Here is a 94,474-nt window from a genome sequence, read left to right on the forward strand (position 1 = left end):
CCGTGGCGGGGTTCGGACCCGCGTGACTCCCCGCGAGCGGAGCTCGCTGTCGGGTGCAGTGCGGGCGAGCCCCTGAACCACTCGGGCACACGGCCGTACGGGTGTTGCTGTTCCTTCCTGCCGTGGCGGGGTTCGGACCCGCGTGACTCCCCGCGAGCGGAGCTCGCTGTCGGGTGCAGTGCGGGCGAGCCCCTGAACCACTCGGGCACACGGCCGTTCCGCAGTTCGTTCGGGGGGTTGCCCCTTCCGGACTGCGTGTCATGACCGTAGGCGGCCGCGGGAGGTGGCTCAAGGAGTTCGGGTGGGCTGCAATGAGGTTGCCATGTGCCGTTCATGGAAGGGGCGGGGGGAGTAGGACCAAGGGACCAGGGGCGGGTGGTCTCGCGACAGGGGTCAACAGTCGTTGTGGGCCTTACTCTGGCGGGCATGGCCCTCCTCGAACCCCATGACACCGATGTCGCCGACCACTTGCCGTCCGGCGGTGAGACCGTGCTCGGGCGGTCGTATCGGGCGCTCAGCGTCGGGGTCGTCTCCGTCGTGTTGCTGATCGCCTTCGAGGCGACCGCCGTGGGGACCGCGATGCCGGTCGCGGCACGGGAGTTGGACGGGGTCGGGCTCTACGCGTTCGCGTTCTCCGGGTACTTCACCACCAGCCTGTTCGCGATGGTGCTGGCCGGGCAGTGGTCCGACCGGCGCGGGCCGCTGGGCGCGCTGACCTCGGGCATCGCCGCTTTCGCCGCCGGGCTCATGGTGTCCGGCACCGCCGGGGTCATGTGGCTGTTCATCCTCGGGCGGGCCGTGCAGGGGTTCGGCGGCGGGCTGGTCATCGTCGCCCTGTACGTCGTCGTCGGCCGGGCCTACCCCGAGCGGCTGCGGCCTGCGATCATGGCGGCGTTCGCGGCGAGCTGGGTCGTGCCGTCGATCGTCGGACCGCTCGCCTCAGGTGCGGTGACCGAGCACCTCGGCTGGCGGTGGGTGTTCGTCGGCATCCCCCTCCTCGTCGTGTTCCCGCTGGCCCTCGCCCTGCCGCAGATACGGCGACGGGCCGCCGGCCCGGTCGACGGGGCCGCGGGCGCCTCCTTCGACCGCCGCCGCATCCGGCTCGCCCTCGGCATCTCCCTCGGCGCCGGACTGCTCCAGTACGCCGCGCAGGATCTGCGTCCCGTGTCCGTGCTGCCCGCCCTCGCGGGCGTCGCGCTGCTCGTGCCGGCCGTCCTCGGACTGCTGCCGCGCGGCACCTACCGGGCGGCCCGCGGCCTGCCGTCCGTCGTCCTGCTGCGCGGGGTCGCCGCGGGGTCGTTCATCGCCGCGGAGTCGTTCGTGCCGCTGATGCTGGTCACTCAGCGGGGCCTGAGCCCCACCCTCGCCGGGTTCTCGCTCGCCGCCGGCGGCGGGACCTGGGCGCTGGGGTCCTGGGTGCAGTCACGGCCGCGGGTGGAGCCGTACCGGGAGCGGCTGATGACCGTGGGGATGGTGCTGGTGGCGGCCGCGATAGCCGCCGCGCCGAGCGTGCTCGTCGACGGCGTGCCGGCCTGGTCCGTAGCGGTCGCCTGGGCCTTCGGCTGCTTCGGGATGGGGCTGGTGATCTCCTCCAGCAGTGTGCTGCTGCTCCAGCTGTCCGCCCCGGAGGAGGCCGGTACCAACTCCGCCGCGCTCCAGATCTCGGACGGGCTGTCCAACGTGGTGCTGCTGTCCGTGGGCGGGGCGGCCTTCGCGGCGCTCGGCGGCGGGACCGTGACGCACGCGGCCACCGAGGCCTCCGGCTCGCACCCGGCCGCGTTCGCCGCCGTGTTCCTGCCGATGGCGGGGGTGGCGCTGGTGGGGGCGTGGGTGACGACGCGGCTGCGGGCCCGCTGAGTGGCACCACTTCGACACCATGCGACCGGTTACGTGGACGAGGTCAAGGCCCTCTCGGAGGTGCTGCGGGAGCTCGCCGAGTGACCGTGTGAGGTGTGTCCCACCCGCGCCCGTCCCGGCGCAGTCCGCGCGTGGACAGCTCGGGGCCGCCGGTAGGGTGGCCCGGTCGTCGGACGCTGCCCCACTTCGAGGCAGCGGACGCACGGACACCGCCGACGCACAGACACAGCCGACGCAGCGAAGCAGCCGAGCCGCCCGAGCCCCGAACCGGAGACCGTGACTACTACCGCCGCCTCCACCTCGCACCACCTCTCTCCCGCCTTCCCCGGCCGCGCCCCCTGGGGCACCGCCAGCAAGCTGCGCGCCTGGCAGCAGGGGGCGATGGACAAGTACATCCAGGAGCAGCCCCGCGACTTCCTCGCCGTCGCCACCCCCGGCGCCGGCAAGACGACCTTCGCGCTCACCCTCGCCTCCTGGCTGCTGCACCACCACGTCGTGCAGCAGGTGACCGTGGTCGCGCCGACCGAGCACCTGAAGAAGCAGTGGGCGGAGGCCGCCGCGCGGATAGGCATCCGGCTGGACCCCGAGTACAGCGCCGGCCCGCTCAGCAAGGACTACCACGGCGTCGCCGTCACCTACGCGGGCGTCGGCGTACGGCCGATGCTGCACCGCAACCGCAGCGAGCAGCGCAAGACGCTCGTCATCCTCGACGAGATCCACCACGCCGGCGACTCCAAGTCCTGGGGCGAGGCCTGCCTGGAGGCGTTCGAGCCGGCCACCCGCCGTCTCGCGCTCACCGGGACCCCGTTCCGCTCCGACACCAACCCCATCCCCTTCGTCACGTACGAGGAGGGCAACGACGGCATCCGCCGCTCGGCCGCCGACTACACCTACGGCTACGGCAACGCGCTCGCCGACCATGTCGTCCGGCCCGTGATCTTCATGTCGTACAGCGGCAACATGCGCTGGCGCACCAAGGCCGGCGACGAGATCGCCGCCCGGCTCGGCGAGCCGATGACCAAGGACGCCGTCAGCCAGGCCTGGCGTACGGCGCTGGACCCGCGCGGCGAGTGGATGCCGAGCGTGCTGCGCGCCGCCGACCAGCGGCTCACCGAGGTCCGCAAGGCCATCCCGGACGCCGGCGCCCTGGTGATCGCCTCCGACCAGGACTCGGCGCGCGCCTACGCCAAGCTGATCCGCGAGATCACCGGCCACAAGGCGACCCTCGTCCTGTCCGACGACGCGGGCGCGTCCAACCGGATCGACGAGTTCAGCGCCAGTACCGACCGGTGGATGGTCGCGGTGCGCATGGTGTCCGAGGGCGTCGACGTGCCGCGCCTCGCCGTCGGCGTGTACGCGACGACGATCTCGACGCCGCTGTTCTTCGCCCAGGCCGTGGGCCGTTTCGTACGGTCCCGGCGGCGCGGCGAGACCGCCTCGGTGTTCCTGCCCACCGTGCCCGACCTGCTCGGCTTCGCCAACGAGATGGAACGCGAGCGGGATCACGTCCTCGACAAGCCCAAGAAGGGCGGCGAGGACGAGGACCCGTACGCCGAGTCCGAGAAGGAGATGGACGAGGCGAACCGGGAGCAGGACGAGGACACCGGCGAGCAGGAGCAGTTCTCCTTCGAGGCGCTGGAGTCCGAGGCCGTCTTCGACCGGGTCATGTACAACGGGGCCGAGTTCGGCATGCAGGCCCACCCGGGCAGCGAGGAGGAGCAGGACTACCTCGGCATCCCGGGGCTGCTGGAGCCCGAGCAGGTGCAACTGCTGCTCCAGAAGCGGCAGGCCAAGCAGATCGCGCACAGCAAGAAGAAGCCGGACGACGAGGCCGACCTGCTGGAGCTGCCGGCCGAGCGGCGGCCGGTGGTCTCGCACAAGGAGATGATGGAGCTGCGCCGGCAGCTCAACAACCTGGTCGGCGCGTACGTCCACCAGAGCGGCAAGCCGCACGGCGTGATCCACACCGAGCTGCGGCGGGTGTGCGGGGGGCCGGCGAGCGCCGAGGCGACGGCGGGGCAGCTGCGGCAGCGGATCGCCAAGGTGCAGGAATGGGCGACGCGGATGAAGTGACGCCGCGTCACCGGCGTGCCGTCTTATCAGGACAAAACGCGGGAGATCCATACCGGCCATTGACCGGATTCTGGACAAAGTCTTCCGCTGAGCGAACCCGCTTCGCTAATGTCCCGCTACGCACACGCCCCGTGGCAGCGCCGCCGCGGAGCGCAGCCGTGAAGCGACCGGTCCCGGACACGCCGGGCCCGTCTGTCGATCGGCGGCCTCTGACGCGCGTCACTGACGGGACTCGGTGACGCATCCGCCGCGACGGGGGTTGCCGACCTCACCACTTAAGGAGTGGGCGTCGTGACCGCGGAGACCTCCCAGACACTCGACAGAGGGCTGAAAGTCCTCAAGTTGCTGGCCGACACCGACCACGGGCTCACCGTCACCGAGCTGTCCAACAAACTGGGCGTGAACCGGACCGTCGTGTACCGGCTGCTGGCCACGCTGGAGCAGCACGCGCTCGTACGACGTGATCTCGGCGGACGGGCCCGGGTGGGGCTCGGGGTGCTGCGGCTCGGCCGGCAGGTGCATCCGCTGGTACGGGAGGCGGCGCTGCCGGCGCTGCGGGCACTGGCCGAGGACATCGGCGCGACGGCGCATCTCACGCTCGTCGACGGGGCGGAGGCGCTGGCCGTCGCGGTGGTCGAGCCGACGTGGACGGACTACCACGTGGCGTACCGGGCCGGGTTCCGGCACCCGTTGGACCGGGGGGCGGCCGGGAAGGCGATTCTCGCGGCGCGGCAGCGGGTGGGGGGCGGGGCGGGGCCCGGATACACCTTGACGCACGGGGAGTTGGAGGCGGGGGCCAGCGGTGCCGCGGCTCCTCTGCTGGGGGTCACGGGGGTCGAGGGGAGTGTGGGGGTCGTGATGTTGACGGATGCGGTGCCTGAGCGGGTGGGGCAGCGGGTGGTGGATGCGGCGCGGGAGGTGGCGGAGGCGTTGCGCTGACCGCTGACCGCTGGCTGTACGGGGGTGCGGTGAGCCTTGCGCGAGCGTGGCCCCGGGTCGGCGTGGGCCGGGGGAGGGGGCGCGCCCGGCGCCGGCGGGTGCCGCTGCGCCCACCCTCCCCCACTCTCGGCTTCGCTCGAGCGGGGGCCCCCGTCGCCCCAGCGGCACGACTGCCCGCAGCTGTGTGGGGACAGGGCGCTCTGCGGCGCGACTGCCCGCAGCTGTGTGGGGCAGGGCGTCGCCCATGCCGCGGGTGGGCTTCCTGGGGTGGGACGTTAGATTGGGGCTGTGTTTTCTCGGGTTTCGCGGGTTCAGGTTCTCGTCGGCTGTGCCGTGCCCCTCGTCGGGCTGATCGCGGTCGCCGTGTTCGCGCCGTTGCCGTTCTCGGTGGCGCAGCCGGGGATGACGGCGAACGTGCTGGGCGAGAACAAGGGAACCCCGGTGATCACGATTTCCGGGGCGCCCACCCGGCGGACCACCGGGCAGCTGCGGATGACCACCATCGAGGCGACCAGCCCGGACACGCACGTCTCCCTCGGTGACGTCATCGACGGCTGGTTCCGCGCCGACCAGGCGGTGATGCCGCGCGACGCCGTCTACCCCAGCGGGGAGAGCACCAAGGAGATCGAGCGGCACAACACCGAGCAGATGAAGGCGTCCCAGAACGCCGCGACCGAGGCCGCGCTCACCTACCTGCACCGCGCCGACGACGACGTCACCGTCACGCTGAAGCTCGCCGACGTCGGCGGCCCGAGCGCCGGTCTGCTGTTCTCCCTGGGGATCGTCGACAAGCTGAACGGCGACGGCAGCGGCGGCGACCTCACCGGAGGCCGCACGGTCGCCGGCACCGGCACCATCGACGCCGAGGGACGCGTCGGCGCGGTCGGCGGGGTCGCGCTGAAGACGCAGGCCGCCCGCCGGGACGGCGCCACCGTCTTCCTCGTCCCGAAGGACGAGTGCTCCCAGGCCAAGAGCGAACTGCCCGAGGGCCTGCGGCTGATCCCGGTGACGACGCTCAAGGGCGCCGTGGACTCCCTCGTCTCCCTGGAGAAGGGCAAGGGGCAGGTGCCCTCCTGCTGACCTGACCGGGCAGGCCTACGGCTCCCGGTCCCGGGCCGCCTGCTCCACGAGCGGGATGATCCGCAGCGGAACCGCGTTCTCCATCACGATCGCGGTGGAGGCCCGCACGATCCCGTCGAAGCCGACGACCCGGTCGATGACCCGCTGGAGATCGGCGTTGGAGCGGGCCACCAGCCGGCACAGCATGTCCCCGCTGCCGGTGGTGGTGTGCAGCTCCAGCACCTCCGGCACACCCGTCAAATGCGCCCGCACGTCGGTGCCTTGACCCTGCCGGATCTGGAGCGTGGCGAACGCGGTGACCGGGTAGCCGAGGGCCGCGGGATCCACCTCGGGACCGAACCCGCGGATGACCCCGTTCGACTGGAGCCGGTCCAGCCGGGCCTGCACGGTGCCCCGGGCGACCCCCAGCCGGCGCGACATCTCCAGCACGCCGATCCTCGGCTCGCGTGCCAGCAACCCGATGATCCGCCCGTCCAGACGATCGATCGCCATGCCCGCCTCCGAGATGGTCATCCTGTACAGAAAGCCCGCCGAAGCCGATGCGACGCTGTACACATTGCCCGGCCGACAGGGGAAGTGTTGCGCACCTTGCCCGGCGGGGCCACGCTTCGGCTATGACGCAGACCACATCTCACACTCCCGACACCGCCCGGCAGGCCGACCCCTTCCCGGTGAAGGGAATGGACGCGGTCGTCTTCGCCGTGGGCAACGCCAAGCAGGCGGCGCACTACTACTCCACCGCCTTCGGCATGAAGCTGGTCGCGTACTCCGGACCGGAGAACGGCAGCCGCGAGACCGCGAGTTACGTCCTGGAGAACGGCTCGGCCCGTTTCGTCCTCACCTCGGTGATCAAGCCCTCCACGGAGTGGGGCCACTTCCTCGCCCGGCACGTGGCCGAGCACGGCGACGGCGTCGTCGACCTCGCCATCGAGGTCCCCGACGCCCGCGCCGCGTACGCGTACGCCCTCGAGCACGGCGCCCGCTCGGTCGCCGAACCGTACGAGCTCAAGGACGAGCACGGCACCGTGGTGCTGGCCGCGATCGCCACCTACGGCGAGACCCGGCACACGCTCGTCGACCGCTCCGGCTACGACGGCCCGTACCTGCCCGGCTTCACCGCCGCCGCCCCGATCGTCGAGCCGCCCGCCCAGCGGACGTTCCAGGCCATCGACCACTGCGTCGGCAACGTCGAACTCGGCCGGATGAACGAGTGGGTGTCGTTCTACAACGACGTCATGGGCTTCACGAACATGAAGGAGTTCGTGGGCGACGACATCGCCACCGAGTACAGCGCCCTGATGTCGAAGGTCGTCGCGGACGGCACCCTCAAGGTCAAGTTCCCGATCAACGAGCCCGCCGTCGCCAAGAAGAAGTCCCAGATCGACGAGTACCTGGAGTTCTACGGCGGCGCCGGCGTCCAGCACATCGCGCTGAACACGAACGACATCGTCGCCACCGTCCGGACCATGCGCGCGGCCGGCGTCCAGTTCCTGGACACCCCCGACTCCTACTACGACACCCTCGGCGAGTGGGTCGGCGACACCCGCGTCCCCGTGGACACCCTGCGCGAGCTGAAGATCCTCGCCGACCGCGACGAGGACGGCTACCTGCTGCAGATCTTCACCAAGCCGGTCCAGGACCGGCCGACCGTGTTCTTCGAACTCATCGAACGCCACGGCTCCATGGGCTTCGGCAAGGGCAACTTCAAGGCGCTGTTCGAGGCGATCGAGCGGGAGCAGGCGAAGCGGGGCAACCTGTGAGGCCCTGACAGGGGCATCCCTCAGCCGCGTGGGGGACGGAAGTCCGGTACGTCCTCCATCGACGGCTCGCCCAGGGCGGTGAGGGCCGCCCTGGCCGCAGGGGCGTGCAACGGGGAGAAGTAGGGGTTGATCCGCAGGGCCTCCGTCAGATGACGGCGGGCGGCGCCCTGGCGTCCCAGGGAGCGCTCGATCATGGCCAGGTGGTAGGTGTACGGCGCGCTGCGCATCGCACCGCCGTGCACCCTGTCGGTCGCCGTCATCGCGTACCGCAGGGCCTCACGGTCGTCGCCGGCGCGGTGCAGCGCCCAGCCCAGCGCGTCGGCCACCGCGATCCCCGGCTGCCGCCGCCACTCGGCGCGCAGCCGGGCCACCGCCGCCGCCGGGTCCCCGTGGTCCGCCTCGAACTGGCCCAGCACCAGCTGCTGGTCGACGCCACCCGCCTCGTCCCGCGACACACGTGCGCGCAGCAGGTCGTACTGCACCCGGGCCGCCTCGGTGAGCCCCAGCGACTCGTACAACTCGCCCAGCTCCAGCGCGTAACCCGGCAGCGGCTGCTTTTCGAGCGCCACCCGGTAGGCGCTCAGCGCCTCCGACACCCGGCCCAGCGCGGCCAGCGCCCGGCCCTGCCCGGCCTGCGCGGCCCGCTGGTCCGGGTCGAGCCGCACCGCCTCCTGGAACTGCCGCAGCGCCGCCTCGCGGTCACCGCGCTCCCAGGACAGCTGCCCCGCCCGCTCCAGCCAGGCCGCCTGCTCGGCGGGCGAGGCCGCACCCGCCACCGCGTCGGACAGCGCGGCCGCCGCGTCCTCACGCCAGCCGCGGTCCCGGTAGACGCCCGCCGCCCACGCCTTCACCGCCGGCCCGGAGTGCAGCTTCTTCAACTGGTCCAGCGTGGCCTGCGCCTTCTTGTACTCGCCCAGGCCGGTGTAGGCGTCGATGAGCTGCGGATACGCCGTCCACTGCTTCGGCGCCGCCTTGCGCGCGGCCTCGCCCTGCTCCAGGGCGGTACGGAAGTCACGGCGTGCGTTGGCCAGGGCGGCCAGGCCGACGAGAGCCTCGGCGTTGCCGTGGGGCCGCGCCTTCAGGGAGGCGCGCAGGGCACGGTCGGCCTTGGGGTACAGCACGGCGGCGTCGGCGGTGCGCCGGCCCTGCTCCACGTAGGCCGCGCCGAGGACCGCCCAGCCGCGGGCGTCGTGCGGACGGCTCCGTACGCGGGCCTCGTGCTCGTCGATCAGTTCGGCCAGCTCGGGCAGCGCCGCGGTGACCCCGCCGCGCACCGCCGCCTGCGCCCGCGCACCCGGCGCCGGCACGACCGCCGGCCCGCGCGGCGCCTCCCCTTGCGACCACATCATCGCCCCGCCGACTCCGGCGCCCCCCACGGCCGCGCCCACGGCCAGCCCCCAGGCCAACCGTCGCCGCCACCCGCGCGCGTGCCGCCCGCGCGGTACGGCGCCCCCGCCTCCGGCAGCCCCATCGGCCTCCGAGCGCACGTCCCCCGGCCCCGCCGTCGTCGTTCCCGTCGTCCTCGGTGTCGTCGTCTCCCCGGCGCGTTCGTCCATGGCGCTCACTGTGCGTCAGGGCCGGCGCGCGGCCGGGGCATCGGCCGGGTGCCGCAGCCGGGGTTCACACCGATGGCCCCGGGTGCGACGCTGTGATCATGAGCCGTATCGAAGCTCCTCGTGACGAAGCGACCGGCAACCTCCTCGACCGGCTTCTCGACGGCCTGCCCGCCGAGGCGGTCCTCGCCGACCCGGACGTCATGGCCTCGTACGCCCACGACATGGCGAGCTTCTGCCCGGCCGGCGCCCCGGCCGTCGTCGTGCTGCCGCGCACCGTCGAGCAGGTCCAGCACGTCCTGCGCACCGCCACCGAGCTGCGCGTCCCCGTCGTCCCGCAGGGCGCCCGCACCGGGCTGTCCGGCGCGGCCAACGCCTCGGACGGCTGCGTCGTGCTCTCCCTCGTCAGGATGGACCGCATCCTGGAGATCGACCCCGTCGACCGGATCGCCGTCGTCGAACCGGGCGTCGTCAACGCGGTGCTCTCCCGCGCCGTCGGCGAGCACGGCCTGTACTACCCGCCCGACCCCTCCAGCTGGGAGACCTGCACGATCGGCGGCAACATCGGCACCGCCTCCGGCGGCCTGTGCTGCGTGAAGTACGGCGTGACCGCCGAGTACGTCATCGGCCTCGACGTCGTCCTCGCCGACGGCCGGCTGATGACCACCGGCCGGCGCACCGCCAAGGGCGTCGCCGGCTACGACCTCACCCGCCTCTTCGTCGGCTCCGAGGGCTCGCTCGGCGTCGTCGTCCGCGCCGTCCTCGCGCTGAAGCCGCGGCCGCCCCGGCAGCTCGTCCTCGCCGCGGAGTTCCCCTCGGGGGCCGCCGCCTGCGACGCCGTCTGCCGGATCATGGCCGGCGGCCACCTCCCCTCCCTCCTCGAACTGATGGACCGTACGACCGTCCAGGCCGTCAACGAGCTCACCCGCATGGGCCTCCCGCAGACCACCGAGGCCCTCCTGCTCGCCGCGTTCGACACCCCCGACCCGGCCGCCGACCTCGCCGCCCTCGGAGCGCTGTGCGAGGCAGCGGGCGCCACCTCCGTCGTCCCGGCCGAGGACGCCGCCGAGTCCGAACTGCTTCTCCAGGCGCGCCGCTCCGCCCTCGTCGCCCTGGAGGCGGTCAAGGGCACGACGATGATCGACGACGTGTGCGTGCCCCGCTCCCGGCTCGGCGAGATGATCGACGGCGTCGAGCGCATCGCCGAGAAGTACGCGCTGACCATCGGCGTCGTCGCCCACGCGGGCGACGGCAACACCCATCCGACGGTCTGCTTCGACGCCCAGGACCCCGACGAGTGCCGGCGCGCCCGCGACTCCTTCGACGAGATCATGGCCCTGGGGCTGGAACTGGGCGGCACCATCACCGGCGAACACGGGGTGGGCGTGCTGAAGAAGGAGTGGCTGGCGCGCGAGATCGGCCCCGTGGGCCTGGAGATGCAGCGGGCCGTCAAACAGGTCTTCGACCCGCTGGGCATCCTCAACCCCGGCAAACTGTTCTGACGTACGCCTGTACGGCGGCGCGGGTTCCCGTCCGCCGCTTCACGTCCCGTCCCGCGGCTCGCCCGACGAGGGCCCCGCCCCGGAGCCCGGCCCGGGCTCGCTCAGCCACTGGTCGCACAGCCACCGGTCGTCCGCCGTCGGGGAGAACAGCTCGGTCAGCTCGTCGTCGAGGCAGAACCGAGCGGCCTCCGTCCCCGGCGGCACGGCCCGCAGCGTCCGCTCCAGCCAGGCCGTCACCTGCCCGGCGGGCGCCTCCAGCAGGGCGTCCCCGGCGGGCGAGCTCAACGCCATCATCACGACGTCGCGCCCGTCCGCCTTCGTCGGCCACACCCGTACGTCCGCCTGCCCGCACGGCCGGAACACGCCCTCGACCAGGAGCTCGCGGGCGAACGTCCAGTGCACGGGCCGCTCGGAGTGGATGTGGAAGGTCACGTGCACGGCGAAGGGATCGTCGCTGCGGTAGCCGAGCCGGGCCGGCACCGGGACGCTGAGCTCCGGCGACAGCACGAGTACGAGCTCCAGCTCGCGTTCCACCACGGTGGGTCGCATGTCGTTCTCCTCTCGGTACGCATCCGTACGGAAGGGAGAGCGGCTTGCGACGGCGGCATTACGCCGGATCGGAGAAGTTCTTTCGCCGACGGTCCGAACGTGTGAAGCGCGTGCACGGGGTTGCCCGGATAGGAGTGGGTCCGGCGGGACTGCCGGTGGGGCTTGCGCTCGTCTGATAGATGTGGAGGCCCCCATCACACCCCCGAGCAGATACCGGACGACGGACATGAGCGCCCCCTCCCCGGCACCCGGCGACGACAGGCCCCGCGAGGGGTACTACCCGGACCCGTCCATCCCCGGCTACGTCCGGTACTGGAACGGCTCCTCCTGGGTGCCCGGCACCAGCCGGCCGGCGCCCTCCGGTGGTGAACCGCTCATGCCCCCGTCGGGGTCCGGGCCCGGTTCCCCGCCGGCTTCCGGCCCGTCCGTTGCGCCCACCCCATCGGTCGCCTCGGTCGAGGAGACCGGGCCGCACTTCTTCGACGAGGACCCGGTGCCGGCGGACCAGCAGTACGGCGGCCGGAGCGAGCCCTCGTCCGCGTGGGGCGCCGACCGCTCCCACCAGTCGGGGTTCGGCGGGGACCAGGACCGCAGGGTGTCGTGGGGCTCCCCGCAGGGTCCCGACCCGAGGGTGGGGGAGGCCGAGCCCGTGGGCCCGCCCGGCCCCGACTCCGGTTCCGGTGACGTCGTCTCCGACGGCACGTTCGTCTTCCGCCGTCCGGCTGCCGGGCCGCCTTCCGGGACTGCCCCGTCCGCCGCCGGCGGCACCGGCGGCGACCCCGGCACCATGACGTTCCGTGCGCCGTCCCCGCGCACGTCCGACGCGTCCGGGGCACCCGGCGCACGGCCGGGGAGCACGACATCGCCCGGGGCGGCCGGACCATCCGTTCCCGGGCTCCAGGGCCCCGTCGGCGCGGCCGGAAACGGTGGGCCCGCGGGTGCCGGGGGCGTGGCGGCGGCACCCGCTCCGGCCTCCGCGGCAACGCCCGCGTCCGCGGCAACGCCCGCCTCCGCCGGGACGCCCGGCGACGACGCGGCCCCGGCGGCCCACGCAGCCCAGGGCCAGATTTCCGGCCGGCCGGCACCCGCCCAGCCGACCGGGCCCGCCGCGCCCGCCACTCCCGCCGTCCCCGCGCCCCACGCCGCGGCGCTCCAGACGTCTCAGCCCCCGGCGCCCGCCCCCACCCCGCCCGCTCCCGTCCCCCAGGCGGCCCCCGCCCCCGGCGTCCCCGCCCAACCCGGCCCGCCGCCCCAGCCCCAGCCCGCCGCCGCGGCCCCCGCGGCCCCCGCCGCTCCCGCCAGCGCCGGTCCCGGCGGTGGCCAGCAGTCCTGGGCGCAGCAGGTGCACCAGCTGGCCGGCGGCGGGGACGACCAGCCCGTCGCGCCCTGGAAGCCTCCGGTCGACGACGTGTTCCAGGCGGCCGCCCGCCGCCAGGCGTCCGCGCGCCCCGCCGGGCTCGGCAAGCGGCTGGTCGCCCGGTTCGTCGACACGCTCGTCGTGGGCGGTGTCACCGCCGCGGCCGCCGTCCCGCTGGGCACGAAGGCCGTCGAGCACGTCAACGACAAGATCGACGCGGCGAAGCAGTCCGGGGAGACGGTCACCGTCTGGCTCCTGGACGGCACCACGTCGGTGTACCTCGGCATCGTCCTCGCCGTGCTGCTGGTCTTCGGCGTCCTGTACGAGGCGCTGCCGACCGCCAAGTGGGGCCGCACACTGGGCAAGAAGCTGCTCGGCCTCGAAGTGCGGGACATCGAGGGCGGCGAGCCGCCGTCCTTCGGGGCGGCCCTGCGCCGCTGGCTCGTCTACAGCGTGCCCGGTCTGCTCGCCGTGGGTGCCCTGGGCGTCCTGTGGTGCCTGTTCGACCGCCCGTGGCGGCAGTGCTGGCACGACAAGGCGGCGCACACCTTCGTGGCGGGCTGAGGGGTCCTGAGGGCCCCTCAGGGTCGCTACGCCGCCCGGGGAGTCCCATACTCCGGACGGCCGCTCGCCGGATGCGAAGTGGTGGGGTTCGCGGTCGACTCGGGCCATGACGACCGAACCGCCCCCCGGTTCCGGCGGCGAGCCGCCGGAGGACGACCCGTTCAGGAAGCAACCCCCGCAGCAGCCCCCGTACGGTCAGGGGCAGGGCGGCGGGCAGGACGCACAGGGCGGCCAGGGCGGCCAGTCCCCGCCCCCCGGAGGCCGGCAGCCTCCGCCGTACGGCGAGGGCGGCCCCGGCGGCCCCTACGGGGGAGGCCCCCATGGCGGCGGCCCGTACGGGGGAGGCCCCGGTGGTCCCTACGGCGGCGGTCCTCACGGCGGTGGCCCCTACGGGGAAGGGCCGGGCGACCCTTACGGCGGCTACCCCGCCGACCCCCTCGCCGGTATGCCCCCGCTCGCCGAAAGCGGCAAGCGCACCCTCGCCCGGGTCATCGACATGATCCTCGTGGCCATCGTCGTCTGGCTGCTGATCTGGGGCTTCGGCGTCAACGAGTACGACGTGGACAGCTCGCGCGTCGAGGTCGGCAAGTCGCTCGCGCAGTCCCTGGTGGCCGCCGTCCTCTACGTCGCCTACGACACCTTCATGATCGCCAGGTCCGGGCAGACCCTCGGCAAGAAGTGGCTGGGGATGCGCGTGGCCAACCTCGACAACGGCTCCACGCCCTCCACGCAGACCTCGCTGATCCGCGCGCTGGTGCTGTGGCTGCCGTTCGCGTTCTGCTGCGCCTGTCTGTGGACGGCGATCTGCGGTGGCTGGAGCTACTTCGACAAGCCGTACAAGCAGGGCCTGCACGACAAGGCCGCCAAGACGGTCGTGGTCAACCTCACCTGACGCGACGGCATGTGACGAGCCGTCATGAACGTGACGGTCAACGCGCCGACGGTTCCCGGACGGCCTCGTGCGGCGCCGCGGCGGCGACCGACGCGACCGCCGGCTGCTCCGCGGCGGAGCGTGCCACGATCGCGGGGGTGCGCCGGGGCGCCGGTACCGTCATCGCGACGAGCACGCCGAGCGCGACCGCGGCGACGGCGATGACCGCGACGGCCGGGCCCGAACTCGTCTGCGACAGCAGCAACATGGCGAGCGTCGAGAAGACGACGGTGCAGGAACCGTACGTGAGCTGTGCGACAGTCGGACGAGGCATGGCAATCGTGTCCTCGGAAGGCGGGGGCGATCTCGACTCTATTCGCCTGCATGCCCGAGCGGAACGGGCGGTAAGCGTGAGCTGACCCACGGTGCCGGTGCACGGGGGGCGCACGGAGTCATGACGTCCGGCCGGTGGACGGGCCTACGCGCCCGTCATGTGACAGCCACGTGTCCGCAATGCGAACCCCGTCTCCTGATAATGTAGTTGACCTGTCCAAGTCAAGGTCTGTCTTTTCTGGTGAACCAGTAGTCAAATGACGTCACTTGACTACACGCGTATGACCGCGCGCGGACTTCCCTTGACATGGAACCCCCTTCCGCGCTGCTGGACGCGTGAGTGGGAGGAATCAAGTGACTAGCAGATCCTGGACGTTCAGGACGGCCGCCACGGTCGTCGCCCTCGCGGCGGCCTCGGCGACGTTCTCGGCGTTCGCCGTGGCCCAGGCCGCCGACGGCGCGCCGGCGAAGGCCCCGGTGGCGGACCGCAAGGACCCGCAGCCGGCCAAGGCTCACGAGCACGACTTCGACGGGCCGCTGAGCGCGAGGCAGGAGGCCCAGCGCAAGGAGGCCCTGGAGCAGGTCATATCCGGCGAGGCCGCGGTCAAGGACCGCGACGGCTCGAAGGTCGTGCAGCTGGCGAGCCGCAAGGGCGACCCCAAGTACGTCGAGCTGGGCCGCGAGAAGACCGACAAGATCTTCACCATCCTCGTCGAGTTCGGCGACCAAGTCGACAGTCGCTACGGCGGCACCCCCGGTCCGCTGCACAACAAGATCGCGAAGCCGGACCCGGCCAGGAACAACAGCACGGCCTGGCAGGCGGACTACGACCGCAAGCACTTCCAGGACCTGTACTTCGGCACCGGCCCGGGCACCGAGTCGCTGAAGAAGTACTACGAGAAGCAGTCCTCGGGCCGCTACTCGGTCGACGGCGAGGTCACCGACTGGGTCAAGGTCCCCTACAACGAGGCCCGTTACGGCTCCAACGCCGCCACCACCGGCGCCTGGTACGCGGTGCAGGACGGCGTCAACGCCTGGGTCGCCCAGCGTGAGGCCGCCGGCGACACCGCCGCCGAGATCAAGGCCGAGCTCGCCGAGTACGACCAGTGGGACCGCTACGACTTCGACGGCGACGGCGACTTCAACGAGCCCGACGGCTACATCGACCACTTCCAGATCGTGCACGCCGGCGAGGACGAGTCCGCGGGCGGCGGCGCCCAGGGCGAGGACGCCATCTGGGCCCACCGCTGGTATGCCTTCGGCACCGGCGCCGGCTCCAGCGGCCCCGACACCAACAAGCTCGGCGGCACCGAGATCGGTGACACCGGCGTCTGGGTCGGCGACTACACCATCCAGCCGGAAAACGGCGGACTGGGCGTCTTCGCCCACGAGTACGGCCACGACCTCGGCCTGCCCGACGAGTACGACACCTCCGGCTCCGGTGAGAACTCCACCGGTTTCTGGACGCTGATGTCCTCCGGTTCCTGGCTCGGCACCGGCAAGAACTCCATCGGCGACCTGCCCGGCGACATGAACGCCTGGGACAAGCTCCAGCTCGGCTGGCTGGACTACGAGGTCGCCAAGGCGGGCGTCAAGTCCCGCCACAAGCTGGGCGTCGCGGAGTACAACACCAAGAACGCCCAGGCCCTGATCGTCGAACTGCCGGACAAGACGGTCACCACCCCCGTGGTCGCGCCCGCCCAGGGCTCCCGCCAGTGGTGGAGCGGCAGCGGCAACGACCTGCGCAACACCCTGACCCGCTCGGTCGACCTCACCGGCAAGTCCTCCGCCTCCCTCTCCCTGGACGCCTGGTGGGACACCGAGAAGGACTACGACTTCGCCTACGTCGAGGTCTCCACCGACGGCGCCAACTGGACGCCGGTCGACGGCAAGCTGGCCGACGGCACCGCCATCCCGCGTGACGGCAGCGGCAAGCCCGCCCTCACCGGCACGGTCGACGCCTACCAGAAGCTGACGTTCCCGCTGGATGCCTACGCCGGTAAGAAGATCGGCCTGCGCTTCCGCTACGCAACCGACGGCGGCGTGGCCCAGAAGGGCTTCACGGCCGACCAGATCGCGGTGACCGCCGACGGCGCGACCCTGTTCTCCGACGACGCCGAGGCAGCCGACTCCGCCTGGACCGCCAACGGCTTCAGCCGCATCGGCTCGGCCATCACGGACGACCACGCCCAGTACTACATCGCGGAGAACCGCCAGTACGTCTCGTACGACACGACCCTCAAGGTCGGCCCGTACAACTACGGCTTCTCCAAGACCCGTCCGGAGTGGGTCGAGCACTACGCGTACCAGAACGGTCTGCTGATCTGGAAGTGGGACACCTCCCAGGCCGACGACAACACCAGCCAGCACCCGGGTCAGGGCCTGATCCTCCCGATCGACTCCCACCCGACCCCGCTGAAGTGGACCGACGGCACGCTGATGCGCAACCGCGTCCAGTCCTTCGACGCCACCTTCAGCACCTTCCCGACCGACGCGATCACGCTGCACAACGCCGACGTCGCCACGACGATCCCGTCCCGCCCGGGCGTCCCGGTCTTCGACGACGGCAAGTCGAGCTACTACGACGCGTCGAACCCGCAGGCCGGCGTCAAGATCACTGACACCAACACCTCGATCCGGATCGTCAGCGAGCCCGCGAACGGCCAGACGATCACGGTCCGCGTCGGACCGTCCGCGAAGTAAGCGGAATTTTAGCAGGTCAGAAGCGTATCGGCGGCGACCCACTGGCGGGTCGCCGCCGATCGTGTTTAGGTGCGTCCTGTGCTTCTCTTATTGACGGTCCCCGAGACGGCCCCGGCGCCGGTCCCGGCGACGCCGACCCGTACGGGGGTGTGACCGCATGGCCGCAGGAGGGTTCTGCAAGCTGCCGAACGGCAGCGTGGTGGTGGCGCTGAACCTGCCCAGCCCCACCGCCCAGGCCGCCGCCGCCGTGCGCGTCCTCGTCCTCGCCCAGAACCGCGCCCGCGCCCTGACCAGGCTGCGCAACCTGGGCCTGCGCGCCGTCTACCTGCGGGGCAACGCGGCCCCGCCGACCCCGGACGAGATCACCGCCGTGCTGCACCACCCCGACGGCCTCGTGTGGCGCACGGCCCCCGACCACACCGTCCACGCGATGGCCGGGGTCCCCGAGCCGTGGCGTCCGATCAGGTCCCTGCTGAGGCGGCCGGCGGCGCAGCCGTGAGCCCGGCGGGCTACTGGACCACCGGCTTGCCGGTCAGCTCCACGCCCGCCGCCCGCAGCTCCTCGATCGCCCGCTCGGTGGTCTCCTGGGCCACCCCGGCGGTCAGGTCCAGCAGCACCTGGGTGCGGAAACCCTCGCGCGCCGCGTCCAGCGCGGTGGCCCTCACACAGTGGTCGGCGGCGATCCCGACGACGTCCACCTCGTCGATCTCCCGCGCCCGCAGCCAGTCGCCCAGCGTCACGCCGTTCTCGTCGGTCCCCTCGAAGCCGCTGTACGCGGCCGAGTAGGCGCCCTTGTCGAACACGGCGTCGATGGAGCCCGAGGCGACCGCCGGCGCGAAGTTCGGGTGGAAGCCCACGCCCTCGGTGCCGGCGACGCAGTGCGCCGGCCAGGATTCGACGTAGTCGGGGTTGTCGGCGAAGTGGCCGCCGGGCGCGATGTGGTGGTCCCGGGTGGCCACGACGTGCCGGTACCCGGCGGGGGCCTGCCCGATCAGCTCGGTGATCGCGGCGGCCACGTCGGCGCCCCCGGCCACCGCGAGGCTGCCCCCTTCGCAGAAGTCGTTCTGCACGTCGACGACGATCAAGGCGCGGCGCATGATGGGTGTCCTTCGACTGTCGGTGAAGTCATGAGCCTAGAGACTTCGGTGGCGGTAGGGGAGGGGGCGTGGACGCCCCGGTGCGGGAGCCGGCGGGCCGGCCCGCACGGGCCGCCCCGCGGTTTAGCTACCCGAGGGCCCTTGGACGTACTCCGTCGCGAGGACGGGTTCCCCGCGCGAGAGCTGGGACGCGGACAGCGGGAGCCGGGAGCGGGCGGCCGCGTGGCGGTCGCGGACGGCGTCCAGCGGCTCGCGGCCGACGACCTCGCCGCCCTTGATCAGCTCCACCAGCAGCTGCCGGTCGGCCAGCTCCGGGGGCACGGCGCCGGTGCCGACGACCTCCGCCTCCGCCACCCCGTGCGCGTCCACGCGCCGCGCGGCCCACTTGCGGCCGCCGACCGAGGTCTTGCCGCCGGTGGACTTCTTCGCCACCGCCACCAGCGGCGCCCCGGGGTCGTCGGACTCCGCGCGGGCGACCAGCTTGTAGACCATCGAGGCCGTGGGGTGCCCGGACCCGGTCACCAGCTGGGTGCCGACGCCGTACGCGTCCACGGGGGCCGCCGCCAGCGAGGCGATGGCGTACTCGTCGAGGTCGGAGGTCACGACGATCTTGGTGTGGGTGGCGCCCAGCTCGTCCAGCTGCTGGCGCACCCGGTGCGCGACGAGCAGCAGGTCGCCGGAGTCGATGCGCACCGCGCCCAGCTCGGGCCCGGCGACCTCCACCGCGGTGCGGACGGCCTCGGTGACGTCGTAGGTGTCCACCAGGAGTGTGGTGCCCGGGCCCAGGGTGTCCACCTGGGCCCGGAAGGCGTCGCGCTCGGTGTCGTGCAGCAGGGTGAAGGCGTGGGCGCTGGTGCCCACGGTGGGGATGCCGTAGCGGAAGCCGGCGGCGAGGTCGGAGGTGGTGGCGAAGCCGCCGACGTAGGCGGCGCGGGAGGCGGCGACGGCGGCCAGCTCGTGGGTGCGGCGGGCGCCCATCTCGATCAGCGGGCGGTCCCCGGCGGCCGAGGCCATCCGGGAGGCGGCGGCCGCGATCGCGGAGTCGTGGTTGAGGATGGAGAGGATCACGGTCTCCAGCAGCACGCACTCGGCGAAGGTGCCCTCGACGCGCAGGATCGGCGAGCCCGGGAAGTACACCTCGCCCTCGGGGTAGCCCCACACGTCACCCGAGAAGCGGTACGAGCCGAGCCATTCCAGGGTCGCCTCGTCGACGATTCCCCGCTGGCGCAGGAAGCCGAGGACGCCGGGATCGAAACGGAAGTTCTCCACGGCGTCCAGGACCCGCCCGGTGCCGGCGACCACGCCGTAGCGCCGCCCCTCCGGCAGTCGCCGGGTGAAGACCTCGAACACGCTGCGCCGCCCGGCGGTGCCCGCCTTCAGCGCGGCCTGCAGCATCGTCAACTCGTACTGGTCCGTGAAGAGCGCCGTCGAGGGAACATCCACCGGCAGCCCAAGGTCCGCTGTGTTCATGAAGCGCATCGTACCCCCTTTTCGTCGGTGTGACGATTTCGGTGGGGCGTGGCAGCATGGGCCCTGTGACGTCACCCGCGCCCGTAGAGATCGAACGCACCGAGTCGGCGGAGGAGGTCTTCGCCGTCCCCGAGCCGGACGTCCCCTGGGTCACGATCGTCCACAACGACCCGGTCAACCTGATGAGCTACGTGACGTACGTCTTCCAGACGTACTTCGGCTACTCCAAGGACAAGGCCACCAAGCTCATGCTCGACGTCCACCACAAGGGCCGGGCGGTCGTCTCCAGCGGCACTCGCGAGGAGATGGAACGCGACGTGCAGGCGATGCACGGCTACGGTCTGTGGGCCACCCTCCAGCAGGACCGGAAGTAGTCACCTCACTGATGCCAGGACACTTCGAACCGCTCCCCGGCGGCGGCGCGGCCGTCGCCCTCGACGACGTCGAGATCTCCATCATCCGGTCGCTGGCCGTGCAGCTCCTGGAGCTGATCGGCCCCGGCCCCGCGGAGGACGCCCCGGACGACCCGCTCGCCGAGCTGTTCGCCGAGGGGCCGAGCGAGCCCCCCGCCGACCCGGTGCTCAGGCGGCTCTTCCCCGACGCCTACACCGACCCCGAGGCGACCCCGGGGCCGCGCGAGGCGGAGGAGCAGCGGGCACACTCCTCGGAGTTCCGCCGCTACACCGAGAACGACCTGCGGGCCGGCAAGCGGGAGAACGCCCTCGCGGTGGTGCGCTCGCTGGACGACCTGGCGGCCGGGAGCGAGGGCGGTGCGGTGCTCCAGCTGTCCCCCGACATGTCCCGGCAGTGGCTCGGCGCGCTCAACGACCTGCGCCTCGCCATCGGCTCCCGGCTGGACATCGACGACGAGGACGACACCGATCTGCTGTACCGGCTGCCGGACGACGATCCCCGTAAGCCGATGGTGATGGCGTATCTGTGGCTGGGCGGGCTCCAGGAGACCCTCGTCTCCACGCTCATGCCCTGACCATGTGGCGGTTCCGCCACCCATGTGACGATTTCGTGTTCGCTCAGCGGACGCTCAAATCCGGATAACGATCACGTTACCGGCGCGGTCGAATGTGTCCCTTTTGTGCCCTGTTTGGTCGCTTCTTCTTGTGTGATGCGCCACAGCCGCCTCGGGCGATCAGTGTTGCGGCCGTGATAAATCTTCACGACCGCCCGGCGAACACCACCTTCATGTTCCGCCGGGTGCGCCACCGAGCCGGTTGATCGCCGGCCAGGCATGGGCAGGCCTTCGGGCCCCGCCCAGACTCCATCAATCCGGGGGGATCGAAACCCGATCCGAGGCCGACGAGAGGCCCGGGTCGGCATGGAGAAAGGCGCACCACACATGACCTCCGCACAGGTCGGCACGGACAAGGCCCCGCAGGGGGCCGAAGAGGGGTACGAGCGCGGCCTCGGCAGCCGCCAGGTCCAGATGATCGCCATCGGCGGTGCCATCGGCGTCGGCCTGTTCCTGGGAGCCGGGGCGAACATCGCCAAGGCGGGCCCGAGCCTCATCCTCATGTACGCCCTCGCCGGCGTGATCATCTTCTTCATCATGCGGGCGCTGGGCGAGCTCCTTCTCTATCGCCCCGTCTCGGGTTCCTTCGCCGAGTACTCGCGTGAGTTCCTCGGCCCGTTCTTCGGCTACTTCACCGGCTGGACGTACTGGCTGATGTGGGTCGTCACCGGCATGGCCGAGCTCACGGCGGCCGCCATCTACGTCAACTACTGGTTCCCGCAGATCCCCCAGTGGGTGACCGCCCTGGTCTTCCTGGTGGTCCTCTTCGGGGTCAACCTGATCTCCGTCAAGCTCTTCGGTGAGCTGGAGTTCTGGTTCTCGATGGTCAAGGTCACCGCCCTCATCGGCATGATCGTCATCGGCCTCGGCGTTCTGACCTTCGGCTTCAGCCAGGCCGGCGACACCGCCGCCGTCTCCAACCTGTGGGCCTTCGACGGCTTCTTCCCCAAGGGCATCGGCTCGTCCCTGATGACCCTGCAGGGCGTCATGTTCGCCTACCTCGCGGTCGAGCTGGTCGGCGTCACCGCCGGCGAGTCGGAGGACCCGGAGAAGACCCTCCCCAAGGCGATCAACACCCTGCCGTGGCGTATCGCGCTGTTCTACGTCGGCGCGCTCACCGTCATCCTGTGCGTGGTGAAGTGGACCGAGTTCGCCGAGGGCGTCAGCCCGTTCGTCGCCGCCTTCGCCAAGATCGGCATCCCGGCCGGCGCCGGCATCGTCAACTTCGTCGTGCTCACCGCCGCCCTGTCCTCCTGCAACTCGGGCATGTACTCCACCGGCCGCATGCTGCGGAACCTGGCCGAGAGCGGCGAGGCCCCGGGAGCCTTCAAGAAGCTGTCCTCGACGAAGACCCCGGCCTTCGGCATCACCGTCTCGGTCCTCTTCATGGGCATCGGCGTGGTCCTGAACTACGTCGTCCCGGAGAAGGCCTTCGGCTACGTCACCTCCGTCGCCACCGCCGCCGGCATCTGGACCTGGCTGATGATCCTCGTCAGCCACGTCCTGTACCGCCGCGCCGTCGACGCGGGCCGCCTGCCCGCCTCGGCCTTTCCGGCGCCGGGCGGCGCGAAGTGCTCCTACGTCGCCATCGCCTTCCTCCTCTTCGTCACCGGCCTGATCGCCTACGACGCCGACTCCCGCATCTGCCTCTACGTCATGGCCGGCTGGGCCGTCGCCCTCGGCATCGGCTGGGCCGTGCTGAAGTCGCGCAACCCGCAGATCGCCGACCGCGCCCCGGAGCCGGAGAAGGTCGGCTGACCACCGTCTGACCGCCGTCCGGTCACCACGGAGGACGTCCGGCCGCAGGGAACACTCGTGGCGCTCCCTCCGGACCCCCGAAGGTCGTCCGCAATGTGGGCCTCCTCGTACCGCACCTCGGTACGGGGAGGCCCCTTTGTCTATCCTGGCGAACATGCTGACCCTCACCCAGGAACTCGTCGACAAGATCGTCGCGCACGCGCGCAAGGACCACCCCGACGAGGCGTGCGGCATCGTCGCCGGACCGGCCGGATCCGACCGCCCCGAGCGGTTCATCCCGATGCTCAACGCGGCCATGTCGCCCACGTTCTACGAGTTCGACTCGGGGGACCTGCTCAAGCTCTACCGCGAGATGGACGACCGCGACGAGGAGCCGGTGATCGTCTACCACTCCCACACCGCGACCGAGGCCTACCCCTCCCGCACCGACATCTCCTACGCGGGCGAACCCGGCGCCCACTACGTCCTCGTCTCCACCGCCGACACCGACGGCGCCGGCGAGTTCCAGTTCCGCTCCTTCCGCATCGTCGAGGGCCAGGTGACCGAGGAAGAGGTCCGGGTCGTCGAGGCGTACTGACCGGCGCCGCCCCGCCCACCGGCCGAAAGGCGGCGGCGGTCTCACCCAACGACCCGATTCGGTCCACGATGTGGGATCACCTTCCGGGGGGCGGGCCGGGAATCGATACGATGAGCCCATGGTTGTGAACGACGTGAGCGACAGGACGCCCGGAGCGCTGCTCGTGGCGCGGCTGCACGTCGACCTGTGCAGGCTCGCCAGCGCCATCTGTTGACGCACGCCCTGCCGCCGTACGGCCCGTGAGCCCGCGGCGCGACGCATCACCCTGCCCGTACCCCGCGCTGCCGTGCGCCCACCGCCCCGACCACTTCCGACAGGAGCCGCATCATGGCCATCGAGGTCCGCATCCCCACCATCCTCCGCCAGTACACCGACGGTCAGAAGGCGGTGGAGGGCAGCGGTGACACCCTCGCCGACCTGTTCACCGACCTCGAGAGCCGGCACTCGGGCATCCGGGCCCGCATCGTGGACGACGGCCAGCTGCGCCGCTTCGTCAACGTGTACCTCAACGACGAGGACGTCCGTTTCGTCGACGGCATCAACACCAAGCTCGCCGACGGCGACACCGTGACGATCCTGCCGGCCGTGGCCGGCGGCATGGCCTGACGGGCATGCGTTACGACTCCCCGCTGGCCGCGGTGGGCAACACCCCTCTGGTGCGCCTGCCGCGGCTGTCGCCGTCCGCCGACGTCCGCATCTGGGCGAAGCTGGAGGACAGAAACCCCACCGGCTCCGTCAAGGACCGCCCCGCCCTGTACATGATCGAGCAGGCGGAGAAGGACGGCCGCCTCACCCCCGGCTGCACCATCCTGGAGCCGACCAGCGGCAACACCGGCATCTCCCTCGCCATGGCGGCCAAGCTCAAGGGCTACCGCATCGTCTGCGTGATGCCCGAGAACACCTCGCAGGAGCGCCGCGACCTGCTCGCCATGTGGGGCGCCGAGATCATCTCCTCCCCGGCCGCGGGCGGCTCCAACACCGCCGTACGCGTCGCCAAGGAGCTCTCCGCCGAGCACCCCGACTGGGTGATGCTCTACCAGTACGGCAACCCCGACAACGCGGGCGCCCACTACGCCACCACCGGCCCGGAGATCCTCGCCGACCTCCCCTCCGTCACCCACTTCGTCGCAGGCCTCGGCACCACGGGGACGCTCATGGGCGTCGGCCGCTACCTGCGCGAACACAAGCCCGACGTCCGGATCGTCGCCGCCGAGCCGCGCTACGACGACCTGGTCTACGGCCTGCGCAACCTCGACGAGGGCTTCGTGCCCGAGCTGTACGACGCCTCCGTCCTGACCACCCGGTTCTCCGTCGGCTCCGCCGACGCCGTCACCCGCACCCGCGAACTCCTCCAGCAGGAAGGCATCTTCGCCGGCGTCTCCACCGGCGCCGCGCTGCACGCCGCGATCGGCGTCGGCAAGAAGGCGCTCAAGGCCGGCGAGAGCGCGGACATCGTGTTCGTGGTGGCCGACGGCGGCTGGAAGTACCTCTCCACCGGCGTCTACACCGCCGCGACGACGGAAGAAGCCATCGAGACGCTCCAGGGCCAACTCTGGGCGTGAGCCACACGATGCGGATACGAGGCGATGTGTCTGCCAAGGGCCTGTCCGGCGGATCCGGTCGCAGGACAACAGCGACGGTGGCTTGTCGGTGCCCGTGAGCGCCCCGCGTCTGCGGCAGGATCCGCCGGACAGGCCCTACCGCGTCAGATGACGGACCTGGTCCCACAGGGCCGGGTCCACGACGCCGACGCGTCGCCTGAAGTCCGACAACCGGACCTGACGCAGCTCGCCCGTCTCCAGGTAGCTCGGCCGGCCCTGGGCGTCCCCCACCGCGCCCGGCGGCAGCGGGATCACTCCGGGCCGCTCGTCGCGGTACTTGCTGGTGATCTTCGCCACGGTCACCCGGTTCCCGCGCACCACCAGCACCAGACACGGCCGGTCCTTCGCGCCCGGCCCGTCCTCGAAGGGCACGTTCGCCCACCAGATCTCCGCCGGCTGCGGCCGCCCCGCCGTGCCACGCCCCCGCTCCGGCCGCCCCGGCGGCCGGGTCCGCCGCCCCGCGGGCCGCCGCCCGCGCCCCCAGCCGTCGACGAGCGTGGCGACGAGCGCCAGCAGTACCACCGCCGCGAGCGCCAGCCACCAGGACGTGTCCATGCACACGAACGTTACCGGGGCGCACGCCACCGGACCACGCGCCCCGACGGAACGCTCATAGCGCAAGATTCCCTTCCCGCGCGCCTCACGCGCCCGGCGTCCAGCCATACCGGTGACAGCACAGGTGAGTTCCCCCACAACGGTCCCTGGCGGAGGAGCGACCGAGGGTTTCGCGCCTTACGCTCGACGGACCGCACAACCCCTGTCGCCACCCCGTCACGCCCCTTTCCGTCCCCGTATCCCCGGATCCCCGCCAGCGGAGGTTTCTGCTTTATGAAGCTCACCGTCGTCGGCTGCTCAGGGTCGTTCCCGTCCGCGGAATCGGCCTGCTCGAGCTACCTCGTCGAGGCCGACGGCTTCCGGCTGCTCCTCGACATGGGCAACGGCGCCCTGGGCGAGCTGCAGCGCCACTGCGGTCTCTACGACCTCGACGCGATCTTCCTGAGCCATCTGCACGCCGACCACTGCATCGACATGTGCGCGTACTTCGTGGCGCGCTACTACCGCCACGACGGCGGACGCTGCGACCCCCTCCCCGTCTACGGCCCGGAGGGCACCGAGCACCGCCTCACCACGGCCTACGCCGACACCCCCTCCGCGTCCTCCATGAGCGAGGTGTTCGACTTCCACACGGTCAAGCCGTCCACCTTCGACATCGGCCCCTTCACGGTGCACACCGAACGCGTGGCCCACCCGGTGGAGGCCTACGGCATCCGCATCGAACACGGCGGCAAGGCGCTGACCTACTCCGGCGACACGGGAGTCAGCCCGGCCCTGGACGAACTGGCCCGCGACGCCGACCTGTTCCTCTGCGAGGCCGCCTTCACGCACGGCAAGGAAAGCATCCCGGACCTGCACCTCAACGGCCGCGAGGCGGGAGAGACGGCGACCCGGGCGGGCGCCCGCCGCCTGGTCCTCACCCACATCCCCCCGTGGACCGACCCCGAGGTCAACCTCGCCGACGCCCGCGAGACCTTCACCGGCCCGGTGGAACTGGCCGTGCCCAGGGTGTCGTACGAGGTCTGACGAAGGCCCGGCCCGCGCGAGGTCCGTCCTGCGGGACGGGCGCGCGGGCCGGGCCGGTGCCGGAAGGCCTCCTACTTGGCTTCCGCCTTCTGGATCTCCGCCAGTTCCTCGTCGGACTCGCGGCCCGGAGTGGGCAGGTTGAACTTGACGATCGCGAAGCGGAAGACCGCGTAGTAGACCGCGCCGAAGCACAGGCCCACCAACATCAGACCCCACGGGTTCGTCGCGATGCCCAGGTTCAGGAAGAAGTCCACCGCGCCGGCCGAGAAACCGAAGCCGTCCTTCATGCCCAGCGCCCAGGTCAGCGCGAGCGACACACCGGTGAGCACCGCGTGGATGGCGTACAGGACGGGCGCGATGAACATGAACGTGAACTCGATCGGCTCGGTCACACCCGTGACGAACGACGTCAGCGCGATCGAGAACATCATGCCGCCGACCACCTTGCGGCGCTCCGGACGCGCGCAGTGCCAGATGGCGAGGCAGGCCGCCGGGAGACCGAACATCATGATCGGGAAGAAGCCCGTCATGAACTGGCCCGCCGTCGGGTCGCCGGCCAGGAACCGCCCGATGTCACCGCTCTTGCCCTCGTACTCGCCCGCCTGGAACCACGGGAACGAGTTCAGCAGGTGGTGCATACCGATCGGGATCAGCGCACGGTTGGCGACACCGAAGACGCCGGCGCCCACGGCGCCCGAACCGACCAGCCACTCACCGAAGTTGTGCAGACCGGTGCCCAGCACGGGCCATATGTAGCCGAAGACGATGCCGATGACCAGGCCCGCGAACGCCGACAGGATCGGCACCAGCCGACGGCCGCCGAAGAAGCCCGCCCAGTCCGGCAGCTTCGTGCGGTAGAACCGCTGGTACAGCAGCGCGACCACGAGGCCCATCACCACACCGCCGAGCACCTTCGCGTCGACCGGCGCGTCCACCATGACGACCTTGCCGTCGACGGCCTTCGCCACCTTCGGCAGGTTCTTGTCGGTGAACGTGGCGAGCACGTTCTTGAAGACCAGATAGCCGACGACCGCGGCGAGCGCCGTGGAGCCGTCCGACTTCTTGGCGAAGCCGATCGCGATGCCCACGGCGAACAGCAGCGCCATGTTGTCGAGGATCGCGTTGCCGCCTGCCGCCATGAACCCCGCGATCTTCGTGAGGAAGGTGGGGAACGACGAACGCCCGAGCATGTCGTCGTTGCCCAGGCGCACCAGGAGGGCGGCGGCGGGAAGCACGGCCACCGGCAGCATGAGGCTGCGCCCGATGCGCTGGAGCACGGCCATCACACCGGCGCCCTTGTTCTTGTCAGCCGCGGGAGCGGCGCTGGCCGTGGTCACATTCTCCTCCTGAGACCCCCGGACGCAGGCCGGGAGGGCAAGGCGCCGTCCGGGGAAAAGGGGGGGAAGGGACGGCAGCGTCTCTGGTCTAAACCACTGGGTGGTGTAGACCTGTTGTAGCACGATGAAGGCGAGATAAGGAACCGCCGGAACCATCACAGAAGCGCTACGCCCGGCACCCGCCCCGACCCTCCCCGTCAGGCACGCGAAAAGGCCCCCGGACCGACGGTCCAGGGGCCCGCGCAGGCGCCGCGTCAGGCCTTCGTGGTGTCCTCCCGCTCCTCCTCCGCCTCACGCCCCGGAGTCTTCAGGTCGAACCTCGTGATCGCGAAGCGGAAGACGACGTAGTACACGGCCGCGAAGCACAGACCGATCGGGATGATCGCCCACGGCTTCGTCGCCAGGTTCCAGTTGATGACGTAGTCGATGAGACCCGCCGAGAAACTGAACCCGTCGTGCACCCCCAGCCCCCAGGTCACCGCCATCGACACACCCGTCAGCACCGCGTGCAGCGCGTACAGCAGCGGCGCCACGAACAGGAACGAGTACTCGATCGGCTCCGTGATCCCCGTGACGAACGACGTCAGCGCCACCGACAGCATCAGCCCGCCGACCTCCTTGCGCCGCTCAGGGCGCGCGGTGTGCGTGATCGCCAGAGCCGCCGCCGGCAGCGCGAACATCATGATCGGGAAGAACCCCGAGGTGAACTGACCCGCGCCCGGATCCCCCGCCAGGAACATGTTGATGTCACCGTGCACCACCGTCCCGTCCGGCTTGGTGTAACTGCCGAACTGGAACCAGATGGGCACGTTCAGGAACTGGTGCAACCCGATCACCAGCAGTGCCCGGTTCGCCACACCGAAGATGCCCGCGCCCCATGCGTCCAGACCGTCCAGCCAGTCGCTGAAACTCTCCAGCCCGCTGCCGATCGGCGGCCACACCCACAGACACAGCGCCGCGAACACGATCGCCACGAACGCCATGATGATCGGCACCAGCCGCCGCCCGTTGAAGAAACCCAGCCAGTCCACCAGCCGCGTCCGATGGAACCGCTGCCAGAAGTACGCGGCCGTCAGACCCATCACGATGCCGCCGAACACCCCCGGGTTCTGATAGGTGAACGCCGTCACCGTCCCGTCGAGCGTCGCCTGGCAGCCGATCCCCGGCACCGCCTTCGAACCCCCGGGACAGTCCGCCGGGAACTGCCGCAGCACGTTGTAGTAGACGAGGAAACCCACCACCGCCGCGAGCGCCGTCGAACCGTCGGCCTTCCTCGCCATCCCGATCGCCACACCCACGCAGAACAGCAGCGGCAGCCCCAACTGCCCGTCCAGCAGCGCCCCGCCCGCACCCACCATCACCTTGGAGACGTTCGTCCACCCCAGCCCCTCGTCCCCGAACACGTCCGGCTGCCCCAGCCGGTTGAGGATGCCGGCGGCCGGCAGCACCGCGATGGGCAGCTGAAGGCTGCGGCCCATCTTCTGCAGCCCCTGGAACGCGCTGTTCCAGCGGGCGCGCGCAGGGCTCACCTGTCCCGGCGCGGCCCTGCCGGCACTCTCGGCACTCATGGTTTGGCGACCGCCTGTCAGGTGGTGTAGACCAACTACCGACGATTACGTCACTGTGCCGCCATCCTTCGGCATCCACGACGCGATCGCTCGCGAAGTTGGGCCAACTGTGGGTTACTGCGACAAACCGGTTCGCACACCAGGGAATTCAGGGAGACCGAACATGGCCAGCAAGGCTGAGAAGATCGTCGCCGGGCTCGGCGGCATCGACAACATCGAGGAGATCGAAGGCTGCATCACGCGCCTGCGCACCGAGGTCTCCGACCCCTCTCTGGTCGACGACGCCGCCCTCAAGGCCGCCGGCGCCCACGGCGTCGTGAAGATGGGCACCGCCATCCAGGTCGTCATCGGCACCGACGCCGACCCGATCGCGACCGAGATCGAAGACATGATGTGAACCCCGCCGTCCACCGCTGACGGGCCCCTCCCATCCACGGGGAGGGGCCCGCCGCGTTCCCTTCCTCCCGCTAGGCTCGACGCCATGTCTCGAATCGACGGCCGCACGCCCGATCAGCTCCGCCCGGTCACCATCGAACGCGGCTGGAGCAAGCATGCCGAGGGCTCCGTCCTCGTCTCCTTCGGCGACACCAAGGTCTTCTGCACCGCCTCCGTCACCGAAGGCGTCCCCCGCTGGCGCAAGGGAAGCGGCGAAGGCTGGGTCACCGCCGAATACTCCATGCTGCCCCGCGCCACCAACACCCGCGGCGACCGCGAATCCGTCCGCGGCAAGATCGGCGGCCGCACCCACGAGATCAGCCGCCTCATCGGCCGCTCCCTGCGCGCCGTCATCGACTACAAGGCACTCGGCGAGAACACCATCGTCCTCGACTGCGACGTCCTCCAGGCCGACGGCGGCACCCGCACCGCCGCCATCACCGGCGCGTACGTCGCCCTCGCCGACGCCATCACCTGGGCCCAGGGCAAGAAGCTCATCAAGGCCGGCCGCCGGCCCCTCACCGGCACCGTCTCCGCCGTCTCCGTCGGCATCGTCGGCCAGATCCCCCTCCTCGACCTCTGCTACGAGGAGGACGTCCGCGCCGAGACCGACATGAACGTCGTCTGCACCGGCGACGGCCGCTTCGTCGAGGTCCAGGGCACCGCCGAAGCCGAGCCGTTCGCCCGCGACGAGCTCAACTCCCTTCTCGACCTCGCCGTTTCGGGCTGCAAGGAACTCGCCGTCCTCCAGCGCACCGCACTCGACGCCGTCCTCGAACGGTAGGGCCGGCCGGCACGGGGGCGCACCGGGAAGGACAGGCCGGGACGGGCGGCCGGGACGGGCGGCCGGGGGCGGGCAACCAGGCCGCCCCCGCTCGCGTCTAGGGGTAAGGGCGCACGGCTCGACGCCGCACGCCCGGCCAGTCAGCGCACGGGGGCCCTCGGGGCTGTGCAAGGGGAGGACCAACACCATGGCCGAGAGACGACGCCGCCGTCGCCGTATCGCCGCAACCGCCGCCGCCGTGGCGGCCTTCGGGCTCACGGCCGCGCTCACCACCGGCTGCGACGCCGTCAACAAGGCGCTGGACTGCGTCCAGACCGCCGACGCCATCGCCGACAGCGTCACCGAACTCCAGCAGGCCGTGCAGAACGCCTCCGACGACCCCACCCGGCTCGAGGAGTCCCTCGACTCCATCGACAAGAATCTCACCAAGATCGGCGACACCACCGACGACGCCGACGTCGACAAGGCGGTGGACGACCTGACCACCGCCGTCCGCAACGTCCGCACCGCCGTCAAGAACGGCGACGCGACCCCCGACCTCAGCCCCGTCACCGACGCGGCGGGCGAGCTGACGAAGGTCTGCACGCCTTAGAGGTCCTTGCAGCGGCCGGGCCGGTCACCGTCGCGTAGGCCGGGCCGGTCACCGCCGCGTACGCCGGGCGGCGGCCCCCGCGATACTGGGGGCCATGACCCGCCTGATCCTCGCCACCCGCAACGCCGGAAAGATCACCGAACTCAGGTCGATCCTCGCCGACGCAGGACTGCCCCACGACCTCGTCGGCGCGGAGGCCTACCCCGACGTCCCCGACGTCAAGGAGACCGGCGTCACCTTCGCCGAGAACGCCCTCCTCAAGGCCCACGCCCTCGCCCGCGCCACCGGCCTGCCCGCCGTCGCCGACGACTCCGGCCTCTGCGTCGACGTCCTGGGCGGCGCCCCCGGCATCTTCTCGGCCCGCTGGTCCGGCCGCCACGGCGACGACACGGCCAACCTGGACCTCCTCCTGGCCCAGCTCTCCGACATCGCCGAGGAACACCGCGGCGCCCACTTCGCCTGCGCGGCGGCCCTGGCCCTGCCGGACGGCACGGAACGAGTGGTGGAAGGCCGGTTGACGGGCACCCTGCGCCATACCCCCACCGGCACGAACGGCTTCGGCTACGACCCGATCCTCGTCCCCCAGGGCGAGACCCGCACCTGCGCGGAACTGTCCCCGGCCGAGAAGAACGCCATCAGCCATCGAGGAAAGGCCTTCCGAGCCCTGGTACCTGCCGTACGGGAACTGCTGGGCTGAGCGGATACGAGGAAGGGGCCGCCTGGTGGGGCGGCCCCTCTGTGGTGCGGCCGGTGGGATTCGAACCCACACGGGTGTGAACCCACTGGTACCTAAAACCAGCATGACTGCCAGATTCCATCACGGCCGCTCAAAAACGGTCATCATGCTCGACCGCGGCACTCAGTGTACGGGCCTGTCGTGCCGTCCGGCGAGGGCGCACCGGTTTTGCGGCGGCACCACGTGTCCGTCACCGCGTGGCAGTTGGGGCAGAGATAGCGCAGGTTCGCCGGGCGATTGTCCCGCCGGTTCCCGTCGACGTGGTCGATCGGCAAGGTGATCGGGCGTCCTCGCCACTCTCCGGTGTTACCGCACTCCGCACACGCGTACGGCACCCCGATCTCGGTCAGAGCCCGATGCAGGCGCAGCCGTTCCCGGCTGTACACGTCCGATCGTTGCGACGCGTTCCGCACCCCCATGGTCCCCTCCGTCCTCGGCCGCCTGTTCGTGGTCTCGTACGGAGTGACGAACCGATTGTCGGACGGTCACGTGGGAGGGGTGGGGCCCGCGCCGGGGGTGCCGGGGCGGGCCGTGGGTGGGGGATCAGATGCCGAGGTCCTTGATGATCTTGGCGACGTGGCCCGTGGCGCGGACGTTGTACAGGGCGCGTTCCACCTTGCCCTCCTCGTCCACCACGATGGTGGAGCGGATGACGCCCAGGTACGTCTTGCCGTAGTTCTTCTTCTCGCCGTAGGCGCCGTACGCGTCGAGGACCTTCTTCTCGGGGTCGGCCAGCAGGGTGACCCGGAGGGATTCCTTGTCGCGGAACTTGCCCAGCTTCTCGGGGCTGTCCGGGGAGACGCCGATGACGTCGTACCCCGCGCCGGCCAGCACGTCGAGGTTGTCGGTGAAGTCGCAGGCCTGCTTGGTGCAGCCGGGCGTCAGCGCGGCCGGGTAGAAGTAGACGATGACCTTGCGGCCCTTGTGGTCCGACAGGGACACCTCGTTGCCGTCGGCGTCGGGGAGGGTGAAGGCGGGGGCCACGTCCCCGGGCTGGAGTCGCTCGCTCATCGGACCAGCGTAACCGGGGGTCCTGACCGTGCGGCCGTGGACGGAGCTGACAGACTGTCCAGGACACGTACGAACGTCGGCTCACTTCGGAGGCCCCACCGTGGCGGACACGTCGGACACCAGAACCCCGGCGCAGATCGAGGCGGACATCAGGCGCCGCCGTGAAACGCTGGCCGAGACACTCGACGAGATCGGGGTGCGGGTGCACCCCAAGACGATCGTCGGGGACGCCAAGGCCAGGGTCGTCGCCAACGTCGACCACACGCTCGGAAGGGCCTATGTGCAGGTCAACCGGGCTGTGAGCGATGTGCGGGCGCAGTTGGTGGACGAGGAGGGCGCCCCGCGGCTGGAGCGGGTCGTGCCCCTCGCCCTGGTCGTGGTCGGCGTGGTGGGGCTGCTGGCCCTGAGCACCCGGCGTCGCAAGGGCTGACCCGAGGGCGTCCCCGTCCGGCCGAGGCAGGTAGGTTCGAAGGCGTGAGCGGTAACAGAAGCGAGCACAGCACCCAGCACGACAAGCTTCCCATCCGGATGCTGCACGACCGTGTCCTCGTCCGGCAGGAAGCCGGCGAGGGCGAGCGCCGGTCCGGCGGCGGGATCCTGATCCCGGCGACGGCGGCGGTGGGCCGTCGGCTGGCGTGGGCCGAGGTCGTCGCGGTGGGTCAGAACGTACGCACGGTGGAGCCGGGCGACCGGGTCCTGTTCGACCCGGAGGACCGGGCCGAGGTGGAGGTGCGGGGCATCGCGTACTCGCTGATGCGTGAGCGCGACCTGCACGCGGTGGCCGCGGACCGCTTCGAGGGCTCGGAGGACTCGACGGGCCTGTACCTCTGAGACGGAACTGACGGACCGGAGGGGGCCGGTGACCTCGGTCACCGGCCCCCTCCCGCATGTTTGCTAGCGTGGGCGACGCCCGACGAGACGCGCCGTACCGGGATGACGCAGGCAAAGACGACGCACCCCGTTCTCCGTCTACGTCAGTGTCCCGGAGGTGCTCACCGTGGCGTGGGTCCTGCTCGTTCTCGCCGGTCTGCTCGAGGTCGCCTGGTCGGTCGGCATGAAGTACACCGACGGCTTCACCCGTCTCGTCCCCAGCCTGTTCACCGGCGCCGGCATCGTCGCCAGCATGCTGTTGCTGTCGTACGCCACCCGCTCGCTGCCCATCGGCACCGCCTACGGCGTGTGGGTGGGGATCGGGGCGGCCGGCGCGGCGGTGCTCGGCATGGTGGTGCTGGGTGAGCCGGCGACCGCCGCCCGGATCTTCTTCGTGTGTCTGCTGCTGGTCGCCGTGGTGGGGCTCAAGGCGACCTCGGGCCCCTAGACCTCAGGCCACGGGACCTCAGGCCCCTAGGGGCCGGTGCCTCCCGGTGTGCCGCCGCCGGCGGTGGCGGCGCCGCCGTCCGTGGCCGTGCCGCCGTCGGCGGTCGTCTCCCCGGTCGCGCCGCCGTCGGAGGTGTCGCCGGTAGCCCCGCCGTCAGAGGTGTTCCCGGTGGCGCCGTCGCTGGTCGCGCCGCTGGTGGCGGTGCCACCGGTCGCCGTGCCCTGGCTCGCCCCGCCGCCGGTCGTCGGGCCGCCGCTGGTGGTGGTGCCGCCGTCGGTGCTGGGGGTGCTGTCGCTGGGCCGGTTCGTGGCGGGGTCGTTCTGCTCGTTCTGCGAGGGCTGGCTCTGCGAGGGCTGGGCCGGCGGGGCGACCGACTCCAGGGAGCCCTCCTCGACCTCGAGGTCGAAGTCCCGGACGGGGGTGCCCTTGAGGGCCTCCTTGGTGTACTGCGCCCAGATCTGCGTGGGCGCGCCGCCGCCGTTGATGCGGTCCAGGCCCATCACGCCGTAGAGCGACTTGTGGGCGGCGGTGACCGGGTCCTGGCCCATCACGGAGACGACCGTGGCGAGGTCGGGGGTGTAGCCGGCGAACCAGGCGGCGGTGTCCTCCTCGGCGGTGCCGGTCTTGCCGGCGGCGGGGCGGTCCGCCTTGAGGGCCTTGGTGGCGGTGCCGTTCTCGACGACGCTGCGCAGGACGGAGGTGGTGGTGTCGGCGGCCTCGCGGGAGACGGCCTGGCTGGTCTTGCGCTTCGGCACGTCGACATCGGTGCCGCCCCTCTGCACCTTCTCGATCATCGTGTACGGGCCGTGCTTGCCGTGGTTGGCGAGCGTCGCGTAGGCCTCCGCCATGTCCAGGACGCTGGCGGTGGCGACGCCCAGCGCGACCGACGGGTACGGATGGAGTTCGGGGGTGTCGGCGGGCAGGCCCAGGTCGAGGGCGGTCCGCTTGACCTTGGCGGGGCCGACGTCCACGGCCATCTGCGCGTACACAGAGTTGACGGACTTGTCGGTGGCCTCGCGCACGGTGATGTCGCCGTAGTCGCCGTCGTCCTCGTTCTCGGGGCTGTATGCGCCGCCGCTCCAGCCTTGGACGGGGCGCTTGTTGCTGCCGTCGTAGATCGTGTTCGGGTTGATGCGCCGGCCGTCCTGGGTGGAGGAGTCGTTCTCGACGGCCGAGGTGAACACGAACGGTTTGAAGGTGGAGCCGACCTGGAAGTCCCGGCGGGTGGCGTTGTTGGTGTACTGCTTGACGTAGTCGATGCCGCCGTACATGGCGACGACTTTGCCGGTCTTCGGGTCGACGGAGGCGCCGCCGGCGCGGACGTAGCCGTCGACCTTGCGCTTGTTCTTGTCCAGCTTGGACATCAGCTGGTCGTTGACGGCGTCGACCAGGGCGTCCTGCTTCTTCTTCTGCAGGGTGGTGGTGATGCGGTAGCCGCCGGTGTCGAGGGACTTCTCGTCGACGATGCCGCCGCGGATCAGCTCGTCCTTGATGGCGCGCACGAGGTAGCCGCGCTGCCCGGACATGCCGGTGTCGGCGCCGGAGGTCTCCCTGGGCCCGGGGAACTTCATGCCGGTGCGCTCGGACGGGGGGAGCCAGCCCTTGTCGACCATGCCGTCGAGGACGTAGTTCCAGCGGGACTCGGCGGCCTTCTGGTTCTCGGGGTGGGCGGTCACGTCGTACTGGCTGGGCGCGTTGACCAGCGCGGCGAGGTAGGCGCCCTGGCCGGCGGTGAGCTCGGAGGCGTCGATGCCGTAGTAGGCCTGGGCGGCGGCCTGGATGCCGTAGGCGTTGCGGCCGAAGAAGCTGGTGTTGAGGTAGCCCTCGAGGATCTCGTCCTTGGAGGTCTCGCGGTCCAGCTTGATGGCGATGAAGAACTCCTTCACCTTGCGGGTGACGGTCTGTTCCTGGGCGAGGTAGTAGTTCTTCACGTACTGCTGGGTGATGGTGGAGCCGGACTGCTTGCCCTTGCCGAGCGCGGTGTTCAAGCCGGCGCGCAGCATCGCCTTGGGGTCGACGGCGGACTCGGTGTAGAAGTCGCGGTCCTCGGCGGCCAGTATGGCGTGCTGGGCCGGCTTGGAGATCTGCGCGAGGGTGACGTTCTCGCGGTTGACCTCGCCGTCGCGGGCGATCTCGGTGCCGTCCGCGTAGAGGTAGACGTTGCTCTGCTTGGTGGCGAGGGCGTTGGCGGGCGGGATCTTCACCATGGAGTAGCCGAGGAAGAACAGGGCGGCCAGGACCATCGTGCAGATGACGAAGGCGCCGAGCACCATCCGCCAGGTGGGCAGCAGCCGGCGCCAGCCGGTGCGCTTGGGCCGCTTGGGCTTCTTCCCTTCCGTCGGCGGTCCGGGCTCTGCCGCCTCGGGCTCTGCGGGGGCCGCCCAGCCCTCGGTCGGCTTCTGCGGCTTCGGATCGTCGCTCATGTGTTGCTCGGACTCCTGTTTCACGTCGTACGTTTTCCGTACGCCTCGTGCGCGTTCTGCGCCCCCTGTTGAAGACTCTCGCACCAACCGTTCCGTTCCCGGCAATCGGCACGCGTTGTGCGGCCGGTCGGCGGTGCGGCGTCTGTCGCCGCGTCATGCCGGAAAACGCCTGGCACGTCGTCGTGTCCGCGCACTAGGCTCCTGCGCTTCGGTGTCGGCGGGCCGGGCGGGCGGGCCCGGGTGGGGAAGGAACGGGTGCCGTGGGTGCGGTGCGGTTGTACACGGCCGTGGCAGCGGGCGGTTTCAGACGGTACGCGACGTACCGGACGGCCACGGCCGCGGGGGTGTTCACCAACACCGTCTTCGGATTGATCCTGGTGTACACGTATCTGGCGCTGTGGGACGAGCGGCCGCAGCTCGGCGGCTACGACCAGGCGCAGGCCGTCACGTTCGTGTGGCTGGGCCAGGCGCTGTACGCGACGCTGGCGATCCAGGGCGGCGGTTTCGAGACCGAGTTCATGGAACGGGTGCGCACCGGGGACGTGGCGGTCGACCTGTACCGGCCGGCGGACCTTCAGCTGTGGTGGCTGGCGAACGACCTGGGGCGGGCGCTGTTCCAGCTGCTGGGGCGCGGGGTGGTGCCGTTCGCTTTCGGCGCGCTGGTCTTCCCCACTGCGCTGCCGGCCGATCCGGCGCTCTGGGCGGCCTTCCTGGTGGCGGTGCTGCTGGCGATGGTGGTGAGCTTCGCCATCCGCTATCTGGTGGCGCTGAGCGGTTTCTGGCTGCTGGACGGCACGGGCGCGCTCCAGGCGCTGATGGTCACGGGGGTCTTCTGTTCGGGCATGACGCTGCCGCTGAACGCCGTGCCGGGGCCGTTGGGGGAGGTCGTGCGGGTGCTGCCGTGGGCGGCGCAGCTGCAGATGCCGGCCGATGTGCTCATGGGGGAGGCCCATTGGGGGCGCGCCTTCGCGTTCCAGGCGGCGTGGGCGGTGGCGCTGCTGGCGGCGGGGCGTGCGGTGCAGGCGGCGGCGACGCGACGGGTGGTGGTCCAGGGTGGGTGAGGCGGGCGGGGTGCCGGGGCAGGGCGGTCCGGGCCGCGGTTTCCATGCCGGCCGGGGGCCGGGTGAGGCGGGCCGGGGCTTGTACGACGGCCGGGGACCCGGTGAGGAAGGCCGGGGCTTCCACGGCGGCCCGGGACCCGGTGAGAAGGGCCGCGGCTTCTACGAAGGCCGGGAGCCGGGCGCGGGCGGCCGGGTGCTCGAAGGGCTGCGCGCCTACCGGCTGATCGCCGGGATGTGGGTGCGCTCCACGCTCGCCTACCGGGCGTCGTTCGTGATGACGGTGCTCGGCGGGCTGCTGGTGACCGGGCTCGACTTCGTGGCGATCCTGTTGATGTTCTCGCAGGTCGACGTCCTGGGCGGCTACACGTTGCCCGAGGTCGCCCTGCTGTACGGCCTGTCGGCGACCAGCTTCGGCTGTGCGGAGCTGGCGATCGGCTCGGCGTCCCGGCTGGGCGCACGGGTGCGTGACGGCACGCTCGACACGCTGCTGGTGCGGCCGGCGCCGGTGCTGGCCCAGGTCGCCGCGGACCGGTTCGCGCCGCGCCGGGTCGCCCGGATCGTCCAGGGCGCGCTGGTGCTGGGCTGGGCGCTGACCGCCCTGGACGTCCGGTGGACGCTCGTCAAGGTGCTGCTGGTGCCGGTGATGCTGGTGTGCGGCGCGGTGATCTTCTCGGCGGTGAACGTGGCGGGCGCGGCCTTCCAGTTCCTCGCGCGGGACGCGGCGGAGGTGCAGGCGGCGTTCACGTTCGGCGGTCAGACGCTGCTGCAGTACCCGCCGACGGTGTTCGGCAGGGAGCTGGTGCGCGGGGTGACGTTCGTGTTGCCGCTGGCGTTCGTCAACTGGGTGCCTGCCGCTTACCTGTTGGGGCGGCCGTATCCGCTGGGGCTGCCGGAAGGGGCCGCGTTCGCGCCGCCGTTGGTGGCGGTCGTGTGCTGCGTGCTCGCGGGGCTGGCCTGGCGGGCGGGGCTGCGGTCGTATCGGAGCACGGGAAGTTGAGGAGGCCCATGGACGGGGCGGAGCCGGTGGGTTCGGCGTTCATCGAGGTGGACCGGGTCGAGAAGGTCTTCGACGTGCGCAAGAGGACGGGCCTGCTGAAGCGGGAGCTGCGGCGGGTCCGGGCGGTCGACTCGATCTCCTTCACCGTGGCGCGCGGCGAGATGGTCGGCTACATCGGTCCGAACGGCGCGGGGAAGTCGACGACGATCAAGATGCTGACCGGGATCCTGGTGCCGAGCGGGGGCCGGGTACGGGTGGCGGGCATCGACCCGTCGCGCGAACGTGCCCGGCTCGCCCACCGCATGGGGGTGGTGTTCGGGCAGCGGACCACGCTGTGGTGGGACCTGCCGCTCATCGACTCCTACCGGCTCGCGCACCGCATGTACCGCATTCCACAGGTCCGTTACCGCGAGAACCTCGACCGGTTGGTCGAACTCCTCGGCCTGGGCGAGCTGTTGGACGTGCCCGTGCGGCAGCTGTCGCTCGGGCAGCGGATGCGCGGCGACATCGCGGCGGCCCTGCTGCACGACCCGGAGGTGCTCTACCTCGACGAGCCGACGATCGGCCTGGACGTCGTGTCCAAGGCCAGGGTCCGTGAGTTCCTGAGGGAGTTGAACGCCGAGCGCGGCACGACGGTCCTGCTCACCACCCATGACCTCCAGGACATCGAGCAGTTGTGCTCCCGGGTGATGGTCATCGACCACGGGCGGATGATGTACGACGGTCCGCTCGCCGGGCTGCACGAGGCGGGGGAGAGCGAACGGTTGCTGGTCGTCGACCTGGAGCGGGAGCTGCCGCCGATCGACGCGCCGCCGCCGGCCCGGGTCGTACGGGTGGACGGGCCGCGGCAGTGGCTGGCGTTCCCGGCGTCGCAGTCGGCGGCGCCGCTGGTGGCGGCGGTCGCGGCCCGGTACCCGCTGGTGGACCTGTCGGTGCGGGAGCCGGACATCGAGGCGGTGATCGCCGAGATGCTGCACCGTACGACGCGCGGCGCGGTCGCGTAGTGCCCGCCGCCGGGAACTCGTAGGCTGCTGCCCATGACCGAGGATGCCCCGGAGTTGCGTGCTTCCGACGCCGATCGTGAACGAGTCGCCGAGGTCCTGCGGGACGCCCTCGCCGAAGGGCGCCTCGACATGGGGGAGTTCGAGGAGCGGCTGGACGCCGCGTACCGGGCCCGGACGTACGGCGAGCTCGCTCCGATCACCCGGGATCTCCCCGCGGCAGGAGGCGCCGCCCCGGTGTCGATGAGCAAGGAGCCTGTGCGGCCGGGCAGTTGGGGCGGGCGGATCGTCGGTGGCGAGGGGACGTCGGGGTGGGCCGTCGCGGTGATGTCCGGGTTCCAGCGCAGGGGGCGGTGGACGGTCCCGCGGCGCTTCAACACCGTCGCCTTCTGGGGCGGGGGCGAGATCGACCTGCGTGAGGCGGACTTCGCGGCCGGGGAGGTCGTCCTCAACTGCGTGGCGATCATGGGCGGGATCAGCGTCGTCGTGCCGCCGGGAGTGGAGGTCGTGGTGCGGGGCCTGGGCGTCATGGGCGGCTTCGACCACGGCGAGGACGGCGTACCGGCGGAGCGGGGCGCGCCGCGGGTGGTGGTGACGGGCTTCGCGTTCTGGGGCGGCGTGGGGATCGAGCGCAAGCGACGCAAGGGGAGCAAGGCGGGCGGGGCGAACGGCGAGCGGCTGGAGGGCGGGGACGGCCGGCGGGAGCTCGGCGAAGGGCGACGGGACGGCCGGCGGCACTGGGAGCACTGACCCGCCGCCTGGCCCGCCCGCGTCACAGCCGGGGCGGGTGCCCGTGTCACTGCCGGGGCGGGTGCCCGTGTGACAGCCGGGCAGGCGCCCGTGTCACAGTCGGCCCGGAGCCATCGCCTTCAGCTGCGCCAATTTGACGGCCTGGGCCATCCGCCGGTAGCCGAGGTCGCTGGGGTGGAGGTGGTCCCCCGAGTCGTACTCCGGCCGCAGCTGACGGGGGTCGTAGGGGTCGTGCAGCGCCTGGTCGACGTCGACGACCTCGTCGAAGACGGACCCCGACCGGATCTCCGCGTTGACCCGCAGCCGGGTCGCCTCCCGTGCGTCCGAGTAGGAGTGGTGGCCCCGGAAGGGCATCAGGGTGGCGCCGACGGCCTTGACGCCGTGGGCGTGGGCGCGGCTCACCAGCGTGCGCAGCCCCGCGAGGATCGCGTCGGGGTCGCCGCCCGCCGGGTGGCGCAGGATGTCGTTGACGCCGAGGTCGATCACGACGGCCTTGACGTGCGGACGGCCGAGGACGTCCCGCGCGAACCGCTTGATGCCGCTCGCGTTGCCCGCCGTCCCGCCGCCGTCGGCGAGGACCCGGTTGCTGCTGATGCCCGCGTTGACGACGCCGTAGCGCGGCGTGTCCCGGCCGTGGGAGGCGGCGGCGCGCAGCCGCTCGGACAGCACGTCGGGATAGCGGCGGTCGGCGTTCGGGGTGGAGGTGACGCCGTCGGTGAGGGAGTCGCCGAAGGCGACGACGGTTCCGTCGGCCTCGTGGCTGAGCACGTCCAGGGCGGTGAGGTAGCGCCAGGAGCCGATCTGGCCGGTGTAGACGTCCCCCGCGGTGTCCCCGGTGTGCTCGCCGACGGCGACGTAGCTGGTCCTGCGCGCGTACGGGTGGTAGGTGACCGGTCCCGACGAGGCCGGCGTGTAGGTGCTGACCAGCACGTCGCAGTCCCCGGGGATGGCGAGGGCGACGGCGTCGCTGACGGCCTGGCCGCCCGCCGGGACGACGACCGAGCCGCGCCCGCCGAAGGTGAGCCGGCGCAGGGTGCCGTCGGCCGCCGCCGGGCCGCCGTCGTCCGCGACGGCGAGGGTGGCGGCGGTGACGCGCAGCGGCAGGGTGCCGTAGAGATTGGACAGCGTGATGCGGGCACTCGTGCCGGAGACGCTGGTGTGGACGACGTTGCGCACCGTGCGGCCCGCCATGCCGGTCGCCCCCGTGCCCGGCTCGCCGGCCACGGGGGCGGCGGCCCAGGTGCCGACCCAGACCCCGGCGGGGGCGGCGGCGCCGTGTGGCGAGCGGACCGTGCCCGGAGAGTCGCCGTGACGGCCGTCGGCGGCGTCGACGCTCAGGAAGACGACGGCGGAGACTGACACGATCACGGCGAGGAGGGCGGCCGGCAGGGCGATGTGCCGGGTGGCGGACATGCGGTGGTGAATCTCCTCGGGCGGGGGAGCGCCGAAGCTCCCGACGGCATACGGGAGATCGCCGTCGAACTCCCCGACAGACAGACGAAGGGAACTCCTGTTCCGTTCCGGGAGTCGGTCGGGAAGGGAGAATGTCCATGTGTGGGACGTGGGGGACCGGAACGGGTGGAGCGGATGGACCGTACGCAGACGCATACACAGACGCAAGCCGGAGCGGACGAGCGGCCGGGAGCCGGTGAGGCGGCGGCCGCCGGAGCGGCCGGGCGCGCGGGCACGGCACGCGCCATGACCGTCTTCAGCGCCGCCGACGAGGAGCGCCGCCGCGGCGTGCGCCGGATGAAGATCACCGCGACGGGCCTGCTGCTGTTCGTCGCCGTGGTGTACGTCCTCGCCGAACTCGCCGCGCACCACGGCGCCGGCGCCTGGGCCGGATACGTGGCGGCCGCGGCCGAGGCCGGCATGGTCGGCGCGCTCGCCGACTGGTTCGCCGTCACCGCCCTCTTCCGCCACCCGCTGGGCCTGCCCATCCCGCACACGGCGATCATCCCCACCAAGAAGGACCAGCTCGGCATCTCCCTCGGCGAGTTCGTCGGCGAGAACTTCCTCTCCGAGGACGTCGTACGGCAGCGGCTGCGCGCGGTAGGCATCGGCAGCCGGCTGGGCGCCTGGCTGGCGGAGCCGGGCAACGCCGACCGGGTGACGGCGGAGCTGGCGACCGCGCTGCGCGGCGCGCTGACCGTGCTGCGCGACTCCGACGTGCAGGCGGTGGTCGGCGAGGCGATCACCCGCCGCGCCGACGCCCGGGAGATCGCCCCCGGCATGGGCAAGATGCTGGAGAAGATCGTCGCCGACGGCGGTCACCGCCGCGCCGTCGACCTGGTGGTCTCGCGGGCGCACGACTGGCTGGTCCTGCACGCCGACTCCGTGATGGACGCGGTCCAGGGCGGCGCGCCCGGCTGGACCCCGCGGTTCGTCGACAAGAAGGTCGGCGAACGCGTCTACAAGGAACTGCTCCGGTTCTGCACGGAGATGAGGGACATGCCGTCCCACCCGGCCCGCGGCGCCCTGGACCGCTTCCTCACCGACTTCGCCTCCGACCTCCAGTCCGACGGCGACACACGCGCGCGTGTGGAACGGCTCAAGGGCGAGGTGCTCGGGCGCGGCGAGGTCCAGGACCTCATCGCGTCGGCCTGGACCGCCGTACGGTCCATGATCGTCACCGCGGCGGAGGACGAACGCAGCGAACTCAGGCTGCGCGTCCGCGCCTCGCTGCTCTCCCTGGGCAGCCGGATGGCCCACGAGCCCAAGGTCCAGGGGAAAGTGGACAGCTGGGTGGAGGGCGCGGCGGTGCACGTCGTGACGACGTACCGCCGCGAGATCACCTCCCTGATCACCGACACGGTCGCGAGCTGGGACGCCGAACACACCACCCGCAAGATCGAGGCCCACATCGGCCGGGACCTCCAGTTCATCCGCATCAACGGCACGGTGGTCGGTTCACTGGCGGGACTGGTGATCTACACGGTGGCGAGGGGACTGGGGGCGTAAGGGACGGTGCTTGACGGCACCGGAGGGCAACTCAGCCCGTCTGGGGGTGCCCCCTCCGGGGGAGTTCGAGGACGAGGCCCGAAGCGGGGCGCCGGCAGCGCAGGGCAAGCCAGCCCGTCTGGGGGTGCCCCCTCCGGGGGAGTTCGAGGACGAGGCCCGTCCAGGGCCGAAGCGGGGGCCTGGGGGGCCTGGGGGGCGGCAGCCCCCAGCAACGTCGGCAGAAACACCGAGCACCTCAACAGCGGAGAGCAACCTCACCTGACCCCACCCGGCCTAAAGCGGCAGCGCCCGGGCACTCGTGCCGAGGTCCGCTCGACGAGGAGGGAGCCCATGACCACCGCAGAGGCCAAGACCGGCCGAACCATCACCACCGACATCCCCGCCAGACTCGACCGCCTGCCCTGGTCCCGCTGGCACTGGACGGTCGTCATCGGCCTCGGCACCGTGTGGATCCTCGACGGCCTGGAGGTCACGGTCGTCGGCAACATCGCTGCCCGGCTGTCCGAGCCGGGCAGCGGTCTGCCGATCTCCTCCGGCCAGGTCACAGGCATCGCCGCCGCGCTGTACGTCGCGGGCGCCTGCCTCGGCGCGCTGTTCTGGGGCCGGCTGACCGACCACTGGGGCCGCAAAAAACTTTTCATGATCACCCTCGCGGTGTACCTCGTGGCGACGGCCCTGACCGCGGTCTCCTTCGACACCTGGTGGTTCCTGCTCTTCCGCTTCCTGACCGGCTTCGGCATCGGCGGCGAGTACGCGGCGATCAACTCGGCGATCGACGAGCTGATCCCGGCGGAGTACCGGGGCCGCGTGGACCTGATGATCAACGGCAGCTTCTGGCTGGGCGCGGTCGGCGGTTCGCTGCTGTCGATCGTCGCGCTGAACACGGACCTGTTCGCGGTGAACGTCGGCTGGCGTCTGACCTTCGCGCTGGGCGCCGTACTCTCCCTGGTCATCCTGCTCGTACGGCGGCACGTCCCGGAGAGTCCGCGCTGGCTGCTGATCCACGGGCGGGACGACGAGGCCGAGCGGATCGTCTCCTCCATCGAACGGCGGGTCGAGGAGGAGAAGGGCGAGCCGCTGCCGGCGGCCGAGGGCGAGCTGACCATCCACCAGCGCCGCAGCGTGTCCTTCCTGGAGATCGCCCGCACGGTGTTCTCCGACTACCGCCGGCGCTCGATCCTCGGCTTCTCCCTCTTCATCGGCCAGGCGTTCCTCTACAACGCGATCACCTTCGGCTTCGGCGCGATCCTGACCACGTTCTTCGACGTGCCGACCGGCGACACCGGCTACTACTTCGCCGTCATCGCGCTCGGCAACTTCTTCGGCCCGATCCTGCTGGGCAAGCTCTTCGACACGGTCGGCCGCCGGGTCATGATCTCGTCGACGTACCTGCTGTCCGGGCTGCTCCTGTTCGGCACGGCCTGGCTGTTCGACCAGGGCTCGCTGAGCGCGTCCACGCTGACGGCGTGCTGGTGCGCGGTGCTGTTCTTCGCCTCGGCGGGCGCCTCCAGCGCCTACCTCACGGTCTCCGAGGTCTTCCCGATGGAGACCCGGGCGATGTCCATCGCCTTCTTCTACGCCCTCGGCACCGCCGCCGGCGGCATCAGCGGCCCCCTGCTGTTCGCCGACCTCACCGGCACGGGCCACGTCGGCGACACGGTCCTCGCGTTCCAGATCGGCGCGGGCCTCATGTGCGCGGCGGGCCTCGTCGCGGCCTTCCTGGCGGTCGGCGCGGAACGCCGCTCGCTGGAGGACGTCGCCCAGCCGCTGACGGCGGCGGCGTCGGAGGACGGCACGAAGGCGAGCGTGTAGACGAGCGCGGCGCCTCCCCGGAGGGGGCCTGAACCGCTGAGGTTCAGGCCCCTGTGGTGGACCCCGGCCGGACGATCATCAGCACCGTCACCGTGGCCCACAGCAGGTTGAACACCCCGGTGAACATGGCGAGCCGCACGGTCGTCCCGCGACTGCCGCGGCCCTCCAGGAGCACCTCCTGCCGGGGCAGCACCAGGACGACGAGGACAATGGCGGCCAGCACGGTCAGCGCCGCCGACACGATCAGCCAGGCGTCGCCCATGACCCCCATCACGCTCGCCGTGGCGAACCCGAGCACGGGAACGGCGATGCCGAGACCGGCGTAGACCCGGCAGATCCGGTGCAGCAACCGGACCGTCCCGGCCGCCCCCACGTCGTCGGGCGCGAGCAGGGCGCGGCGGGCGGCGGGCGGGAACATGCTGGCCGCGACGGTGACGGGGCCGACCGCGACGATCGCGGCGAGGACGTGGAGAGCGAGCAGGAACTTGGTCACGGGCCGACGTTAGGCGGGCGGTGGACCCGGCAGAAGTGGCGGAAATGCCAGAGGCCACCGGATTCTCGCCAGGGGGAGCCGGGGGAGCCGGGGGAGCCAGGGGAGCCGGGGGAGCCAGGGGAGCCGAGGGGCCGGAGTGCCACCCACTCCGCCAGGGGGCCGGGCCGCCCCCGGGTCGCCGCCCGCCCACGCTCTACGCTCTGGCCATGCACACCGTCGCCGTTCTGGCCCTCGACGGGGCCGTCCCGTTCGATCTGTCCGTCCCGGTCGACGCCTTCGGCTGGGTGCGGCTGCCCGACGGCCGGGAGGCGTACCGGGTGCGGGTCTGCTCCCCGTACCCGTCGGGGGAGGTCGGCGCGGGACCGTTCACCGTGCGGACGCCGTACGGCCTTGAGGCCCTCGCTCAGGCGGACACGATCGTCCTGCCCGGCGTGGAGGAGCCGCCCGACCCGCTGCCCGACGGCGTGACCGAGGCGCTGCGCGAGGCCGCGGCGAACGGCACGCGCATCGCCTCCATCTGCGTGGGCGCGTTCCTCTTCGCCGCCACCGGCCTGCTCGACGGTCTGCGTGCCACCACCCACTGGTTCGCGGCGCGTGAACTGGCCGAGCGCTACCCGAAGGTGACGGTCGACCCGGACGTCCTGTACGTCGACAACGGCCAGTTCCTCACCTCCGCCGGCGCCGCCGCGGCGCTGGACATGTGCCTGCACATGATCCGCAGGGACCACGGCTCCGCCGTCGCGGCCCAGGCCGCCCGCATGTGCGTCATGCCGCTCGAACGGGAGGGCGGCCAGGCCCAGTTCATCGTCCACGACATGCCGCCGACGCCCGCCGGGGCCACGCTCGAACCAGTGCTGCGGTGGCTGGAGGACCATTGCGACCGCGACCTCACCCTCGACGAGATCGCGTCCCACGCGGGCATGAGCACCCGCACCCTCAACCGCCGCTTCCGCGAACAGGCCGGGACGACGCCCCTGCAATGGCTGCACCGGGCCCGGATCCGGCGGGCCCAGCACCTGCTGGAGACGACGGCCCACCCGGTCGAACGCATCGCCGCCCAGGCGGGGTTCGGCTCACCGACCGCCTTCCGTGAACGCTTCCGCCGCGTCGTCGGAACGAGCCCCCAGGGCTACCGCAAGGCGTTCCGCGGGGAGCGGCCGGTGGCCTGACGGGAGCATGACCCGCAGCCGGTCGATGATCGGCTAGGGTGACGGGCCGTGGCACATGCGAACACGTGAACCATGGCTCGTACTCGCCGCCCCGCCGCCGGCTCTCGGGGAGCCGTCCCCGTACGCCGCGTACCCGCCGCAGCCGACCTTCCCGCCGTACTCCTCGTAAGACGCGCATCAGCGCAGGTCATCGCACCGGCACCCGGCGTGGGGCCTGCGTGTCCCGCCTCAGCCGCGCCGGTCCGCCACGACCCAGGACGCCAGCGCGACGGCCCCGGCGACCCCGAACACCGACGGCCAGGCGCCCACCTTCTTGGCCAGCGGATGCGACCCGGCGAAGGCGGCGACGTACGCGACACTCAGCGCCCCCGCGGCCTTCCCGCCGGCCCGCTGCCGCCACTGCCGCGCGGCGGCGGCCCCCGCGGCGGCCAGCACGACACCGCCGAGCGGCCGCTTCTTCGTCCACCGGGCCACCCCGTACCCGCCGACGAGCCCACCCGCGGCGATCACCGCACCGGGAACCCGGGCACCAGAACTCTCAGCCATGACCTCACACCTCCACGCTGTAGTAGTCACCGCGAGGCTAGCTCCCTGACGAACCGCCACTCCGAACATGAGCCCAGGCTTGTCAACTTTCCTCCTCCGAGCTATATAAGTACCCGTAGGGCATCGCACCGACATCATTGAAGAGAGGAGTGGACTGTGATGCTCATGCGAACCGACCCGTTCCGCGATCTCGACCGGCTCGCGCAGCAGGTCCTGGGGGCCACGACCAACCGCCCCGCCGCGATGGCGATGGACGCCTACCGTTCGGGTGACGACTTCCTCGTCCATTTCGACCTCCCGGGCATCGACCCGGAAACCATCGAGCTGGACGTCGAACGCAACGTCCTCAGCGTCCGCGCCGAACGCCGTTCCCCCGCCCCCGAGGGCGCGGAACTCATCGTCGCCGAGCGCCCGACGGGCGTCTGCACCCGCCAGCTGTTCCTGGGCGACACCCTCGACACGGAGCGCATCGACGCCTCCTACGAGTCCGGTGTCCTGACCCTGCGCATCCCGGTGGCCGAGCAGGCCAAGCCCCGCCGCATCCAGATCACGGGCGGCGACACGGGCCGCAGGCAGCTGAACAGCTGAACCACCGAGGCGCGTCCCGCACCCCCGGGCGCCCCGGCCGGACCCCCTTACGACCCCCGGCCCCCAGGGCTGCAGGACGCGCCTCCCCTGCCCGCACCCCCGAACGGAGAGCGCAACCCACATCCACCATGACGATGACGCCGACGAACACCCGCCCGACGCCCACACGACAGCCGACAAGAACGCTGATCCCGTCCCCGGTCCTGCCGCACGTTGACAGGCGAACACCCCCTCAGCCCCGCGTCACCTGGGCGAACTTGATCGAAGCGGTCCGTGAGGCGGGCCGGTATCCGACGACCGCAGAAGCCGAGCACATCACCCGAGTCGTACTCGCCGCCCTGGGCAGCCAGATCACCGGCGACGAACGAGTGGCATTGGCCCACGCGCTCCCGAGAAGGGCGGCGGCCCTGATCGCATCCGAACCCCCCGCCCGACATCCCGCGCAGGCAGCGGAGTTCGTCGAATCACTCACCCCGCACCTGGAGGGAGCAACCCCGGCCACGGCCCGCTGGCACGCCGGCTCGGTCCTCAGCGCCCTCCCACCCCTCCTGGACACCCCCCTGACCACCCGCCTCCTCTCCCAACTCCCCCCGGGCTACGCCCTCCTCTTCGGCGTGGCAGAACTGACCCCCCACCCCTGACCCAACCGACCCCGTCGCAGCTCCGCCGGCCTACAACCGGCGGAGCCGCCGACAACGACCTACGCCGCGGCCCGATACGCCCTAACCCGAGCCGTGGAACTCCTAACCAGCGGCGATTGCGGAGTACGTCCACACGTCAGCCGGGAGTTCGTGCTTCAGGCGCCAGGTGATCGCCATCGGCTTGCTGCCCGTGTGCTGCTGGTAGATGGCAGGGCCGAGCAACATCCAAGGATGTGACTTGCCGATGTCGGTGTTCCGGTAGCGGCGAACGAACAGCAGGACGTGGCTGCCCTGCTTTTCGTGCTGCTGATACCGACGGCCGGTTGGTGAGGTCTCGGCTGTCGCGTTCTGCGACTCCCAGTGGAAGAGGGTGGGGCTCAGGGCGTAGTCCTTGTAGCGGACCGTAGGAGAGAAGTCCTTCTCGTTCTTTTCCAACGTGATGAGGAGGGCGTCGGTCCTTATCTCCTCTACCCACTGGACGCCTTGAGCGAAGGAGCGAGGCATCTGGCCGCCCAACCGTGCCACACCGAGCGCGGCCAGGATTTCGGAGCGGTTGTACGAGCTGTGGACCTTGAGAGGGATGTCTCGGTGGCTGTCCGGTAGGGGAAGGGGGAAGTGGTCGGCCTGCTCCAGGACATGAGAGAGGACCTGACGGAGCTCATCGCGGAAGACCACCTGGCCGCGGAGGGAAGCGAGGCCCTCCTGGTAGCTCGTGAAGCCACCGGCGTTGTCCCACAGGTTGAAGAACAGCATGCGGGCGTAGGTTTGGTCGGTGGAGCCCAGCGTCTCGTACGGCGGAGCATCGTCGCTCAGGAGGCGGAGGTAGGCCTTGGCCCGGTCGGGATCGTCGACGTGAAGGAAGGCGTGGACCCGCTTGAGGAGCGCTGCTTCGCCGGACGGCTCAATGTCCTTGACGATGCCTGCCCGCCGAAGCACGCTCGTCCACGAGTTGTCGCTCTTGTAGAGCTCCTTGATCTCGCGCCGGCTCTCGCGGAGGTAGTCGGCCAGGCGCAGTGTGTCGTACGCCCTCACCTCGTTGACCAGCGTCTTGACGGTGGCCCCGAGCTGGGTGCGGATGTTGTCGAGCACGAGGTCCTTGGACTTGCCTTCCAGGATGATCTGGCATCCGGAGGGCAGCTGCGGGAAGTCATGCTCGATGTGGTCGACGAGTCGGTTGCGAGAGAGGTTGGTCAGAGCGCGGAACTGTTCTTCGAAGCGGAACTCCGCCCGGTGCTGGCCGATAAAGTCCAACACGGTGAGCACCGGCTTGGTCTCTGTGCGGCGCAGTCCGCGGCCAAGCTGCTGAAGGAAGACGGTCGCGCTGTTCGTGGGGCGCAGGAGCAGCAGCGTATCGACGTCGGGGATGTCGAGGCCCTCATTGAAGAGGTCCACGGAGAAGATGACCTGCAGCTTGCCGTCGCGCAGCTCGGCAAGCGCCTGGGCGCGCTCTCCGGCCGGTGAGTCGCTGTCCAGAGCCACGGCCTGGAAGCCGGCCTGACGGAAGAAGTCTGCCATGAAGTGAGCATGTGCCTTGGTCACACAGAACCCCAGGGCTTTCATCGCTCCGGGGTTGGACACCTTGTCTCGGATCTGCTTGAGCACGATACGGGCGCGTGCCTGGTTGCCCGTGTAGAGGTTCCCGAGCTCGGATTCCGCGTAACTGCCCTTGGTCCATCCAAGGTTCGTCAGGTCTGTGCCGTCGGGGATGCCGAAGTAGTGGAAGGGGCACAGGAGGTCGTTCTCGAGGGCTTCCCACAGCCGCATCTCCGCAGCGATACGGCCATCGAAGAACTCGTCCTGGACATTGAGCCCGTCCATCCGCTCAGGCGTGGCGGTGAGGCCCAGTAGTTGCTTCGGCTGGAAGTGATCTATGACGCGCCGGTAGGTGGCGGCGGTGGCGTGGTGGAACTCGTCGATGACGATGATGTCGAAGTGGTCAGGGTCCAGCTGCTCCAAGCGCCGTACGTTGAGGGACTGGACGCTGGCGAAGACGTGATCCCAACCCTGCGGTTCTTGACCGCCGTGTAGCAGCTCGCCGAAGGAAGCGTCATCAAGGACCTCCCGGTACGTCCGCAGGGACTGTCGAAGGATCTCCTTGCGGTGAGCCACGAACAGCAAGCGCGGTTGCTTGACGTCGAGGTCCTTGGCCAGCCCTCGGTAGTCCAAAGCGGCCATGACGGTCTTGCCGGTGCCTGTGGCCGCGACGAGCAGGTTACGGTCGCGGCCTCGTATCTCACGCTCGACTCGCAGACGTTCGAGCATGTCGCGCTGGTGGGGGAACGGGCGTACTTCCAGACCTGAGAGGTTGATCTTCAGGTCCGAGATGGATGCATTGCCGCTTGCCTGGGCGAGGGCATGATCAAGGCGTTCGCTGTGCTGATCCGGGTCGTACGGTTCGAAGGCGATGTCGTTCCAGTAGGCATCGAAGGTCGCCTCGAACTTGCCGAGTACGGCGGGCGTGGCGATCGACGACAGGCGCACATTCCACTCGAGCCCGTCCAGCAGCGCGGCCTTCGACAGGTTGGAACTGCCGACGTAGGCGGTGTCGAAGCCGCTGTTGCGACGAAACAGCCATGCCTTCGCGTGCAGACGCGTGGAACGGAGCTCGTAGTTGACCTTGACCTCGGCGCCGAAGTCGCGGACGAGTCGATCAAGAGCGTGGCGGTCGGTGGCTCCGATGTAGGTCGTCGTGATGACTCGGATCGGTACGTTGCGTTCCTTCGCGGCGCGTAGGGAGTCCTCCAGGACGCGGATGCCGTACCACTTCACGAAGGCGCAGAGCAGATCGATCCTGTCGGCGGTGGCCAGTTCTGCTCGCAGTTCGGCGCCCAGGCTCGGGTCTTCCGGAGAGTTCGTGATGAGCGAAGTCTCGGAAAGCGGTGTGAGAGGGCGCATGGCGTAGACGCCCGGGGCTTCCTGTTCGGCGAGAGCCAGGAGCTGGCGGGGCCCTTCGACGAGGACACTCGCTGCCTCTGTGTCGGGGTCGCCGGGCGTTGCCAGGGACTGCAAGATGCGGTTGGCCGCGGCGACTCGCTGAGCGGGCGGCAACTGACTCAGTTTGCGTCCGACGGCTTCACCGACGTGGCGAGCAAGAACGTGAGGAGACGACTCGGGGCTTACCTCGGCGTCGATGGCCTTCCAGCCTGCCGCCTCGAACTCTTCGAGCTCGGCGTGTACGTCGTGTGTGATCAGCTTCTCGTAGACTCCTGCGATCGGCTGCGACCGCCCCCCGGATACCGCCACAGTCTGCTCCCTGCTCCCCGTAGTCCCTGCGCACGATCACTCGTGCTGGCGTGTGTCTGTTGTAACAGCAGCCACTGACAAGTGGGGCTCAGGGAAGAGGTAACCGCTGTTAAGGGAACCGGTGGACCGCCCGGGGTGGGCCGGGCGGTGAGGGCGTTGGGTGGACGGGACGTCAGGCGTCTCCCCCGTGACAGGTCGCGTACGTCTCCCCCGAGCCGCACCAGCAGGACGCGCCCCTCTCCGGGGGCCAGGACACCGCTCGGCCCCGGGCTGCCAGGGTGGTGGCGTACTGGGGGAGGAGGGTCGTGTCGGTGGGGGAGGAGAGTTCCGAGGCGGCGAAGGCCTCGTAGGAGGGGACCGTGCCCGTGACGATGCCCAGGTTGGGGGTGCCGGAGGCCGACAGCTCGCGGAGGGAGGCCTCTATCGTCGCGAGGTGGTCCGGGTGGGAGGGGTACTCCTCGGACAGCGACGGGTACGCCGACACCAGCTCCGCCAGTTCGCCGGCAGGCCAGTGCAGGACCGCCACCGGGAACGGGCGGGACAGGGCCTCCCGGTAGGCGCCCAGTTCCGCGCGCAGGCGGGAGATCTCCGCCTCCAGCTCCAGCGGGTTGTCCGAGCCCAGGGACCACACTCGCTTGGGGTCGTGCAGTTCGTCCAGGGAGACCGGGGCCGAGTGGAGGGTGTCGGCCAGGGTGTCCCACTCGTCGTGGGCCGCGCCCAGCATGCGGCGCACCCGGTGGCGGCCGAAGAGGAGGGGGTGCGTGGAGTGCGGGGGCTCCGGCACGTCCGTGAGCAGCAGCCGCGCCGCCTCGGTGAACGTCTTCTCCGCCGCCTCCAGCTCGTCGTGCGCCTCAAGGGACTCCGCGACGATCACCCACGGGGCGGCGTCGCGCGGGGCCGTCGCCCGGATTCCGTCGATGATCGCGCGGGCCTCGGCCTCGTGGCCGTACTCCCACAGGTTCGACGCCTTGAGCGCTCTGATCAGGTGCGGCTCGTCCAACGGGGCCCCGGAGGACAGCAGGCGGTCATAGAGCGCTGTCGCGGCGGGGCGGTCGCCGGAGAGTTCCAGGTGGGCCGCGGCCTGCAGCAGCAGGGCTTCGGCGTCCTCCGGGTACAGGCCGGCGGTCCGCTCCAGGCGTGCCGCTTCGGCGGTGTGGTCGACGTTCTCGGCAGGCGTGTCGGGGCGCATGACCGACACCGTACTGCCCGCCGGTGACAAAGGAGAGACCCGCAGGCCGGGCAGTTGCCGGGCGGTCGGGCGGCCGTCCGGCCGCCGGTGGGTTCCTAGATCGTCACGCCGTCCACCTGCAGCGTCTGCACCGTCTTCGCGGCGAACGGCACCGCCACCGACTTCCCGCTCAGGTACGTGTTCGTGTACGCCCGGTACCGGTCGCCGCCCGTCGTGACCGTGTTCCAGCGGGGGACCAGGCCGCCCGGGCCGCCGGTCACGGTGGAGAAGCGGGAGAGGTCGAAGGTCAGGGTCTGGGCGGACGCGGAGGTGTTCACGGCGACGACGACCAGCCTGCGGGCCGTCGGGTCGTAGGCCGCCGCCGCGTAGCTCACGCCGGTGTCGAGGATGCGCATGCCGGGGCGGATGTGGCGGCTGAACTGGGCCATCACGTAGTACTTGGTCTGGACGGTCGTCGGCTGGAGCGTGTTCGCGTCGTACGCGATCATGGCCCAGCCCGCCGACGGGTCCATGACCTGCCAGTAGCACCAGGCCGTCGGGTGCAGCCAGCGGAAGTCGTAGCAGAGGTTCGACGCCATGGTCAGACCGGTGCCGTCGCTGTCGCCCGTCTCCGAGTTCCACAGCTTCTTGCCCGACGCCGTCACCACGTCCGAGTGGAGCAGGTCCCGGCGGCCGCCCGAACCCTGGTAGCCGTGCACGTTCACCTGGTTCACCAGGGCCCTGGTGGCGGAGCCGAACGACGACCACGTCGAGCGGGCGGTGTCGTAGTTTGTCTCGTCGGACGCCGCGATACGGACGCCGGTCAGACCGCGCTTGTCCAACTCGCTGCGCAGGTGGGGCAGTACGGCCGCCTGGACCGCCGGGTCCATGTGGCAGCCCTCCTGCGTCCCGGTGGCCGTCCACCAGGACGACGCCGGCTCGTTGAAGGGGTCGACCGTCCCGAAGTTCACACCCCAGTTGTTCCTGGCGTACAGGGCCGTCGCCGCCAGATGGGAGGCGTGCTGGCGGTAGTTCCAGGACTGGAGGTTGTTGCCGCCGTTCGCCGCCCCGGACGGGTTGTGGTTGGAGCACATCCACCACATGGGGGAGTTGGCGAACAGCTCGGTCGTCGCGCCCCGCTGGGACGCCTTCTGGAGCATCGTCCGCTGGTTGGCGTCCGCCGTCCACTTCCAGGCCGAGGAGGCGGGGTCCTCGTTGTTCCAGTCCTGCCAGAAGCCCTCGATCTGCTTGAAGCGGGGGATGTTCGGGGAGACGGCCATCGACTCGCCGTTCACCGTGTTCCAGCTGCACCCGCCGAGGTTGTAGCGGGCGAGGGTGAGGCCCAGGCCGGGGAGCGCCGTGCCGTTGTACGTCACGGAGCCGGTGGTGAAGAACAGGTCGGCGAAGTCGTTCCGGGCGCCGAAGACGTTGGCCCACCAGGCGAGCGAGGTGCCCCAGCCCTCCCAAGTGCCGTACGACGTGGAGGGACTGACGGCGATCGTCGCGTCGGCGTGGGCCGTGCCGGTCGCCAGGGCGCTGCCGAGCACCGCACCGCCCGTGGCGGCCAGCAGTGTTCTGCGTCGGATCATTCGGCTTCTCCGCTTCACTCGACCGAGTCGGGCCCGCCGTTGCGGGCGGACCGGCGGCTCGCGGGGGGATGTGAGTGCAGGACTGGGTGGTTCCTGGTGGGGGGATGCGCGTCGCTCGATGCGCGTCACGAAGCATCGGGCGTGGCGCACGGTGTTGTCGAGAGTCCCGGCACCCCTTTCTCCAACCGGTTGAGGAAGGGGGTACGGGAGGAGCCCCGCGGGTGCGGGTCTGGAGACCTCTCGCCTTCGGCTCTATCGTGCGCTCGGTCGGCCGGCCCGTCGGGGAGGGGCGTGATCCGTATGCGGGTTCCCGTCGTCGAGCACGGTGTGCGGCGGCGGCGCGCCCGACGTCGGCGCGTGCTGTGGTGCGGCGCCGAACTCGTCGTCACGGCAGGTGTGTTGGGGTTGCTGTTCGTCGTCCATCAGCTGTGGTGGACCAACCGTGAGGCCCGGGAGGGCGCCGAGCGGAGGGTGGAGGCGCTGGAGCGGGAGTGGGCGGGGGGCCGCCCGTCCGGGGGTGGGGGTCTTCCCGGTGGCGCAGGTGAGGGGCTGGACGGTGACGGTCCGCTCAACCGGGTCGGCCCAGGGGGGAGTTCGGGGAGTGACGCGGGCGGCGGGGCGGGGCCGTCCTCCCCGGGCGGTACGGGGCCGTCCTCCTCGGGCGGGCGCGGTCCCGCTCCCTCCCAGGCCTACGCCGTCCTCAGCATCCCCCGCCTGCACCTCCGCGTCCCCGTCGCCGAGGGCACCGGAAAGCGGGGTGTCCTCGACAAGGGGTACGCCGGTCACTACAGCGGCACCCAACAGCCGGGGCAGCAAGGGAACTTCGCTCTCGCCGGGCACCGCAACAGCCACGGTGAGCCGTTCCGGTACCTGAACCGGCTGCGGCGCGAGGACATCGTCGAGGTGCGGACGGCGGCGGGGACGTACACGTACGCCGTCGATCTCGTCCTGCCGCAGACCTCGGCCCGTGACGCGGGCGTCCTGCGGCCCGTGCCCCGGTCGCTGGTCCATCCGGCCTACGGGTACGACCGTCCCGGCCACTACCTCACCCTCACCACCTGCACGCCGGAGTACACCTCCAGATACCGGCTGGTGGTGTGGGCGACACTGATCGCCACTCGGCTGCCCTGAACACCTGCGCGATCGGGTATACAGGTAGTACCCGTAGTGCCAGAGGGGCCGAAGAGGTGGCCGCGGGGCGCTACTTGAGAGTGAGGGGGAGGGCAGTGATCCGTCGGCGGACCGGCATGCGGAACGTGCTTCCGCGTCCCCTTCCCAGCCCGGTCGCCTCGTTCCTGTTCGTCCTTCTCGGCCTCGCCCTGCTCCTCGACACCGGCGGTCTCTCCGTCACCGTCGCGCTCGCCGCGACCGCGACGGCCGCCGCCGGCGCGGCCTTCGCCGTGTGCCGTGTCGTCGCCGCCCGCTGCGCGCCGGCCGTGGCGCCCACCCGGGTACGTACGGCCATCCGCGACCGGGACCGGCGTACGGCCTTCCTGCCGCAGCGTGATCCCGACGCCTCCGGGCGGTCCAGGCCCAGGGCGCCCGGTCTCGCCCCGCCGACGGCCGTCGCGTAGGGCACGAGCACCGCCTCAGCACACCCGCACCCGTGTGCGCCCCGCGCGGGGCCGTCATGCCGACCGCACCTTTCCCGGCACGACGAGACCCCCGGAGGGCTCCTCACCCATGTCCGTTCTCCTGTCCGCCTTCGTCCACCTCGTCGAGCGGTTCGCCGATCTGCTCACGCCCCTCTTCGGCGCCTCCGCGGCCGCCGCCGCGATCGTCCTGTTCACCGCGCTCGTACGACTGCTCGTCCACCCCCTGTCCCGGGCCGCCGCCCGAGGCCAGAAGGCGCGGGCCGCGCTCCAGCCGCGCATCGCCGAACTGCGCCGCAAGTACGCGCGCGATCCCGAGCGACTCCAGCGGGCGGTACTGGAACTGCACGCGAAGGAACAGGTGTCCCCGCTGTCGGGCTGCCTGCCCAGCCTGCTCCAGGCGCCCGCCTTCCTGCTCCTCTACTACGTCTTCTCGCACTCGTCGGTCGGCGGCGAGACCAACGACCTGCTGACCCACCGGCTCCTCGACGCACCCCTCGGCGACCGCTGGGCCGACGCCCTCACCGCCGGCGGGGCGTTCGGCGCGGCCGGGCTGGTCTATCTCGTGCTGTTCGCCGTCGTCACGGCGGTCGCCACCCTCAACTACCGGCTCTCGCAGCGGATGGCGGCCACCGTAGCGGCGACGACCGGGGCCACGGCCGGCGAGGAGGTGCCCGGGACGGCCGCCGTCGCCAAGGTCATGCCGTTCCTGTCGTTCTTCACCCTCGTCACGGTGGCCGTCGTGCCGCTGGCCGCCGCGCTGTACGTCATCACCAGCACCGCCTGGAGCGCCGTCGAACGCGCCGTGCTGTACCGGCCGGGGAGCGACAGCGCGCGGTCCAGTACGTGAACCGGGTCTTGTGAGGTGACCCGCCGGTCGGAAGGATCGGGCAGACCTCAGACGACCGCACGCGTCGGCGGCCGGCCCGCACCCAGGGAGACGATGACCATGAAGCTGCTGCGAGTCGGTACGGCGGGTGCGGAGCGGCCCGCGCTGCTCGACGCCGACGGGACCCTGCGTGACCTGTCCGGGATCGTGGACGACGTCGACGGCGCGCTGCTCGCCGACGACGAGGCCCTGGACCGGGTCCGCGCCGCTGCCGAGGCCGGCGAGCTGCCCGCGCTGGACGCGACCGGGCTGCGTGTCGGGCCGCCGGTCGGCCGGATCGGCAAGATCGTGTGCGTCGGGCTGAACTACCACGACCACGCCCGAGAGACCGGGGCCGAGCCGCCCGCCGAGCCCGTGCTCTTCTTCAAGGCGGCGGACACCGTCGTCGGGCCGTACGACACCGTGCTCGTGCCGCGCGGCTCCGCCAAGACCGACTGGGAGGTGGAGCTGGCCGTCGTCATCGGGCGTACGGCCCGCTATCTGGAGTCGGCCGAGGAGGCGCTCACCCATGTCGCCGGGTACGCCGTCGCGCACGACGTGTCCGAGCGGGAGTTCCAGATCGAGCGGGGCGGGACCTGGGACAAGGGCAAGAACTGCGAGACGTTCAACCCGTTGGGGCCGTGGCTGGTCACCGCCGACGAGGTGCCCGACCCGCAGGCGCTGTCCCTACGGCTCTGGGTCAACGGCGAGTTGAGGCAGGACGGGACGACGGCCGAGCAGATCTTCCCGGTCGCCGAAGTGGTGCGCTACATCAGCCAGTTCATGACCCTGTACCCCGGTGACGTCATCAACACGGGCACGCCCGCGGGGGTGGCCCTCGGGCTGCCCGAGCCCAAGCCGTTCCTGCGGGCGGGGGATGTGGTGGAGTTGGAGATCGGGGGGCTGGGGCGTCAGCGGCAGGAACTGAAGAACGCGTGAGCGCTCCGCTGGGGTGCGCGGGGAACTGGGCTGGGGTGCGCGGGGAACTGGGCTTGTGGTCAGCGTGCGGGCCGTCCTGGGCTGGTCGCGCCCTGCGGCGGAGCGGCTGATGGATAGGGCCCCGCGCCCCTTGGATTACTCCAGCCGTAGATCGTGATCTCGATGGTGAGGGGCGCCGAGGAGACAGGTGGCCGGCGTCGATCGTCCGGACGAGATCGGCACCCGCCGGCAGGAGGCGTTCGAGGGCCTGATGAGCCGGACAGCGGGGCGGTTTGCGCGGGTCGAACCCCGGTGGCGAGATCCGGGGCATTCTCCGCCGAGGAGGCGGAGGATGCGGTACAGGACACGTATCCGCGCTGGAGCAGCACCGACCGAGTGGTGATCGATCACCCGAGGGCGCGGCTCGCCGGGGTTGTCACCAACCTGTGCCTCAACCGGATCACCTCGGCCCGTGTGCAGCGCGAGCAGCACGCGGGGCCGTGGTTGCCGGAGCCGGTGCTCGCCCGAGGGCGGCCCGGCTGGGCGCTCGCGCGGCGGCCTGACCAGCAAGATCTATCTCGCTGCCGAGCGAGGCTGCCGCCCGCTGTCCCTCGACCTGACCGAGGGGCGGGCCGCCGACAGACCCGCTTCATCCTGGTCCTGGACAAGGTCAGGGTCCGCGGCCCCGCCGGCCGCCCACGCACCCGGCCCGAAGCGGTCGACTTTCACGTCAGGAGGCTTGCCAGCCTTTGCCAGGACTGCCTGGGGAGGGTGTTCCGTGGGGCTTCGTCCACTATCTGCAGGGCTACGTGGTCCGCGCCCGCCTGGTGGAACGCGTCGATCCGTTCCCGTACGCGGGTCTCGTCGCCCCAGGCGAAGAGCGCGTCGATCAGGCGGTCGCTGCCGTCGCCGGTGAGGTCGTCCTCGGAGAAGCCGAGGCGCAGGAAGCTGTTGGTGTAGTTCGGCAGGGCCAGGTACGGGGCCAGCGCGGTGCGGGCGAGTGCGCGTGCGCGGGTCGGGTCGGTCTCCAGGACGACCTTGAACTCCGGGGCCAGCACGGGCCCTTCGCCGAGTGTCTCGCGGGCCTGGGCCGTGTGCTCGGGGGTGACCAGGTAGGGGATCGCGCCGGCGGCCCGGTCCCGGGACAGCTCCAGCATCCGGGGGCCGAGGGCGGCCAGCATCCGGGAGTCCGCGGGGGCGCCGGCCTCGTCCAGCTCGTCGAGGTAGCCGACCATCGCCGCGTACGGACGGCGGTAGCCCTCCACCCGGGGGCCGTGACTCACCCCGAGGCCCAGCACGAACCGGCCGGGGTGAGCCGCCTCCAGCTCGGCGAGACGCGCGGCGGAGTCAGCCGCTTCGTGCTGCCAGATGCTCTGGATGCTGGTGCCGACGACGATCTTCGAGGTCGCCTCGACGAGCGGCAGCGCGTTGGCGGCGGAGCTGTTGCCGCCCAGCCAGAGCGCGCCGAATCCGAGCTCCTCCAACTCCGCTGCCGCCTCGGCGAGTTCGCCGCGCCGGGCCGGGTCCTCCGAGCGCAGGCCGACACTCCAGATTCCGTACCGTCCGATGATCTCCTTCATGGCAGGCGTCAACGACGGCGGCCCCGGCGTTCATTCCTGCCGCCGGCCCCCGAGATACTCCTCCAGCGCCTCCACCACGAGCCGGTGGTCGTCCAGTTGCGGCAAGCCGGACACCGTCACCGCGCCGATCACGCCGACGCCCTCCACATGGAGGGGGAAGGAGCCGCCGTGCGCCGCGTACACGTCGGGGTCGAGGCGGGAGGAGTCCTCGAAGGTCGTGCCCTTGGCGCGGAAGCGGGCCCCGGCCAGGTAGGAGGAGACGCCGTAGCGCTCCACCACCCGCCGCTTGCGGGCGATCCAGGCGTCGTTGTCGGGGGTGGAGCCGGGCAGGGCCGCATGGAAGAGCTGCTGACCCGCGCGATGGATGTCCACCGCAACCGGGGCCTGGCGCTCCCGGGCCAGCTCCACCAGCAGGGAACCCAGCGCCCAGGCGTCGTCGTGGGTGAACCGGCGGAACACCAGCCGCCGTTCCTGGGCCTGCAGCTCCTCCAGGGTCGGGGTGATCTCCGGGGTGAACCTGGGGGTCGACTCGTGGCTCACAGCGACACCACCACTCCGTCTCGCGCCGAACGGCGGGCCGCCTCCAGGACGTCGAGGGCGGCAGCCGCCTCGAGGGCGGTCACCGGGTTGGGCCCGCCGTCGATCAGCGCCCTGGCCACCTTCGCGTAGTAGGCCGGGTAGTCACCGGGGAGGGTCGGTACGGGGCTTCCGCCGCCGGTCAGCGGGGACTCCCCGGCGCCGATCCGACCCCAGAGGGACTCGGGCTCCTCGCCCCAGCCCGCCCCGGGGCGCAGGCCCTCGCGCAGGGCCGCCTCCTGCGGGTCGAGGCCGTACTTCACATAGCCGGCGCTCGAGCCCAGCACCCGGAGACGCGGGCCGAGCTGGGCGGTCGTCGCGGAGACGTGGAGGTGGGAGCGGACGCCGCCGGTGTGCGTGAGCGCGATGAAGGTGTCGTCGTCGGCCTCCGCGCCAGGCCGGCGGACGTCCGACTCGGCGTACACGGAGGCGACGGGGCCGAAGAGGGCGAGCGCCTGGTCGACGACATGGCTGCCGAGGTCGTACAGCAGACCTCCGATCTCCGCGGGGTCGCCGGACTCCCGCCAGCCGCCCTTCGGTTGCGGCCGCCAGCGCTCGAAGCGGGACTCGAAGCGGTACACGTCGCCGAGCGCGCCCTCGTCGAGCAGCTTGCGCAGGGTGAGGAAGTCGCCGTCCCAGCGGCGGTTCTGGAAGACCGAGAGCAGCAGGGAACGCTCCTCGGCGAGCGCGGCCAGTGCGCGGGCCTGCGCCGCCGTGCCCGCGATCGGCTTGTCGACGACGACCGGGAGGCCCGCTTCGAGCGCGGCGGTGGCGAGGGGCACGTGCGTCTTGTTCGGGGACGCGATGACGACCAGGTCCAGCTCGCCGGCGCGGGCGAGGAGCGCGTCGGGGGTCGCGGTGACGCGTACGTCCGGGAACTCGGCGCGGGCCTGCGCCTGCCGCTCGGGGTCGGAGGTGACCACCGTGTCCAGGGAGAGGCCCTCGGTGGCGGCGATCAGCGGGGCGTGGAAGACGGAGCCTGCGAGGCCGTAGCCGATCAGGCCCACGCGGAGGGGAGTGCCAGCAGTCATGCAGCCCACTTTCGCAACGCTGTTGCCAAAGTGCAAGTGCAGGAGACAATGGGGCGTGTGAACGGGATGGACGAAGAGGTGAGGCACGCGGGGGCGAGCGGCGACGGCCGCGCGCATGGCACTGAACGGGATGCGGTCGGGGCCGGCGAGGGCTTCCGCGCGGTGCCGGGCACCGACGGCGGTGGGATCGGGGGAGGGCCGGGCGGAGCCCCCGCAGCCGGGCGTACGGCCGGCCGTACGGCGGGGCACGGCGTCGTGGGCGCGAACCTGCTCGGCGTCCGCAGCCACAACACCGCGCTCGTGCTCGACCTGCTGCGCTGTGCCGGACCGGACGGCATCAGCCGGCTCGAACTCGCCGAGCGCACCGGGCTCACCCCGCAGGCCGTCAGCAAGATCACCGGGCGGCTGCGGGAGGAGGGGTTCGCCGCCGAGGCGGGCCGCCGGGCTTCCACGGGCGGCAAGCCGCGCACCGTCCTGCGGCTGGTGCCCGAGGCCGGGCACGCGGTCGGCGTCCATCTCGACCGGGACGAGCTGCGGGTGGTCCTCGCCGACCTCGACGGCGGGGTGGTGGGGGAGCGGTGCGTGCCGCTGGACCTGGGGGCAGGGGCGGAGGCCGTCGTGGGGGCGGTGGTCCGGGAGACGGAGGGGGTGGTGGGCGAGGCGCTGGGCGGTCCCGGGGGCCGCGCCGCCGCTCTCCTCGGCGTCGGCGTCGCCCTGCCCGGCCCCCTCGACCACGTCCACGGCGTGCTGCACCGGGTCACCGGTTTCCCCGAGTGGGACGGCTTCCCGCTGCGGGACGCGCTCGCGCGGCGGCTCGGGACGCCGGTCGTCGTCGACAAGGACACCAACGCCGCCGCCCTCGCGCTCGCCGTGGGCGGTGAACGCGGCTCCTTCGCCTACCTCCACCTCGGCACGGGGCTCGGCGCCGGCCTGGTGATCGGCGGGAGCGTGCACCGGGGGGCGCGGACCGGGGCCGGCGAGTTCGGCCACCAGGTCGTCCAGCTGGACGGGCCGCCCTGCCCCTGCGGGAACCGGGGCTGCGTCGAGGCCCTGTGTCTCGCGGCCATCGCCCGGGGGGACGTGGCAGAAGCGGCGCGGGTGCTGGGGGTGGCCGCCGCCAATCTGGTCGGGCTTCTCGACATCGATCTCCTTCTGCTGGGCGGGCGGACGATCGCGGCCGCCCCGGACGCCTTCGTCGAGGGGGTCGCCGGGGTCCTCGCCGTCCACGCCGAGCGCGAGGGGGCCCCGACGGAGCGGGTGCCCGTACGCCTCGCGCCGGGCGGGGCGCGCGGGGTGGCCGAGGGAGCGGCCCAACTGCTCCTCGCGCCGGTGTTCGGACGGGCGGGCGGCTGAGGGGCCGGCGGGAGCCGAGGCCGAGCGCCCCCGAAGGGGCACCCCGAACGGGCCGAGTCGACCCGCCGAACGAGGGGACTTCCTACGGTCGTGCGGTGCGGCGCGGCTCCGCCGCGCCGTCGCTCCGGCTAGGTCATATGTTCATGCGACTGTGTACGCCCGTCTCCCTCCGCCTGGCCGCAGCCGCCGTTCTCGTACCGGTGTCCCTGCCTGCGTCCGTGTCCCTCCCCGAGCCCGCGTACGCCGCGCCGCCGGGTTCGTCCTGCGCCGGGGCGGACGCCGGCGCCTTCCCGCTCACCAGCCGCATCCACGGCGGCCCCGCCTCCTACCGGGCCGGCGGCGGATACGGCGTCTGGTATCTCGACCTCACCAACACCACCGGCCGGACCTGCACCGGCGTCCATCCCGTCGTCGTCCTCGTCGACTCGGCGCGCGCGCTGAAGCCGTCGCAGCCCCAACTGGAGTTCTACGCCGACGGCCGGCCGCGTCCCGTCCGCTTCGAGACCACCGACGAGGACGAACTCGTCGGCGCCCTCATGGACCCGCCCGCCGACCCCGGCGAAGGCGCAGCCACCGACCCCGACGCCGACCCCGCCACCCCTTTCCCCGGCTTCACCGTCGCCCCCGGCAAGCCCCTCACCGTCAAGCTGCGCCTGTCGTTCAGCTCGGACGCCGTGCCCGACACGGTCACCCTGAACGCGGCGGTCGTCCAGCGGCACGGTGACGACGGCGAGTGGATCGGGCAGTCGAACGACTACCGCTTCACCGTCGACGCCGAGCCCCGCCTCCCGGCCCCCGCGACCAGCGCACCCGCCACCACGGCCCCCGAGCGCACCGCCCCCGGCCGCACGCCGACCGGCACCGCCGACACCACGGGCCCCACCGAGCACCCCGCCGGCACCGCCCCCGCCGCCCCCGAGCCGTCCCCCTCACCCAGCGAGACGCCGTCCTTCGCCGACGAGGCCGAGGAACTCGCCCTCACCGGCCTCGCCTCCCCGGCCGGCGTTCTCACCGTCACCGTCTGCCTCATCGCGGCCGGTGCCGCCCTCGTGCAGGCCCGCCGCCGGCGCTGACCCACCGCCTCCGTGGGTACAGGCGGACCGACAGGGTCCGGATCACCCGGCGCTGACTAGGCTGGGGGCGTCGGCACGCCGTGGTTCCGGCGCCCCCGCCCCTGCCCGTACGCACGCCAGGAGACGCACCACATGGCAGACCGCAAGCCCATACAGTCATGGCTCACCGACATGGACGGGGTGCTCATCCACGAGGGCGTCCCGATCCCCGGCGCCGACTCCTTCCTGAAGAAACTGCGCGAGTCGGGCAAGCCGTTCCTCGTGCTGACCAACAACTCGATCTACACCCCGCGCGACCTGCACGCCCGGCTGCGCCGTATGGGCCTGGACGTGCCGATCGAGAACATATGGACGTCGGCGCTGGCCACCGCCCAGTTCCTGGACGACCAGCGGCCCGACGGTTCGGCGTACGTCATCGGCGAGGCCGGCCTGACCACGGCGCTGCACGACATCGGCTACATCCTCACCGACCACGAGCCCGACTACGTCGTCCTCGGCGAGACCCGCACCTACTCCTTCGAGGCGATGACCAAGGCCGTACGGCTGATCAACGACGGCGCCCGCTTCATCTGCACCAACCCGGACGAGACCGGCCCCTCCACCGAGGGCCCGCTGCCCGCCACCGGCGCCGTCGCCGCGCTGATCACCAAGGCGACCGGCAAGAAGCCGTACTTCGCGGGCAAGCCCAACCCGCTGATGATGCGCACCGGGCTCAACGCCATCGGCGCGCACTCCGAGACCAGCGCGATGATCGGCGACCGCATGGACACCGACGTGCTGGCCGGCATGGAGGCCGGGATGCGGACGTTCCTGGTGCTCACCGGGCTGACCCGGCCCGACCAGGTCGACGGCTTCCCGTACCGCCCGTCCCAGGTCGTCGACTCCATCGCGGACCTGGTCGACCGGGTCTGACCCGGGTGGGCGACTCGTCTGAGCCCTCGTCGCCCCACGACACCCCACTCACCCGATCGGCGTACCCGCACCCCCGCTGGAGATGCGGGGACCGGCGCCCGGGAGGAGCCTCCAGGTAGCTGGGAGGTTCACGATGAGTTCACTGAAAGTCGCTCTCTGTGCGGGAGCCGCCGCCCTCACCGCGGCACTCGGTCCGACGGCCCACGCGGCGGACGGGGAGGGCGGAAGAGAAGGCGTCTCGGTGACGCCCTCGACGCCCTCCCTGGGCTCCGAGGTCTCGTTGGAGGTGAGCGGCTGCCGCGGGACGACCGGCACCGCGGTCTCGGCCGCCTTCGTCTCGGCGGCCCGGCTCGTCGGTTCCGACGGCAACGTCCTGGCCGGCGAGACCAGGATCCGCACCTCGCTGCGCACCGGTTCCTACGGTGTGACGATCACCTGCGCCGACTTCCGGCTCGAGAAGAAGATCGTGATCGTCGCAGGGCCGGCCGGCCGCACGGAGAACGGGCAGTCCGAGGACGACGACACCGACGGCGGCGCGTCCGACGAGACGAAGTCCGACGACACCTCCGCCTCCGCCCCCGCTTCCCCCGTCGCCCCCGTCCTCGCGGGCGGCGGCGGCGCGGCTCCGCTCGCGTCCGCCGACGGGGGCCGCGTCCAGAGCCCCGGCGCCGCCCATGCCGTCACCGGCCTGGTCCTGGCGGGCGCTGCCACCGTCGCCGTGGCGCTGCGCACCGTACGGCGGCGCAGCGGAGCGGGATGACGGCGGCCGGCCGGGAGCGCTCCTCCGGGCGTCTGCTCACCGCGCTGGCCTGGGTGGTGCTGTTTCTCGGGCTGTGGCTGTGGGGGCGTGAGGCGACCGGGGTGCGGCCCGGGGCGTCCACCGCCGCCACCGGGGACGTGACCGGTGTGGGCCGCCCGGCCGGCATGCCGCTGCCCCCCGCCGCCGAGCCGTTGCGGGGGGCGCTGCCGCGGCGGGTGGACATCCCGGAGCTCGGGGTGCAGGCCCCCGTGGTCGCCCGCGGCCTGGACGCGCGCGGCGCGATCGACCCGCCGCCCTACGACCAGGCGGGCGTCGTCGGCTGGTACGCGGCCGGCGTGCGGCCCGGCGCCGTCGGCACCGCGCTGATGGTCGGGCACGTCGACACCGAGACCCGGCCGGCCGTGTTCTACAAGCTGAGCACGCTGAAGGCCGGCGGGACGATCCGCGTCGCCCGTGACGACGGCAAGATGGCCGAGTTCACTGTGGACGACGTCGCCGTCGTCCCGCGAGTGGGCTTCGACGCCCACCGGGCCTACGGGGTGCGCGAGCCGGGCCGCGCCGAGCTGCGGCTGATCACCTGCGGTGGCGCCTTCGACCGGGTGAGCCGCAGCTACACGGCCAACGTGATCGTGTCGGCGTACCTCACGGGCACGCGGGCCTGACGAAGCGGCACGGGGCCTGACGCGGCGGCACGGCGCCTCACGCGGCGGAGACCGTCGGAGGCGCAGCGAAAAGCCCCCCGCTTCCGCGAGGGGCTTCCGTGTCGTGCGCCGCCAGGGACTCGAACCCCGGACCCGCTGATTAAGAGTCAGCTGCTCTAACCAACTGAGCTAGCGGCGCCTGCTGACGTCGACAACTCTACAGGACGTACGGCGGTGCTCCCGACCACGTCCGCCCGGGCGCCCACGGGGGCCGCGTACGTCATTCGGACCGTCAGCGGGCGCGGTCGCCGGACAGTTGGGAAAGACTGGCGAAAGTGCACATCGCGGACATTTCCATCTGGAGTGTGAGGGGAAGCGCATGGAGACTCCGGTGTTCGAGGAGATCGATCCCGCGAGCGACTGCGACTGCCCAGGATGCGTCCACCAGCGGCGGCTGACCGCGCGCCCCCGGTCCGCCGGGTTCGCCGGCCGTCCGGCCGCCCAGCGCGCGGTCGTCGTCGCGACCGCCGCCTCGGCGGCGCTCGGCGCGGGGCAGGTCGCCCCCGCACTCGCCGCACCGCACGCGCTCGGCCGGCCGGGCGTCCCTGTGGAGGACGAGCCGCAGACCCCGCAGGGCCACAAGGCGCCGCTGCACGGGCCGGGTGGCAAGCCGGCGCTGCCGGCGGACACCGTGAAGACGCCGGCGACGACCCGGGCGGAGATCATCCGGCGGGCCCAGACCTGGGTCACGGCGCAGGTGCCGTACAGCCTGAGCGCCTTCTGGCCCGACGGGTACCGGCAGGACTGTTCGGGCTATGTGTCGATGGCCTGGGGGCTCACCGGCAACGAGTGGACGGGCAGCCTCCACCAGTTCGCGACGCGGATCACGAAGGCGGAGCTCCAGCCCGGGGACATGCTGCTCTTCCACAACCCCGACAACCCGGAGAACGGCTCGCACGTGATCCTCTTCGGCGGCTGGACGGACAGCACCCGCACCTACTACGTCGCCTACGAGCAGACCCGCCCGCACACCCGCCGGCTGGCGACCCCGTACGCATACTGGTCCAACTCCGACCGCTACGTCCCCTACCGCTACAAGGGCCTCACCGCGGGCACGGCGGCGCAGGAGACGGGCAAGGCCCCGGTGAGCGTGGGCGCGGGCGCGCAGTACGAAGCCTCCGCGCCCGCGTACCCGGGGCACGGCTACTTCAGGCCGGGCGCGAACAACTCGTTCGTGACACTGCTCGGCCAGCTCCTCGTCGAGCGCGGCGCCGACCACTTCTACGCCTCGGGGCCGGGTCCGCGCTGGTCGGAGGCCGACCGCAGGGCCACCCAGGCGTTCCAGCTCGCCCAGGGCTGGAGCGGCGCGAACGCCGACGGGGTGCCCGGCCCGAGCACCTGGCGGCTGCTGGCCACCGGCACGGGCAGGGACATCCCGCTCAGCGCGCCGGGGCCGCCCGCCTCGTCGGCGGCCCATGCCGGGCCCGCGTCCGCCGCCGCACGCGCCCCCGCCTATCCGGGCCGGGGCGTGTTCCGGCCGGGGGCCGCCGGCGCGCATGTCACCCAGCTGGGCCGGCAGCTCGTGAAGAAGGGGTTCGGCCGGTTCTACGCGAAGGGACCTGGCCCGCGCTGGGGCGAGGCGGACCGGCGTGCCGTCGAGGCCTTCCAGCGCGCCCAGGGCTGGCGCGGCGGCGCGGCGGACGGCTACCCAGGGCCGGAGACCTGGCGGAGGCTCTTCTCTTAGGCGGACCCGCGGGGCGGGCTCGTGCGCGGGGCCCGCCGGCGGGGCCCGACGCGGGCTCACAGGCGGAGCCCACAGGCATCCCTTCACTGTCATGACGTATCTGGCGCGGAGGCTGGAGGCACGCATGAGCACGACCGACACGACCACTCCCCAGACGCCCGAGCCCGAGGGGCCCACCCCCCGGCCCGTCCGGCTGATCCACAACGAGGCGACCACCGAGATCCCCGTCCACCTGCTGTTCCGCGACGAGCTCGAGCCGCGGCCGGTGCCCCTCGGGCCCGCCGTCGTCGGCAGCCGGGCCGGCACCGGCGAACAGCCGCGGCTGCGGGGGACGGGGGAGCAGCCGAGGTTCCGCAGGCCGGTGCCGGCGCGGGAGCGGCCCCTCGCGGAGGTCGACCCCGACCTCGTCGAGCGGCCCGCTCGGGTGCTGCCAGGAGCGGCGGGCGTGGCCGCCGGCGCCTGCGGCGCGGTCGGTTGTGTGGCCGCCTCGTGGTGGGCGGGGGTCCTGCCGCCGGTGGTGGTGGAGGCGCTGCGGCTGCCCGGGCACGCGGGGGCCGGACTGGGCCCCGCACAGTGGGCGGCGTACGCGGGGGCGGGTGCCCTCGGCCTCTTCGGGTTCGGCGGGCTGGCCCGCGGGCGGACCGGGCGGGCCTGGACGCTGGGCCTGTTCGGCCGCTACCGGGGGACGGTCCGGCGGACCGGGCTGATGTGGGTGAACCCGCTGCTGCTGCGCCGTCAGGTCGACGTGCGGCTGCGGCACTGGCGCAGCGAGCCGATGCCGGCCGCCGACGGCAACGGGGTGGCGTTGCGGGTGGTGGCGCTCGTGGTGTGGCGGGTGCGGGACACCGCGCGGGCGACGCTGGGCGTGGAGGACCACGAGACGTATCTGCGCGAGTGCGTGGAGGCGGCGATCGCCCGCATCCCGGTGGAGACGCCGGGCTCGGGGCGGGGGTCGGTGGAGGCGGCCGGGGAGGCGCTGACCCGGCGGGTGGCGCGGGACGCGGGCGCGATCGGCCTGGAGGTGTTCTCGGTGCAGCCGGTCAGGGTGGAGTACGCCCCGGAGGTCGCCGCCGCGATGAACCGCCGCCGGATCGCCGCGCTCGACGCCCAGCACCGGGCGACCGTGCTGACCTCGGTCGTCGACTCGGTGGAGGACACCGTGACCCGGCTGACCATGCGAGGGCTGGTGGAGCTCGACGACTACGAGCGCAAGGCGCTGGTGAAGGACCTGACGGTGGCGTTCTGCGCGGGCCGGGGGGAGCAGTCGCCCTGACGGCGGGGGAACCCTGAGCCTCCCTTGAGCTCCCCCGGGCCCGCGCACGGGTACGTTCCCCGCACGCCGGCACGACCGTCCGGCGCACGGAACGGGGGAACTCATGGAAGCCTTCTTCCACGTCGTGCCGTCGCTCATGATCGCGGGCGTGCTCTTCGCCCTGCACCGCGCCCTTCGCCGCACCCGGCAGGTGAACGCGGCCTGGAGCAGCGGCGTCACGGCGGAGGGGCACTGTCTGCGGACCTACACGCGCACCAGCGGCGGTGGCGACAGCCCGGTGCGCACCACGCTGCACCACGTCTACGAGTTCGCCACGCGCGACGGCCGTTCCGTCCGCTTCGACGAGGGCGGCGGTCCGGGCACCACCCTCGAAGGCGACGTCGTCACCGTGTACTACGTGCCGGAGCGGCCCGAGGGGGCGACGGCGCTCACCCCGCGACGCGGCGCGCTGATGGCCGGCGCCGGTTGCATGACGGCCTTCTGTGCCGTGCTCATCGCCTTCTGTGTGGGCTTCATGGCAGTGGCGCACACGATGTTCTCCGTCGGCGGCGACCTGCTGCCCTGACGAACCCGCCTGCCTCTCTCCACATTTGACGGTACGTCAGTTACCTTGCGGCCCCATGGAGTCCATGGGGTGCGCCGGGACCGTCGCCGAACTCGTCGCCGCACGGTGGGGTGACCACCGGCCTGGGCTGTGGTGGGAGGACGGCGTCCTCACCCACCACGAGTTCGCGGCCGGGGCCGCCGCGCGGGCGGCGCTGCTGGACGAGCTGTTGCCGCCCGGCGCGCCACCGCACATCGGGGTGCTGCTCGACAACACCCCCGAGTTTCCGCTCTGGTTGGCGGCCGCGGCCCTCGCCGGGGCGGCCGTCGCCGGGATCAACTCCACCCGGCGCGGCCCGGAGCTCGCCCGGGACATCCTGCACACCGAGTGCCGGCTGCTGATCACCGAGCAGGCCCGGCTCCCCCTCCTGCGGGGGCTGGACCTGCCCGGGGTCCGCCTGCTGATCACCGGCACCCCGGAGTACGAGGAGCTGCTCGCCCCTTGCGCCGGCGCCCGCCCGGACCCCTCCCGGGCCACCCCCGCCGACCGGCTGCTCCTGTGCTTCACCTCCGGTTCGACCGGCGCGCCCAAGGCCGCGCTCTGCAGCCAGGGCCGGCTGGCCGCCGCGGGCCGTTCCCTCGCGGCGCGGTTCGCAGTGACGCCGGACGACGTCCACTACGTGTGCATGCCGATGTTCCACGGCAACGCCGTGATCGCGGACTGGGCGCCCGCGCTGGCGGCCGGGGCGGGCGTGGCGCTGCGGCGCCGGTTCTCGGCGTCGGAGTTCCTGGCGGACGTACGGCGTCACCGGGCGACGTACTTCACCTATGTGGGCCGGGCGATCCAGTACGTGCTGGCCACCGAGCCGGGCCCGCACGACCGGGACCACCGGCTGCGGCTCGGCTTCGGCACCGAGGCGGGTGCGGTGGACGCGGCGGCGTTCGAGCGGCGGTTCGGGGTGCGGCTGGTCGAGGGGTACGGCTCCTCGGAGGGCGGCGCGGCCGTGCAGTGGTCGCCGGGCACGCCGGCGGGCGCGGTCGGGCGGGCGGGGCCCGGCCTCGTCGTCCTCGATCCGCACACGTGCGCAGAGTGTCCGCCGGCCCGGTTCGACGCCGCCGGGCGGCTGCTCAACGGGGAGGAGGCGATCGGTGAGCTGGTGAACCGGGGGCCGAACCCCTTCGAGGGCTACTGGCGCAACCCCGGCGCGGAGGCCGAGCGGCGCAGGGGCGCGGACGGCGCGTACTGGACCGGCGACCTCTTCTGCCGCGATGCGGACGGCTACCTCTACTTCGCCGGCCGCACCGACGACAGGCTGCGCGTCGACGGCGAGAACCTGGCCGCCGCGATGATCGAGAACATCCTCGCGCGCTACGAGGGGGCGCTCGCGGTCGCCGTCTACGCGGTGCCGGACCCGGTGACCGGGGACCAGGTGATGGCGACGCTCGCCGGGGAGTTCGAACCGGAGTCGTTCGCCGCGTTCCTGCGGGACCAGCCCGACCTGGGGACGAAAATGGCGCCCCGGTTCGTGCGGGTGGTGGAGCGGATGCCCGTCACGGCCACCAACAAGATCCAGCGGGCGCGGCTCAGGGCCGAGGGACTGCGGTGCGCGGACCCGGTGTGGTGGCGGCCGTCCGGCGAGGGGGCCTACCGCAGACTCACCCCGGAGGACGCCGAAGGGCCCCTCGTGTTCACGAGGGGGCCCGTCTGAGGGGGGTGGGTGGCGGAGCCCCCACGACGCGCGGCGAAGCCGTGCACACACGAAGATGGCGGCTTGGTTCGCGCTTTTCCGCGAACACAAGCCGCCATCGTCATCGTGCGCCGCCAGGGACTCGAACCCCGGACCCGCTGATTAAGAGTCAGCTGCTCTAACCAACTGAGCTAGCGGCGCATGACTCCCGCCCACCGCGTTCCCGCGGTCGGCGACGAAGAAAATAATACCTGGCCTTGAGGGGTGCTCCGGACCACCGGCCGGGGTCTCACAGGACCAGCGAGAGCAGCACCGGCGTCGCGCCGCGGTTCAGCGTGTCGGCGGCCCGGCGCAGCCGGTGGGCGTGTTCCACGGGCAACGACAGCGCCAGGCAGCCCGCGGTGCCGCCGGCGGTGATCGGCACGGCCGCGCAGACCGTGCCCACGGCGTACTCCTGGAGGTCGAGCACGGGGACGGTGGGCGGCTGGGACTCCAGACGGGAGAGCAGCAGCTTGTCGCTGGTGATGGTGCGCGAGGTCAGCCGGGCCATCTTGTGCCGGGAGAGATGGTCGCGCCGGCCGTTGTGGTCGAGCTGGCCGAGCAGGCTCTTGCCGAGCGCGGTGGCGTGCGCGCAGGAGCGGAAGTCGACGTACTCGTTGACCGCGGGGGTGGCCGGGCCGTCGGCGTACTGCGTGACGGTCACCTCGCCGTCGACGTACCGGCTGACGTAGACGGCGGCGCCGACCCGGTCGCGCAGCTCGTCCAGGACGTGCTGGAGCTTGTCGCGCAGCGCCTGCTCACGCCGGTGCGCGGAGCCCAGGCGGGTCAGGGCGGCGCCGGTGACGTAGGCGCCCTCGGCGAGCTGCTCCACGTACCCCTCGCGGCGCAGCATCCGCAGGAGGGGGGTGAGCCGGCGGCTGCCGAGGCCGGTCCGGCGGGCGAGGTCGGCGTCGGTGACGCCGCTGCTGTGCCGGGCCACTGTCTCCAGGACACGCAGGGCGTCCTGGGCCGAGTGGTACGGCGCGGTCGGCTCGTGCGTCAGCGCCACGGTCTCCCCCTGCGGTCGTTTTCCGGGCTGATCCTGACGGCGAATCAAGTCCACGATAACGGCCGAGGGGGCGGCGGGGAGGGGGTGTCGGCGAGAATCGTGGGCGGTCCCGCTCGCAGCACGTGCTCAGCCGGTCACAGGACGGCGCCGAGGAACTCCCTCGTGCGCTCCTGCTCCGGGGCGCTGAAGATCTTCTCCGGTGGACCGGACTCGATGACCCGGCCCGAGTCGAACATCAGGACCTGGTCGGAGATGTCCCGGGCGAAGTTCATCTCGTGGGTCACGCAGAGCATCGTGATGTCGGTGGAGCGGGCGATGTCCCGGAGCAGGTCGAGGACGCCGGCGACCAGCTCGGGGTCGAGCGCCGAGGTCACCTCGTCGAGCAGCAGGATCTGCGGCCGCATGGCCAGCGCCCGCGCGATCGCCACCCGCTGCTGCTGCCCGCCGGACAGCCGCGACGGCTTGGCGTCGCACTTGTCGGCGAGGCCCACCATGTCCAGCAGCTCGCGCGCCCGCTCCTCCGCCTCGTCCTTGGACAGGCCGAGCACGGTCACCGGGGCCTCGGTGAGGTTTCTCAGCACGCTCATGTTCGGGAACAGGTTGAACTGCTGGAACACCATCCCGATCTTCTTGCGGACCTCGCGGACCTGCTTCTCCGGAGCGGGGAAGAGGCGCTGTCCGTCGACGGTGATGGTGCCCTCGTCGGGCTTGGTCAGGGTCATCAGCAGCCGCAGGATCGTCGTCTTGCCGGACCCGGAGGGGCCGATCAGCGTGACGTGCTGGCCCGGCTTCACGGAGAAGTCCAGGTTGTCGAGGACGGTGTTGTCCCCGAACCGCTTGGTGACCTGCTCCAGGCGTATCAGCTCGGTGCTCTGCGGCACGGCGTCGGGTGTGGTCTTGCTGGTCTCAACGGACAAGGCGTCGCTCCAGGGTGCGCAGGAGGAGGGAGGCGAGATAGGAGATGACGATGAAGGCCACGCCGATCACCGTCAGCGGCTCGGTGAACTGGAAGTGCTCCTGGGAGAAGAGCCGGGCCCGGCCCAGCAGGTCCAGGACGGTGATCGTCATCAGCAGCGGGGTGTCCTTGAGCATCGCGATGACGTAGTTGCCCAGCGCCGGCACCACCCGGCGGACCGCCTGCGGCAGGATCACCGCGCGCCAGGTCCTCGTCCTCGGCAGGTTCAGCGCCGTCGCCGCCTCCCACTGGCCGACGGGCACCGCGTCGATGCCGGCCCGGTAGACCTGCATCGTGTACGTCGAGTAGTGCAGGCCGATCGCGAGGACGCCGGTGGCCAGCGCGGACAGGGTCACGCCCCACTCGGGCAGCACGTAGAAGAGGAAGAACAGCTGCACCAGCAGCGGGGTGTCGCGGACGAACTCCGTGACGACCCCCACCGGCCACTGCACCCATCGCGTCGGCGTCCGCATCAGCAGCGCCCACACCAGGCCCAGCGAGAAGGAGATCAGCGAGCCGAGGACCAGCGCCTGGAGGGTGACGAGCAGGCCGTCCCAGAACATCGGCATGAAGTCGGAGACGGCGCTCCAGTCCCAGTTCATCGGACACCCGCCTTCAGGTGGTGCTCGAGACCGCGCATCACCCGCGTCAGCAGGAAGGCGATGACGAAGTACAGGAGCAGGACGTACGTGTAGATCTCCGCGCTCTCCTGGAGCGCCAGGCGCACCAGGTTGCCGCTGAAGGCCAGGTCGCCCATGCCCATGACGGACACCAGGGCGGTGCCCTTGAGCAGCTCGATCAGCAGGTTGGAGAAGGGCGGGATCATCTCCGGCACCGCCTGCGGCAGCAGGATCTTGCGCATGCGCTGCCCGGGCGTGAAGCCGAGCGCGATGCCGCCCTCCGCCTGGGCGGGGTTGACGGCGCTGAGCGCGCCGCGGACGATCTCCGCGCCGTACGCGCCGTAGGTCAGGCCGAGCGCGAGCGTGCCCGCCCACATCGGCACCAGCTGCCAGCCGAAGGCGGGCGGCAGCACGAAGAACACCCAGAAGATCATGACGAGTGCCGACGTGCCGCGGAACACCTCGGTGTAGAAGCCCGCGAGGAAGCGGACGATCCACCGCCGGTGGTTGCGCGCGATCCCGACGGTGAACGACACGGCCGCCGCCAGCAGGGCGCTGAAGAACAGGAGTTGGACGGTCGTCCAGATCCCGCGCAGGACGAGGTCCCAGAGTCCGGCAGTCATCCTCGGCAGAGCTCCTTGGCCGTGAGGTCGGTCATCTCCGCCTCGGTGAACCCGAAGGGCTTCAGGATGCGCAGCAACTCGCCGCTCTTCTTCAGCTTGCGCAGCTCGACGTTGAAGGCGTCCCGCAGCTTCGTCTCGGTCTGCCGGAACGCGAACGCGCCGCCGTCCACGTGCGGTTTGCCGCCCACGATCGGCTTGAACGGCTTGGTCGCCTCCGCCTTGGCGGACTTCTTCACCACCTCACGGGTGGTCACGGCCGTCCCCGCGAACACGTCGACACGGCCCGCCTCGACGGCGTTCAGACCGGCCACCTGGTCCGGCACGATCAGGATGTCGCTCTCCTTGTACCCCGCCTCGACGGCGTACTGGATCTCCGCGTAACCGGTTCCCGTGGCGAACTTCGCCTTCTTCTCCACGACATCCCGATAACTGTGAAGATTCTTGGGATTTCCCTTCCGCACGATGAAGGAATCGAGCATCTGGTAGTCGGGGTCGGCGAATATCACCTGCCCGCAGCGTTCCGGTGTGACGTACATCCCGGCGGCCACGACATCGAACTGCTGGGAATTCAGTCCCGGAATGAGCGAACCGAACTCGGTGGGCACGGGCTGCACCTCGTCGACGCCCAGCCGCTTGAAGATCACCCGGGCCAACTCCGGCGCCTCGCCGGTCAGCCGGCCGTCCTTGCCGATGTACCCGAAGGGGATCTCACCGGCGATCCCGAGCCGTACGACCCCCTGGGCGCGCAGCCGTTCCAGCAGGTCACCGCCGGGTTCGCTGGAGGCCTTGGCCACGCGTGAGCAGCCCGCGGCGCCCAGCGCGCCGAGCGCCGCCACCCCCGCGAGCAGCGACCGGCGGCTGGTGCCCGTCGACCGTGGGCTTTGTCTGACATACCTGTTCGGTGGAGCCATGGCGGCGCGGCTACCCGGGACGACGCGACTTATGCGGACCGGATTCGCGTTATGTGCCCGCGCTGTTCGGTGAATACGTCCACCGATGGCCGGCCCGGCGCGGGCGAATCGGGTTGTGTCCCCGACGAGTTCGCGAATCCGGCACGGCTGCGGCCGGTGGGCGTCCGCGGTCTCGGCGGCCGACCCCGGCGATCCCGGCCGAAGCGGCCCCGATGTGGGCGGCGCGGCGACGATTGGGTACCCGGTCGAGGGGGCCCGATGCGGCCCCGCCGGACGAGGGGGCGCGGCAGCGGCCCCCCGTACGGCCGGAAGAACCGCAGGAAGGCTGGTCATGACCGCACTCGGACTCCTCTACCCGGGCCACTTCGCCGAGGACGACTACTCCCGCATCGAGCAGCTCCTGGGCAGTGACGTCCGGGTGGACCTGGTCCACACGGACGGCGGCGAGGACGCCCACCGCGTCGAGGTGCTGCGGCAGATCGGCACGCCGGAGCGGCTGGCGAAGGGCGTCGAGCAGCTGCGGCTGTCCGGCGCGGAGGCCGTCGTGTGGGCGTGCACCAGCGGCGGCTTCGTGCACGGCTGGGAGGGCGCGCAGGAGCAGGTTCGCTCGCTGGCCGTGGCGGCGGGGCTGCCGGCCTCCTCGACGTCCTTCGCCTTCGTGCACGCGGCCAAGGAGATGGGCGCCGCCAGGGTCGCGGTGGGCGCGCCCTACCCGGAGGACGTGGCCGGGCTGTTCGCCGAGTTCATGCGGACCGGCGGCATCGAGGTGAGCGCGGTGCACAGCTCCGGGAGCGTCACGGCCGCCGAGGTCGGCACGTGGGGCGAGGCCGAGGTCCTCGCGCTGGCCCGCGCCGCCGACACCCCCGACGCGGACGCGGTGCTCCTCCCCGACACCGCCCTGCACACGGCCGCCCATCTGCCCGCCCTGGAGAAGGAGCTCGGCAAACCGGTCCTCACCGCCAACCAGGTCACCGTCTGGGAGGGGCTGCGCCTGGCCGACCGCCGTGTCAACGCGCCGGGCCTGGGCGCGCTGTTCACCCGGGAGCCGATCGTGCAGGTGTGAGCCCGCGCACGCTCGCGGCGCGCGGGACGAGGAATAAGCGGGGACAGCCTCCTGTTAGCCGGTCGAGGACAGCGCACGCCGAATTCAGGAGGAACCCGTGGCGGCAGACGAGACGCCGGCAGGCCCCGAGCCGGAGCGGACGCCGGGAGGGACGTCCACGCCGGCGGACGAGCGACGGGCGGCCGACGGGATCCGGGGGGAGGCGTACGGCACCGCCCCCACGCCGCTGTCCGTGCTGGACCTGGTCACCGTCGGCTCCGGCCGCACCGCCGGCGACGCGCTGCGCACCAGCGTCGAGCTCGCCCGGCTCGCCGAGTCCCGCGGCTTCCACCGCTACTGGGTGGCCGAGCACCACTCCATGCCGGGCGTCGCCTCCTCCTCGCCGGCCGTGATCCTCGCGCATCTCGCCGCCCACACCGACCGCATCCGGCTCGGCTCGGGCGGTGTGATGCTGCCCAACCACGCCCCGCTGGTGATCGCCGAGCAGTTCGGCACCCTGGAGGCCCTCGCCCCGGGCCGTGTCGACCTGGGCCTGGGCCGGGCCCCCGGCACCGACGGCGCCACCGCGGCCGCCCTGCGCCGCACCGACCGGCCGCACGAGGGCGCCGACGACTTCCCCGAGCAGCTCTCCGAGCTCACCCGCTTCCTCGACGACGACTTCCCCGACGGCCACCCCTACCGCCGGGTGCACGCCGTGCCCGGACCGGTGCAGGCGACCTCGCCCGGCGGGGTGCAGTCCCGCCACCGCCCGCCGATCTGGCTGCTGGGCTCCTCCGGGTTCAGCGCCCGCCTGGCCGGGCTGCTGGGCCTGCCCTTCGCCTTCGCCCACCACTTCTCGGCGCAGAACACCGTTCCGGCGCTCGACCTGTACCGGGAGTCCTTCCGGCCGTCCGCGGCCCTCGACGCGCCGTACGCCGTCATCGGGGTCTCCGTGCTCGCCGCCGACGACGAGCGCGAGGCCCGCCGTCAGGTGCGGGCCACGGGCCTGAACATGGTCCGGCTGCGCAGCGGCCGTCCCGGCCTGTTCCCCTCCCCCGAGGAGGCCGAGGCGTACGAATACAGCCCGCTGGAGCAGGAGTTCGTCGACTCCTGGACGGCGAACATCGTCCACGGCACCGCCGAGGAGGTCCGCTCCGGTCTCGACCACCTCCACAAGCGCACCGGCGCCGACGAGTTGATGCTCACCAGCCACGCCCACCGCGGCGATCTGCGCCTGCGTTCCTACGAACTCGTCGCCGACGCCTACGGGTTGCCGACCGCGTAGGAGGTGCTCTCCAGCAGCTCCGAGATGCGGTCCGGCGTCACCGGGCGGGAGTACAGCCAGCCCTGCCCGGTGTCGCAGCCGATGCTGCGCAGCCGGGTGGCCTGCGCGGAGGTCTCCACGCACTCGGCGGTGACGGTCAGCCCGAGCCGGTGGGCGAGGGCGATCATCGCCTCGACGACGACCTCGTCGGCCGGGTTCGGCGGGGCGTCCGGCCCCTCGTGCTGGAAGCCGCGCACGAACGAGCCGTCCAGCTTCAGCACCGACACCGGCAGCCGGCTCAGATAGGCGAGGTTGGAGTAGCCGGTGCCGAAGTCGTCGATGGCGATGTTCACGCCCATGTCGCTGAGGGCCTGGAGGGTCTGCAACGGCTGCCCCGCCGAGCCCATCACCGCCGACTCGGTCAGCTCCAGCTGGAGCAGCCGCGGGGAGAGCCCGGTCTCCGCGAGGATCCGCGCCACGTCCGCGACCAGGTCGGAGTCCCACACCTGCCGGACCGCCACGTTGACGCTGACGAACAGCGGCGGCTCGTCGGGGTGGTCCGTCTGCCAGCGGCGGGCCTGCCGGCAGGCGGTGTCCAGCACCCAGCGGCCGAGCGGCACGATCGAGCCGTCCTCCTCGGCCAGCGCGACGAACCGATTCGGCGGCAGCGGGCCGAACCGCGGATGGTCCCACCGCACCAGCGCCTCCACCCCGCGCAGCCGTCCGTCCGCCATGCCCACCAGCGGCTGGTACTCCAGCCGGAACTCGCCGCGCTCGATGGCGGGCCGCAGCGTTGAGGCCAGCGCCTGGCGGGTCATCAGATGGGCGTTGCGCTCGGGGTCGAACAGCGTCCAGCGGTCCTTGCCGTCGACCTTCGCCCAGTACAGCGTGGTGTCGGCGGCCTGCATCAGGCCGGTGGCGGTGGTACCGGCCGCGTGCCGTTCGACGACCCCGATGGACGCGGACACGTTCAGCCGCTGCCCGGACAGGTCGAACGGCGCCTGGAGCGCCTTGAGCGCCGACTCGGCGAGGTCGGCGACCTGTTCGGTGCCGGTGGAGTCCGCCACCAGCAGCGCGAACTCGTCCCCGCCGAGCCGGGCCACCAGCGGCACGCTCGGCCGGGTGCGCCCCGCCTCCTCGGCGCAGGCGGTGAGCCGCTCGGCGACGGCGGCCAGGAGCCGGTCGCCGACCCGGTGGCCGAGAGTGTCGTTGACCGCCTTGAACCCGTCGATGTCCAGGTAGCACAGCCCGATCCGGCCGGTGCCCCGCTCGTTGTGGACCTCCGCCTCCAGCGCGGCCGTGACCCGCTCGAAGAACAGCGTGCGGTTGGGCAGCCGGGTGACCGGGTCGTGCATCTGGAGGTGGCGCAGCCGGGCCTGGAGGTCGTGGTGGGCGCTGATGTCGGTGACGGAGAGCAGGAGGCCGTCGCCGTCCTCGTCGAGGGGCGTGAGGGTGATCTGCGTCCACAGCGTTCGGCCGTCCGGCTGCTTCAGCCGGCGGGTGCAGCGCAGTTCGGCCCGGCGGCCGCACAGCACCTCGCGGTAGGCGTGCCGGGTGCTGCCGTCGGCGGCCAGCTCCAGCAGATCGGCGGCCGGCCGCCCGGTCAGGGGTTCGCTCCCGCCACCGAGCAGCAGGGCGAACGCCTCGTTGGCGTCGGCGATCAGGCCCGCACGGTCGACGACGGCCATGGCGAGGGGCGCCGCCGCGAACACGGAACGGTAGGCGGAGCGGCCGCGACGGACCGCGGGCGGGCCACCGCCGGCGCCGTCCAGGGGCTCGCCACCTGGAGATGCAGGGGTATCACTCTCTGTGGCGGCGGACCGGTCGAGGTCTGCCGCGGGCGTCGGCCCTTCGGACGTTCCGCTCACCGCTCGCTCCCGCAGTGCACTCGATCTCTGTCCGCGCAGGAAAGTGTGCCGATCATAGAGGCTGCCCACGGACGCGCGCAGCCACTGCCCAGTGTCCCGGAACAACCGGTGCTTCTGACAGATCGTTTCTGCCCGCACCCGGCCCGGTTCCGTAGATCGCCGACCGCTTGTGACGTTCCGTGAGTGTTCCGGGGTGTCGGTGCCGACGTCCTGGTTCCGTCCTCTCACTCGTCCGGGGCAGAAAAACAGGGCGTAGTACAACAAATCCACACAGGCTGGGTGCGGTGTCCCGTGAACCGTTCCCGGAGGTCTCCGTGCCGCGTACGCTCTCGCGTCCCCGACTGCGCAGCACCGCGGCCCTGTTCACCACCCTCACGGCGTTCGCCTCGTGCTGCATCGTCAGCGCCCGCCCGACCGAGCCGTACGCGGCGGCGCCCTGCGCTCTCAAGCGCACCGCCGCCCACCACTCGGAGGGCCTGGACACCTGGAACGCCTCCTATCCGCGGCCGGCCCGCGGGCTGGACGCCGTGATGGTCTTCCTGTCGTTCCCGGACTTCAAGCCGGTGAACTCCCCGGCCGAGCTGGCCGCCGACCACTTCCCGGCCACCAGCGACTACTTCCGCCGGGCGTCCTACGGCAGGTTCAGTCTGCGCCCGCATTCGCTCCGGCGCTGGGTCCGGATGCCGAAGCCGTCCACCGCGTACGCCATACGGCGTGACTGGGCCGCGAAGGACCGGTCCGCCTATCTGCGCGACGCGCTCGCCGCCTCCGACGCCCAGGTGGACTTCTCCCGCTACGACGTCGTCTACTTCGTCGCCGACCCGGACGCGCCCGGGGTCGACTCGGACGCCACCAAGGTCGTCAACCTGCGCACCCCGCTGCGGGCCGACGGGGCCGACCTGCGCCGGGTCGTCACCGTGTTCGAACGGCATCCACCGGACCGGCTGGTTCTCGCCCATGAGACCGGCCATGTCTTCGACCTGCCCGACCTCTACCGCCGGCCCGCCGACGGCAAGGGCGACTGGGACACCCATGTGGGTGACTGGGACCTGATGGGCAGCCAGTTCGGACTGGCCCCGGACCTGTTCGCCTGGCACAAGTGGAAGCTTGGCTGGCTCGACCCGCGGCAGGTGGTGTGCGTACGGGGCGGGGAGCGGGCCCGGCTGACGCTGGAGCCGCTCGGCGCCGGGCCGGGCATGCCGATGACGCTGTCGACGGGGTCGACGGCGTTCGGGCTGGGCGGTGGCGTGAAACTCGCCGTCGTGCGCACCGGCGCCGACAGCGTGCTCGCCTTCGAGGCGCGCGGCCCCGTCGGCAACGACCGCTCGGCCTGCCGTGCGGGCGTCCTCGTCTACCGCGTCCGCAGCGGCGAGGAGTCCGGGCGCGGCCCGGTCGAGGTGGTCGACGCCCACCCCGGCACCGAGGCCTGCTGGGAGAACTCCGTCTACCCGCCCCTCGCCGACGCCCCGGTCTCCCTGGGCGAGACCTTCACCGTGCCGGGGGAGGACGTACGGGTCCAGGTGCGGGGGCGGACCATGGCGGGGGCGTGGACGGTGGACATCACCACGGGGCGACGGGTGTGAAGGGTGCGCCTGCGGGACGGCTCGACGGGGCGCGCATGACGACGGCGGGGCCGGTCACTGTGTGAACCGGCCCCGCCGTCGATTGTCGTGCGCCGCCAGGGACTCGAACCCCGGACCCGCTGATTAAGAGTCAGCTGCTCTAACCAACTGAGCTAGCGGCGCCTGCTGACGTCGTAGACCTTAGCATCCTGGTCGGCGGGGTGAGAAATCGATATCCGCACAGCTGACCGGGCCGCCCGCACGGCCGCCCAGAGCAGGATCTCGGGGCCCGGAAGCCACGGATGGCGGGTGTCCGGGGCGACCATCCAGCGGGTGGAGGTGTCCCCCGGGGAGGCGAGCGGCGCCGGCACGGTGACCGCGTCCCCGTTGCCGTGGCACAGGAGCGGCGGGACCGTGCCCGTACGGCCGTCCGGGCGGCCGTCGGCGCTCCACTCCTCCCACTCCAGCAGCGAGGGCAGCCGCTGGGCCGTGCCCGGTGCGGCGAACAGCAGCGTCCGCCCGCGGAACGCGGCCACCGGCCCGGAGCCCGGCCCCTCGCCCCACAGTCGGTCCAGCATCAGCCGGCCGAACATCACGGGCGCGCTCACCACGTCGAAGACGGGGCCGCAGGGCAGGACGACCGGGGCGTGCGGCCGCTCCTCCCACAGGGCGAGCGTGCTGCGCGGGTAGGCGCCGGCGGAGGCCAGCCAGGCGGCGCCGTCCGCCGTGACGGCGGCGACGCCCGACTGACCGGCGTGACCGGTGAGGGGGGCGGGAGAGGCGGAGGCGTCCCAAGCGCTGCTCATGCCTGATGTCTACCGGGGGTGAGGCTATGATCGCCCTGGGTTGCGGGAATCCGGGACGGGAGCGGGCGGGAGGCGGTATCTTGCCCGCGAGTTGCCCGCCTGGCATATGCCGTGCCTTCACTCGTGGTGTGCGCCGGTGGTGTCAGACGGGATCGACGTGTCCCCGGCCCTCTACGTCCCCCCGCAGCAGGCCCTGGCCGAACTCGACCATCTTCTTCGCGTAGTCCTCGGTCCACTCCGCCCGCGCGGCGATGTCCGCCGGGGTGATCCGGTCGAACCGGCGCGGGTCGGCGAGCTGCGCCGCGGCCATCGCCTGGAACTCCAGCGCCCGGTCCGCCGCCGCCTGGAACGCCACCGTCAGCTCCGTCGCACGGGTGAGCAGCGCGCCCGGGTCGTCGATCGACTCCAGGTCGAAGAAGTGCTCGGGATCGCCTGCGGCCTCCGCGGGCTCGAAGAGCAGGGGCGCGGGGCGTAGCCGCGGTTCGTTCCGACGCGGCGTGGGCTCCGCCATGTCTGGTCCTCCTCCTACGGTCGGGATGGCGCCACTGGTGAGCGGACCACCTTCCATTGTCCCCCGCTCGCACAAGGGGGCCTGAGCCCCGACCCTTCAAGGCCCCCGCTCCCCGCGTTGTTCCCTACCCACCCCGAGGCCCCCTGACGACGCCGAGAGCCACCCGACCGGGCACCGGTCAGGGGCGCCATCGCACGCGGTGTTCTGCGAGGTGGGAGAGCACGGCGTGGTTCGCCTCCCAGCCGTCCGGGAAGCGGACCAGCGTGCCGAGTTGGACCGGTTCCGTCGACGGGTAGTCGTCCAGGAGGTCGCTCACGCCCTCGCGGCAGACCACCACGCACGCGTGGCGGTGGCGGGAGGCCAGGACGCAGAGGCGGCCCGTCTCCAGGTGGAAGGCGGTGGCGTCGGGGCGGCCGGAGAGCGGGTGCAGGATCACCGTGACGTCGTACTCCCGGCCCTGGAGCCGGTTCGCCGTGTCGACGGTGACGCCCGCGGCGCCCAGCTCGGTGAGCGCCGCGCGGATAGCGGCCGCCTGGTCGCGGTGGGCGGTGCCGACGGCGATCCGGTCGGCGGTCAGCGGTGCGGGCGCCTCCGAGCTCTCGGAGGTCGCCGCGCCGCCCCGGTCCAGCAGACGGCGCACGACCGCGGCCACCGCCCGCACCGCCTCCGGGTCCGTGCGGGGCGTGCGCCGCGCGGGCAGCTCCAGCAGCCCCCAGCCGGACCGCGCCGCCTCGTCGATCACCCGGTCCGGGCCGGAGCCGTCCGACGGCACGGCGAAGGACAGCCGCCGGTCGCCGTGGCCGGTGCCGCTGCGGAACGGCGTGTACGGGTAGAAGGCGTCGGAGACCAAGGGCGCCGCCGACGCCGGGAGCCGCCAGGACACCGGCAGCCGGTGCTGCGGCAGCTCCGGGTTGTGCGCCAGCAGCGTCGACACCGCCGACGCCGACGGGTCGTAGGACAGGCCCGCCCACTGCTCGGCGCCGACGATCGCGAACGGGTCCAGCTGCCCCGGGTCGCCCACGAACAGCGCCCGCTCGAACAGCCCGGCCACGGCCAGCAGCCCGTCCGAACGCATCTGGTAGGCCTCGTCCACGATGGCGTGCGGCCACGGCTCGTCGACCTTCACATGCGCCCACTTCGCCGCCGTGGACAGCACCACGGGCAGACCGGAGAGCTCGCCCGCCTTCGCCGACGTCCTCACGTTCGGCAGGGCGTCCAGCGCCTTGTCGTAGGCGTCGGCGTCGCTGCTGTGCAGCCGGCCCACCGGTAGCTCGGGGTTCTTCGCGGCGAGCCTCAGCACCAGGTCGTCGACCTGCGCGTTGGTCTGCGCCACCACCATCAACGGGCGTCCCGCGTCGGCGAGTTCGAGCGCCGCGCGGACGACGAGGGTGGACTTGCCCGCGCCGGGCGGGGAGTCCACGACGACGCCGCGCGCGGTGCCGTGCAGGGTGTCGCGGAGGATCGCGTCGGTGGCGCGCGCGGCGGCCGTACCGGGGTCGAGGGCGGTGTCGGTCGTCACAGGAGGTCCTCCCGGGTGACGGAGTCGGGTGCTTCGGGGGCCTGTTCACCGGGCGGCCCGCCATGCGTCCACGGCGTCTCCTCCGGGTCGGGCAGCTTCGCACCGCCGCGCTGCTCGTGCTCGAAGAGCGTGAAGCAGACCCGGTCGCCCTTCTCGGGCACCGACCCCGGCTCGGGTTCCCTGCCGCGCCCCATCTTGTCGACGATCCGCAGCACGAGCAGCTCCACGCCGTCCCGCGCCCCGTCGTCCCCTTCCTCACGGCCCGCGAACTCCGCGGTCTGCGGCTTGCCGCCCAGGGAGCGGTACACCTTCGCCCGCTCGGCGAGATACGGCCGGTCGTCCGTGCGGACCGTGACCAGCGGGCGGGGGCTCGGCCGCTTGCTCTCGCTGTACGCCATGACGACGTCGACGACCTCGCCCGCGAACGCCTCCCCGACCAGCCGCCGTCCTGCCATCACCAGCGGGTCGTCGAGCGCCTCCTGCGCCTCCAGCCGGGCCTGCTCACGCTCACGTGCGGCGAGCTTGCCGGCCGCGGTGACGGCGTCGTCGCGGCGGGGTTGCGGGGGCTCGCCGGTCACGACCCGGTCGCGGTGGCCGGTGAACGACCAGCGGTCGCGCGTCCAGCGCTCCTCGACATGCGCCCCCTCGGGCAGCGTCCGCAGCAGGTCCAGGCCGCGCCACACCGCGTCCCAGGTGGGTCGCGTCCGGCTCTCCACCAGGTCGCGGATCTCCCGCTCGGCGGCGGACAGCGCGCCCAGCCGCTCGTCGGCCTCCACGCCGTCCTCGGCGGCGGCCAGGGCGACACGCGCCCGGTCGTAGCGCTCGACGGCGGGGGCGAGCAGCCTGTTGTCGAACGCCGGGTCGGTCGCCGGACCGGCCGGCGGGCACAGCAGCTGACCCTGCGCGTCACGCGCGAGTTCGGCGCGCAGCGCGGCCTCGGCGCCCGTGGCGTCCCCGGGCGGGTCGATCCAGGCGAGCAGCGCCCCGAGGTGCTGGTCCTCCAGGCTGGACTGCCCCGTGGCCCAGTGCCGGCCGAGCACCTCGGTCACGGCCAGCAGCAGCGAGGAGCCGGGCACCCGGGCCCGCTCCGCGTAGTGCGTCAGCCACCGGCCGAGCAGCGGCACGCGCGGGGGCGCGGGATACGGCGTCTCCGGGTCCTGCTCCGCCGTACGCCGGAACCGCATGGAACGGCCCAGGAGCCGTACGAACTCGACGCCGGCGCGGCTCGGCACGATCAGCTGGGGCGCGTCGGCGCACAGGTCGACCTCGACCTTGACCCGCTTGCCGCTCTCCGGGTCGGTCTCGGTGCGCTCGGCCGCCTCCACGACGTCGGCGTAGGAGTCGACGTACGGCAGGACGACGTCGGCGAGTTCGGCGAGGAAGGCGAACCTCTGGTCGCGGTCGCGCGGCTGGGGCACGACCAGCAGGCGCGGCGCGTCCCGGTCGGTGCCGACGAGCGCGCCCAGCGGGGCGCCGGCCTCGCCGGCGGTGGTCAGCGGCACGAACACCAGCGGCCGCGGGGACAGATGCCGGTGGCGGACGGTCGCGGCGGGCTGGGCCCGACCGGTGGCGACGGCCTCGAGCCGGGCGAGGGTCGTGATCAGCGACACATCGCCTCCAGCGCCTCGCCGCGCAGCCGCGCCGCCCGCCGCAGGGCGGCGACCGCCGGGTCGTCGGGATCGCCGGCCTCCCCGCGCGCGGCCGCCAGCACGTCCTCGACGGTGGTCAGCGCGCCCAGTTCGGCGCGGACCGGCCGGCCCAGAGTCGTCACCGCGCCGGCCTCGCGGGAGCGGCCGCGGCAGTGGAACGCCAGCTCGCACGCGGACAGGCACTCGGGCGCGTACGTCGCCGGGACCGACTCGACGGCGGCCAGGAGTTGGTCGGCGGGCAGCTCCGGGGAGAAGCAGGTGCCCTCCGGGAGGGCGTCGGCGATGTCCTCGATGCGGGTGAGCCGGGCCAGCTGGCGGCGCGTGACCGCGCGCTGCTTGCGGACGTCCACGGCGGAGGCGGTGGGCAGGTTGGAGAAGTCCTTCGGGCACACCAGGAGCACCCGGTGGCGCACGGGCGGCGCGGGGTCGAGCCGGGCGGCGACCCGCTCCAGCGCCAGCACGTACACCGCGGCCTGCCGGGCCGCCGCGCCGACCTTCGCCGGGTCCGCCGAACCGTCCAGCATCGGGAACGACTTGATCTCCACGACGGTCCAGCTGCCGTCGGGGTGCACCACGACGGCGTCCGGCTCCAGGAACGCGGGGGAGCCGGCGACGTCGAGCGCGAGCATCGGATGGTCCAGGAGCGTCCACGTCCCGGCCGCGGCGGTGGCCTCGCGCAGGGCCAGCGCCGTCCGCGCGGTGCGGCCCTCGGGGCCGACCGCCGTCAGGTCGGGCACGCTCGCCCCGGCGGGGGGCTCGGCGTGCGGGTCCAGCCTCTCGTGCACCAGGCGCAGCAGCTCGGTGCCGCCGTCCGCCTTCACCTTCGCCTCGAAGGCGTTGCCGCGCGTGAGGGCGAACTGCGACTGGCCGAAGGCCGACGGCGAGCCCAGCGCGCTCGCCAGCGCCGTCTTGTTCACCCCGGCGCCGTCGAGGATGGCGCGCCGGCTGCATCCCGGGTTCGCGGCGAGCGCCGCGAGGGCACGGGCGTCCAGCGCCTTGGCCGGTACGTCGGGGCCGCGCAGCTCAGCGAGCCGCCGCCGCAGCGCCGTCCCCCGCGTCCGAGGGGGAGGCACCTGGTTCGGCTCCGCTCCCGGACCGTGACTCGCGCTGCCGTGGAATTCGCTCACCCGTGGAAGTCTGGCATCCGCCACTGACAATCGGGGCGGGGGTGGCGACAGAGGCCGCAGTCGGGGCGAGCTCGGTGCGCGTCGCGCGCCACTGGCGGACCCGCTCGGCGCGGCGCAGCACCAGCGGCGTCACCAGCAGGCCGACCCCCATCACGGCCGCGCCCGCGACCGCGTCGAGGAAGTAGTGGTTCGCGGTGCCCATCACCACGATCGTGGTCACCAGCGGGTAGACGACGGCCGCCGTCCTCGCCAGCCGGGTGCGGCCGTGCCGCCACAGCATCACCCCGCACCACAGCGCCCAGCCGACGTGCAGGCTCGGCATGGCCGCGTACTGGTTGGTCATGCTGCCCATGCCGCGCGGGGCGCTCGCCGCGCCGCCCCACCAGCCCCACGAGCTGTACTGCGCCATCGTGTCGACGAAGCCGTGCTCCGCCGAGAGCAGACGGGGCGGGCAGGTGGGCAGCAGCGTGAAGCCGATCAGGCCTATGAGGGTCGACGCCATCAGCCAGGTGCGGGCTGCGCGGTAGTGCAGGGCGCGCGAGCGGAACAGCCAGACGAGGATCGCCGGCGTCACCACGTAGTGCAGCGACGCGTACCAGAAGTCGGCGGGTATGCCGATCCACGCCTGGTCCGTGAAGAGGCGGTTGAGCGGGTGCTCGGCGTTGATGCGGAGGAACTTCTCCACGCGCAGGATGGCCAGGCCGTGGTCGACGGCCGTGGAGACGTCTCCGCGGGCGAGCAGACGGCCCGCCGTGTAGCAGGCGTACACCACCAGGATCAGCGGCAGCTCGGTCCACCAGCGCAGCCGGGTCCGCGGGATAGCCCCGGTGTCCGGTGTCTCGGTCTGCGGCATCCGATGCCTCCCCCTTCTCGTCGCTGCCGCGCCGGTGGCACGGAGGTGCCACTGTACGGCGTGTGCTCGCGCCCCCTGCAAAGGACGTCCCCGGCCCTCATAGACGCCGGGGCCGCCCGTCGGGTTGCCCACACCCAGGGTGAGCGATGATGGAGGGACTTCGCCGCCGCTTCGTCCCCTGGATTTCCCAGGGTTGTCCCGGAAAGGTCCCCCATGGCACCGCGCATCCTGCTGGCCCGGCACGGACAGACCGAGTGGTCGCTGTCCGGCAAGCACACCGGCAGGACCGACGTGCCCCTGCTGGAGGAGGGCCGCCGGGGCGCGAAGCTGCTGGGCGAGCGGCTGCGGCGGGCGCCGTTCGACGGGCTGCCCGACGTCGAGGTCCGCACCAGCCCGCTGGCACGCGCGCGGGAGACGTGCGAGATCGCGGGCTTCGGCGAGCGGGCCGAGCGGTGGGACACGCTGATGGAGTGGGACTACGGGGCGTACGAGGGGCTGGCCCCCGACGACATCCAGGCGCTGCGGCCGGGCTGGCTCATCTGGCGGGACGGGGTGCCGGACGGGGAGTCCCTCGCGGAGGTCACGGCGCGGGCGGACGAGGTGGTGGCGTGGGCGCGCTCGGCCGAGCGGGATGTGCTGGTGTTCGCGCACGGGCACATACTGCGGTCGATCGGGGCGCGGTGGCTGGGACTGCCGTTGTCCTTCGCCGGGCGGATACGGCTGAACCCGACGTCGCTGTCGGTCCTGGGATGGGCTTACGGGGAGCCGGCGATCGAGAGCTGGAACGACGTGGGGCACTTGGCGTGAAGGGGAGTTCGCGCAGGGAGCCTGCCCCCGGGCGCCTGGCTTGAAGACCAGGCGCCCCCTGCCGGGCGGGTGCCCGGGTGCCGTGTCACGCCCGCCTCACGCCGGCGTCACTCCGCGCGGTGTCGACGCGTGCTTCTCCAGGAAGTCCGACACTCCCGAGGCGCGGCGGTGGGGGAGGAGCACCCTGGCTGTGCCGGCGAGCATGGTCTGGATGCGTGAGGACTGCACCTGGTTCAGCAGGTTCAGGACGCGCAGGCCCGCCACCGCGGCCTCGTCGGGTCGGCCCCCCCGCGCGAGGTCGTCCGCCAACTCGGCCGTGTACAGGGCGATGTTCCGGGTGAAGTGCGGATCCTGGAGGTCCGCCGCCCGGCGCGCGTGGCGTGCGGCGCGCGGCCAGTCGCCCAGCGTCGACCAGCACTGCGCCTCCAGCCCTTCCAGCTCGGCCTCGCCGTAGAACGACATCCACTCGGGGTCGGCGTCCGTGCCGCCCCGCGCGTAGAGAGCCTGGGCGCGGGCGAGGGCCTGCTCGCAGCCGGTGCGGTCGGCGAGCCCCGCCCAGCCGCCCGCCTCGCGCAGCGCGAGCAGGGACATCAGCCGGGGTGAGCCGAGCGGGCGGGCGACGCGCTGCGCGGCCTGGGCGGCCCGCACCGCCTCACGCGGGCGGCCCGCGTCGCGCGCGAGGAAGGCGGTGTTGCAGAAGGCGTGCGCCTCCAGCGCGTGGTCGCCGGTCATCCGGGCGGTGGCGAGAGCCTCGGCGTAGTGGGACCGGGCGTCGTCGAAGCGGCCTGAGTCGTGCGCCAGCCAGCCGACGGAGATGGCGAGTTCGCCGGCGCCCGAGTGGAGCCGGTCGACGGTGGCCTGCCGGGTCGCCCCGGCGTCCAGCAGCGCGTAGGCGGCGCGCAGCGGAGTCGCGGCGCGCCGGTAGAGACCGTCCGCGCCGTGCCGGTCGTCCAGCAGCCGGATCCTGCGGACCGCTTCTTCGAGGGCGCCGGCATGGCTGCTCGAGGCGCGGCGGACGGGACGCTCCGGGGCGGGCACCTCCAGGGCGAACCCGAGCGGGCCCAGCGAGGCGGCGGCCACCGTGGCGCCTCCGCCGGTCATGAATGCGCGACGCAGCACGTCGCTCTCCTCGTGGTCGTGGTGCGTGTCGTACGGGTCCTGCGTGTCATACGGCTCGTACGTCCGGCGCGTCTCACCGGCGCCCGGCGCGTCCGTGGAGGAACGCGTCGGGCGGCCGGGGTACGCAAGGGGCGCTTCCTCCTCCATGCGCGCCCCCCGCCCGCGTACGGACGAACGGGGTGCGAACCCCAGGTCGGTGAGTGTGCGGCCGGGGAACATGTGCAGGAACACCCGCTCGTAGGCGTAGTTGGGACAGCGGATCTCCCCCGCCTCGACCCGGCCGATGTAGCGCGCGTCGCAACTGACCCGCTCGCCGATCTCGCGCGCGGCCCGCCGAACCAGCGCGGCGAACTCGGCCGGCGAGCGCTGTCCGCGCAGTCGCCGGAAGGCGAGGTTGGGTCGTTGGGGCCGGTCGGGCCGTGATGGGGGCACCGTCGACGACGCCATGGCCGGGTCCTCTCGTGCGAACCGTCCAACCATGCCGGGCGCGGGGCGAGCCGATCGATCGTCCGAGGTGATCACCCTGTTGTCCGGCGGCAAGAACGTACCTGCTGTGACCGGACCGCCACGCGGTGTTTGGCCACAAACCGGATATCTCCTACGAGATCTGCCATGAACTGCCATCCTTTGCGGCGGACTTCCGCCGTAGCCCTTGACGGGCGTGACGCGTTGAGCCCTGTGGACCGGGAGCCGCCCGACTCCCGCGCCGCTCGCCGAAGGAGGGGTTCAGTGGTGGAGGCCGGGATGCAGACCAGCCGGAACGTCGACGTCGAGTGCAGTGAGCCGCAGCCGGGGTGTGACGTGGTCACCGTCCCCACGCGGCAGGGGCTGGAGGCCGTGGACATCCTGCGCAGGCGGGGTCCGGGAGACGCGGTGGGACCCGTGCTGCACGACGACGGGGGCGGGACGCTCGGCTTCGTGGTGCCCGCGGGCACGGCGGCCGCCTGGGACGTGCCGGGCAGCACCTGTACGGAGACGGACGGCCGCGGGCTGCGGCTGCCCCCCGAGCCGCCGGTCGAGGGCGCGGACTGGCTGGTCCCGCCCGGCGAGGCGGACCTCGCGACGGATCCGGCGGTGCTGCGAAGAGCGCTGGGCGAGGCGGCCCGCGTCATCGAGGCGGCGGACAACTGCCGCTGAGGCCCGGCACCGCACCTGCGAGAATGCCCTCATGGCACGGTCCCGCACCTCTCGTCGCGAGCGCGACGCCGAAGCCGTCGTCGAACCCGTGGACGGCGGGCAGGCCCGGCTGGTGGCGGACCGGGACCGCGCGCGGGCCTGGACGCTGCTGATCGACGGGGCGCCGCAGTCGCACGTCGACCTCGACGACCCGACGTACCTGTCCTTCGAGTACCAGCGCCGCCTCGGCCACGTCCTCGACCTCGCCGCGCCGCCGGGCAAGCCCCTGCACGTGGTGCACCTCGGCGGTGGCGCCTTCACCCTCGCCCGGTACGTCGCCGCCTCCCGCCCCCGCTCCACCCAGCAGGTCGTCGAACGCGACGCGCGTCTCGTCCAACTGGTCCGGCGTGAACTGCCGTTGGACCCCGGGGCGCGGATCAGGGTCAGGTCGGCCGACGCCCGTGAAGGACTCGGCAAGGTACCCGACGGATGGGCCGACGTGGTCATGGCCGACGTGTTCAGCGGGGCCCGCACGCCCGCGCACCTGACGTCCGGCGAGTTCCTCGACGGGGTCCGCAGGGCGCTGAAGCCCGGCGGGCTCTACGCCGCCAACGTCGCCGACGGCCCCCCGCTGGCCCATCTGCGCGGCCAGATAGCCACCGCGGCCGCCCGCTTCCGTGAACTCGCCCTGGTCGCCGACCCGGCCGTGCTGCGCGGCAGACGGTTCGGCAACGCCGTCCTTGTCGCCTGCGACCTGCCCCTGCCGGTCGCCGAGCTGACCCGCCGGGCCGCCTCCGACCCGCACCCCGGCCGCGTCGAACACGGCAGGCAGCTCCTCGACTTCACCGGCGGAGCCGCACCGGTCACGGACGCCTCGGCCGTGGCGTCACCGGCCCCGCCGCCCTCGGTCTTCGAGTAGAAGTCCGATCACGCACCGGAGTTCAGTAGGTGTTGACGTCCACCCGGGGCGGCCCGTCGTGCCAGGTGCAGAACACCGTGACCCGGTCCGCGCCCGAGGCGAAGTCCACCCGGATCCAGGACTGCGTCTTCCACACCTGCATGGACCAGCCCGCGCTCGGCGTCGCCGAGACGAGCGACGCGGACATCGTGCCGAGGTCGAGGACCACCCGGCCGCCCTCGGTGTCATAGCTCTTGACCTCGCCTGACGAGCCGGTCCCGCCGGGGGCCGCCGCCCTGGAAGCGCCCGAGGCGGACGTGCCCGAGCCGGACGGGACGGAGGGTGACGGAGGCGGCGCCGACGAGGTGTCCGGCGTGCGGCTCGGCCGTGCCGGGGACGGGTCGGCGGAAGGGGAGGACGAGGGGCCGCTCGTCACGGACCCCGGCGGCTCGCTCGCCCCGGCCCGCCCGGTCGCCTCACCCGCCGTCAGCGGCAGTGCGCGCGGCGGGTCGTAGGCCGTTCCGGCCATCACCGTGTGGACGCCCCACCACGACAGCGTGACCGCCGCGCCCGTGGCGAGCGACCACGCGAGCAGGTGTACGAGTCCGCTGCGCATCGCGGCCATCTTGCCCCACACGCCCCACGGGTGTCGCACGGATGTGCGCCCGCACCGCATGAACACCTCACCGGTTGTCCCCATGCGACGAGTTGTCCACAGGCCCGAACCGGGCTCGCCGGCATGGCGTAGGTTGCCGCGCATGGCAAGTGTGCTCGTGGTCGAGGACGACCAGTTCGTGCGTTCGGCGCTGATCCGGCACCTGACCGACGCCTCGCACCTCGTGCGCAGCGTCGGGACGGCGCTGGAGGCGCTGCGCGAGGTCGCCCATTTCCGCTTCGACGTGGTCGTCCTGGACCTCGGACTGCCGGACCTGGACGGCTCCGAGGCCCTGAAGATGCTGCGCGGCATCACCGACGTGCCGGTCATCATCGCCACCGCCCGCGACGACGAGACGGAGATCGTCCGGCTGCTGAACGCCGGGGCGGACGACTACCTCACCAAGCCCTTCTCGGTGGAGCACCTCTCCGCACGGATGGCAGCCGTCCTGCGCCGGTCCCGGCCCGGGGCGGGATCGGCCCCGCCGGCCGCGGTGCTGCGAGTCGGCGGACTGACGGTCGATCCGCTGCGCCGCCAGGCGGAGTTGGACGGGGCGCGGCTGGACCTCACCCGCCGCGAGTTCGACCTGCTCGCCTTCCTCGCCGGCCGGCCCGGCGTCGTCGTGCCCCGCCGTGAACTGCTCGCCGAGGTCTGGCAGCAGTCCTACGGCGACGACCAGACCATCGACGTCCATCTGTCCTGGCTGCGCCGCAAACTGGGCGAGACGGCGGCCCGCCCGCGCTACCTGCACACCCTGCGCGGCGTCGGCGTGAAGCTGGAACCGCCCGCGGCCCAGGACGCACCGCAGGACCCCGGGGGGCCGCCGTGAGGTGGGCTCTGGTCAAGGTCTGTCTGGCGGTCACAGCCATGGTCGTGATCGCCTTCGCCGTCCCGCTCGGACTGGTCATCAAGGAGATGGCCCGCGACCGCGCCTTCTCCAACGCCGAGCGGGAGGCCGCCGTCGTGGTCCCCGCGCTGTCCATCACCACCGACCGGGGCGAATTGGAGCGGGTCGTGGCCTCCGCCGGCTCCGGCGACGACATGGCGGTGCACCTGCCGGCGGGCGAGGGCCGCCCGGCCGCCCGCCTGGGCCGCCCGCGTGCCGCCGGCTCCGACGTCGAGGCCGTGCGCGCCCTGGGCCGCGCCTCCACCGTCGGCGTGCCCGGAGGTTCCGTGCTGCTTCAGCCCGTGGCGCTGGGCCTGGGCACCGTGGTGATCGAGGTGTACGTCCCCGAGGCCGAGGTCAGCAACGGCGTCGCCACGGCGTGGGCGGTGCTGGCCGGGGTGGGCGTCGCGCTGATCGTCGGCTCGGTCGCCGTCGCCGACCGACTGGGCGTGCGGATGGTGCGACCGGCCCAGCGACTGGCCCAGGGCGCGCACGAACTGGGGGAGGGCAAGCTCGGGGCGCGTGTGCCCGAGGAGGGGCCGACCGAACTGCGGCTGGCGGCGGTCGCGTTCAACTCCATGGCCGGCCAGGTCGTACAACTCCTGGCGAACGAGAGAGAGTTGGCGGCAGACCTGTCCCACCGGCTGCGGACGCCGCTGACCGTGCTGCGGCTCAACGCGGCCTCCCTCGGTGACTCCCCGGCCGCCGAGCAGACCCGGGCCGCGGTCGCCCAGCTGGAGCGGGAGGTCGACACGATCATCCGCACCGCGCGCGAGGCCAGGCCGCAGACTGCCGCCGCCGGCCCGGGCGCCGGCTGCGACGCGGCCGAGGTCGTGCGGGAGCGGATGGCGTTCTGGTCCGCCCTCGCGGAGGACGAGGACCGCACCGTGCGGGTGGCCGGGGTGGACCGGCCGGTGCGCATCCCCGTGGCCCGCGCCGACCTGGCGGCGGCGCTGGACGCGCTGCTCGGCAACGTCTTCCGGCACACCCCGGAGGGCACCGCCTTGGCCGTCGACGTGCATGACGCCGAGGACGCGGTGATCGTGCTGGTGTCGGACGCCGGCCCCGGCATACCCGACCCCGAGGCGGCGATGGCGCGCGGCCGGGGCTCCGGGAACGCGGGCTCGACCGGGCTCGGGCTGGACATCGTGCGCCGGCTCGCGGAGTCCACCGGCGGGGACGTGCGGATCGGGTCCTCGGTGCTGGGCGGGACCGAGGTGCGCGTCCGGCTCCAGCTGAGCGGGCACGAGCCGCCGCGCCGGGGACACCGCGGAGCGGTGCGCAGACGCCGCGCGGGCCGCCCGCGCCGCCCGGGATCGGTCTTCCCCCGCACGTGACCTGCCCCGTCGCGGATCTCACACCGGGCGAAACGGGCCGAGTCGGGTCGATCACGGTTCGACAACCGGCGCTCTCATCTCTGACGCGTGCCGGGAAACGGGGCTGTCGTGCGCAGGGCGCGGCGCACCCCCCCCGGTGGGCCCCCCCCCCCCCCCCCCCCCCCCCCCCCCGGGGGGCGGGGGGGCCCCCCCCCCGGGGGGGGGCCCCCCCCCCCCCCCCCCGCCCCCGCGGCCCCCCCCGGGGGGGCGCCGCGGGGCCCGGCCCGCCCCC

General features: G+C 72.3%; 90 protein-coding genes, 4 tRNA genes, 1 pseudogene and 1 riboswitch. Of the genes and pseudogenes, 56 read left to right on the forward strand and 39 right to left on the reverse strand.

Annotated elements, in window-relative coordinates:
* The first annotated feature begins 426 nt into the window (after window positions 1-426).
* From ACIOC0_RS34540 to ACIOC0_RS34555, 4 genes are all read left to right on the forward strand, one after another.
* Window positions 427-1,857, forward strand: a complete 1,431-nt coding sequence (locus ACIOC0_RS34540; protein WP_402159839.1) for an MFS transporter — start codon at window positions 427-429, stop codon at window positions 1,855-1,857.
* A 276-nt stretch (window positions 1,858-2,133) separates the two neighbouring features.
* Complete coding sequence (locus ACIOC0_RS34545) at window positions 2,134-3,930, forward strand: DEAD/DEAH box helicase (RefSeq protein ID WP_351098826.1); 1,797 nt, start codon at window positions 2,134-2,136, stop codon at window positions 3,928-3,930.
* A gap of 291 nt (window positions 3,931-4,221) precedes the next feature.
* Window positions 4,222-4,869, forward strand: coding sequence for an IclR family transcriptional regulator (locus ACIOC0_RS34550; protein WP_402159842.1), 648 nt, complete (start codon window positions 4,222-4,224; stop codon window positions 4,867-4,869).
* Window positions 4,870-5,157: 288 nt separating this feature from the next.
* Window positions 5,158-5,949 carry a PDZ domain-containing protein gene (locus ACIOC0_RS34555; protein WP_402159844.1) on the forward strand — a complete coding sequence of 264 codons (792 nt, stop codon included), beginning with the start codon at window positions 5,158-5,160 and terminating at the stop codon, window positions 5,947-5,949.
* A gap of 15 nt (window positions 5,950-5,964) precedes the next feature.
* Here ACIOC0_RS34555 and ACIOC0_RS34560 read toward each other — a convergent pair whose 3' ends face one another.
* On the reverse strand, window positions 5,965-6,441 hold the full coding sequence (locus ACIOC0_RS34560) for an Lrp/AsnC family transcriptional regulator (RefSeq protein WP_402159847.1): 477 nt from the start codon (window positions 6,439-6,441) through the stop codon (window positions 5,965-5,967).
* Window positions 6,442-6,563: 122 nt separating this feature from the next.
* Between ACIOC0_RS34560 and hppD the strand changes: the two genes are divergently transcribed.
* A complete protein-coding gene (hppD, locus tag ACIOC0_RS34565; protein ID WP_402159849.1) occupies window positions 6,564-7,709 on the forward strand; it encodes a 4-hydroxyphenylpyruvate dioxygenase in 1,146 nt (381 codons plus the stop codon).
* Between the two features lie 20 nt (window positions 7,710-7,729).
* On the opposite strand, the gene ACIOC0_RS34570 is transcribed toward hppD, so the two are convergent.
* A complete protein-coding gene (locus tag ACIOC0_RS34570) occupies window positions 7,730-9,265 on the reverse strand; it encodes a tetratricopeptide repeat protein (protein WP_402159851.1) in 1,536 nt (511 codons plus the stop codon).
* Between the two features lie 92 nt (window positions 9,266-9,357).
* On the opposite strand from ACIOC0_RS34570, the gene ACIOC0_RS34575 reads away from it, so the two are divergent.
* Entirely contained in the window at window positions 9,358-10,764 is a 1,407-nt protein-coding gene (locus ACIOC0_RS34575) for an FAD-binding oxidoreductase (protein WP_402159853.1), read from the forward strand.
* Between the two features lie 39 nt (window positions 10,765-10,803).
* On the opposite strand, the gene ACIOC0_RS34580 is transcribed toward ACIOC0_RS34575, so the two are convergent.
* Window positions 10,804-11,313 (reverse strand): SsgA family sporulation/cell division regulator, encoded by a 510-nt coding sequence (locus ACIOC0_RS34580; protein WP_402159856.1) that lies wholly within the window; start codon window positions 11,311-11,313, stop codon window positions 10,804-10,806.
* 226 nt (window positions 11,314-11,539) lie between these two features.
* Between ACIOC0_RS34580 and ACIOC0_RS34585 the strand changes: the two genes are divergently transcribed.
* Window positions 11,540-13,234, forward strand: a complete 1,695-nt coding sequence (locus tag ACIOC0_RS34585) for an RDD family protein (RefSeq protein ID WP_402159858.1) — start codon at window positions 11,540-11,542, stop codon at window positions 13,232-13,234.
* A gap of 106 nt (window positions 13,235-13,340) precedes the next feature.
* Window positions 13,341-14,126, forward strand: a complete 786-nt coding sequence (locus ACIOC0_RS34590; protein WP_402159860.1) for an RDD family protein — start codon at window positions 13,341-13,343, stop codon at window positions 14,124-14,126.
* 37 nt (window positions 14,127-14,163) lie between these two features.
* On the opposite strand, the gene ACIOC0_RS34595 is transcribed toward ACIOC0_RS34590, so the two are convergent.
* Entirely contained in the window at window positions 14,164-14,439 is a 276-nt protein-coding gene (locus ACIOC0_RS34595) for a hypothetical protein (protein ID WP_402159863.1), read from the reverse strand.
* 353 nt (window positions 14,440-14,792) lie between these two features.
* Between ACIOC0_RS34595 and ACIOC0_RS34600 the strand changes: the two genes are divergently transcribed.
* Both ACIOC0_RS34600 and ACIOC0_RS34605 read left to right on the forward strand, forming a co-directional pair.
* Entirely contained in the window at window positions 14,793-17,141 is a 2,349-nt protein-coding gene (locus tag ACIOC0_RS34600) for an immune inhibitor A domain-containing protein (RefSeq protein WP_402159865.1), read from the forward strand.
* Between the two features lie 157 nt (window positions 17,142-17,298).
* Window positions 17,299-17,640, forward strand: a complete 342-nt coding sequence (locus tag ACIOC0_RS34605; RefSeq protein ID WP_402159868.1) for a hypothetical protein — start codon at window positions 17,299-17,301, stop codon at window positions 17,638-17,640.
* A 10-nt stretch (window positions 17,641-17,650) separates the two neighbouring features.
* On the opposite strand, the gene ACIOC0_RS34610 is transcribed toward ACIOC0_RS34605, so the two are convergent.
* Entirely contained in the window at window positions 17,651-18,238 is a 588-nt protein-coding gene (locus ACIOC0_RS34610; RefSeq protein ID WP_402159870.1) for an isochorismatase family protein, read from the reverse strand.
* A gap of 123 nt (window positions 18,239-18,361) precedes the next feature.
* Window positions 18,362-19,708, reverse strand: coding sequence for a nicotinate phosphoribosyltransferase (locus ACIOC0_RS34615; RefSeq protein WP_402159873.1), 1,347 nt, complete (start codon window positions 19,706-19,708; stop codon window positions 18,362-18,364).
* Between the two features lie 56 nt (window positions 19,709-19,764).
* Here ACIOC0_RS34615 and clpS point away from each other — a divergent pair, with 56 nt between their 5' ends.
* The 7 genes from clpS (at window position 19,765) to ACIOC0_RS34650 (ending at window position 24,632) form a co-directional block, all read left to right on the forward strand.
* Window positions 19,765-20,082, forward strand: a complete 318-nt coding sequence (gene clpS / locus ACIOC0_RS34620; protein ID WP_058925046.1) for an ATP-dependent Clp protease adapter ClpS — start codon at window positions 19,765-19,767, stop codon at window positions 20,080-20,082.
* Window positions 20,083-20,093: 11 nt separating this feature from the next.
* Complete coding sequence (locus ACIOC0_RS34625; RefSeq protein WP_402159876.1) at window positions 20,094-20,696, forward strand: DUF2017 domain-containing protein; 603 nt, start codon at window positions 20,094-20,096, stop codon at window positions 20,694-20,696.
* A 366-nt stretch (window positions 20,697-21,062) separates the two neighbouring features.
* A complete protein-coding gene (locus ACIOC0_RS34630; protein ID WP_402159878.1) occupies window positions 21,063-22,493 on the forward strand; it encodes an amino acid permease in 1,431 nt (476 codons plus the stop codon).
* Window positions 22,494-22,647: 154 nt separating this feature from the next.
* Window positions 22,648-23,070 (forward strand): Mov34/MPN/PAD-1 family protein, encoded by a 423-nt coding sequence (locus tag ACIOC0_RS34635; protein WP_402159881.1) that lies wholly within the window; start codon window positions 22,648-22,650, stop codon window positions 23,068-23,070.
* Between the two features lie 118 nt (window positions 23,071-23,188).
* Entirely contained in the window at window positions 23,189-23,284 is a 96-nt protein-coding gene (locus ACIOC0_RS34640) for a putative leader peptide (RefSeq protein ID WP_347400473.1), read from the forward strand.
* Between the two features lie 113 nt (window positions 23,285-23,397).
* A complete protein-coding gene (locus ACIOC0_RS34645; protein ID WP_130436557.1) occupies window positions 23,398-23,676 on the forward strand; it encodes a MoaD/ThiS family protein in 279 nt (92 codons plus the stop codon).
* A 5-nt stretch (window positions 23,677-23,681) separates the two neighbouring features.
* Window positions 23,682-24,632: a PLP-dependent cysteine synthase family protein gene (locus ACIOC0_RS34650; RefSeq protein WP_402159883.1), complete on the forward strand. Its 951-nt coding sequence runs from the start codon at window positions 23,682-23,684 to the stop codon at window positions 24,630-24,632.
* A gap of 135 nt (window positions 24,633-24,767) precedes the next feature.
* Here the strand turns inward: ACIOC0_RS34650 and ACIOC0_RS34655 are convergent, their stop codons facing one another.
* The gene (locus tag ACIOC0_RS34655) at window positions 24,768-25,226 is read right to left on the reverse strand and encodes a type II toxin-antitoxin system PemK/MazF family toxin (RefSeq protein WP_351098848.1); all 459 of its coding nucleotides are present in this window, start codon (window positions 25,224-25,226) and stop codon (window positions 24,768-24,770) included.
* A 273-nt stretch (window positions 25,227-25,499) separates the two neighbouring features.
* Here ACIOC0_RS34655 and ACIOC0_RS34660 point away from each other — a divergent pair, with 273 nt between their 5' ends.
* Complete coding sequence (locus ACIOC0_RS34660; RefSeq protein WP_402159886.1) at window positions 25,500-26,252, forward strand: MBL fold metallo-hydrolase; 753 nt, start codon at window positions 25,500-25,502, stop codon at window positions 26,250-26,252.
* A 71-nt stretch (window positions 26,253-26,323) separates the two neighbouring features.
* On the opposite strand, the gene ACIOC0_RS34665 is transcribed toward ACIOC0_RS34660, so the two are convergent.
* Window positions 26,324-27,589, reverse strand: coding sequence for a PTS transporter subunit EIIC (locus ACIOC0_RS34665; protein WP_351098850.1), 1,266 nt, complete (start codon window positions 27,587-27,589; stop codon window positions 26,324-26,326).
* A 254-nt stretch (window positions 27,590-27,843) separates the two neighbouring features.
* The gene (locus ACIOC0_RS34670; RefSeq protein WP_402159889.1) at window positions 27,844-29,157 is read right to left on the reverse strand and encodes a PTS transporter subunit EIIC; all 1,314 of its coding nucleotides are present in this window, start codon (window positions 29,155-29,157) and stop codon (window positions 27,844-27,846) included.
* A 163-nt stretch (window positions 29,158-29,320) separates the two neighbouring features.
* On the opposite strand from ACIOC0_RS34670, the gene ACIOC0_RS34675 reads away from it, so the two are divergent.
* The 4 genes from ACIOC0_RS34675 (at window position 29,321) to rdgB (ending at window position 31,665) form a co-directional block, all read left to right on the forward strand.
* Entirely contained in the window at window positions 29,321-29,554 is a 234-nt protein-coding gene (locus tag ACIOC0_RS34675; RefSeq protein ID WP_130436563.1) for a glucose PTS transporter subunit EIIB, read from the forward strand.
* An 84-nt stretch (window positions 29,555-29,638) separates the two neighbouring features.
* Window positions 29,639-30,376 carry a ribonuclease PH gene (rph, locus tag ACIOC0_RS34680; protein ID WP_402159892.1) on the forward strand — a complete coding sequence of 246 codons (738 nt, stop codon included), beginning with the start codon at window positions 29,639-29,641 and terminating at the stop codon, window positions 30,374-30,376.
* 187 nt (window positions 30,377-30,563) lie between these two features.
* Complete coding sequence (locus ACIOC0_RS34685; protein ID WP_402159895.1) at window positions 30,564-30,968, forward strand: hypothetical protein; 405 nt, start codon at window positions 30,564-30,566, stop codon at window positions 30,966-30,968.
* A gap of 94 nt (window positions 30,969-31,062) precedes the next feature.
* Window positions 31,063-31,665: an RdgB/HAM1 family non-canonical purine NTP pyrophosphatase gene (gene rdgB, locus ACIOC0_RS34690; protein WP_402159897.1), complete on the forward strand. Its 603-nt coding sequence runs from the start codon at window positions 31,063-31,065 to the stop codon at window positions 31,663-31,665.
* Between the two features lie 42 nt (window positions 31,666-31,707).
* On the opposite strand, the gene ACIOC0_RS34695 is transcribed toward rdgB, so the two are convergent.
* The 3 genes from ACIOC0_RS34695 to bcp form a co-directional block, all read right to left on the reverse strand.
* A tRNA-Leu gene (locus ACIOC0_RS34695) sits at window positions 31,708-31,795 on the reverse strand.
* A 13-nt stretch (window positions 31,796-31,808) separates the two neighbouring features.
* Window positions 31,809-32,123 (reverse strand): HNH endonuclease, encoded by a 315-nt coding sequence (locus ACIOC0_RS34700; protein ID WP_402159900.1) that lies wholly within the window; start codon window positions 32,121-32,123, stop codon window positions 31,809-31,811.
* A 124-nt stretch (window positions 32,124-32,247) separates the two neighbouring features.
* A complete protein-coding gene (gene bcp / locus ACIOC0_RS34705) occupies window positions 32,248-32,715 on the reverse strand; it encodes a thioredoxin-dependent thiol peroxidase (protein WP_351098856.1) in 468 nt (155 codons plus the stop codon).
* A 100-nt stretch (window positions 32,716-32,815) separates the two neighbouring features.
* Between bcp and ACIOC0_RS34710 the strand changes: the two genes are divergently transcribed.
* From ACIOC0_RS34710 to sugE, 3 genes are all read left to right on the forward strand, one after another.
* The gene (locus tag ACIOC0_RS34710) at window positions 32,816-33,145 is read left to right on the forward strand and encodes a DUF3618 domain-containing protein (protein ID WP_402159903.1); all 330 of its coding nucleotides are present in this window, start codon (window positions 32,816-32,818) and stop codon (window positions 33,143-33,145) included.
* A gap of 98 nt (window positions 33,146-33,243) precedes the next feature.
* On the forward strand, window positions 33,244-33,546 hold the full coding sequence (locus ACIOC0_RS34715; protein WP_402160262.1) for a GroES family chaperonin: 303 nt from the start codon (window positions 33,244-33,246) through the stop codon (window positions 33,544-33,546).
* 55 nt (window positions 33,547-33,601) lie between these two features.
* Window positions 33,602-33,673: riboswitch (guanidine-III (ykkC-III) riboswitch) on the forward strand.
* Between the two features lie 39 nt (window positions 33,674-33,712).
* Window positions 33,713-34,033, forward strand: coding sequence for a quaternary ammonium compound efflux SMR transporter SugE (gene sugE, locus ACIOC0_RS34720; RefSeq protein WP_402159906.1), 321 nt, complete (start codon window positions 33,713-33,715; stop codon window positions 34,031-34,033).
* A gap of 26 nt (window positions 34,034-34,059) precedes the next feature.
* On the opposite strand, the gene ACIOC0_RS34725 is transcribed toward sugE, so the two are convergent.
* Window positions 34,060-36,456, reverse strand: a complete 2,397-nt coding sequence (locus tag ACIOC0_RS34725) for a transglycosylase domain-containing protein (protein WP_402159909.1) — start codon at window positions 36,454-36,456, stop codon at window positions 34,060-34,062.
* Window positions 36,457-36,716: 260 nt separating this feature from the next.
* Here ACIOC0_RS34725 and ACIOC0_RS34730 point away from each other — a divergent pair, with 260 nt between their 5' ends.
* From ACIOC0_RS34730 to ACIOC0_RS34745, 4 genes are all read left to right on the forward strand, one after another.
* Complete coding sequence (locus ACIOC0_RS34730) at window positions 36,717-37,517, forward strand: ABC transporter permease (RefSeq protein WP_402159912.1); 801 nt, start codon at window positions 36,717-36,719, stop codon at window positions 37,515-37,517.
* 232 nt (window positions 37,518-37,749) lie between these two features.
* The gene (locus tag ACIOC0_RS34735; RefSeq protein ID WP_402160264.1) at window positions 37,750-38,514 is read left to right on the forward strand and encodes an ABC transporter permease; all 765 of its coding nucleotides are present in this window, start codon (window positions 37,750-37,752) and stop codon (window positions 38,512-38,514) included.
* An 8-nt stretch (window positions 38,515-38,522) separates the two neighbouring features.
* Window positions 38,523-39,518, forward strand: coding sequence for an ATP-binding cassette domain-containing protein (locus ACIOC0_RS34740; RefSeq protein ID WP_402159914.1), 996 nt, complete (start codon window positions 38,523-38,525; stop codon window positions 39,516-39,518).
* A 33-nt stretch (window positions 39,519-39,551) separates the two neighbouring features.
* Window positions 39,552-40,265 carry a DUF1707 domain-containing protein gene (locus ACIOC0_RS34745; protein WP_402159916.1) on the forward strand — a complete coding sequence of 238 codons (714 nt, stop codon included), beginning with the start codon at window positions 39,552-39,554 and terminating at the stop codon, window positions 40,263-40,265.
* Between the two features lie 93 nt (window positions 40,266-40,358).
* Here the strand turns inward: ACIOC0_RS34745 and ACIOC0_RS34750 are convergent, their stop codons facing one another.
* The gene (locus tag ACIOC0_RS34750; protein ID WP_402159918.1) at window positions 40,359-41,678 is read right to left on the reverse strand and encodes an SGNH/GDSL hydrolase family protein; all 1,320 of its coding nucleotides are present in this window, start codon (window positions 41,676-41,678) and stop codon (window positions 40,359-40,361) included.
* Between the two features lie 174 nt (window positions 41,679-41,852).
* On the opposite strand from ACIOC0_RS34750, the gene ACIOC0_RS34755 reads away from it, so the two are divergent.
* Window positions 41,853-43,226 (forward strand): DUF445 domain-containing protein, encoded by a 1,374-nt coding sequence (locus ACIOC0_RS34755; RefSeq protein WP_402159922.1) that lies wholly within the window; start codon window positions 41,853-41,855, stop codon window positions 43,224-43,226.
* Between the two features lie 330 nt (window positions 43,227-43,556).
* Window positions 43,557-45,038: an MFS transporter gene (locus ACIOC0_RS34760; RefSeq protein ID WP_402159924.1), complete on the forward strand. Its 1,482-nt coding sequence runs from the start codon at window positions 43,557-43,559 to the stop codon at window positions 45,036-45,038.
* A gap of 43 nt (window positions 45,039-45,081) precedes the next feature.
* Here the strand turns inward: ACIOC0_RS34760 and ACIOC0_RS34765 are convergent, their stop codons facing one another.
* The gene (locus tag ACIOC0_RS34765; protein WP_402159925.1) at window positions 45,082-45,531 is read right to left on the reverse strand and encodes a hypothetical protein; all 450 of its coding nucleotides are present in this window, start codon (window positions 45,529-45,531) and stop codon (window positions 45,082-45,084) included.
* A 206-nt stretch (window positions 45,532-45,737) separates the two neighbouring features.
* Between ACIOC0_RS34765 and ACIOC0_RS34770 the strand changes: the two genes are divergently transcribed.
* Window positions 45,738-46,700 (forward strand): GlxA family transcriptional regulator, encoded by a 963-nt coding sequence (locus ACIOC0_RS34770; protein WP_402159928.1) that lies wholly within the window; start codon window positions 45,738-45,740, stop codon window positions 46,698-46,700.
* 228 nt (window positions 46,701-46,928) lie between these two features.
* On the opposite strand, the gene ACIOC0_RS34775 is transcribed toward ACIOC0_RS34770, so the two are convergent.
* The gene (locus ACIOC0_RS34775) at window positions 46,929-47,246 is read right to left on the reverse strand and encodes a hypothetical protein (protein WP_130436580.1); all 318 of its coding nucleotides are present in this window, start codon (window positions 47,244-47,246) and stop codon (window positions 46,929-46,931) included.
* 159 nt (window positions 47,247-47,405) lie between these two features.
* On the opposite strand from ACIOC0_RS34775, the gene ACIOC0_RS34780 reads away from it, so the two are divergent.
* Window positions 47,406-47,834 (forward strand): Hsp20/alpha crystallin family protein, encoded by a 429-nt coding sequence (locus ACIOC0_RS34780; RefSeq protein ID WP_130436581.1) that lies wholly within the window; start codon window positions 47,406-47,408, stop codon window positions 47,832-47,834.
* 257 nt (window positions 47,835-48,091) lie between these two features.
* Entirely contained in the window at window positions 48,092-48,475 is a 384-nt protein-coding gene (locus ACIOC0_RS34785) for a DUF2267 domain-containing protein (RefSeq protein ID WP_402159931.1), read from the forward strand.
* A 102-nt stretch (window positions 48,476-48,577) separates the two neighbouring features.
* Here ACIOC0_RS34785 and ACIOC0_RS34790 read toward each other — a convergent pair whose 3' ends face one another.
* From ACIOC0_RS34790 to ACIOC0_RS34800, 3 genes are all read right to left on the reverse strand, one after another.
* Complete coding sequence (locus tag ACIOC0_RS34790; protein WP_402159933.1) at window positions 48,578-51,718, reverse strand: DUF3427 domain-containing protein; 3,141 nt, start codon at window positions 51,716-51,718, stop codon at window positions 48,578-48,580.
* A gap of 172 nt (window positions 51,719-51,890) precedes the next feature.
* Window positions 51,891-52,907, reverse strand: coding sequence for an SEC-C domain-containing protein (locus tag ACIOC0_RS34795; protein ID WP_402159936.1), 1,017 nt, complete (start codon window positions 52,905-52,907; stop codon window positions 51,891-51,893).
* A gap of 95 nt (window positions 52,908-53,002) precedes the next feature.
* Window positions 53,003-54,475: a glycoside hydrolase gene (locus ACIOC0_RS34800; RefSeq protein WP_402159938.1), complete on the reverse strand. Its 1,473-nt coding sequence runs from the start codon at window positions 54,473-54,475 to the stop codon at window positions 53,003-53,005.
* A 300-nt stretch (window positions 54,476-54,775) separates the two neighbouring features.
* On the opposite strand from ACIOC0_RS34800, the gene ACIOC0_RS34805 reads away from it, so the two are divergent.
* From ACIOC0_RS34805 to ACIOC0_RS34825, 5 genes and pseudogenes are all read left to right on the forward strand, one after another.
* The gene (locus tag ACIOC0_RS34805; RefSeq protein WP_402160266.1) at window positions 54,776-55,606 is read left to right on the forward strand and encodes a class E sortase; all 831 of its coding nucleotides are present in this window, start codon (window positions 54,776-54,778) and stop codon (window positions 55,604-55,606) included.
* A gap of 116 nt (window positions 55,607-55,722) precedes the next feature.
* Window positions 55,723-56,049, forward strand: a complete 327-nt coding sequence (locus ACIOC0_RS34810; RefSeq protein ID WP_402159941.1) for a DUF6412 domain-containing protein — start codon at window positions 55,723-55,725, stop codon at window positions 56,047-56,049.
* 121 nt (window positions 56,050-56,170) lie between these two features.
* Complete coding sequence (locus ACIOC0_RS34815) at window positions 56,171-56,917, forward strand: YidC/Oxa1 family membrane protein insertase (RefSeq protein WP_402160269.1); 747 nt, start codon at window positions 56,171-56,173, stop codon at window positions 56,915-56,917.
* 99 nt (window positions 56,918-57,016) lie between these two features.
* On the forward strand, window positions 57,017-57,874 hold the full coding sequence (locus tag ACIOC0_RS34820; protein ID WP_402159944.1) for a fumarylacetoacetate hydrolase family protein: 858 nt from the start codon (window positions 57,017-57,019) through the stop codon (window positions 57,872-57,874).
* Window positions 57,875-58,394: 520 nt separating this feature from the next.
* A pseudogene (locus tag ACIOC0_RS34825) lies at window positions 58,395-58,573 on the forward strand (IS5/IS1182 family transposase); the annotation flags it as partial.
* A gap of 5 nt (window positions 58,574-58,578) precedes the next feature.
* Here the strand turns inward: ACIOC0_RS34825 and ACIOC0_RS34830 are convergent.
* Genes ACIOC0_RS34830 through ACIOC0_RS34840 form a run of 3 tightly spaced genes read right to left on the reverse strand, consistent with a single transcriptional unit; the run spans window position 58,579 to window position 61,040 of the window.
* Window positions 58,579-59,433, reverse strand: a complete 855-nt coding sequence (locus ACIOC0_RS34830) for an LLM class F420-dependent oxidoreductase (RefSeq protein ID WP_402159946.1) — start codon at window positions 59,431-59,433, stop codon at window positions 58,579-58,581.
* 30 nt (window positions 59,434-59,463) lie between these two features.
* Window positions 59,464-59,973 carry a heme-degrading domain-containing protein gene (locus ACIOC0_RS34835; protein WP_402159948.1) on the reverse strand — a complete coding sequence of 170 codons (510 nt, stop codon included), beginning with the start codon at window positions 59,971-59,973 and terminating at the stop codon, window positions 59,464-59,466.
* Window positions 59,970-61,040 carry a Gfo/Idh/MocA family oxidoreductase gene (locus ACIOC0_RS34840; RefSeq protein WP_402159950.1) on the reverse strand — a complete coding sequence of 357 codons (1,071 nt, stop codon included), beginning with the start codon at window positions 61,038-61,040 and terminating at the stop codon, window positions 59,970-59,972. The genes ACIOC0_RS34835 and ACIOC0_RS34840 overlap by 4 nt, the downstream gene beginning before the upstream one ends.
* A 66-nt stretch (window positions 61,041-61,106) precedes the next feature.
* On the opposite strand from ACIOC0_RS34840, the gene ACIOC0_RS34845 reads away from it, so the two are divergent.
* The 5 genes from ACIOC0_RS34845 to ACIOC0_RS34865 all read left to right on the forward strand — a co-directional run bounded on the left by ACIOC0_RS34845 (window position 61,107) and on the right by ACIOC0_RS34865 (window position 65,800).
* Window positions 61,107-62,393 (forward strand): ROK family protein, encoded by a 1,287-nt coding sequence (locus ACIOC0_RS34845; RefSeq protein WP_402160271.1) that lies wholly within the window; start codon window positions 61,107-61,109, stop codon window positions 62,391-62,393.
* Between the two features lie 143 nt (window positions 62,394-62,536).
* The gene (locus ACIOC0_RS34850; RefSeq protein WP_402159952.1) at window positions 62,537-63,466 is read left to right on the forward strand and encodes a hypothetical protein; all 930 of its coding nucleotides are present in this window, start codon (window positions 62,537-62,539) and stop codon (window positions 63,464-63,466) included.
* Between the two features lie 132 nt (window positions 63,467-63,598).
* Window positions 63,599-64,378, forward strand: coding sequence for an HAD-IIA family hydrolase (locus tag ACIOC0_RS34855; protein WP_402159955.1), 780 nt, complete (start codon window positions 63,599-63,601; stop codon window positions 64,376-64,378).
* 133 nt (window positions 64,379-64,511) lie between these two features.
* A complete protein-coding gene (locus tag ACIOC0_RS34860) occupies window positions 64,512-65,138 on the forward strand; it encodes a hypothetical protein (protein ID WP_402159957.1) in 627 nt (208 codons plus the stop codon).
* Window positions 65,135-65,800, forward strand: a complete 666-nt coding sequence (locus ACIOC0_RS34865; RefSeq protein WP_402159960.1) for a class F sortase — start codon at window positions 65,135-65,137, stop codon at window positions 65,798-65,800. Before ACIOC0_RS34860 ends, ACIOC0_RS34865 begins: the two co-directional genes overlap by 4 nt.
* Window positions 65,801-65,904: 104 nt before the next feature.
* On the opposite strand, the gene ACIOC0_RS34870 is transcribed toward ACIOC0_RS34865, so the two are convergent.
* Window positions 65,905-65,978, reverse strand: a tRNA-Lys gene (locus ACIOC0_RS34870).
* Between the two features lie 180 nt (window positions 65,979-66,158).
* Here ACIOC0_RS34870 and ACIOC0_RS34875 point away from each other — a divergent pair.
* From ACIOC0_RS34875 to ACIOC0_RS34890, 4 genes are all read left to right on the forward strand, one after another.
* Window positions 66,159-67,523 (forward strand): peptidoglycan-binding protein, encoded by a 1,365-nt coding sequence (locus ACIOC0_RS34875; RefSeq protein ID WP_402159963.1) that lies wholly within the window; start codon window positions 66,159-66,161, stop codon window positions 67,521-67,523.
* Between the two features lie 124 nt (window positions 67,524-67,647).
* A complete protein-coding gene (locus ACIOC0_RS34880) occupies window positions 67,648-68,796 on the forward strand; it encodes an SPFH domain-containing protein (protein WP_402159965.1) in 1,149 nt (382 codons plus the stop codon).
* Window positions 68,797-68,899: 103 nt separating this feature from the next.
* The gene (locus ACIOC0_RS34885) at window positions 68,900-69,361 is read left to right on the forward strand and encodes a DUF3592 domain-containing protein (protein WP_402159968.1); all 462 of its coding nucleotides are present in this window, start codon (window positions 68,900-68,902) and stop codon (window positions 69,359-69,361) included.
* A gap of 55 nt (window positions 69,362-69,416) precedes the next feature.
* Window positions 69,417-71,048 carry an AMP-binding protein gene (locus tag ACIOC0_RS34890; RefSeq protein WP_402159971.1) on the forward strand — a complete coding sequence of 544 codons (1,632 nt, stop codon included), beginning with the start codon at window positions 69,417-69,419 and terminating at the stop codon, window positions 71,046-71,048.
* Window positions 71,049-71,154: 106 nt separating this feature from the next.
* Here ACIOC0_RS34890 and ACIOC0_RS34895 read toward each other — a convergent pair.
* From ACIOC0_RS34895 to ehuB, 6 genes are all read right to left on the reverse strand, one after another.
* Window positions 71,155-71,228: transfer RNA gene (locus ACIOC0_RS34895), tRNA-Lys, on the reverse strand.
* Window positions 71,229-71,316: 88 nt separating this feature from the next.
* On the reverse strand, window positions 71,317-72,075 hold the full coding sequence (locus ACIOC0_RS34900) for an IclR family transcriptional regulator C-terminal domain-containing protein (RefSeq protein ID WP_352249650.1): 759 nt from the start codon (window positions 72,073-72,075) through the stop codon (window positions 71,317-71,319).
* Between the two features lie 134 nt (window positions 72,076-72,209).
* Window positions 72,210-72,992 carry an ectoine/hydroxyectoine ABC transporter ATP-binding protein EhuA gene (ehuA, locus tag ACIOC0_RS34905; RefSeq protein WP_402159974.1) on the reverse strand — a complete coding sequence of 261 codons (783 nt, stop codon included), beginning with the start codon at window positions 72,990-72,992 and terminating at the stop codon, window positions 72,210-72,212.
* Window positions 72,982-73,632, reverse strand: a complete 651-nt coding sequence (gene ehuD / locus ACIOC0_RS34910; RefSeq protein WP_130436608.1) for an ectoine/hydroxyectoine ABC transporter permease subunit EhuD — start codon at window positions 73,630-73,632, stop codon at window positions 72,982-72,984. The genes ehuA and ehuD overlap by 11 nt, the downstream gene beginning before the upstream one ends.
* Window positions 73,629-74,273: an ectoine/hydroxyectoine ABC transporter permease subunit EhuC gene (ehuC, locus tag ACIOC0_RS34915; protein WP_402159977.1), complete on the reverse strand. Its 645-nt coding sequence runs from the start codon at window positions 74,271-74,273 to the stop codon at window positions 73,629-73,631. The genes ehuD and ehuC overlap by 4 nt, the downstream gene beginning before the upstream one ends.
* Window positions 74,270-75,184 carry an ectoine/hydroxyectoine ABC transporter substrate-binding protein EhuB gene (gene ehuB / locus ACIOC0_RS34920; RefSeq protein ID WP_402159980.1) on the reverse strand — a complete coding sequence of 305 codons (915 nt, stop codon included), beginning with the start codon at window positions 75,182-75,184 and terminating at the stop codon, window positions 74,270-74,272. The genes ehuC and ehuB overlap by 4 nt, the downstream gene beginning before the upstream one ends.
* A gap of 331 nt (window positions 75,185-75,515) precedes the next feature.
* On the opposite strand from ehuB, the gene ACIOC0_RS34925 reads away from it, so the two are divergent.
* On the forward strand, window positions 75,516-76,247 hold the full coding sequence (locus ACIOC0_RS34925) for an aspartate/glutamate racemase family protein (protein ID WP_402159983.1): 732 nt from the start codon (window positions 75,516-75,518) through the stop codon (window positions 76,245-76,247).
* A gap of 190 nt (window positions 76,248-76,437) precedes the next feature.
* Window positions 76,438-77,511, forward strand: a complete 1,074-nt coding sequence (locus tag ACIOC0_RS34930; protein ID WP_402160274.1) for an LLM class flavin-dependent oxidoreductase — start codon at window positions 76,438-76,440, stop codon at window positions 77,509-77,511.
* On the opposite strand, the gene ACIOC0_RS34935 is transcribed toward ACIOC0_RS34930, so the two are convergent.
* A complete protein-coding gene (locus tag ACIOC0_RS34935) occupies window positions 77,490-79,358 on the reverse strand; it encodes a putative bifunctional diguanylate cyclase/phosphodiesterase (RefSeq protein WP_402159985.1) in 1,869 nt (622 codons plus the stop codon). The two genes, ACIOC0_RS34930 and ACIOC0_RS34935, sit on opposite strands and share 22 nt — an antisense overlap.
* A gap of 314 nt (window positions 79,359-79,672) precedes the next feature.
* Between ACIOC0_RS34935 and ACIOC0_RS34940 the strand changes: the two genes are divergently transcribed.
* A complete protein-coding gene (locus ACIOC0_RS34940) occupies window positions 79,673-80,941 on the forward strand; it encodes a M6 family metalloprotease domain-containing protein (protein WP_402160276.1) in 1,269 nt (422 codons plus the stop codon).
* Between the two features lie 88 nt (window positions 80,942-81,029).
* Here the strand turns inward: ACIOC0_RS34940 and ACIOC0_RS34945 are convergent.
* The 7 genes from ACIOC0_RS34945 to ACIOC0_RS34975 form a co-directional block, all read right to left on the reverse strand.
* A tRNA-Lys gene (locus ACIOC0_RS34945) sits at window positions 81,030-81,103 on the reverse strand.
* A complete protein-coding gene (locus tag ACIOC0_RS34950) occupies window positions 81,094-81,726 on the reverse strand; it encodes a bifunctional DNA primase/polymerase (RefSeq protein WP_402159988.1) in 633 nt (210 codons plus the stop codon). The genes ACIOC0_RS34945 and ACIOC0_RS34950 overlap by 10 nt, the downstream gene beginning before the upstream one ends.
* Before the next feature lie 142 nt (window positions 81,727-81,868).
* Window positions 81,869-82,237, reverse strand: a complete 369-nt coding sequence (locus tag ACIOC0_RS34955; protein WP_402159991.1) for a hypothetical protein — start codon at window positions 82,235-82,237, stop codon at window positions 81,869-81,871.
* 178 nt (window positions 82,238-82,415) lie between these two features.
* Entirely contained in the window at window positions 82,416-83,756 is a 1,341-nt protein-coding gene (locus ACIOC0_RS34960; RefSeq protein WP_402159994.1) for an AAA domain-containing protein, read from the reverse strand.
* The gene (locus ACIOC0_RS34965; RefSeq protein WP_402159996.1) at window positions 83,753-85,366 is read right to left on the reverse strand and encodes a hypothetical protein; all 1,614 of its coding nucleotides are present in this window, start codon (window positions 85,364-85,366) and stop codon (window positions 83,753-83,755) included. Before ACIOC0_RS34965 ends, ACIOC0_RS34960 begins: the two co-directional genes overlap by 4 nt.
* On the reverse strand, window positions 85,357-86,478 hold the full coding sequence (locus tag ACIOC0_RS34970; RefSeq protein WP_402159999.1) for a hypothetical protein: 1,122 nt from the start codon (window positions 86,476-86,478) through the stop codon (window positions 85,357-85,359). The genes ACIOC0_RS34965 and ACIOC0_RS34970 overlap by 10 nt, the downstream gene beginning before the upstream one ends.
* A complete protein-coding gene (locus ACIOC0_RS34975) occupies window positions 86,429-87,385 on the reverse strand; it encodes a phosphatase PAP2 family protein (RefSeq protein WP_402160001.1) in 957 nt (318 codons plus the stop codon). The genes ACIOC0_RS34970 and ACIOC0_RS34975 overlap by 50 nt, the downstream gene beginning before the upstream one ends.
* A gap of 213 nt (window positions 87,386-87,598) precedes the next feature.
* On the opposite strand from ACIOC0_RS34975, the gene ACIOC0_RS34980 reads away from it, so the two are divergent.
* Entirely contained in the window at window positions 87,599-88,192 is a 594-nt protein-coding gene (locus ACIOC0_RS34980; RefSeq protein WP_402160004.1) for a histidine phosphatase family protein, read from the forward strand.
* A 96-nt stretch (window positions 88,193-88,288) separates the two neighbouring features.
* Here ACIOC0_RS34980 and ACIOC0_RS34985 read toward each other — a convergent pair whose 3' ends face one another.
* Window positions 88,289-89,758, reverse strand: coding sequence for a tetratricopeptide repeat protein (locus tag ACIOC0_RS34985; RefSeq protein WP_402160007.1), 1,470 nt, complete (start codon window positions 89,756-89,758; stop codon window positions 88,289-88,291).
* 297 nt (window positions 89,759-90,055) lie between these two features.
* Between ACIOC0_RS34985 and ACIOC0_RS34990 the strand changes: the two genes are divergently transcribed.
* Window positions 90,056-90,448, forward strand: coding sequence for a hypothetical protein (locus ACIOC0_RS34990; RefSeq protein WP_402160010.1), 393 nt, complete (start codon window positions 90,056-90,058; stop codon window positions 90,446-90,448).
* Window positions 90,449-90,479: 31 nt separating this feature from the next.
* Complete coding sequence (locus ACIOC0_RS34995) at window positions 90,480-91,346, forward strand: spermidine synthase (RefSeq protein ID WP_402160013.1); 867 nt, start codon at window positions 90,480-90,482, stop codon at window positions 91,344-91,346.
* Between the two features lie 22 nt (window positions 91,347-91,368).
* Here ACIOC0_RS34995 and ACIOC0_RS35000 read toward each other — a convergent pair whose 3' ends face one another.
* Window positions 91,369-91,941, reverse strand: a complete 573-nt coding sequence (locus tag ACIOC0_RS35000; RefSeq protein ID WP_402160016.1) for a hypothetical protein — start codon at window positions 91,939-91,941, stop codon at window positions 91,369-91,371.
* A gap of 142 nt (window positions 91,942-92,083) precedes the next feature.
* Between ACIOC0_RS35000 and ACIOC0_RS35005 the strand changes: the two genes are divergently transcribed.
* On the forward strand, window positions 92,084-92,809 hold the full coding sequence (locus ACIOC0_RS35005; RefSeq protein WP_402160018.1) for a response regulator transcription factor: 726 nt from the start codon (window positions 92,084-92,086) through the stop codon (window positions 92,807-92,809).
* Complete coding sequence (locus ACIOC0_RS35010; RefSeq protein WP_402160020.1) at window positions 92,806-94,203, forward strand: sensor histidine kinase; 1,398 nt, start codon at window positions 92,806-92,808, stop codon at window positions 94,201-94,203. Before ACIOC0_RS35005 ends, ACIOC0_RS35010 begins: the two co-directional genes overlap by 4 nt.
* Window positions 94,204-94,474: the final 271 nt, after the last annotated feature.

The organism is Streptomyces sp. NPDC088254 (genome assembly GCF_044740925.1).
Lineage (GTDB): Bacteria > Actinomycetota > Actinomycetes > Streptomycetales > Streptomycetaceae > Streptomyces.

Excerpts from the sequence above, each read along its gene's own strand:
- ACIOC0_RS34540 (WP_402159839.1), top strand. The coding sequence starts at position 427 with ATGGCCCTCCTCGAACCCCATGACACCGATGTCGCCGACCACTTGCCG.
- ACIOC0_RS34560 (WP_402159847.1), bottom strand. The coding sequence starts at position 6,441 with ATGGCGATCGATCGTCTGGACGGGCGGATCATCGGGTTGCTGGCACGC.
- hppD (WP_402159849.1), top strand. The coding sequence starts at position 6,564 with ATGACGCAGACCACATCTCACACTCCCGACACCGCCCGGCAGGCCGAC.
- ACIOC0_RS34570 (WP_402159851.1), bottom strand. The coding sequence starts at position 9,265 with ATGGACGAACGCGCCGGGGAGACGACGACACCGAGGACGACGGGAACG.
- ACIOC0_RS34580 (WP_402159856.1), bottom strand. The coding sequence starts at position 11,313 with ATGCGACCCACCGTGGTGGAACGCGAGCTGGAGCTCGTACTCGTGCTG.
- ACIOC0_RS34585 (WP_402159858.1), top strand. The coding sequence starts at position 11,540 with ATGAGCGCCCCCTCCCCGGCACCCGGCGACGACAGGCCCCGCGAGGGG.
- ACIOC0_RS34590 (WP_402159860.1), top strand. The coding sequence starts at position 13,341 with ATGACGACCGAACCGCCCCCCGGTTCCGGCGGCGAGCCGCCGGAGGAC.
- ACIOC0_RS34595 (WP_402159863.1), bottom strand. The coding sequence starts at position 14,439 with ATGCCTCGTCCGACTGTCGCACAGCTCACGTACGGTTCCTGCACCGTC.
- ACIOC0_RS34605 (WP_402159868.1), top strand. The coding sequence starts at position 17,299 with ATGGCCGCAGGAGGGTTCTGCAAGCTGCCGAACGGCAGCGTGGTGGTG.
- ACIOC0_RS34610 (WP_402159870.1), bottom strand. The coding sequence starts at position 18,238 with ATGCGCCGCGCCTTGATCGTCGTCGACGTGCAGAACGACTTCTGCGAA.
- ACIOC0_RS34615 (WP_402159873.1), bottom strand. The coding sequence starts at position 19,708 with ATGAACACAGCGGACCTTGGGCTGCCGGTGGATGTTCCCTCGACGGCG.
- clpS (WP_058925046.1), top strand. The coding sequence starts at position 19,765 with ATGGGCCCTGTGACGTCACCCGCGCCCGTAGAGATCGAACGCACCGAG.
- ACIOC0_RS34625 (WP_402159876.1), top strand. The coding sequence starts at position 20,094 with ATGCCAGGACACTTCGAACCGCTCCCCGGCGGCGGCGCGGCCGTCGCC.
- ACIOC0_RS34630 (WP_402159878.1), top strand. The coding sequence starts at position 21,063 with ATGACCTCCGCACAGGTCGGCACGGACAAGGCCCCGCAGGGGGCCGAA.
- ACIOC0_RS34635 (WP_402159881.1), top strand. The coding sequence starts at position 22,648 with ATGCTGACCCTCACCCAGGAACTCGTCGACAAGATCGTCGCGCACGCG.
- ACIOC0_RS34640 (WP_347400473.1), top strand. The coding sequence starts at position 23,189 with ATGGTTGTGAACGACGTGAGCGACAGGACGCCCGGAGCGCTGCTCGTG.
- ACIOC0_RS34645 (WP_130436557.1), top strand. The coding sequence starts at position 23,398 with ATGGCCATCGAGGTCCGCATCCCCACCATCCTCCGCCAGTACACCGAC.
- ACIOC0_RS34650 (WP_402159883.1), top strand. The coding sequence starts at position 23,682 with ATGCGTTACGACTCCCCGCTGGCCGCGGTGGGCAACACCCCTCTGGTG.
- ACIOC0_RS34655 (WP_351098848.1), bottom strand. The coding sequence starts at position 25,226 with ATGGACACGTCCTGGTGGCTGGCGCTCGCGGCGGTGGTACTGCTGGCG.
- ACIOC0_RS34660 (WP_402159886.1), top strand. The coding sequence starts at position 25,500 with ATGAAGCTCACCGTCGTCGGCTGCTCAGGGTCGTTCCCGTCCGCGGAA.
- ACIOC0_RS34670 (WP_402159889.1), bottom strand. The coding sequence starts at position 29,157 with ATGAGTGCCGAGAGTGCCGGCAGGGCCGCGCCGGGACAGGTGAGCCCT.
- ACIOC0_RS34675 (WP_130436563.1), top strand. The coding sequence starts at position 29,321 with ATGGCCAGCAAGGCTGAGAAGATCGTCGCCGGGCTCGGCGGCATCGAC.
- rph (WP_402159892.1), top strand. The coding sequence starts at position 29,639 with ATGTCTCGAATCGACGGCCGCACGCCCGATCAGCTCCGCCCGGTCACC.
- ACIOC0_RS34685 (WP_402159895.1), top strand. The coding sequence starts at position 30,564 with ATGGCCGAGAGACGACGCCGCCGTCGCCGTATCGCCGCAACCGCCGCC.
- rdgB (WP_402159897.1), top strand. The coding sequence starts at position 31,063 with ATGACCCGCCTGATCCTCGCCACCCGCAACGCCGGAAAGATCACCGAA.
- ACIOC0_RS34700 (WP_402159900.1), bottom strand. The coding sequence starts at position 32,123 with ATGGGGGTGCGGAACGCGTCGCAACGATCGGACGTGTACAGCCGGGAA.
- bcp (WP_351098856.1), bottom strand. The coding sequence starts at position 32,715 with ATGAGCGAGCGACTCCAGCCCGGGGACGTGGCCCCCGCCTTCACCCTC.
- ACIOC0_RS34715 (WP_402160262.1), top strand. The coding sequence starts at position 33,244 with ATGCTGCACGACCGTGTCCTCGTCCGGCAGGAAGCCGGCGAGGGCGAG.
- ACIOC0_RS34725 (WP_402159909.1), bottom strand. The coding sequence starts at position 36,456 with ATGAGCGACGATCCGAAGCCGCAGAAGCCGACCGAGGGCTGGGCGGCC.
- ACIOC0_RS34735 (WP_402160264.1), top strand. The coding sequence starts at position 37,750 with ATGTGGGTGCGCTCCACGCTCGCCTACCGGGCGTCGTTCGTGATGACG.
- ACIOC0_RS34740 (WP_402159914.1), top strand. The coding sequence starts at position 38,523 with ATGGACGGGGCGGAGCCGGTGGGTTCGGCGTTCATCGAGGTGGACCGG.
- ACIOC0_RS34745 (WP_402159916.1), top strand. The coding sequence starts at position 39,552 with ATGACCGAGGATGCCCCGGAGTTGCGTGCTTCCGACGCCGATCGTGAA.
- ACIOC0_RS34750 (WP_402159918.1), bottom strand. The coding sequence starts at position 41,678 with ATGTCCGCCACCCGGCACATCGCCCTGCCGGCCGCCCTCCTCGCCGTG.
- ACIOC0_RS34755 (WP_402159922.1), top strand. The coding sequence starts at position 41,853 with ATGGACCGTACGCAGACGCATACACAGACGCAAGCCGGAGCGGACGAG.
- ACIOC0_RS34760 (WP_402159924.1), top strand. The coding sequence starts at position 43,557 with ATGACCACCGCAGAGGCCAAGACCGGCCGAACCATCACCACCGACATC.
- ACIOC0_RS34770 (WP_402159928.1), top strand. The coding sequence starts at position 45,738 with ATGCACACCGTCGCCGTTCTGGCCCTCGACGGGGCCGTCCCGTTCGAT.
- ACIOC0_RS34775 (WP_130436580.1), bottom strand. The coding sequence starts at position 47,246 with ATGGCTGAGAGTTCTGGTGCCCGGGTTCCCGGTGCGGTGATCGCCGCG.
- ACIOC0_RS34780 (WP_130436581.1), top strand. The coding sequence starts at position 47,406 with ATGCTCATGCGAACCGACCCGTTCCGCGATCTCGACCGGCTCGCGCAG.
- ACIOC0_RS34795 (WP_402159936.1), bottom strand. The coding sequence starts at position 52,907 with ATGCGCCCCGACACGCCTGCCGAGAACGTCGACCACACCGCCGAAGCG.
- ACIOC0_RS34800 (WP_402159938.1), bottom strand. The coding sequence starts at position 54,475 with ATGATCCGACGCAGAACACTGCTGGCCGCCACGGGCGGTGCGGTGCTC.
- ACIOC0_RS34805 (WP_402160266.1), top strand. The coding sequence starts at position 54,776 with ATGCGGGTTCCCGTCGTCGAGCACGGTGTGCGGCGGCGGCGCGCCCGA.
- ACIOC0_RS34810 (WP_402159941.1), top strand. The coding sequence starts at position 55,723 with ATGCGGAACGTGCTTCCGCGTCCCCTTCCCAGCCCGGTCGCCTCGTTC.
- ACIOC0_RS34820 (WP_402159944.1), top strand. The coding sequence starts at position 57,017 with ATGAAGCTGCTGCGAGTCGGTACGGCGGGTGCGGAGCGGCCCGCGCTG.
- ACIOC0_RS34830 (WP_402159946.1), bottom strand. The coding sequence starts at position 59,433 with ATGAAGGAGATCATCGGACGGTACGGAATCTGGAGTGTCGGCCTGCGC.
- ACIOC0_RS34840 (WP_402159950.1), bottom strand. The coding sequence starts at position 61,040 with ATGACTGCTGGCACTCCCCTCCGCGTGGGCCTGATCGGCTACGGCCTC.
- ACIOC0_RS34845 (WP_402160271.1), top strand. The coding sequence starts at position 61,107 with ATGGACGAAGAGGTGAGGCACGCGGGGGCGAGCGGCGACGGCCGCGCG.
- ACIOC0_RS34850 (WP_402159952.1), top strand. The coding sequence starts at position 62,537 with ATGCGACTGTGTACGCCCGTCTCCCTCCGCCTGGCCGCAGCCGCCGTT.
- ACIOC0_RS34855 (WP_402159955.1), top strand. The coding sequence starts at position 63,599 with ATGGCAGACCGCAAGCCCATACAGTCATGGCTCACCGACATGGACGGG.
- ACIOC0_RS34860 (WP_402159957.1), top strand. The coding sequence starts at position 64,512 with ATGAGTTCACTGAAAGTCGCTCTCTGTGCGGGAGCCGCCGCCCTCACC.
- ACIOC0_RS34865 (WP_402159960.1), top strand. The coding sequence starts at position 65,135 with ATGACGGCGGCCGGCCGGGAGCGCTCCTCCGGGCGTCTGCTCACCGCG.
- ACIOC0_RS34875 (WP_402159963.1), top strand. The coding sequence starts at position 66,159 with ATGGAGACTCCGGTGTTCGAGGAGATCGATCCCGCGAGCGACTGCGAC.
- ACIOC0_RS34880 (WP_402159965.1), top strand. The coding sequence starts at position 67,648 with ATGAGCACGACCGACACGACCACTCCCCAGACGCCCGAGCCCGAGGGG.
- ACIOC0_RS34885 (WP_402159968.1), top strand. The coding sequence starts at position 68,900 with ATGGAAGCCTTCTTCCACGTCGTGCCGTCGCTCATGATCGCGGGCGTG.
- ACIOC0_RS34890 (WP_402159971.1), top strand. The coding sequence starts at position 69,417 with ATGGAGTCCATGGGGTGCGCCGGGACCGTCGCCGAACTCGTCGCCGCA.
- ehuD (WP_130436608.1), bottom strand. The coding sequence starts at position 73,632 with ATGAACTGGGACTGGAGCGCCGTCTCCGACTTCATGCCGATGTTCTGG.
- ehuC (WP_402159977.1), bottom strand. The coding sequence starts at position 74,273 with ATGACTGCCGGACTCTGGGACCTCGTCCTGCGCGGGATCTGGACGACC.
- ehuB (WP_402159980.1), bottom strand. The coding sequence starts at position 75,184 with ATGGCTCCACCGAACAGGTATGTCAGACAAAGCCCACGGTCGACGGGC.
- ACIOC0_RS34925 (WP_402159983.1), top strand. The coding sequence starts at position 75,516 with ATGACCGCACTCGGACTCCTCTACCCGGGCCACTTCGCCGAGGACGAC.
- ACIOC0_RS34950 (WP_402159988.1), bottom strand. The coding sequence starts at position 81,726 with ATGAGCAGCGCTTGGGACGCCTCCGCCTCTCCCGCCCCCCTCACCGGT.
- ACIOC0_RS34955 (WP_402159991.1), bottom strand. The coding sequence starts at position 82,237 with ATGGCGGAGCCCACGCCGCGTCGGAACGAACCGCGGCTACGCCCCGCG.
- ACIOC0_RS34975 (WP_402160001.1), bottom strand. The coding sequence starts at position 87,385 with ATGCCGCAGACCGAGACACCGGACACCGGGGCTATCCCGCGGACCCGG.
- ACIOC0_RS34980 (WP_402160004.1), top strand. The coding sequence starts at position 87,599 with ATGGCACCGCGCATCCTGCTGGCCCGGCACGGACAGACCGAGTGGTCG.
- ACIOC0_RS34985 (WP_402160007.1), bottom strand. The coding sequence starts at position 89,758 with ATGGCGTCGTCGACGGTGCCCCCATCACGGCCCGACCGGCCCCAACGA.
- ACIOC0_RS34990 (WP_402160010.1), top strand. The coding sequence starts at position 90,056 with ATGCAGACCAGCCGGAACGTCGACGTCGAGTGCAGTGAGCCGCAGCCG.
- ACIOC0_RS34995 (WP_402160013.1), top strand. The coding sequence starts at position 90,480 with ATGGCACGGTCCCGCACCTCTCGTCGCGAGCGCGACGCCGAAGCCGTC.
- ACIOC0_RS35000 (WP_402160016.1), bottom strand. The coding sequence starts at position 91,941 with ATGCGCAGCGGACTCGTACACCTGCTCGCGTGGTCGCTCGCCACGGGC.
- ACIOC0_RS35005 (WP_402160018.1), top strand. The coding sequence starts at position 92,084 with ATGGCAAGTGTGCTCGTGGTCGAGGACGACCAGTTCGTGCGTTCGGCG.